This is a genomic window from Rhodococcus sp. USK10, assembly GCF_019378875.1.
Classification (GTDB): Bacteria; Actinomycetota; Actinomycetes; order Mycobacteriales; family Mycobacteriaceae; genus Rhodococcus_F; species Rhodococcus_F pseudokoreensis.
Genome location: NZ_CP076048.1, coordinates 5,690,601 through 5,805,943, shown reverse-complemented (window position 1 = coordinate 5,805,943; position 115,343 = coordinate 5,690,601). Strand labels below are relative to the sequence as shown.

Below are 115,343 nucleotides of genomic sequence, written 5' to 3'. Positions count from 1 at the left end.
TGGTGGAGCCGACGTACTTCTCCCGCAGTTCGTCGAGGTCGAATCCCGAGCAGAACGTGCCGTCACGTCCACGCAGGACCAGCACCTTCAGTTCGGGGTCGCTGTCGACCTCGACGATGATCTCGTCGAGGCGGTGCAGCAACTCGACGGTGACCGCGTTCTTCTTGTGCGGGCGGTTGAGCCACACGCGGGCGATGTCGCCGTCCTTCTCGAGCACGATGTGGTCGGTGTCCACCATGTCGGGGTCCTTTCGAGGAATGAAACTGAACTGGATTCACTTCAGTTCTACGGGGTGCGAGGCGCTCCGTCAATAGCGGGGACGAAGGAGCTTTGGTTTCGGCCGGCAGCAGCCGGCCTGATGTCAGAGTCCGACGAGATCCGCGACGCGGCCGCGGTGCGCCCGCGAATCCCCCAGCAGCGGTTCGTCTCCGAGCGCGCGGCGAACGTAGGAGTGCGTCGCATGCTCCCAGGTGAAGCCGACGCCCCCGTGGAGTTGCACGGCCTCCATCGCGGTGGCGATCACGGCCTCGGTGCAGACCGCACCCGCGACAGCGGCCGGAAGCGCCGCGGCGCCCGGGTCTTCCGCGAACACCGCGGCCGCGTACCGCGCCGCCGATCGCGCCTTCTCGAGCTCGACGAGCGTGTTCGCCAGTCGATGCTTGACGGCCTGAAAGGAGCCGATCGACCGCCCGAACTGGCGGCGCTGCACGGTGTATTCCCGTGTACTGTCCAGCAATCGGTCGATCAGCCCGACGTGCTCGCAGGCCAGTCCGATCACTCCGAGGCCCTGCAACGATTCGACCGCGCGCAGCGCGTCAGCGGGCCCGGCGAGACGCACCGCCTCCGCGTCGTCGAAGAGCAGATTCGCCTGCCGTCGAGTGGGGTCGACCACCGGAAGTTCCGTTCGCCGCACCGGCGCGGTCCGCAGATCGACCGCGTAGAGGCCAGGTCCGTCGTCGGCGTGCGCGATCAGCACGACGAGATCGGCGGCGCCGCCCTGTACGACATTCGTGGCGCGACCGGACAGCGACCACCGGTCGCCGACGCGCGTGGCGTCGACGAAATCGGTCTGCGCGCTCAGGGCCGTCACCGTCGCGACGAGTTCACCCCGGACGACCCGGTCGAGCAGTTCGTCGACCGTGTGCGACCTTTCGGCCGCGAGCAGGGCGTGGACTCCCAGCGTGGCGGATGTGAGCACCGGTTCGCAGACCAGCGCTCTCCCGCATTCTTCGAGGACGATGCCGAGTTCGACCATGCCGTATCCGAGGCCGCCGCGATCCTCCGGCACCGTCAGGGCAGCGACGTTCATCTCCTCGACGAGCAGTGACCACAACTCGGGGGAATAGCCGGACTCCGACTGGGCGGCGCGTCGGCTGCTTTCGATCGTCGAATGGCGGTCGAGTAGGCGGCGGATGACGTCGCGGATGTCTTCGTGCTCGGCGACGGGGGTCATCGCCGGGGGTTCGGTCTCGGGCCAGGGGCTGGAATGGGAGGACTGCATTGAACTCTCCTGTAAATTGACGTGAGTTCAGTTTAGTTTCGCAGAAGTCGAGACGGCAAGGACCCTCGACAGACCCACCCATGTTGAACTAAGTTCATTTCATGACCGATGCACTCGTGATCGAGCAGTACTACGCGATCCTCGACAGCGGCCGGATCGACGACGCGGTCGCCCTGCTCGACGAATCGATCGAGTTCGCCATAGTCCTTCCCGGTACCGTCCGACGCGGCCACAGCCGCGCCGACATGCTCAGCTATCTCCGGGGACGACCCCCGGTCGATCGACGGCACGTGCTGCTGCGGACGAGCAGCGACCGCGACGTCCAGTTCGCCTACGGCTCCGTCGTCGAGAACGAGACGAAGACGACCGGCTACTTCCTCGCCGCCATGCACTTAGGCGCCGACGGCACCATCGACGCGTACGAGGTGTCGTTCGACACCGAATTCAGCATTCTCAGAAGGGAGTTGGCACATGACAAGCGCGACTGACCTGGACTTGAGGACGTCACCGACGCCCGTGCTCGTCGCGTGGTTCGCGATCATGGATTCGGACGATCCCGACCGCGTCCTGACCATGATCACCGACGACTTCCGGATGTCGATTCAATTCTCCACCGGCGGCGGGAAAGCAGCCGAGTTCGTCGGCGATCGCGCAGGCCTCGTCGGGTACCTGCAGCAACGCGAGAAGAGCGTGCTGGTGCACGAGATCCTCGCGGGCTCGCAGGTGGGGGACGTCGAACTGGCGCTGGGACGCACCACCCGGAACGGCGAATTCGAGGCGTCGTTCAACACGTCGGCACAACTCGACGCGTCGGGGCTCGTGCGGAGGTTGCTCATCTGCCGCACCCCCGAGATCTCGTTCGCCCACTGAAACACCCGTGAGTACTTGTTAACCGCGGGCGGTTAACAAGTACTCACAGGGGGTGTCGATCAGGACGTGAGGTCGTACAGGGTCACGCCGTCCACGGTGACGGCGGTGAAGTTCGCCTGCACCCAGGTGGAGATCTCCGACGCGGTGCCGTCGCCACCCATTCCGCCGCCTCGGCCGCCGGCGATGAAGTAGTGGATCTTCCCGTCGGCCACGTACTGCTGGAACTGCTCGAGCGTGGGTGACGGATCACTGCCGTTGAATCCGCCGATCGGCATGACCGGGTCCTCGGTGGCGAGCTGGTAGCCCGACGCACTGTTGGATCCGATGGCCGCGGCCACCCAGGTGTAGTTGCCGGCATCCTGCTCCAGCAGCGACACCAATTCCTCGCCGGGGTTGCTGCCGGAGAGCAGTCCCCCGGCAGCGCCGCCCATGGCTCCCATGCCGCCCATGCCGTCGCCGGCCGCCGCGCCGTCGGTGGCACCGGGAGCCGCACCGCCCGGCATCGTGGGCGCGGCGGCACCGTCGGTGCGCCCGCCCATGCGTCCGGCACCGTCCATGCCGCCGGGGCCACCCATTCCGCCGAAGCCGCCTCGCCCGCCCTCGACCGTGGGTCCGGCCGAGACGATCGAACCGGTGTGCGGCGTCGCGATCGTGTCGACGGCGTACGCCGTCGGTCCGGCGAGCCCGGTGAACATCGCGGCCAGCGTGACGACGGCTGCGATCCTGCCCCTGGTCAGCGCCGGGATCAGCACGGCCACGGCGGCGAGAACACCGGCGACGACCACGGTCCACTTCAGCCACGGCACGAACGACGCGCTGCGCCCGAGCAGAACCCAGGACATGGCCGCGGTGGCCAGGAGTGTCACGGCGAGAACCGCCCGCACCCACAGGCTGTCGCGTCGACGCCACAGCGTCACCGAACCGATCGCCACCAGCGCGGCCACGGCCGGAGCAAGCGCGACGGTGTAGTACGCGTGGAAAATTCCGGCCATGAAGCTGAACGTCAGTCCGGTGACGAGCAGCCACAGTCCCCACACGACGAACGACGCACGTTGCGTGTCGGTGCGTGCCGCCTTGCCGCGCACTGCGAGACCGGCGACCAGCAGGATCAGCGCGGCCGGGATCAGCCAGGCGATCTGACCGCCCTGAGCCGACTCGAACATGCGCGTGATGCCGGTGCTGCCCCACATTCCGCCGCCGCCACCGGGACCGCCGCCGGGCATGCCGCCGCCGGGTACGGCGCCGCCCGCAATGGCCTCGCCGGCTCCTCCCATCGCTGTCGCGGCGTCCCCGCGACCGCCACCGGGCGTGACGCTGCCCGTCTCCTCGCCGTTCAACCGGCCGAGACCGTTGTAGCCGAGGGTGAGTTCGAGGATCGAGTTGTTCTGCGAACCGCCGATCCAGGGCCGTGACGACGCCGGCCACAACTCGACGGTCAGCAACCACCAGCCCGCGGAGACGATCATCGCGCCGAGTGCGGCGAAGCACTGGGCGAGGCGTTTGCCGAACTTCGGCGGTCCCGCGAAGAGGTAGGTCAGGGCGAGCGGCGGGACGACGAGCATCACCTGAAGCTGCTTGGTCAGGAACCCCAAGCCGACGAACACACCGGTCAGCACCATCCACCGGGTGCGTCCGTCCTCCACGGCGCGCAGCATCGCCCACACGGACGCGATCATCAGCAACACCAGCAGGGCGTCGGGGTTGTTGAACCGGAACATCAGCGCCGCGATCGGCGTCAGCGCGAGCACGAGACCGGCGAGCAGACCGGCCGCGGCACCGAACCACCGCTTCACCGTGGCGTAGAGCAGGGCGACGGAACCGACGCCGAGCAGGGCCTGCGGCACCAGCATCGCCCACGAGCTGAGCCCGAAGATCCGGACCGACAGCGACATCAGCCACAGCGACATCGGAGGCTTGTCGACGGTGATGGAGTTGGCGGCGTCGGAGGACCCGAAGAAGAACGCCTTCCACGACTCGGAACCCGCCTGCACCGCGGCGGCGTAGAACGAATTGGCCCAGCCGGAGGCGCCGAGCCCCCAGATGTACGCGACCGCCGTCCCGGCGAGCAGTGCGGCGAGCGCCCACGACTCCCACCTCCGCCGGGCGGGAGGAGGTTCCGGGGTTTCGACCTTCGGTTGTTCGAGGGTCGTCGTCATGCGTGAACTCCTTCGGGGCGAGCGTTCCGGAACACCCAGCGAAGGGCTATGAAACGGCTGATGGTGGCAACGAGATTGGCGAGGACGAGGACGGCGAGTTCGACGTGCTTGGACGCGTCCGGGGCCGCCGAGTGCAGGACGAACAGGGAACCGCTGGTGAGCAGCAGTCCGAACGCGAACACGAGCAGGCCCTGCATCTGATGCCGGGCGGCGCCGTCGGATCCGCGGACCCCGAACGTGAACGCGCGATTCGCGGCCGTGTTCAGCACGGCCGTGACGAGCAGCGAGACGGCGTTGGCCCACTGCGCACCCAGGACCGGATGCAGAACCAGGTAGAGCAGCGCGTACGCGACGGTGGACGCGACCCCGATCACCGCGAACCGGGCCAACTGCCCGACCATGCCGCGGGGCACCCCGGGCACCAGCGGCTCGCGCCCGAAACTGTCCCGCAGGCTGCCGATCGGCAGCGATCCGGTGGACAGCGCCCGGCCCACCCGCCACACACCCTTCAGGTCGGCGACGGCGGTCGCGACGATGTCGACGCGACTGTCCGGATCGTCCACCCAGTCGACGGGGACCTCGTGGATGCGCAGGCCCGCGCGTTCCGCGAGCACCAGCAACTCGGTGTCGAAGAACCATCCGGTGTCCTCGACCAGCGGCAGCAGGCGCTGCGCGACGTCCGCCCGCATCGCCTTGAACCCGCACTGCGCGTCGGAGAACCGCGCGTGCAGCGCGCTGCGGAGGATGAGGTTGTAACTGCGGGAGATGAACTCGCGCTTCGGGCCTCGCACCACCCGCGACGAGCGGGCGAGCCGGGACCCGATGGCGAGGTCCGAATGCCCCGACAGCAGCGGGGCGATCAGCGGCATCAGGGCGTTGAGGTCCGTCGACAGGTCGACGTCCATGTACGCCACCACCTCGGCGTCGGACGTGCTCCACACCGCACGCAGAGCGCGGCCTCGCCCCTTCTCGTCGAGGTGCACGACGTGGACGCCGTCGATCTCGGCGGCCAGGCGGTGCGCCACGGCGAGGGTGGCGTCGACGCTGGCGTTGTCGGCGATGGTGATGCGGGCGGTGTAGGGAACGTTCTCGTCGAGGTGCCGCCGCAGCCGGCGCACGCAACGTTCGAGTCCGGCTTCCTCGTTGTAGACCGGCACGACAACGTCGAGCACGGGCGCGGTCTCGGAGGTTCCGGAAGTCTCGAGTCGTCCCATGGCGCCCGGTGCTCGGGAGAGGGAATTCGTCGTCATGCATCCAAGATTCGGCCCGGACGCTGCGATCACTCTGGACGGAGGCTGGGAGTTTCCTGTGCGCTTCGCGCCCGTGAGTACTTATTAACCGCCCGAGGTTAATAAGTACTCACGGGCGGCGAAGCCGCATAATGGCGGCCATGGGATCTGTATTCAGCGCCATCATCAACGGAGATCTGCCCGGACGGTTCGTGTGGGAGGACGAGGACGTCGTCGCGTTCCTCACCATCGCGCCCGTCACCCAGGGCCACACCCTCGTCGTGCCCCGCGAGGAGGTGGACCAGTGGCAGGACGTCGACGGTGAGATCTGGAACAAGGTCATGGACGTGGCCCGCACGATCGGGCAGGCCGTCTGCCCGGCGTTCGACGCACCGCGGGCGGGACTGCTGATCGCGGGCTTCGAGGTGCCCCACCTGCACCTGCACGTCTTCCCCGCCTACGACCTCGGCGATTTCAACATCAGCAACGCCGAGCGGAACCCGTCCCAGGAATCGCTCGACGAGGCGCAGGCGAAGATCAAGGCAGCGCTGCGCGAACTCGGTCACGGGGACAACGTCCCCGACTGACGGTCAGCTCGACCGCGGCAGTTCCACCCGGAACGTGGCACCTTCGCCGGGCCGGCTGTCGACGGTCACCGACCCGCGGTGGGCGGCGACGAGGGCCGCGACGATCGACAGGCCGAGACCGCTGCCCCCGCTCTCCCGGGTGCGGGACGCGTCGGTGCGGTAGAACCTCTCGAACACCCGGGCCGCGTCTTTTTCGGTCAGTCCGGGTCCGGTGTCGGCCACCTCGAGCACGACGGTGTACTCGGTGGTGCCGAGCCGGACCGTGACGTCCGCGGTGGCGGGGGTGTGTTTGACGGCATTGGCGAGCAGGTTGCCGAGGACCTGCCGCAGCCGGGCCTCGTCGCCGATCACCTCCGGTGTCCCGGGTCCGGGGCGGACGTCGAGAGCGATGGACCGTTCGGGGGCGACGGCGCGCGCCCCGTGCACGGCGTCGGACGCCACCGACAGCAGGTCGACGGGCCGGGTCTCGAGGGGTCGCTGGGCATCGAGCCGGGCGAGCATCAGCAGGTCTTCCACCAGGAGACCCATCCGCGACGCTTCCCCTTCGATGCGGCTCATCAGGGTTTCGGTGTCGGTCATCGCGCCCTGCCGATACAGTTCGGCGAAGCCGCGGATCGTGGTGAGCGGGGTGCGCAGTTCGTGACTCGCGTCGGCGACGAATCGCCGCATCTTCTCCTCGGACCGCCGCGCCGACTCCTCCGACGCCTCGGTGGCGGCGAACGCGTGCTGGATCTGCGCGAGCATTCCGTTGAGCGCCACGGACAGTCGCCCGATCTCGGTACGGTCGTCCCGTTCCGGGACGCGTCGGTGCAGGTCTCCCGACGCGATCGCCGCGGCGGTCTCCTCCACTTCGACGAGGGGACGCAGACTGCGCCGGACCACGAAATACGCGACCACTCCCAGGGCGATCAGCACCACCACTCCGATGATGAGTTGCAGCACGACCAGGCGGTTCACCGTTTCGTCGTTCTCGGTGAGCGTCATCGCGACGGTGGTCTCGGTTCCGTCCGGCGCGGTCGTGGTCAGCACCCGCCACCGCACGTCCGAGTCGTCGGTCGAGCCGACCGTGACGGGCACCGACGGCAGGTCTTCCGGCAGTGCGGGCGAGACGGATTCGTCGTTGATCTCACGCAGCACGGTGCCGTTGGCCAATGTCGTGCGGACGTAGAACGGGCTCGGCGGACGTCCGGGATTCGGTTCGTCGGGCGGCGGCAACGGGCGCGACTTGCCGGGCTTCGCCCACCCCTGAGCGGCCTCGTGGAGTTGGTGATCGACGCGGTTGGTCAACGAATTCTCGAGCGCCGACGTCACCGCGACACCGGACGCGAGAAGCCCGAGCGCAGCGAGCAGGAGCACGGCGCCGACGAGCGTGATGCGCAGTGGCATCGCCCGGATCCACCGTCGCGCAGGCCTGTTCGGGACAGTCGCGACCACCTCGGCCGACTCCCGGGGAGCCGCGGGCGCGGTCATCGCCGCGGTTCTCGCATCACGTAGCCGACGCCGCGGAGGGTGTGGATCAGCGGGGTCTCGCCGGTGTCGACCTTCCGGCGCAAGTAGGACACATACGACTCGACCACCCCGACCTCACCGCCGAAGTCGTAGTTCCAGACGTGGTCGAGGATGCGCGGCTTGCTCAGCACCGTGCCCGCGTTGACCATGAAGTACCGCAGCAGCGTGAACTCCGTCGGGGACAGCGACACCAGGTCGCCGGACTTCCAGACCTCCCGCGTGTCGTCGTCGAGTTCGATGTCGGCGAACTTGATGCGGGCAGACTGCTCCTCCACCGACACCTTGCCTGCCCTCCGGAGGATGACGCGAAGCCGGGTCACAACTTCTTCGAGGCTGAACGGCTTGGTGACGTAGTCGTCCGCGCCGAGGGTGAGGCCGCTGATCTTGTCCTCCACCGCATCCTTCGCGGTGAGGAATAGCACCGGTGCGTCCACACCGTCGGCGCGCAACCGCTTGAGCAGGCCGAACCCGTCCATTCCCGGCATCATGACGTCGAGAATGACGGCGTCCGGGCGGAAGGTCCGCGCCGTGTCGAGTCCCTCGGCCCCGGTCGACGCCGTCGCCACCTCGAATCCCTGGAATCGGAGACTCACGGAGAGCAACTCGAGGATGTTCGGTTCGTCGTCGACGACGAGGACGCGGGCTTCGACAGGCTTATCATTCACGCAACCCATCATCACGCGTGAGACTGGATTGTCGCTGTAGGTTTCCTGGGAGGTTCCTGTGAGCCGGTGCAGCCGGCCCGGGTCGGACGGATTCCGGTCGTCAGTTGACCACGATATTGAGGTTGAACACTACCCCGCCGAACGTCAGGATCGTGTTGGCCAATCCGAGTGTGACACCACTGTTGAGCGCCCCGAGCAGTCCCAGCATCATGACCTCCATCGTCGCCCCGGTTGAGGGGTGTGTGCGCGCTGTCCGTGCGCGTTGCGGATGACACTAAGTCACGTTCGACAAATTCGTGGCGACACGCGCACGCAATTTCCCTGAATAAAATCACCCATTCTTCTCGAGCGAAAAAGGGTGAAATTCCGGGCGCATGAGCGAGGATGGGACAGTTGCGCTCCGGAGCCCCGGCGCTCACGGTCGCCGAACACGAGACAACCCCGCCGTCGAGCGGACGGCGGGGTTGCGTGACCGGAGTTGTATTGACAGGCAGGAAGTTCAGGCGACGACGTTCATGTTGAGCACCACTCCGCCGAACGTGCCGATCGTGTTGGCGAGTCCGAGGGTGAAAGCGCTGTTGATTGCGGCGAGCAGTCCGAGCATCATGATGTTCCTCGTTATCTTCCGTGGTATACGCACAGAATTCACTGTCGCGCTCGACAATAAGTCAGCAGGCCTCGCTCTGCGAGATATTCGGCGCATTCCCGCGTCGTGCGCGCGGAGCGAGTCTGTGGAGTCGCTCACCACTCACGGGCGCGGAGCGCATCGTTGGGTACCGTGGAATTCGTCGACACGACATCCGGACGAGCGCACCGTACCCGGCCAGCGACAAGACGGTGCCCGGAGGTTTGTCATGGCGTGGATGGTTCTTGTGCTGTCGGGAGTCCTGGAGGCCGTCTGGGCCACCGCCCTCGGCCGGTCGGAGGGATTCAGCAAACTCGGACCCAGCATCATCTTCGGCGTCGCCCTGGTCTTCAGCATGGCGGGTCTGGCCTACGCGATGCGCAGTCTCCCCACCGGAACGTCGTACGCGGTGTGGGTCGGCATCGGCGCAGCGCTGACGGTCGGGTTCGCGATGCTGACCGGCGCCGAGAGCACCACACCGATGAAGATTCTGCTGATCCTGGGCATCGTCGGATGCGTGGTCGGGCTGAAGGCTCTGCACTGACCGGATCGAGACGCTCGATGATTGTGTGTCGCGGGTTACAGTAACTCCATGAACCTGGTGTCGTTGATGACCCTCCCGGTGCGTGCCGGTCTTGCGGCGGCCGACCTCAGCCTCGGTATCGCCGAGGCCACCCTCGTGACGGTCCGGACCGCGGTCGCCGGGACCGGAGTCGTCACAGGCATGAGCACCCAGGGCAGCCCGTTGCAGGTGATCAGCCAACTGTCCTCGCTGGCGGCCAACGACCGGCCGCTCGGGCAGGCACTTCAGCCGGGCGGTCCGCTCGACCGTCTCCTCGCCCCGGGCGGCCCCGTCGACCGTCTCACGTCGGAGGGCGGCACCCTCGAACGACTGCTGGAACCGGGTGGCCCGCTCGAACGGGTCCTCGCCAAGGACGGACCGCTCGACCGGGTCCTCGCGGAGGACGGCACCCTGGAACGGCTGCTCGCCAAGGACGGCCTGCTCGACCGCCTCACCGCCGAGCAGGGACCGCTCGAACGGCTGACCGCGCAGGACGGCGCGGTCGAACGGCTCACGGCGCCGGGCGGACTGGTGGACCGGGCGCTCGCCGAGAACGGCATCCTCGACACCCTGCTGTCGGAGGGCGGCGCGTTCGAACGCCTCATCGCCGAGGGCGGCCCGCTCGATCAGATCGTGGCGCTGTCCGAGACGTTGACGGCGCTGGCGCCCAACCTGGAGCGGATGAGCGCGAGCGTCGACCTGCTGCAGGAAACGGTGGGCGTTCTCAGCGCCGCCGTCGGGCCGCTCGGCGAACTGGCGGGCAAGTTGCCGGGGCGCTGGCTCAACAAGGGCAAGGGCGACCGTCCGGGCGTCGACTACACCCTCGGCCCGGCCTGACGCCTTGACCTGAAGCGAACTCGAGGTTTTACGGTCGGGTCATGACCCGCATCGAAGGCTTCGGACCCATCGGCATCTCCCTGAACATCGCACCGGACGAGACACATCTCGGCGAGGCGGCCCGGCTGGAATCCCTCGGCTATTCGGCGATCTGGTTGGCGGGCGGCCAGATCGACAGCCTGGATCGGATCTCGGCCGTCGTTCGGGCGACCGAGTCGATCCCGGTCGCGACCGGCATCATCCCCGTCGACGTGTACGACGCGGACGCGGTCGCGCGCCTCCATGCCGATCTGCAGGTCACGGCGCCGGGCCGGTTCGTCGTCGGACTGGGCGGCCCGCAGATCCCCCGGCCGCTCCGCGCACTGAACGCGTACCTCGACAGGCTCGACCGTGCCGACCCGCCGGTGCCGACGGAGCGGCGGATCCTGGCCGCGCTGGGCCCGCGCAAGCTGGAACTCGCGCGGGAGCGGGCCGCGGGGGCCGTCCTGCTCCTCGTCACACCCGAATACACCGCCGAGGCCCGGCGCATCCTCGGCCCGGACGCCACGCTCATCGTCTCGTTGATGACGGTGCTGGACACCGACGCGGCCCGTTCCCGCGACACCGCCGGCGTTCCTCTCCGGTTCCTCTCCGGGGTGGGCGGGTACGCCGCCAATTTCGCGCGGATGGGGTTCACTGCCGACGACATCTCGGGGCTGAGCAACCGGCTGGTCGACGACCTGGTGGCATGGGGCGATGCGGACGCGATCGTCGCGCGGGTCCACAGCCATCTCGCGGCCGGCGCGGATCACGTCGTCGTCAGTGAACTGGGCGACCGGCCGGGCGAGGTGGCCGGACAGCTCGCGGGGCTGCTGCCACTGCGCGCACGGTACGGCCTCGGAGCGACCGGCCGACACTGACCGACACCTGCCTCTGGTATGTATTTCGCATGACACGAACCATCGTTGCGCTGTTGATCCCGGCCGCCCTGCTGCTCGGGGCGTGCAGTTCCGAATCGACCACCACCGAGGCCGAGTCCCCGGCGAGCGCAACGACCGAGGCCACCGAGGCGTCCTCCGCGGACCTGCCTGCGGTCGCGGACCTGTGCAAGGGCCTCCTCCAGTACGCGAACGGCGCCGAGGCCCGCGCGCAGCAGAGCGGCGAGACGTTCGACCGCACGAAGGCCCTCGACGACCTCTTCACGCAGTCGGCCGAGACGGCGGAGTGGAAGGACGCTCCACAGGACCGCAAGGACCAGATGATCCAGGCCTACGACGCCGCCAAGACCGGGGCCTGCTGACCCGTTCTCGATCGAGGACCGGAACTGTCCTCAATCCTTCGTAGCGTGGTCTGCATGACCGACACGACGAAGTCCATCCGACCGTTTCGCATCGACATCGCGCAGTCGCAACTCGACGATCTCGCCGATCGACTCGCGCGGACCCGGTTCGGCACCCCACTCCCGGGTGACGACTGGACGACGGGAGTGCCCACGTCCTACCTGGTCGAACTCGTCGCGTACTGGCGCGACGAGTTCGACTGGCGGGCGCAGGAGAAATCACTCGACACCATCCCGCAGTTCGTGACCGAGATCGACGGGCAGAACATCCACTTCCTGCACGTCCGCTCGCCTGAACCGGACGCCCTGCCCCTCGTCCTCACCCACGGCTGGCCGGGTTCGTTCGTCGAATTCCTCGACGTGATCGGGCCGCTCACCGACCCCGCGGTGCACGGCGGCAACCCCGAGGACGCGTTCCACGTGGTCGTGCCGTCGCTGCCCGGATTCGGATTCTCCGGACCGGTCCGCGAATCGGGCTGGAACATGACCCGCATCGCCGGGGCGTGGGCGGAGTTGATGGGCCGGCTCGGATACGACCGTTACGGGGTGCAGGGCGGCGACATCGGCGCCGGTGTCTCGCCCGAGGTCGCCCGCATCGCCCGGAACGCGGTGGTCGGGGTGCACCTCAACGGCAACGTCGGCGTTCCGTTCCACGAGTTGGACGAGGCTGAGCGGGCGAGCCTGACACCGCTGGAGCAGGACCGCCTGGACCGGGTGTCGCGGTTCATGACCGACGAGTTCGGCTACATCTCCATCCAGTCCACGCGACCGGCGACGCTCGGCGCCGCGCTCGCCGATTCACCGGTCGGTCAGCTCGCCTGGATCGTCGACAAGTTCCGCGAGTGGACGTATCCGCGGGAGACGCTTCCCCACGACGTCATCGGCATCGATCGCCTGCTCACCAACGTCATGCTGTACTGGCTCACCGACACCGCCTCCTCGGCCGCGTACGTCGGCTACATGCAGGAATCTTCTTGGGCCACCGACAATTCCGTGTCCGGCGTCCCGACCGCCGTCATCGTCTTCGCCCACGACGTCGGCATCCGCCGCTACGCGGAGCGGGAGCATGCGATCACGCGGTGGACCGACGTCGAGGATCGCGGCGGCCACTTCGCCGCACTCGAGGAGCCCGAGTCTCTGACCGCGGACATCCGGGAGTTCTTCGCCGAACTCCGCTGAGCCGATCCGGAGCGGTCAGATCAGGCTCGAGATGAGGAAGGCGGCGAGCAGCACGCCGATGAGAACGGATCCGGCGGTGGCGGCCGCGAGGACGACCGAACCGGTGACGGTCATCGCCGGCGCCGCCGCGACGAGGGCAGCGACGAGCGCGGTTCCGAACGAGAACCGGCGGTCGGGCTCTGCCTGCCGGTCCTTCGCGTGCCGGGCAGTGTGTGTTCGGAATGCATTGTGGGCCGTGAGGGTCATGGTTCTCGTGTCCCGTCTGGAGTCGAATGCGGACCAGAGCCGGAGCTCCGGCGGGTACTGCGTTCACCTCCCCGGCGCCGTGGCGGATCGCTATCCGGGCGAATCACCCGGCCCGTCCAGCCGTGACGCCAATTCGGCGTTCTCGGATTCGAGCGCAAGGATGCGCTGAATTCCGGCGACGTTCACACCGTCGTCCATGAGCTGAGCGATGCGTGCCAACCTGATCAGGTCGTCGTCGCTGTATCTGCGGGTGCCGCCGCTGGTCCGGGCCGGGGTGAGCAACCCGCGGCGCTCGTACAGGCGGAGAGTCTGCGGGCCGATGCCCGTCAACTCCGACGTCACCGCAATTCCGTAGACCCCGCGACGTGAGCGGGGCAGGACGTCGATGGTCACAACAGGCTCCCTTCTGCTTAAGGAACACCTGATGTTAACACGGAAATGAAATGAATCTGTACTTGATGATATAGATTTTGCGTCTCGAACCCCTCATACCTGGGCTGCAGCAGCCAGAACGAGAATCGGGTGACGTAATCTCGGACCCGAACCGAACGCGAACTACCGCCGACCCCGGACGGATTCGCCGAGGTGTCGTGGCCGTGAGCGCCACGGCCTCTGTGCGAGAGACGAGAAGACGGTGCCCCGTACTCAGGAACACGCAGATCGCTACCGTGACGCCCTCACGGCGCTCGCCGCGGCCACGCAGCGACCGGCCAACGTGGTCAACACCGGTGCGGGCTATGCGATCCGGGTCGACTTCGAGTTCAACCGCTACCTTCTCGCGTCCAACGCCGCCGACGGACTGACCGACGCCATCGACGACGCGTCCGAGTGGCGGGTCAGCCTGTACCAGGGCGCCGCCGACGGCACGTCCGACGAACTACTGGCCACCGCCGGGCACGCGTGGCTGGTCGACGCATTCGACCACGCCTTCGCCGACATCCGGGCCGAGGGTAAATGGCAGGCGGCCGACGCCTCGTTCGACGAGTTCAACCCCACCAACGACCAGCCCGCGAGCTGATCCGACACCGCTCAGGCGCGGTCCGGGACCTCGGATCGCACGAGTTGCTCCAGTTCGGCGTTTCGCGCCGCGAGCACCGCATTCTCGGCCTCGAGCCGAAGGATCTGGCCGATGCCGATGAGATTGACGCCGGCGGCAACGAGTTCGGTGATCTTCTGGAGCCGCGCGACATCGTCCTCGCTGTACCGGCGGGTGCCACCGCCCGTGCGAGTCGGCGTGATCAACCCGCGCCGCTCGTAGAGGCGCAGCGTCTGCGGTCCGATACCCGTCAGCTCCGACGTTACCGAGATCCCGTACACACCCCGCTGTGAACGAAGCGGCACATGAGAGGACGTCACCGGGTCTCCCTTCTTCTCAGGGCGCATCAATCCTAGCAAGCCCCAGTGAACACAATGTGCCGCGGGGCGCGCAGGTTCGCTCCGGAATGCCCCCGGTGCCGCGTGGCTGGACCAGCAATCTTGCCGATTCGGCTTGAACTTCCCGTCCGACCGCTGTAGAACAAATCTATATTCTTCAACGCAGATTAGTTCTCACGACGAGGTCGCACGAAGGAGAACCGATGACCACCCACGACCCGCAGAGCACACCCCACGACGGGGAGGTCCTCGTTCTCGGCGCAGGCAGCGGCGGAGCGATCGCCGGCGGCCTGATCGCCACGCTGGCTCTCAGCGCGCTCACGCTCCTCTCGTCCCTGCCGACCTGACCGGACGGCCCGGCACCCGCACCCGTTCGACACCGACACCGACACCGACACTTCGCACACGACAGGACACAACCCTCATGCCCGCCAGCTCCGCATTCCACGGTTCCGCCACCAGCACTGCCACGCGAGGCGGAGCAACGATGAGCACCGAGGAAATCAAGGCCCGGATCGAGGCGATGTTCGCCGACGAGGCCGCAGACACGTCCCCCGCACTCGTCGAATAGCGACGCCATTGCCGATGCCGGCAGGTCAGAGAAGGGCAGAGCCATGAATGTGTCCACCCAGCTCGTCGAACCATCGCTCGACATCCGACGCATCTCCACGCGGTCGAAGCCGGCGCATCGCCCGAAGCCCGTGGCCGCCGCCCCACGGGGAGAACGACGGCAGGCGCGACCCGAGACCGCGCGCCGCGAGCGTGACCAGTACCGCGACGTGCCCGCGCAGTGCGAGGCCATCGGCCGTCTCGCCGCCTCCGACCCCCGCCGCGAACTGCTGCGGCAGCGGCTGATCGAGCGGTGCCTGCCGCTCGCCGAACACATCGCGCGGCGGTTTCTCGGTCGCGGAGAACCCATCGACGACCTGATCCAGGTCGCCCGCCTCGGTCTGGTCAAGGCCGTCGACCGGTTCGACTCGAATTGCGGGGCGAGCTTCGTGTCCTACGCCGTCCCGACGATCACCGGCGAAGTGCGCAGGCACTTCCGCGACACCGGCTGGGCGATGCACGTCCCGCGCAGCATGCAGGAACTGCACCTCTCCCTCACCACCGCGACGACCGAACTGACCACCACACTCGGACGCGCCCCGACGGCGAGCGAACTGGCCGAGGCCCTCGGGATCGACAAGGAGGAGGTGGTCCGGGGTCTGCGGGTCGCCGACGCCTACAGCACCCTGTCCGTCGATTTCCCACTCGGGGAGGACGAGCGCCCGCTGTCGGAGACGATCGGCGACCTCGACCCGTCGCTCGCACACGTCGAGGACCATGTCGTCCTCGAGCCGCTGCTGGGATCGCTTCCCGACCTCGAACGCACCGTCCTCGTCCTGCGGTTCTTCGGCAACATGACTCAGTCGCAGATCGCCGCGCGGGTGGGCGTCTCGCAGATGCAGGTGTCCCGGCTGTTGACCAAGACCCTGGCGGACCTGCGCGGTAAACTCGCCGGCGCCGGCGGTCAGATGGTCGGGTAGGCGGCCAGGAAGTCCTCCCACGTCCGCTTGCCCGTCGCCGCCTCGTGCGACAGGTTGGCGCCGTCCCGGTATACGCGGCCCGCCTTTCCGGGCATCCGGACCGGCATCGTCAGCCGGTGCCTGCCGCTCGCCTGCAGGTAACTGCGGGCCAGATCGCGCATTCCGTACACGGTCGGCCCGGGTAGGTCGGGAACCAGGCCGGCCGGGGCGCCGAGCGTCAGTTCCACCAGGCGCGCCGCCACCTCGCCCGAGTCGACCGGCTGGAAGCGCAGTCCGCCCGGGACCGGGATCACCGGCAGTTTCGCCATCTTCTGCAGCATGCTCAGCACCAGTTCGTGAAACTGGGCTGCGCGCAACGTCGTCCACGGCAGGCCCGAGTCGGCCACCGCTCGCTCCGCGGCCAGCTTGGACGTGAACCAGCCGAGCGGAACCCGGTCGGCCCCGATCACCGAGATGTAGACGAGGTGCCGCACTCCGGCGCGCGCGGCGGCCTCCACCAGATTCCGGGTCGCCACCTCGTCCCCCTTGGGGCCACCCGCCAGATGCAGAACGGTCTCGACGCCGTCCAGTGCGGGGTCAATTCCCTTGCCCTCGAACAGGTCACCGGCCAGATGGTCGACGCCGTCGCCGGGCTCACCGCCGTGCCTGCTGAGGACCCGCACGTCCCGCCCCGCCGCCCGCAGCAGTGGGACGACCTGACGTCCGAGCGTGCCGGTACCGCCGGTGATGAGAATGCGTGATGTCATGATCTCTCCAGATTCTTCGGACAGCTGATTGTCGGTGGGTCTACCTGTGAGACACGCCGCGAGGAAGGAATGTGACACGGTGGACGACCGCGATCAGCTGACCGAGCGTTTCGAGGAACACCGGCCGCGGCTGCGGGCCGTCGCGTACCGGATGCTGGGCTCGGTGAGCGAGGCCGACGACGCTGTCCAGGAGGCGTGGCTGCGCACGATCCGCGCGGACACCGGCGAGGTGGAGAACCTCGAGGCGTGGCTGATCACGGTGGTGTCGCGGGTGTGCCTGAACGTACTGCGCTCGCGCGAGCAGCGGCGCGAGGAACCTCTCGACGTGCAGGCACACGATCCGGCCGTCGGCCGCGAAGACGGCGGCGACCCCGAACACGAAGCGATGCTGGCCGATTCGGTCGGGCTGGCGCTGCTGGTCGTGTTGGACACGCTGACCCCGGCCGAGCGGCTCGCGTTCGTGCTGCACGACATGTTCGACGTGCCGTTCGACGATGTCGCCCCCATCGTGGGCCGCTCCTCCCAGGCGGTGCGGCAACTCGCCAGCCGCGCCCGCCGCCGGGTGAAAGGCGCCGCGCCGGCACCGGACCCCGCGGACCGGGACCGCAGACGAGCTGTCGTCGACGCCTATCTGGCCGCCACCCGCGGCGGCGATTTCGACGCGCTGGTCGCCCTGCTCGATCCGGATGTGGTGCTCCGGGCCGATCCGGCTGTCGGTCCCACCCCGGGACCTCTCGTGATCCGGGGCGCCCGCGTCGTGGCCAAGGGTGCGCTCGCATCCGCGGAACGGGCCCGGGTCACCCAGGTGGCCCTGGTTAACGGGTCGGCCGGGCTCGTGATGGCTCCCCGCGGGGGGCTGTACCTGGTGTTGGCGTTCACGATCGTGGACGGGAAAATCACCGAGATCGACGTCATCGCGGAGCCGGATCGCATCCGCCGACTCGATCTCGCCGTCCTCGGGGACTGACCGGTCACCCGAACCGGGTGATGACCATTGGCGCCGAGACCCCGCAGCATGGAGGGAGCCGACACCCCGCGGAGAGGGGCTCGAACGTGACTACCGCCTCGGACGACGATGCCCCACCCCGGAGCGCGGCCGCGCCGTCGCCGTTCCCGCCGATCGCCGACTACGCCTTCCTCTCCAACTGCCACACCGGGGCGCTGATCGCGCCGGACGGTTCCGTCGACTGGCTGTGCGTGCCCCGGTTCGATTCGCCCAGCGTGTTCGGCTCTCTCCTCGACCGTGAGGCCGGGATGTTCCGGATCGGCCCGTTCGGGCTCAACGTTCCGGCGTCCCGCCAGTACGAGCCGGGCACCAACATCATCTCGGCGGTGTGGAACACCCCGACCGGGTGGGTGAACGTGCGCAGTGCGCTGACGATGGGCCCGACCCGCGGTGAGGACACCGTCACCCCGCACACGAGGCCGCCCGCGGACGACGACGCCGATCACATGCTGGTCCGCACGGTCACGTGCCTCGACGGCAACGTGGAGGTGGAGTTGGTGTGCGAGCCCGTATTCGACTACGGACGCGCACCGGCGGAGTGGGTTCTCGTGGACGGCGATCGGCACACCGCCGACGCGAGCGGTGCGGGGCTCACGTTGCGCCTGCAGACGGACATGGCGCTCGGCATCGAGGGCGGCCGGGTTCGCGCGCGCCACATGCTCGAGAAGGGCGAAACCCTGTACTGCGCGCTGACCTGGGCGGCGGAACTCGCCGCGCCGGAGACGACGGAAGAGGCTGTCGCGCAACTCGATGCGACCGCGGTGTTCTGGCGGCGCTGGTTCAGCCACGCCCGCTTCCCCGACCACCGGTGGCGTGAGGCGATCCAGCGGTCCGCCCTGACCATCAAGGGACTCACGTACATGCCGACCGGCGCCACCGTCGCGGCCCTCACGACGTCCCTGCCGGAAACGCCAGGTGGCGAACGCAATTGGGACTACCGGTACACGTGGATGCGGGACTCCACGTTCACGCTGCAGGCCCTGCACTACCTGAACCTGGACTGGGAGGCCGACGAGTTCATGCAGTTCGTCGCCGACCTCGAGTCGAACGGTGATGGCGCACTGCAGATCATGTACGGAATCGACGGCACTCGCGACCTCACCGAGTCGACCCGCGACGACCTGTCCGGCTATGCGGGCGCACGTCCGGTGCGGATCGGCAACGGCGCGTTCGACCAGCGGCAGAACGACGTGTTCGGCGCCGTCCTCGACTCGATCCTGCTGCACACGGTGCGCGGCAAGCGCCTACCCCGCCGGTTGTGGCCGCTCGTGCAGCAGCAGGCAGCGTGCGCCTCGGCGGTGTGGCGCGACCCCGATCAGGGGATCTGGGAGGCGCGCGGCGCACCGCAGCACTACGTGTCGTCGAAGCTGATGTGCTGGGTGGCACTCGACCGGGCATCGAAGATCGCCGGCATCCGCGGCGATCGCGCGGCCGAGGACACCTGGCGCGCCACGGCCGAGGAGATCCGCGCCGACATCCTCGCGCACGGGGTGAAGAAGGGGGTGCTGCGACAGCACTACGACACCGAGGCGCTGGACGCGTCGACGCTGCTCGCCGCGGTCTTCGGATTCCTTCCCCGCGGGGACGTCCGGCTCCGTGCCACCGTCGACGCCATCGCGAACGATCTCACGGAGGACGGATTCGTCCTGCGCTACCGCACCGGCGAAACCGACGACGGGCTGTCTGGCAAGGAAGGCAGTTTCCTGATCTGCTCGTTCTGGCTGGTGTCGGCCCTGACCGTGGTCGATCAGGTGCAGGAGGCAACCGATTTGATGGAGCGACTGGTCAGCGTGTCGTCTCCCCTGGGCCTGTACGCCGAAGAGTTCGACACGAGCACCGGCCGCCACCTCGGCAATTTTCCGCAGGCGTTCTCGCACCTCGCGCTGATCGAGGCCGCGGGGCGCATCATCCTGCACGAGCGGATGCGGGAACTGATGTGAGCCGACGCCGGGCCCGACGTGCCCGCCACCGTAGGCTGAGACCGTGTCCAGAGCCGAATCGAGTCGGACGTACAGCGGCCAACCGGTCGCCGAACGTCGCGTGGCCCGCCGGGCACGGTTCCTCGATTCGGCCCTGTCGGTCTTCGCGGAGAAGACGTACGCCCACAGTTCGATCAGCGACATCTGCGCCCACGCCGGACTGTCGCGGCGCCAGTTCTACGAGGAGTTCGGCAGCCGCGAGGACATCCTGCTGGCCGTCTACGACACGATCCAGGACGACGCGCGGGACGCCGTGGTCGCCGCGAACGAGGCGGCGCCCTCCCGCGATCCGCGGACCGTCGCCGGCACCGTGATGACGGCCTACATCGAATCAGTCGGCACCGACGAGCGCCGCGCGAGGATCATCTTCGTGGAGGTGGTGGGGGCGGGCCCCCGCGTCGAGCAGTACCGCCTCGAGCGCCGCAGGCAGTGGGCGCAACTCTTCGAGGCGGTCACCCGCACGATCGACGGTGGCATCGTCGACCCACCCGAGCGGTTCGAGATGGTGTCGATCGCCTTCATCGGGGCGGTCAACGACCTCGCCCACCATTGGAGCACCGCCTCCCCCCGGCCGTCCGCGTCGGTACTGGTGGACGTCCTGAACACCATGCTCATCGCGCTGGTCACCGATCAGGCCTGACCGGAACTTACTCGCGAGTATTGCGATACCCGTCACACCTGATCTATGGTCTGCACTCAAAGTGAGACATTGACGTCTCACTTCGGACCAGGGAGGACCACATGATCAGATCGAGAGCGCTGCGGCACCGAATGCTGCTGTTGGGGCGATGCTGGTGGGCGCACAGCTCGCCGTCGCCACACCGTCGGTCGGGGCGCCCGCCGACGGCGGAACACCGGTGGACGTGCGACCGGCCCCGACCGTCCCCGCCTGACCCGAGGCCGACCGCGGGTTCTACGAACCGCCATCCGACGTGGTCGCGGCCGCCGCGCCCGGCGAGATCATCGCCGCCCGCGAAGTACACCTGGCGAACCTGTCCGTGCTTCCGGTGAACGTCGACGCGTGGCAACTGTCCTACCGCTCCAACAATTCGCGCGACGAGGCGATCCCGGCGGTCGCGACGGTGATCAAGCCGCGGGGCACGATCGACGGCGTCCGCAATCTGCCGTCGCTCCAGCCGGCGGAAGACTCGCTCGGCCAGTACTGCGCCGCCTCGTACGCCTTGCAGCAGTGGTCCGTACCCGCGCCGTTGACCGGCCAGGTCGTCGCGCCGCTGCAGTTCCTCGAGGCCAGGCCGCGCTCGCCCAGGGATGGGCCGTCGTACTGCCGGACCACCAGGGCCCGAACGCCGCCTACGCGGCCGGGCCCCTCGCGGGCCGCATCACCCTGGACGGAATCCGGGCGGCGGAGAACTTCGACCCCTCGGTCTGTCCGGCAGGCAGACCCCGGTCGGACTGATGGGGTACTCGGGCGGCGCGATCGCGACGGGGCATGCCGCCGAACTCCACGAGAATTACGCGCTGACCTGAACATCGTCGGCGCGGCCGAGGGCGGCATCCCGGCCGATCTCGGCGCCCTGGTCGATCTCGCGGACAACAACCTGCGCGGGGATCGTGCTGGGCTGGGTGTTCGGGGTGAGCCGGGATTACCCCGAACTCGCGAAGTATCTCGATACGCATCTGAACCCCCTCGGCAAGCAACCCCTCGCCGCCAAGGGCAACATGCGCGTCAGATATCAGTCCGCACTGCTGCCGTTCGCGAAGGTGCGGGGCCTGTTCGACAGCCCGAGCGGCGACCCGCTGCGCGATCCGGTGGTCGCATCGGTACTCGACCGGACGAGGATGGGCCATCGGGTGCCGGACGTTCCCATGTTGATGTATCAGGCGAACCCGGAGGGGCTGGTGCCGGTCGGGCCAGCCGACCGGTTCCGCGGGGTCCCGGACGCCACCGTGTACGGCCACCCACGACGTGGGATCGATGGCCCTCGACCATGCGACGTGGCCGGTGTGGTCGTCGATCGTCGGCAGCACGATCGCGAGCCTGCTCGGTCAGCCGATCGGCACGTGACGGTTCAGAGTTCGCCGCCGACACCGGCAAGCAGGGTCCGCGAGCCCTCGTGGAGCCGGTCCCGGACGACGTCGACGGTGGTCTTCATCGTTGCCGCCACCTCATCGCAGGACATTCCGCGGTAGAACACGAGTGCGAGCGTCTCCCGTTCGAGGGTGGGCAGCGCGGCGACCGCGGCTAATACAGTCGACCTGCACGAATTCACTTGCATGAACCCATCGTCAAGGACCGGCGGGTTCGGAAACAGGGACCCCAGGGTGACGAACTGCCCACCCAGGGGTGAGTGTGCGGGAAACGACTGAGGGCCACCGTCCGGGTAGGCGCAATCAGACCCCGGATCGGGAGCTGGCGCACCTGGAGGTTCTCCTCGGCGAAGCCAGTGGATGACGTGCCGGCGCGCTGAGGGACCTCTCCGACCCGTGATCGCCAGCACGTCTACAAGGAACAAGCGAAGAACGTCGCACTCGGATACGCCTAGCAGAAGTAACGAAGCGGTGGACGACCCCACACCTTGGTGGAATCGCCACGCCTGTTCGCACAAGAAGATGTTCCACACATTCCTGTCGAGGGCACTCACGAAACAGTCGTCGTCAGTCAAGGCTCGGCAGACCGGCTCGGAAACCGACATCCTGGCTTCCCGAGCCGGCCTGCATCGATGTTCCCGGCAACCGGAGCTGCCGATCCTCGATGACTACCGCGCGAAGCGGGCGATCGCAGCGACAGCAAAGTCCGAGTTACTTGCTGACGAAATCGTCGACGCTTCGTCGCGCAGGTGCGATTCATACGAACGGGCACCGGAACTTCGAACAAGGCGACGAGTTTGACCGATTGCCGGATACGCCTTGCTTGCAAGTTCCTTCGCAATCTCGAGGGCCCTCACCAATACTTCGTCGTCATCGACGACGTCCGTGATCAGTCCCCACTCGAGCGCCTCGTCACTTCTCAATGTCTTTGCTTGCAACAGCATTCGACTCGCCCTGCGAAGCCCCACTACCTTGGGCAGCAACGCGGAGACACCGCAATCCGGAGTGAGCCCCACGGCCGAATACGCAGAGACGAACTTGCTGGACGCCCCTGCAACGACGAAATCAGACGCAAGAACCAGTCCGAGGCCCGCACCGGCCGCCGAACCGTTCACCGCGGCTACGACCGGAATCGGCAGAGAATCAAGACGGACGAGCGTCCGATGCACTGCATTGGCGAGATCCTCGACGAATGTCGCCGTGTCGGCAGCCGTCGCCATCCCCGTCACATCGCCGCCTGCGCAGAAGTTCTTACCCTGTCCGGACAGCACGATCACCCGGACGTCAGGATCGTCTGCCGCCATCGATACGGCAGTGTGGAACGACCCGGCCAATCCACGGTCGATGGCGTTGGAGGCAGCGGGGCGCGCAAGCTGAATTTGAGCAATCCCAGCGTCGACGACGTACTCGACGCTTTGAAGACTTGTCGCCATGGTCGTTCGAAGCTCCTTCGAGGGCGCGCCGAGGGGCATCCCCGGCTTCGAGAATGGTGACCCGCTCACCCGACGAATGTCAACTGTAACGTTGATTGTTGCCGGCACTCGAGCCCGCTACGGCAACTTTTCAACTCCAATGTTGACGTTTGCACGGTCCGCGCATACAGTGGCGATGTGTCGTCCGTCACGTTCGAAGGAGGATTTGCCGACTTGCTCGAACATGTCGTTGCCGACCCGCCCCGCACACATGTACCCGCCTCGGCACCACCAAAGGTGGCCAGTTCGACGTGCAGGCGAGGTAGTGGTCGAGACACGTCTCGCCCGCCCGCATGACGCAAGCGAGTGGGCATCCACTGATCACTGACAACGACAACGCCGGCAGGCCGATGGACCTCGATCATCAGGTTGCAGAGGTCATCTCGCACATCACCTCTGCCGCATACGCTCAACTCTCCGAGAGAGCCGGGGAGATCGTCGAGCGCCTGGTCAGCGAAATCGAATACTTCGCCGCCGACCAGCCGATTCTCGATCAGTTGAATGCCGGTGCAACACACAACTTTTCCATCACGATGGCCATCCTGCGGCGCGATGTCGACATCGAACAGGTCGGACCGTCGGAACCAGCGATCGAGATCGCTCGGCTCATCGCACAGAGAGACATACCGATCACGGCTCTCGAACACGCATACCGCCTCTACCAGGAAAGCGTCGTTCGATGGTGCCTTCAGGAACTGGCTGTCCGAAGCCAGAATGCCGCCGTCACAGCTCGCGCAGCACTGGAAATCAGCACCTTCGTGTCGGCACACGTAAACTTGATCGCCCAACAATTGCTGTCCACCTACGAGTCGGAACGCGACGCCTGGCGTCTTCGCCGAACAGCATCTCGATCGGCACGCATCAGCGATGTACTCGCCGGACGCACCGTCGACGTCGCACCCACAGAAGAGATCCTGGGATACCGCTTCGACCAGTACCACCTCGGCGTCATCCTGTGGACGGAGACCACGGGGAACACCGAGGACGAACTCGCTCATTTCGAAGCTGCCGCAATGATGTTCAGGGACGGCCTCGGACTCGCAGGACGCCCGCTCTTCGAGGCGCGCGACGCGCACATGGCACGCGCCTGGATACCCCTCGGCGACGACAACGCTCTCGACGAGGGCAAGCTCACCGCACTACAGGGCAGCTGGACCGGGCCGGTGATCGTTTCGGTCGGCAACGCCCGCAACGGTATCGACGGATTCGCGCGTACACACGACGAGGCCAACTCGGCCAGACTCGTTGTACAGGCCTCGGAGTCGTCGAATTTCGGAGTAATACGCGCAAGCGAACTAGGCGCCGTGACCCTGCTGTGCTCCGACATGTCCGCCATCAGAGCGTGGGTTTCGGACATCCTCGGCCCATTGGCTGCCGACAACAGCGCGACAGCTCAACTGCGAGACACATTGCGCGTGTTCTTCAGGACCGGCGGTAGCTATGCCGCGGCGGCAGAAGCCCTTCATATGCATAAGAACTCGGTCGTCTACAGAATCCGCAAGATCGAGGATCAACTCGGGCGGCCGGTCCGTGAGCAGCGACTGGACCTGGAGAACGCCCTACAGATCGCTTTCTGGCTCGGGACGGCCGTGCTCGGCGACGCCTGAGCTTTCTCCACGCCACTGTTCAACGAAGATGTAGATCAGCCAAGCCTAACTTTGACGTGACTGGGCGCACACACCAAAGACGGGCCGAAACTGTGTGTCGTGCGCCCGATGTAATCCAGATCACTACCGCTTACGCTGGTATCAGCCCGCCGGAACAGCCGCCGACCGGGCGAAGGGTTGCACCAGATCACCGCCGTACATGCGGCTCGAAGTGGTCGAGTCCTCAGAACGTTCACCATTCCTGCAATCAGCACCGAGATGGAGTGTGACTTGTGAATTCCGCAGAACTGTCCCCATCGGCAGGCCGACTCGTCGTCGTCGGCGGTGGCACTGCCGGTGCCGAGGCAGCCTTCGCGGCCCGAAGCGCCGGCTGGGAGGGCGAGATCGTCATCCTGAGTGACGAGCCATACCCTCCGTACCACCGTCCTCCGCTGTCCAAGGACCTATTGACAGCAGAGTCGACGTTCGCCGGACCGGACCCGTTGAAGGGCGCGCCGCTGTACGCGAAGAAGAACATCGATCTTCGACTGGGTGCGGCTGTAGAACGAATCGATCGAAAGAATCAGGTTCTTCACCTGAACGCGGCTCGAACCCTTTCCTACGATCGCTTGATTCTTGCGGTCGGTGGACGTGCACGCATACTACCGATCCTTGCCCGGTTCGACCGTCAGCCGAGCAACGTTCACGTTCTGCGCACCATGGACGAGTGCGCACGCCTGCGTACGTCGTTTCAGACCGGCAAGAACCTGTTGATCGTTGGTGCCGGTTACATCGGTTTGGAAGTCGCTGCGGCGGCGATCAAAGCGGGTCAGCGCGTGGTCGTACTCGAAGCGGCACCGCGGGTGCTCGCCCGGGTCACTGCGCCGGAGGTATCTCGATTCTTCCAACGCGAGCATGCACGACGCGGCGTCGAAATCTACACTGCTACAACAATCGACGATCTGTCTCTCACATCCGACGGCAAAGTCGATCGCGTGTCGACGTCCGATGGCGCCGAGTACGCAATCGACAACATGGTGGTGGGCGTCGGCCTGGAACCGCATGTTCAATTGGCCCAGGACGCAGGCCTGGAGATCGGCAACGGCATAGTCGTCGACGATGACATGGTCACGTCCGATCCGAAGATTCTCGCGCTCGGTGACTGCGCCGATTTCCACAGCGAGATCTACGGCCGCCGCGTGAGGATCGAGTCGGTTGCAAACGCCGTCGAGCATGCACGGAGAGCCGCCGCGACGTTGACGGGAGGCCAGCCGAAGGCCTGGCAGGTGCCGTGGTTCTGGTCCAACCAGTACGGACACAGTCTCAAGATCGTCGGTCTTTCCACCGGGTACGACGACACGCGGATTATCGACGACCCCGAAAGCGACTCGTTCGCTGTCGAGTACTTACGAGACGGCCGGCTCATCGCGGTAGACGCCATCAATCACGCTGCCGCCTTTCAGTCGGGCAAAAAGCGCATATCCGAGATCGTCCACGCCTGACGCGAGCAGGCGCACTTCTTGCAGCACCTTCGAAAGGACTCCTCATGCCCATCGTCACGTACGTCTGCCCCGAAGGGGAACTCGAACAGGTCGAGGTGCCCGTCGGCACCTCGATCATGAAAGCTGCTGTTTCGCACGGCATCGAGTCGATCGTCGGCGACTGCGGAGGTAGCGCATCGTGTGCTACCTGCCACGTCTACGTCGAGTCCCACCTCGACAAGTTGCCACCCAAGAGTGACAACGAAGAGGAAATGCTTGGCGACGCTGCATCCGAGGTTCTGCCAAACAGTCGTCTCGGCTGCCAGGTGGTCATGAGCGACGACTTGGCTTCACTCGTCGTTCGCGTCGCACCCGAGCAGTGGTGAATTTCCGCTCCATTCACGCCAATCGAAAAGGCACCTCATGACTACGAGTATCGACATCGACAATCTGCCCGCCAACGTGTCCGCCGACCGTGTCGTCGACTTCGACATGTTCGCCCCTGCGGAAATCGGCAACGGTCTCCAAGAGGCCTGGGCTGGACTTCAACGAAACGGGAACGGACTGGTCTGGACGCCACGCAACGGCGGTCACTGGATCGCAACGCGCGGTCACTTGTTGAAGGAGGTCTTCGAGAATCACGAATCGTTCTCCAGCAAGTGCCCCTTCCTGCCGAAGGAGGCTGGAGAGCAGTACAGCTTCATCCCCACCTCGCTGGATCCGCCGGAACACCGCCCGTATCGAAAGGTACTGAACACCGCTGTCGGACCTGGATCCATCCGACGAATCGAAGGTGATATCGAAAAGATCGCCGCAGATCTCATCGATGGGCTCGTTGCAGAGGGCAAGTGCGACTTCACGAAGGCGTTCGCGGAGATCTTCCCCGTGGAGGTGTTCCTGCGTCTCGTCGACCTGCCCAGCTCGGACTCGGCGCATCTGAAGTACATCGCCGACCAGATGACCAGGCCCGACGGCACGATGACCATGACCGAAGCGACGAATCTGTTCTTCGACTACCTGGGGCCGATCATCGACGAACGTCGTGCCAACCCGGGTCCGGACGCGATCAGCGCGGTCGTGCAGAGCACCGTGAACGGTAACCCGCTCACACAGGACGAGTGCCTGCGCATCTGCGGCCTACTCCTGTTGGCCGGCTTGGACACCGTCGTGAACTTCCTGAGCTTCATGATGCAACACTTGGCCGAGAACCCCTCGGATCGTCAGAAGCTCGTAAACAACCCCGATCTGATCGACAATGCCGCCGAGGAACTGCTGCGCCGCTACGGCTTGGTCGCGGACGCACGAATCGTCAACGGAGACACCGAGATGGACGGCGTCACCCTCCTCGATGGCGACATGATCGCGGTTCCGACCATGCTGTTCGGACTCGACCCGCAGGTTGCGAAATGTCCGATGGATGTGGATCTGAACCGCAAGGATCCCGAGCACTTCACTTTCGGACACGGAGTGCACCACTGCGCCGGCTCGTACCTTGCCCGCTACGAGATCAGAACTACTCTGAAGGAATGGCTGGCACGCATCCCCGAATTCGAGATCGCTCCTGACGAGAAGGTCAAGCATCAGTCTGGCATCGTGGGCGCCGTCGTCGGCCTGCCTCTGCAGTGGTAACACTCGGGTCCAAATCAAGAAAGGCGAAACACTCATGAGGGCTTGGCAATTCACGACAGTAAATGAACCGCTCGCATCGGTGGAACTTGCCGATCCGCAGCCCGGGCCTGACGACATCGTCGTCGAAACCGGCGCGGTCGGCCTCTGCCACTCCGATATCGGCTTCATGGACGGAACAATCACGTCCCTGCTCGGACACGTTCCGATCGTCCTCGGGCACGAAATCGTCGGCACGGTCACCGCAGTCGGTTCCGACGTCACCGAGTTCGTCATCGGCGACCGAATCGGCATACCCGCCACGACGGACGGGCCTGGTACCGCCATGGACGGCGGTTACGCTCAGAAGGTAAGGGTGCCTGCCGACCTGCCGGTCAAGCTGCCCGACGGCCTTTCGTTCCGTGACGCCGCGCCCGCGACCTGCTCGGGCCGAACGGCCTACCGCGCAGTGCACTCCGCAGGGCAGGTCGAGTCCGGAATGAAGGTGGGGATCATCGGTTTCGGTGGCCTCGGCTTCTTCGGTGTTCAGATCGCTTTGGCGGCCGGTGCGACGGTCTACGTGTCCGAGCTGAACGAATCGAGATGGCCGCTCGCCACCGAACTCGGAGTCAAGGCCGTGTCGAAAGACATCCGGGACTTCGAGTCGGAGGAACTGGACCTGATCATCGATTTCGCCGGCACCGAGGGCACTTTGGGTTCCGCGATCGATGCGATTCGCCATGGTGGCCGAATCGTAGAGGTGGGCCTGGGCGCAGAAACGGCCTCGGTCTCCATCCCGAACATCACGATGAAGGAAGTTCGGATCGTGGGAGCGTCCAACGGAACCAAGGAGGAGGCGGCGGCAATCCTCGCACTCTTCGCTGACGGTTCCGTACGTCCTCATACTGAAGAAATTGCGTTCGACGCGATTCCGGAGGGGCTTCATCGCCTCGAAACCGGGCAGGCCGACGCGCGTCTGATCGCCGTCTACTGACCGCCCCTTAGGCGTGGCCACCCATCGGCATCGACAAGTTTGCCGGCAGGTGGCCACGCCTCGAGCATCCGACCTGCGAGAGCACCATCTACACCAACGTTGACAGACAGGGTGCACGGTGTCATTGTCGTGCAATGAACTCCGTCACGATGAACGACGACGTCACCGGCAATGAGACCCTGTGGACGCTGATGATGTCCTGGGCGAACACGCACGGTGACAGCGCCTTCGCGATGTACACCGAACCGCCTTACACCGAAGGCTCGTCCACGACGATCGGGTGGACGACCGCAGCCGAGACGACATACGAACTACGGCAACGTCTGGGTGCAGTCGGCGTAGCGGAGCAGCAGGTCGTGCTGCTCGCCTTGCCGAACTCGCCTGCGGCGATATTGACACTGATCGCGGTAGCCGCGAACGGGGCAATAGCTCACACGATCGATCCAGATCTAGGCTTCCTGTCGCTGACCTCGGCGATCGACGCAACTCATCCAGTCGCGGTGGTCGCAACGACTACGAATGCGCAGGCGATCAGCCGCGCCATCGCGTCGTCCACCCGAAATCCAGCGCTGTTTGTCGTCGAAGATCCGTCCATGCAGCGAGGGTCGTCGTCGATATCGGGGTTGCCCGAGACGCGTCGCACACCCTACGACGTCGGCCCGGACGAGATCGCGGCTCTGCTACCGACCTCCGGCACATCCGGACCGTCGAAGCTGGTCGAGTTGACGCATCGCAACTATGTGACCGCAGGAAACAGACTCGTACGCAACAGCGCTCACGGCGTCGGCGATCGTTTCTACGCTTGCTCGCCGTTCTTCCATACCAATGCACAGATGTATTGCTACATGCCGGCTTTGATTCTCGGTGCGTCCATCTCCATCGTTCCGGGGTTCAGTGCCAGCCGATATTTCGACGTAGCCCGGTTCACCGGCGTGACTGTGAGTTCGATGGTCGCCTCCCCCATGCGCATGGCGCTGCATCGAGCGACCGAGGAGGGACGAGCCATCGATCCCGGCGCTCTTCGCTTGATCCAGTACGGCCAGCAGTTGAGCTCGGCCGATTGGGCCCTCTGGGATCGACACCTACCGCAGGTCGAGATGCGTCAGGTATACGGGCAGACCGAGACGGTGTCGATCGTTCTCGCGGGCGCGCCATGGGAGGCCGATGACCGCCGCACCATCGGCAGGCCGGCGCTCGGTATCGACGCAGTGAAACTGGTCGACGAAACAGGACGCGCCGTCGACACAGGTGCGCCGGGAGAGCTGCTCGTACGCGGCGAACCCGGGCGCACGCTCATGAGGGGTTACTGGCGTAATCCTACGGCGACGGCAGCGGCTCTCGACACCGACGGATGGCTTCACACGGGAGACATCATGCAACGCGAGCGCAACGGCCGATTCGTCTTCGTAGGGCGCAGAATGCACATCATTCGGCGCGCGGGAGAGAACGTTTCGTCGTACGAACTGGAACTTCTGATGCAGAACTGCCCGCTCATCGAGGACGCAGCCGTGCGCGCAGAAGTAGACGAGGCATTGGACGCTCGCATCGTCGTTCACGTGATCCCCTCCGAAGGATTCACGGAGAGCGGCTTCGCGTCATGGTGTCGCGAGTCGATCGGCAAGCGTGGCGTTCCCGACGCGATCCGCACTCACAGTTCATTTCCTCGCACACCGAGCGGGCGCGTGATCGCTCGAGAGCTGGATACAGCGCCGTGAAAGACCACGAGGTCGCGAACTGCACCATATCAATGTCTACGTTGATGTTGACACACTGAAACTTTTTTGCGACGCTCGTCACAGTGGACGAATAGTTCCCCGAGAATCGAGGCCAGCAATGGAATGTCCAACCACTCGGGTGCAGCGCGCCCTGTCGGACCTGAGCGCCGGAAGGCCGGTGGTCGTCACCGGCGCCGACCGGGCCGATGACGCACACCTCGCAGTAGCCGCTGAGAAGTCGGAAGTCGAGTCGGTGGCATTCCTGGTCCGTTACGGGTCAGGATTGGTGTGCGCCGCACTGACCAGCACGACGTGCGACCGACTTCAGCTCACCAGCATGATCGGGGCGGACCGCGATCACGCGGGCTCGGAGTACACGGTGAGCGTGGACGCAGTGGGCCCCGGCACGGGAATCTCGGCGGCCGACAGGGCACGGACACTACGACTTCTGTCCGACGGCTCCAGCGCACCGGACGCCTTCACTCGACCTGGACACGTACTCCCCGTCCGAACGGCTGCCGGCGGCGTGCTCGAGCGCCGAAGCGCCGCCGAAGCCACCGTCGACTTGGCTTCGATCGCAGGCTTGCGGCAAGCAGGGACGTTCACGGCACTCGTATCCGAGGACGATCCGACAGAGATCGCGACCTCGCAGGAGGCCGAGCGCTTCGCGGCCGCTCACGAACTGGCTGTTGTATCCATCGAAGACGTTGCGACCTACCGTCGCATCACAGAGCTCCACCTGCAGACCCAGTTCAGCCTGGCACGCGAATCCGAGCACGGCCATGTCCATTGCGTGGGCTACCGCAGTGATGTGACCGGCGTCGAATACGTCACCTACTCCCTGGACACTCCCCCACACATCTCCACTCCCCTGGTCCGAGTGGAGAACGAGATCGATCCCGCTCCGCACCTGTCTCGCGACATAGCCACCGATGCGTTGGCGACGATCGCCGAGAACGGGTACGGTACCGTCATCGTCGTCCGACACAACGACCGACAAGCACTGACGGCGGACATCGATGCCGACCTCGTCGAGGTTGTGCGCGAATGCGGTTACAGCACATCGATTCCAAGCAACTTCTCCCCATCGGCCCGCACTATGATGTGGCACTTCGGATTGAGCATCAGCGGACGCCCGATCGACACGTCCAGCACCGGAGCGCCCGAGCCCCGCCGCGTTGTCGGCGAGGTCGTTCGCGGTGATCAGCGTGGCCGAGAACTGGGTTTCCGAACGGCCAATGTGGAACTCGACGAGTTCAATTCGGTTGCGGATGGAGTATGGGCCGGTCGTTGCCTCCTGCCGGACGGATCCGTTGTAGTAGCTGCCATTTCGGTCGGCAGACGACCGACGTTCTACGGGAGATCCGGCATACGACTGCTGGAGGCACACCTGCTCGACTTCTCCGGAGACCTCTATGGCTCCACCATCGAAGTTCAGCTCGATCAGTGGATGCGTGGACAGACCACATTCGCATCGAAAGAGGAGCTGATCGCTGCGCTTTCGGCCGATGTGGTTCGCACACGAGGCTTGGTGCAGACACCGTGAGCATCGGTTCCGAAAATTGCGACAAAAAGCTATGATTCGCAAAGGGTCCTCTCGATTCATGTCGCGTCACGATCATCGGACAGCCCAGCGACGTCCCCAGAATCAACATCAACGTTGCAGTTGCCAGTGACGATCGTCACCCCTACTCTGGACGGGGCGCCGGGATCAGTCGTCACCGCGATCAGACGGGCATCGCCGTGAATCTCTTCCGGCGCCCAACTCGCCTTCATGACCTGAACACAGGCTGAACAGAACCGCCTTTCGATTGCCGACACACCACGCTCGAAAATCACAACAGATTGGAAGATCCAGACATGGAATGCGGAATTTTTCACACCCCGTACATGCGTCCGGGACGCAAAGACAAGGAAACGTTCGAGTACTCGCTGCTGCTTGCGAAGGCCGCCGACAAGTTCGGTTACCGCGACTTCATGGTCGGCGAACACGGAATGCAGGCGTGGGAGAACATCCCGAACCCGGAACTTCTGATCGTCGCGGCCGCACAGCAGACAGAGCGCTTGCGTTTTGCACCGATGGCTCACATCGTGCCGCTGCACAACCCATCGACTCTCGCCGTCCAGGTCGGTTACACCTCGCAACTGCTCGAGGACCGCTACTTCCTCGGTGTCGGTGCCGGGTCGTGGGAGAACGAAGCCGTTCTTCGTGGCCAGCCCGGCGACCTCTCCGAGGCGCATCCGCGCCTCATGGAGGGCCTGGAGGTCATGGACAAGGTCTGGCGCCAGGAGCCGTTCGAGTTCGAGGGCAAGTACTACAAGGCTGCGCGATTGGACGGGCAGATCGATCCGGGCAGCGTCGCGTCCCACGGCGAGTTCAAGGTCAAGGAAGGCGAGGAGTATCACCTCACCGCGGACCACTCACCCCACGGCGGCGCGGACGGTCTGGAGATTGCAGTCACCGGCCTGAGCAAGAACTCTCCGTCGCACCGGCTTGCGGGCGAGCGTGGCTGGACCCCGATCTCCTTCTACGGCGGCTCCGCACTTCTGCGCTCGCAGTGGGATACCTACTCCGAGGCAGTTCGCTCCGTGGGTGGAACGCCCGACGGCGCACGCTTCAAGGTCGCCCGTGACGTCTACGTGGCGAAGACCGACGCCGAAGCCAAGGAACAGGCTATCAACGGTCCGCTCGGCCGCGCATGGGAGAAGTACCTCATGCCGGTCTACCAGAAGTACCGCATCCTGCAGGGCTTCATCGACGACGCGGAGAAGAAGGTCGACATCGACGACGTCGACCTCGAGTACCTTGCTGACAACGTCTGGCTGGTTGGCAGCCCGGAAACCGTCGCTGCAAAGATCGAGAAGACGTTCGAACTGAGTGGCTTCCGCTACGGCCAGATCGCTCCCAACACCCATGACGCGCTCGATGATCCGGCACCGTGGATCGAGTCACTCCGTCTCTTCGCCACCGAGGTCGTGCCGCACATCCACGTCGAGGGCACCAAGGAAACGGTCGCTGTGAGCTGACATTCGCCGTCTCCCTCTCCGCTGAGATCGAGGTTGTGTACCCGGATATGCGAGATTCCGGTACACAGCCCCGATTTCGGCATTGCTGGGTCAGCGTCTCCGCATCGGCGAGATGTTCCGCGCCGGTGATGCGAACTTGCCGGCTATCTTCGCGAGGCTCGGGAAACCGTGTCGGCAGCGATACCCGAACGACGAGATGTTCACGATCGAGCCGATGCCGCGATGTACGCGTGCAGTCTGACTCGCTCGCCGGAATCGAAGTTGTGCACCGGCCACATCCAGATCCTGCTGCACAACTTCGATTTCCGCGGTGGAAGCCTGATCTAGAAGACTGCAACGAGTCGGGAGCTGACGCCACCTTTCCGAACTCGTTCGAGGCCCTCGGGTATTTGCTCGAACGCGATCTCCTCTACTTCGGTAGACACCTTGCCGGACTCCATCAAATTCAGGAAACCGCTGCACTCGGTATTCGCAGCATTGGAAGCACCGAACAGCTGGATGCCCTTCATCGTCAGTGTCTGCACGGGGATGAGCGCATTCTCCACACCGAGACCGACTTGCACGACCCGGCCTCCGGCGCGCACGGCTTCGATGGCAGCGCCGGTGGTAGTCGCCGCGCCGGCGAAGTCGATGACCACGTCGAACTCGAGATCCGAGAACGCGCGGATGTCATCGGACCTGCCGTCGACCGTTGCTTGCGATGCGCGATCGAGGGCCGCCTTGTTGGTGTCGGCAACGTACACCTCCGCACCCAGAGCCGATGCGATTTGCCCCCCAGCGTCCCGAGCCCGCCGAAGCCGATCAAACCTACCTTCGACCCCGGCTGCACCTCGACCACTGTGCAGACCGCCTGATAAACGGACCATCTGTCGTCGCGGGCACGGCTACTCTGTCTCCCTGCCGAAACAACTCGACCCCGCTCCCTACAGCCGACACTGTTCCGACAATCTCGTGACCCAGTACGATCGGCCTCTTGCCCAACAACGATGTAATCGTGCCGTCCATGAAGCCGACATCACTATGGCACAGCCCTGAAGCCTGTACCTCGACGATCACATCACGCTCGCCTGGAACCGGTTCAGGAAGATCGACGAGCTCCAACGCCCGGCCGATCTGAACGAACTGCCATGCTCTCATGCGGATGGGCCGTCCTGTGGGGCCGCAGTCCATTGAAGGGGTAGATTTCGCACGGCACCCACGATGCCCGACAGGTGCTCGACCTTCTCGCCGGGAACGATCTCGAAATCCGGGATCTCCGCCAACAAAGCGCGCAACGTCGAGTGCACCTCCATCCGCGCCAAATGTGATCCCGCACAGTGGTGAACGCCATGGCCAAAGGTGAAATGTTCGCTCGACTCCCGCGTGAAGTCGACGTTCATCGGACACGGATGCTTGCTCTTGTCCAGTCCGAACAGCATCGTGGGCAATGCGACCATGTCACCGTCCAGCACGGTCACACCGTCCAGTTCGATGTCCTCTGTCACCAGCCGTGCGTCAGCGACCGGACCGAAGCGCCGGAGGAGCTCCTCGGCATTCCGCTCCAGATCCTCTGGGTGTTCGATGAGATGACGGCGTGCCGCGGGTGCGCCTGCCAGGAATTGAACGATGAAACTCAGCAAGTTCACGACTGTGTCGAGTCCTGCAAGCAGAAGCAACCCGGCGAATCGTAGGACTTCGTCCTTGGACAGCTTCCGCCCGTCGATGGATGCTCCAGCAATCTTGCTGAGGACATCCTCACCTGGGTTCTTGGTTCGCTCGTCCACGATCGGCGACAGGTAGTCGAAGTACTTCTGACGTGCTTCGGCCAGCGTCATCGAACCATCCGGGCGAGTCATCTGATCCGCGATCCCTTTGAGGTACTCGCCATCCGATCGGGGTAAATCCACCAGTTCCAAAAAGATTCGAACCGGCAAGATCTCCGCGTAGTCTTTCACGAAATCGCATCGACCACGGGGCTTGAGGCCGTCGACGATCTCCTCAGCGGTCGCCCGAACGACAGGCTCCAGCGAACGCACCGCAGCGGGGCCGAGGACTTCGCTGAGAATGCGACGATACGGACGGTGCTCAGGAGGATCGAGAGCTGACGGCAGAAAATTGAGCGATCCTGCTGATTTGGGGAGAAAATTAATCTGATTCGAGAATGTGCGCGGTCTCGAATGAACATCTTCCAGCAGGTCGGCGCTCAGAGTGATCCAGTGGCCACCGTTACGAGGAGTCCAGACCAACCCATGACTCGACTCCTCTTGCAGCTTGACCCATACTTCCTGGAGCCCCAGACCGATGTCCGACGGGTTGTACATGTCGAAATCGACCACGCGGTCGGATGGAACATTTCGTGGCAAATCATTGTGAATCGGCGTTGTGACGCTCATTGTCTCTCCTTGGTTGCAGAGGTGCTTGCGATTCCTACGGCAGTCGAATGTCCGATCACGACGTAGCCACCGGACTCGGCATCGAAATGCGGGGAGCGACCTCTTGTGCGAGACGTTGCGTGGACTCGAACCAGGGCTCCGGATCATCGATGCAATCGTGGCTGTTCATAACTATCGTCCCGAAGCCACCAATGCGCTCCGACATTTCTTCGAGCTTTCTCGTGACCGTGTCGGCCGAACCACAAACCCAGACGTGCTCCGCGAGCCAGTCGAGTGTCACGTCCTCCGGTGTGATGTCAGTCCCGGAATCGTCGATGAAACCTTGCAGGAGTCCGTATCGTTTGTAGACGGGGACCAGGTAGCGGTCCCAGAAATATCCGAGCCCTCCCACAATCGCGCGGCGTTTCGCTTCCTTGTCTGTATCGGCCACGAAGATGTCGCGACTCACACGGAATCGCGAACGGTCCGCTGCATGTCCGGCTTCGACTGCGGCAGCCGAGTACGTATCCCAATGGGAACGAACGCTGTCTGCGCCACCGTAAAACGAAATCGGTAGGTATCCGCGCTGACCGGCGAATCGCATCGACGAAGAGTTAGCACTCATTCCCGTGACCGCGATTTCCAGGTTCTGCCGACCGCCCCAGGGCGTGAAGTCCGATTGGAGATTGAGGTCGCGCGTCGGATCAGGATCGGTAGCCTCCACCGACGGATATCCAGCGTTGTAGAAATCACCCTCGTAATGGAAAGGCTCTCGCTTCCATACCTTCTCCATGACCTCGATGGCTTCGAGCATGCGTGGTCGAGCCTCCGAGAGGTCCATCGGCTGACCGCGGACCGCGGCATCGCGAGGGTACGCACCTGTCGCAATTCCTAGGAAGTACCGTCCCTCGAGCACCTGCGACAGCCAGCCGATCTGAATGGCAAGCGACGCCGGCTGGTGCATCGGCAGAATATGAGCCATTGGTGCGAACCTGATGTTATCGGTCACCAGAGCACAGGCCCCGATAACGATTTCAGGGTTCGGAATGGGCTGCCAACCCTCGGTGGCGTGCTCCCCGATCATGAAGTCGGCGACGCCCGCCTTGTCTGCCACCTGCGCTAATCGAACGGACCAGTCCAGGACCTCGCGCATCGATCGGCCGGGTTTCATGTATGGATTGTGGAAGATGCCTGAATCCATTACTCGATCCTTCCTAGGGTGTTGTGTATCGATGTTCTGGGCGCAAACGAACCGCCCGAGCTGAGGATCTATGACCTGGGCTTCGGGAAGCTTTGAAGCTCGAAGCAGTTTCCGTCGGGGTCGTATCCGTAGACGGAAACAACGCCGCCAAATACGTGGTCACCATACGGAATGGTCACGGGTGGGCTCTTGAACTCCACCCCTGCGGCGACCAGCCTGTCGTATTCGGCGTGCAGGTCGTCGACCTCCAAGCCGATATGTGCACTTCCGGAATCGTTGACGTCCAGTGGAGTTCGCTGGCCACCTTGCGGATTGACGTATTGAAGCAGTTCGAGCGTCGTCGGACCGAACGACAAGTACGACACGATCATATCGACCCCAGGAATACCCACGATAGGCGCGAGCCAATCCTGATTCTTCAGTTCGAGACGCATCGGCCCGCGTTCATCGAATCCGAGCAGCCGATAGAATGACGTCGATCTTTCCAGATCAGTCACTGTCAGACCTATGTGATTGAAGGTTGTGGGCATCACTGCTCATTTCGTCGACGGATTGGATTTTCGTTCGGACACCACGAAGAACGACGTGTGTCCGCGAGACTCACTGCATGAGCGCGGAGTTCGCCTTTCAGCTGCTGAAGAATGACGGGTTCGCCGAAGATTTCACGGACAATGTCAAAAGCTTAGTTTTCGGCGACTCGAGAAGGCTGTTCCCAGTCGCCTCGACAAGGCTTCCGCTGCACTGAACTTGCGAGAGGCGATCTTCCGGGCATGTGGATCGATTTACACTGTCTTCCAACGCACTTCGTTTCCCACCTCGCACCCTGCAGCCGGAAACGAGGCCTGTCGATCATCCGAGTGTGCGCATTGGTCCTGGAAGTCCGAATGGCCGCCTTTCCGGAGATGACGTACGTCACACTCGGCTGGCGTCGAGGCTACCAAGACAGCAGCGGGAAATCAACGTCACCGTAGAAGAATCTTCCAACGAAACCGCTCCGACTTCGAAGTCGTATTGCTGCATGTTCGGGATCCAGCCATGCCAGCTGTCCACGCCGACGGGGCGGATATCCGAACACACGAGCAAGCACACGACGACGAATCCGACGTGCGCGTGCGCACGTCGGATTGACTGATCGGCATCCGCCAATCTTGTACAGGCTTGGGAGTCAGCCGACGCAGCGATGTGCGGGCGCCACCGCGGCGATGTCGAGGGTTTCCCGAACGGCCCGTCCGCCGGCTCCGAGATGGAGAGCGTTCTTCACGTGCAGAACAAAGCCTGGCTTGTATCGCTGAGCCAGAGTGGAATTCGCTGCAAGAGAAAGTAGTTCCTTGGATATGGCATCACTCGTGCCGAATTCGACTGCCGAATCGCTCATCCAGCTGTTCACAATGCGTTCGCGAGATCCGTCAGTTGCGCTTTGAGGCCACGCTTGTTGATCTTCGTCGCCGACATCGGCCACCCTCCCGGTTCGACGAAATACACCGCGCGTGGCACCTTGTAGCGCCCGATCTTGCCCTCGCAGAATGCGATCAGTTCTTCGGCGGTGAGCTCCCGCCCTTCGCGAGTTTCGACGAACGCCACCGGGACCTCGTCCAACCTCATGTCCGGCCGCCCGATCACGGCTGCAGTGAGGACCGCGGGATGCTCACACAGGAACGATTCGATCTCGATTGCGGCGACATTCTCACCGCCGACCTTGAGCATGTCCTTGAGACGGCCGTGAAAGACCAGGCATCCGGACTCGGTCCAGCTGTAGAGATCGCCGGTCCGCAACCAGCCGTTGGAGTCGATCGCCTCGGCCGTCTTGACCGGATCCTTGTAATAACCGGTCGTGACGCAGTATCCGCGGATCAGGATCTCGCCGGGCACCCCAACCGGCTGTGCCGAGCCGTCGTACGGATCGACGATTCGAATCTCGATCCCTGGGGCTGCTTTCCCCTGAGCTCCACTGCGGTCCTCGAAAGTCTCGTCGGGCGTACTGAGCGCGTAAATACCTGTCGTTTCGGTCATTCCGCAGGCTGCCATGAGTTCGGCCTGCGGGAACAATCCTTGAGCCTCTTCGATGAGCACACGCGGACCGATGAGAAAGAGGTATCGAACGGAATCGAGTGCGCCTGCATCGAACTTGGGGTGAGACATCAGCATCTGCATGGGTCCGGGGAACCAAGGCCAGATGCATGTAGGACGCTCGGCCTCGATCAAGTCGATTGCTCGCCCCGGCTCGAAGAAGGTGTCCGTCAAATATGTTCCACCGGCGCCGATCGCGCCGATCAGTGGGGCCAGTGCAGCTATGTGGAACAGCGGGCCGCCGGCCCAGCTGACGTGGCGTTCACCATCGGACAGACGGCCTGCTGCCCGCTCCACCGGGCCTCGCGTCATCGATTCGTGGCTGAGCATGCATCCGCGCGGGTTGGCCGTCGTGCCGGAGGTGTAGAGAATCGCGGCGATATCGCGCAAGCTCACCCGCCGTCGAAGCTCGTGAACGGCGGATGGGTCCACCGAAACGGCCGCCGTGTCGAGGTCTTCTCTCGACCCGAACCCGGGCCTGCGTTCACCTCGAAGCAGAAGAGCGCGGCGTAGGCGCGGCGCCTCGGAGAGGGCGAGATCACCGTTTCCCGCATTCGCCAACGAGGGCAATGCCTCGTGTAGCACGGAGACGAAATCGACATAGTCGTCAGGGCCCGATACCGTCAGCAGTGCGGTGATATCCGCGTTCTCGACAATGTAGCCGAGCTCTTTGGCCTTGTGGCGAGCGTTGAGCGGTACGACAACGGAGCCGATCAACGCGGAGCCGAAGAACCCTTCGACGAATTCGATTCCGTTCGGCGCCAGGAGTGCGACATGGTCACCCGAGTGCACGCCCATCGCAAGCAGACCTCGCGCGATTCCGACCGCGCGTTCGTACACCTCGGCATAGGTGTATCGGGCGTCGGGGAACACGATCAGGTCGCGCTCGGGGTGCAGGCTCGCACCTCGAACCAGTAAGTCACCCAGTGGGGTAACTGTGCACCAATCGCCGATGTCAGTCATCTCGTCCTCAATCATCGTCGTCGAAAGTTCGTAGCCGATTCGTAGGAAAGGTCGCGACATGGATCGGCGTGCGCGCAGAAGACTTGGTGCAGTACACGCTAAGCGACTCGAGTCACACTGTCAACGTTGAAGTTGATTTCCGGAGACCGTGTGCCGGTCTGCCAGGCTGCGAATTGCATCCGGATCCACACTGTTGACACATACACTCCGAGAGAATCTGGTCGACAGCGAATTCCGGATGCAACTCAGGTAATCGACGCCGACGTTGATCGGGCGAGGCCTTACGGAGGTATCATCCGAAAATGCCTACTTCGACCGCAGCCAGCAGCGGCATGAGCCGACGCCGTCGCAGTGCCCGGAGCGACAGCAGCCCCAATTACCAGGCCAAGCGCCAGGAGTTGCTCCGGACTGCTGCCGAGGTTTTCCGGGAGAAGGGCTTCGAGGGGGCAACTCTCAACGACATCGCCGAACGGTTCGGCACCGACCGCGCGTCGATCTACTACTACTTCGCGAGCAAGAAGGAACTGTTCCAGGCGCTGTTCCACGACATTCTCGTCGATGTTCTCGACAACAACATCGCTGTGGCCGAGGAGATCATCGGCAGCGACGAGGATGCACCCGAGAAGCTCCGACGGCTCGTCGAACAGCAGATGGACTCGTACGAGAAGAACTATCCCTTCGTCTACCTGTACATCCAGGAAGACATGGCGCAGCTGCAACTCGACTCCATGTCCTGGGGCAAGGACATGGCTCGCAAGACCAAGCGTTTCGAGACAATCGTCCTCGAGGTGCTGCAGCAGGGCGTCGACGACGGCACGCTCCGCAGCGACGTCTCTGTTCAACTGATGTCGAAGGCTTTGTTCGGCATGGTCAACTGGACGCACAGGTGGCTCAAGCCCGGAATGCGCAAGGTGGATGCCAAGCAGAGCACCGAAGCCTTCTGCACACTGTTCTTAGACGGCGCCCGCGTCGAGAGCTGACAGCAGACGTCACGAGTTGACAGTGCGCTGGGCCCGGGAGTGCGCATCCGGGCGCCCAGCGGACTATTCGAGAAGGTGCTGCTCAGCGGCCTGTCCACTGCGCGGCACGCTTCTCGGCGAAGGCTTCCGGGCTTTCGAGCCGGTCGACGCTGTTCGCGTATGCCTCGATGGGCGCCTCTCGCGTGGCGAGAGCGACCTCGAGCGGCCGTCCAGCTCGCGACAGAACCGCGTCCTTGGCCGCGTGAACCGCTAATGGGGAACCCGACGCGATCCGATCTGCCCACGACGCTGCCGTCTCGGCCAGCTTCTCGAACGGCACGACCTCGTTGACCAGCCCGTAGCGCTCGGCCTGCTGGGCGTCGATTCGCTCGCCGGTGAGGATCATCGCCATCACGATGTGGTGCGCCAACTGCCTGATCGCGCGGTGCATGATGCCGGCCTCGCCGATGATCCCGACCGTCGTCTCGGGAATGCCGAACGGCGCGATATCCGACGCGACGATGATGTCGGCGCACATGGCCAATTCGAACGCGCCGCCGATGGAGTAGCCCTGCACTGCGGCGATCAGCGGCTTCCTCAGCGTCAGCAACGGACCGCCGACGCCGGTGAGACCGCCACCGAGTGCCATTCTGCGGCCGTCGCCTTCGGTGCCACCACTCACGTTCGCACCGGCACAGAACGCCTTCTCACCAGTGGCACCGACTACGGCGACCCAGATGTCGGGATTCGAGTTGATCTCACTCCATGCCTCGAAGAGTGCTGCGTCCATCTCGGGATCGATGGAGTTCAGCGCCTTCGGGCGATCGAGTGTCACACATGCGAAGTGGTTTTCGACGTCGAACAGAATTCCGCCGCTCACTGCAGATCGTCGCTCATTGTTGTTCTGCGTCAGCAGAATCGGGCAGTGCTACGGGTTCGCGGTATGCGGCGAATCGCAGCCTCGAGCCCAATTTCGGCCACGAACTTGCGTACCTCTGCCATCGACTGAGACAGATGAAGGAGCGCATTCATCTCCGTGCCGCAAGCGCCACGGTCTCCGCGATCAAGTCCTCCTCGGCCACGGCGCGGTTGGCCGACCCCCGCTCGACAGCGGAGGTGCCGTCGCTCGAGTTTACCGGGAACGAACGTCCGCTCTCTTGCACGTTTCGGACCGACCAGCGTCGCCCACAGTGGTGGGATGTAACCACCGCCGAGCGAAATCGCCGACTCACCGATCTCGTCGAGCAGTTCGTTCGACAGCGAGTTCGCCTTGTCCGGCCGGTCGAGGACGATCCAGCTGATCGGTCCCCGGGTGCTCGATGCGCAGTTTCTCGCAGCTGGTTTCGGCAGCCGCGTCGGCTACCGCCGTCATGCCCGCCCGATCGGGATCTGCTTCTTGACGTGGAAGTCGACGACGCCGGATGCACGCAACTCGCGGCGGGTGAAGCGCCAGCCGTGCTCTTCGTCGCGAACGAAGTCGTCGTGGTACTGACCGAAGAAGTAGCCGTCAGCCTTGCCTTCCTTGGTGTACCGATGCCATGCGTACAGAACCGAGCGAACCTTGGCAGTCGTCAGGTCCTCGGAGAAGTCCACGACGATGTTGGACACGTGATGGCTGGTCGCAGTGAAGAACGTTCCGATGCCGTCGAGCGTCTCGCGATATGCGGCACGACCTTCGGCGCCGAAGTCGGGGCCGTACGCAACGTAGCAGTCCTCGGTGAAGAGCTCTGCAAGCTGGTCCGGCAGGTTCATGTCGAGGTTGTAGGCGTAATCGAACAGAACGCGCTCGATCTTACTCTTCTCGACGAGTTCGGCGAGCTCCCGCGTCGAGACCTCAGGTTTTGCAGTCATTTTCGACCCTCTCTGGATCGACCGCAATCAACGTTCTCGTAGATTGCAGGGACAGATCGCACCCGGCGTCGACAGGTACGAATGAATCAGACCTTGACGGCGTAATCCGAAGCAGTAGGCTCGCCTCCCGGCCAGCGAACGGGAAGATCCGACGTGAGCGACGAGGAAACCTCGTCCCATGGCCCGACGTGAATCGTTCGCATGTTGCGCGAGGCGAAGCGCCACTTGCCGTCGACCCGGACATACTCGTCTTCGTAACGAACCGCACCGTACACAGACGTTCCGCCCGTCGCGATCTCGAGGTGAGCGCCGACCAATCCGGTCGCGTGATCGCCGTCGACGAAATCGATTAGAACGTAGTGCGGGGTGTGAATGGTGGTTCCGAAGTTGGCGCGAGCTCCTCGAATCATGTCCGCGATTTCCTGCCCACCGGTCGCTCCAGGAAAACCACCGGCCGAGAAGGTACCGCCGGACGCGAACGCATCCGCGATGACGTCGAAGTCGTCGAAGTCGGATGCCAGGAAGTAGCGGACCGCGAGGTCCTGCAGCTCGGCCCGGTCCTCCAACCGTCGCACCCTGGTCTCGATGTCGGTCATGTGCACTCCTCCGGGGCCAGCTCTTACGCATCCACGATATCGGCATGCGCCAAGATCAACGTCGGTGTAGATCGTGTGGCTCGATCATTGTGCGCTGCGCCACAGATGTCAACCTCCTTGCGTGGAACTCCGTTCAAGAAAGCTACGCCCACGTGGATCAAATCAACGCAAACGTCGACAGATGCGAAGACACGGGCAGTCGATCGACGATCCGGAGGAGCGCGATCGCGTGTATCGCAAACACCTCACCGAATGTGAGGAGCAGGGCAAAGCCATCAATGCGGCTTCGGGGTTCGAGATAGACGATGTGATTGACCGTGTGTGGATCAGAACCCGGCTCTCTGCAGTGATCGGGACTCTCCGCCCAGCCCGCTCGTCCGATGCCGCCGGAAGACGCATTGATACCTGGTGATCGACGAACACCTGGCAGCCGGAGAGCCGGCTGCCAGGTGTTCATCTACATCGTGACGACTAGCTTTCCTGCGGTGCCACGCTTGGTCACTGCCGTCAGCGCCGCGACGATGTCCTCGATCCCGAATGTCTCGGCTACCAATGGACGGAGTTGTCCGGTGGTGAACAGCCGCGCGAGCGCGTCTGCGTTGGCGGACTTCAGCTCGGGCTCACGCCGCACGAACGTGTTCCAGTAGACGCCGACGGCCGAATAGCCCTTCAAAAGAAGCAAATTGACTGGCAGTTTGGGAATGGTTCCGCTGGCGAAACCGACGACGAGGAGCCTGCCGCCGTAGTTCATCGCACGCGAGACGTGGTCGAACGCATCGCCGCCGACCCCGTCCAGACAGACGTCTATTCCCTTCCCGCACGTGAGTTCGCGTAGCTGCTCCCGGAAATCGCCTCTGGTGTAGTCGACTACCTCGTCAGCACCGTGATCACTTGCCACGGAACGCTTTTCGTCACTTCCTGCAGCAGCAATGACCCGAGCGCCGAGCGCTTTGCCGATCTCGATCGTCGCGAGACCTACACCACCGGCCGCTCCCAGCACCAACAGTGTTTCTCCTGGCTTCAGCCGGCCTCGCTGCACGAGCCCGTGGTAGCTGGTGGCGTAGCTCGAATAGAATGCTGTTGCCGTGGGGTAGTCCATGCCGTCCGGGACGAGTTCGGTGGACTCCTCGTCCGTGATCGCCTCCTCCGCGAACCCTCCGTATCCTGCACTGGTCAACGCCATGACCCTGTCACCGACCGCGAATTTACGAACGGAGGGTGCAATTTCCACTACTTCTCCCGCCACTTCGAAGCCCGGGACGAACGGAAACGGAGGTTGGAGTTGATACTTGCCTTCGATGATGAGCGTGTCCGGAAAGTTGACACTGGCAGCGTGCACTCGGACTCGGATCCCGTTCTCACCCAGAGCGGGCGAATCCATGTCACCGACGACGAGCTGTTCGGGTGGACCGTACTTCGAGCAGATTACCGCACGCATGCGTCAGTCGTCCTTCAAGTCGAGGAAGTCGTACAGAGGATCATCGGAACCGCGGCCACCCCGCCGGAAATCGTCGAGCGGCATGGGCGAATCCCCGTCCTGCCATTGCTCGCACTTGTGCCAGTCCAGAACTACAGTTCTTTCGGCGATGCGCCAGACTCCATCTCGTCGAGTCAGCTTGTCCAAATACCGTGCGCCCATCAGATCTACGACGGTAGGCTCACCGCGCCGAACTAGTGTGACCATGACCTGGCTCTCCGAACGCGCGCTGTCACCGTCGATATCGATCAGCACATTCGTCACGGAATGCGTGGTGGACAGGTTCGCGGCCATCAGACGCTTGGCGACGAACGACGCGAACTCGTGACCATTTCCGCGCCAGTATCCGTGGTCGTCGTAGGAATCGTGGTGGTAGACCGACTTGAGAATACTCTCGTCGCACCGGTCGACGCCACGGCAGTACCGCATGAGGACGTCGTGAATCTCGTTGCGATCCACGAGCCTACGCAAGATCTCTTCCATATGAATCTCCTGTCGAACAACCCTGCCCCAGAACGCAGCGCCGTTCCGGGGCAGACCTGTTCTTCTCGTCAGCGGGCGGTGTAGTTCTCCAGGTCGGGACGCCGCGTCATCTGCCAGTACTCGACGTTCAGGAACGGCATCACGAACACCACTCGTCCGTATGAATTGCGGTAGTACGTCGACATTCCCTGGTGGGTCCACACCGTGCGCGCATGGGTGGAGTCGACAAGTTCGTTGTACTCCTTGTTGGCCTCGGGGCGCGCATCGAGAGCCTTGATGTTGTTGCGGAACATCTCGGTGAGAAGCCCCCGGATATAACGCATCTGGACCTCCATGAAGAACATGAAGCTACCGCTGCCCGGGAACGAGTTCGGGCCACCGAGCATGAAGAAGTTCGGGAAGTCCGGAACCGACACACCTAGATACGCTTTGGGGTCGTCGTCGTTCCAAGCATCTCGAAGGGTCAGTCCGTCGATTCCTCGAACCTCCATCGAACTGATGAATCGAGCGGCCTCGAAGCCCGTTGCCCAGACAATGACGTCGACATCGGTCTCGACACCGGCATCGTCGACGAGACCCTCGGGACGGACGGCAGTGACCGATCTGTCGATCAAGGCCACGTTGTCTTTTCGCAGAGTCGAGTACCAACCGTTGTCGAGGAGGATGCGTTTGCCGAACGGCGGGTAGTCCGGCATGACCTTGTCGAGCAGATCCGCCCGATCGCCAACCTGGGAAGTGATGTACCGCGTGAAGTACTCACGGTGTGCGTCGTTTCGAGCGTTCACAGAACGCTGGGGATGATCCCACTCCGGATCGACGCGGAGCGATTCGATGACCTTGTCGCCGAACTGCCAGAACAGCCGAATCCAGTACCAGCTGTGGTAGATCGGAACCGACTGCATCAGGTGCCGTAGGTCCATCGGAATCGGCATTCTGAACTTCTCGAACGGCGCCACCCATTGCGGGCTCCGCTGGTAGATCGACAAGTGCGCAACCTGATCGGCGATGGCCGGCGCGATCTGCATCGAGCTGGCACCGGTACCGACGATGGCGACGCGTTTGCCGTCGAGATCGAGGTTGTCCGGCCATTCCGCAGAATGAAAGCTGACTCCCCTGAAGTCGTTCATTCCCGGGACGTTCGGAGTCTTCGGCCGGTTGAGCACCCCTACAGCACTGATGACGACGTCGGACACCAGAGTCGAGCTGGATCCGTCCGCGTTGTTCACCTGAACTGTCCACTGCGCACGTGCTTCGTCATACGTCGCGGACTTCACTTCGGTGCCGTACCGGACACGCTCGCCCGCGCCGAGATCCTTCAGTACCCGGGCAAAGTAGCCTTGCAGTTCGTTCCGCAGCTCGAAGTGCGTCGTCCAGTCGTTCTTGGCGAACGAGAACGAGTAGAGATGGCTGGGTGTATCGACACCAGCCCCCGGGTACGTGTTCTGCAGCCAGTTGCCGCCCGCCTCCGGCTGCTTCTCGAGGATGACGTAGTCGATTCCCATGTCTTCGAGCTGCTGAGCGGCCGCGATTCCGGCGACTCCGGTGCCGATCACGATCACCGAGAATCCCTCGGGGGCTGTCACCGGTTCGAGGGCAATGCTCGGCGCGTCCGGCGCAGCGCGTCGAGCCAGCTCGAGCGACAGCATCGGGCCGTACTCCTCGCCCACCGGCTCACCCATGCAGACACTCATCATCCGAACCGTGAGCTCGGCCGACGGCGTTTCGATCGCGGGAGGGACACCGTTCTGCAGATCGAGGATGGCCCGTACTGCTGCCTCTCGAATCTCGTCCTGGATCGCTTCGTCCAATCCGCCCGAGTCGTGGTCGCCGAGACCCTTACCCCGCGTCGGGAGGTATGGCGCAGAAAGCCACTTCTCGTCGCCGGTGGTCTGAAACACGACCATCAGCAATGTGGGGACGTTGGCCCGCGCGATGGCGGTCCGTAGCTCGCCCTCGGTCATTCGGTCCGGATTGAAGTCGGCGCCGCCGTCCGGGGCCTCGGAATCGCTCTGCACTGTCGTCATTCGAGTACCTCTCGCATCAAGGTGGCGACTGGAGGTAACGCTCCAAGCCGATATCATCGGGCTTTCAACATTAACGTTGATAAGTTCCCATCCATCGTGACAGGGATCACGCGCCGTTGTCAACGTCAAAGTTGATCCTTTCCGCGAATTATCTACGTAAACGTTGACACCGGCACGCAGTACAGGAAACATGCACGTCGACACAGTTGTGGCACGTGTCACAATCCGTCTCTCACGTAGATGCGTACGGCCCGGGCGGCCACGCACACCCGAATGGACACAACATGTCGAACACGACAAGTTCCACCCCCGGCACCGCGACGGTGCTGGATCTGAAGAAGTCGAGGCGGGCACTCGTAGCGGGTTCGCTCGGCAACCTCATCGAGTGGTATGAATTTGCGATCTACGCCTACATGGCGCCGATCATTGCGCCGCTGTTCTTCCCATCGGAGAACCCGACAGCGTCGATCTTGTCCACGTTCTTGCTGTTCGCTCTCGCGTTCTTCCTGCGGCCTATCGGCGCCGTCGTCTTCGGCCGCATGACCGACCGCATCGGCCGCAAACCCGTTCTCGCTCTCATCATCGGCTTGATGACGGTCGCGACGACGTGCATCGGCCTCCTCCCCACGCACGAGACGATCGGCGTTCTGGCACCACTGTTGCTGACCTTGTGCAGAATCGGCCAGGGACTGTCTGCGGGTGGCGAGATGGGAGGCGCGGTGTCGCTGATGGTCGAGTCGGCGCCGGCCAACAAGCGCGGCGTCTACGGCTCCTGGTCATTCGTCGGAACCACGCTGGGATTCGTGCTCGGCGGCGGCGTCGCAACCCTTCTTGCCGTACTCCTCTCCGACGACGCGATGTCGTCGTGGGGATGGCGCATCGGCTTCCTGTTGGCCGCACCGATGGGCATCATCGTCTTCTACCTTCGAATGAAAGTCGACGAGACACCCCACTTCAAGCAAGTCAAAGTCGAGCAAGACGGCGCGGCAGACGTCGTTGACACCACGGCGGCCAGACGTCCACTGGCTTACCTGCTGACGACGCTGGGAGTCGTTGTGGTCTACAACGCCGTCGGCAACACGTTCATGGTCGGTATGCCGACATTCTTGTCCACGAGCTTCGACATGTCATTCGAGCGGTCCTACTTCCTGGCGCTCGTGACCGGTTTGGCTGCGGGTCTGACGATGCCGCTGTTCGGAGCATTGTCCGATCGCGTCGGGCGACGTCCCGTGTTGCTCGTCGGGTCGATACTCGTCGTTGTCCTGTCGTACCCGCTGTACTACATGCTGAAGCTTGGATTCGGCGGAGGTCTCATTGCACTCGTCATCGCCGGAGTTCTGATCGGCGTCGTGGGCGGACCGATGCCGGCGTTCCTGTCCGAACGATTCCGCACCCGCAATCGTGCGACCGGAGTGTCTGTCACGTACGCACTGTCCGTTGCCCTCTTCGGCGGAACTGCGCCCTACATCATCACCTGGCTGGCCTCGGCTACCGGCGACCCTCTTTCGGCTGCCTACTACACGCTTGGATGCGCCGCGATCAGTGTCATCGCATTGCTCACCATCAGAGGTGCACAGCTCCACCAACACCGCGAAGAACTCGAACTCTGACCAGCAACACATCGAATAGGAAGAGTGTCAATGCAACTCGAAGGTAAGCGAATCCTGGTAACAGGCGGGGCCCAAGGGATCGGGGCGGCGACAGTCAAGGCGTACGCCGCCGAAGGGGCACGTGTTCACTCGTACGACCTCAACGAAGAGGGCGGCAAGGCGACAGCAGAGGAGGCCACCGCGGCCGGCCCCGGAACCGTGACGTTCTCCGTCTTGGACATCACGGACGGTGCCGCAACCGAGGCCCTGTTCCGAAGTGCTGCAGAGGAACTCGGAGGTATCGACGTCTTGGTGAACATCGCCGGGTTACAACGGTCCGCGATGGCGGAAGACATCACCGACGATCTGTTCGACGCGATCTACCGGGTCAACGTGCTAGGAACGATCCATACCAATCAATCGGCGTACCGCATCATGAAGCCGGCCGGCACCGGAGCCATCGTCAACTTCGGATCCATGTCGGGCTTCACAGGTGAGTTGTCCAACTCGACCTACGGTTCTTCCAAGGGCGCCGTGCACACCTGGACCCGCACCGTTGCGCGGGAGTGGGGGCCGTCCGGCATTCGAGTCAATGCTGTTCTGCCGTACGTCAACACACCGATGTTCGACAAGTACACGAGCTCCCTGGGTCCCGAGGAGTTGGCCGCCTACCAAGAGCAGCTCCGGAAGGACATCCCGCTCGGTGGCACGTTCGGCAACGCCGAGAAGGATCTGGCACCGGTTCTGGTATTCCTTGCCAGCGACGCCTCGCACTTCATCACCGGCCAGCTTCTACCGGTCGACGGAGGATTCGCAGCAGTTCGCTGATCGACAAGTCGACTCGCAGCTGTGGGCCACCACGCGTTCTGTGGTGGCCCACAGCTGCACAGAAACCCGGTCGATTCCGAACCGTACTTGTTCTGCACTGACGACAAGCAGGCGTCGGACCCAACCCGGCACGCCAAGCCGCAGCAGCCGCGGACGTCCACCTGAGGACGCCGCCGATCACGATCGGCAACCTGTTCCTATCCGGACTACAGGCCATCTTCGACGCCGACCGACTGATAAATTCCGGCGACGCCATCATCTGCGCCTTCGACCACGTCTCGATGGGAGAGGCCACCGACCGACACGTCAAAGGCACCGGCATCGACCGCGCAGGCCAGAATGCGTTCGCCGCCCGCTCGCACGAACTCGCCGCCGCAGCCACCGAGGACGGCCGGTGACGGCGAACCGAAAGTCGGCGACCTCGGCGTCGTCGAGATCAACGAGGCGTTCGCAGGCGTCGCGCTGGCCTCGGTCGGGCAACTCGGTCTCGACGCCGACAAGCTGAACATCCACGGCGGCGCGATCGCGCTGGGCCAACCCCTCGGAACGTCGGGTGCGCCGCTCGCCTTGTCGCTGGCCCATTCACTGAAGCGTCGCGACGGAGGCGTCGGCGCTGCCGCACTGTGCGGCGGCGGCGGTCAAGGCACTGCGCTGATCTGAAGCACTGACTCTTCGTCGACTCCGGACCGATTGCACCAACAATCATTGGAGAAACGGTCACATGGAAATTGCGGTAACAGCAACTCTTGTCACGGGAGGCGCGTCGGACCTTGGGGCAGCGACGGCCAAGCTGCTGGCGACGCCGGCGTAACGGTGTTCGGCCTCGATCTGGCACAGTCCATCGACCGCGCAGGTGACGAGGTTCCCGACGGGGTCACACTCATCCCCGCCGACGTCACCAGCGGAGAAGACGCCGAAGCAGCCCTCGGCGCGTTCAACGTGATGTGCCTCGCCGCGGACGCCATCGCCAAGACCGACACCGTCGACGAGTCCGGGCAGCGCGTCGTCATCAACACCGCATCCGTCGCCGCATTCGAGGGCCAGCCACACTGAGTTGTCCACGAGTTGTCACATTCTGTGACACCGAGCCCCGGTTCCTCCCGATCGCCCCTTCCTCCCGATCGCCCCGCAAATTCCCAGGTCGCCTGGATCGCGACACCCCAGGTGAACGCCCATGGACGAAACAGACTCGTTCCTGAAACTAGCGGTCCCTACCAGGGAAAACAAAAAAGACTCTGACCATCCTCCGTGGTCAGAGTCTTTTGATGAGCCCCCTGTCAGGATTGAACTGACGACCGCTCGCTTACAAGGCGAGTGCTCTACCACTGAGCTAAGGAGGCGGACACGCGCGCCCATCATATCCATTGCAGGAACGTCGGCTACTTCCGCCCACATTGGATAGCGTTGGAGACATGAGTACCTCGGAGATCGCCACCGTCCTCGCTTGGCACGACGCCCTCAACTCCGGCGACATCGACACTCTGCTGTCGCTGTCGAGCGACGACATCGAGATGGGTGGACCGAAAGGTGCCACTCAAGGCCTCGCGGCGCTGCGGGAATGGGCGTCGACCGCGGGCATCACGCTGAATCCGAAGCGAATGTATTACTACGACGGAGTGCTGGTGGTCGAACAGCAGGCCACGTGGGCCACGGACCCGGCAGAGACGCGTATCCTGGCCTCTGCATTCCGTGTCGTCCACGATCAGGTCATCTCCACGTTCCGCCACGAGACACTCGAGTCTGCACTCTCCGCTACCGATCTGACCGAGAAAGACCTTGTCTCCGACACGTAGTATGTCCAAGCTCACAGAATCCCTCCAACGTCTCACAGGCGACCGTCGCGCAACGGTCGATGCGGTCACCGCTGCACCCACACCGCTGCAGCCGATCGACCTCACCGACGATGCGGTCGTCGCCGAAGTACTCGACCTCGCCGTGCGAGTCGGTGAAGTGCTTCTCGCGTCCGGCACCGGTGCGATGGACACCGCCGAGCAGGTGCAGTTCATCGCCGCCACGTACGGCCTCGCCCAGTGCGATGTGGATGTCACGTACAACTCCATCGTGCTGTCGGCGTACCGCGGGCCCACGCTCCCGCCGGCGAGCACCATGCGGATCGTGCACTACCGCTCGATGGACTTCACCCGGCTCGCGGCGGTCGACCGGCTCACTCGGCGCATCCGCCGGGAAGCGGTCACGCCCAGCGAGGCGCACGAGGCCCTGACCGCGGTCACCACGGCGCCGCACCCGTACAACCGCTGGATCGCGACGCTCGCCTGGGCGTCGATGGCGGCGTCGGTGTCGGTGTTGATGGGTGGTGGGGTACTGGTCGCGTCCGTCGCCTTCCTGACGACGATGGTGATCTACCGAGTCAACCGCGTCCTCAACCGCATCGGTCTGCCGTTCTTCTTCCAGCAGGTGGCGGGCGGTCTGGTGGCGGCGACGCCGGCGGCGACGCTCTACACGTTCCAGGATCAGCTGGGTGTCGAGATCAGACCCTCGCAGATCATTTCGGCCGGTGTGGTGGTGCTGTTGTCCGGGCTGTCGCTGGTCGGTTCCGTGCAGGACGCCATCACGGGAGCACCGATCACGGCGGCGGCGCGATTCTTCGAAGTGGTCATGATGACCGGCGGCATCATCGCCGGTGTGGCCATCTCGTTACGTCTGACCGGCGTGCTGGGTTCGACTCTGCCCCCGGTCAACGTCGAGATCACCGAACTCGTGCAACTCCCCGTGCTGGTGATGTCGGGCGCTTTCGCGTCGATGTTCTATGCATTGGCCTGTTACGCCGAGCAGCGGGCCCTGACGGCTGCGTGGTTCGGCGGCGCGGCAGGCGCGCTCGTGTACATGGTGGCGCACCAGTTCGGCATCGGCCCGATCATCGGGTCGGCACTCGCTGCCACCGTGGTCGGCTTCGCCGGTGGTCTGATGGCCCGCCGCGCGCTCACGCCGCCGTTGGTCGTCGTGGTGGCGGGTATCACGCCGCTGCTGCCGGGTCTGTCCCTGTATCGGGGTCTGTACGCCCTGCTCAACAACGAGGTCGTGATCGGACTGGGCTCGCTGCTGGCGGCGTTCGGTATCGGTTGCGCGCTCGCGGCCGGCGTCACACTCGGCGAATGGATCGCCCGGACCCTGCGGAGGCCGCGCATCCTCCGCCGCACAGACGACATCCGCCGCCCCGTTTTCAAAACGAGGCGGCGGAAGCCGGTCGAAGCACACACACAGAAGGCGGCCTGAGGCAGTTTCAGGTGACGGCCTATCGGCCGTCGGCCGGGCGCGACCGCCGGAATCTCACCGGACGGTCGTCCCGGCCCGAGGCGGCGCCGAAACGCGGGCGCCGGAGAGGTCAGCTCTTGTCGACGCTGTGCCGTCCGCCCGACTTCTCGTCGGCCTCCATGGCCTCACGCAGGCTCTTCGGCCGCATGTCGGTCCAGTTCTTCTCCACGTACTCGAGGCAGGCTGCCCGGCTTTCTTCGCCGAAAACCACGCGCCAGCCCGCCGGCACCTCAGAGAACGTGGGCCACAGTGAGTGCTGGTCCTCGTCGTTCACCAGCACGTAGAAGCGGCCTTCTTCGTCATCGAATGGATTGGTGCTCATCTCGCCTCGCTTGTCGCATACGTGTCCTGTGCGTTCACACTAGCAAGCGTGCCGTTGCGGCCACGCCTTGTTACGACAGATGTAACGATCTCTCCCGCCCGCACGGCAACGTTCGACAGGAGCGACGACGTGATTCCGTGCGTTTTCTCCGTGCCGCCCTGCAGATAGATTCCCGCTGTGACGTCCGGCGAAACCGCCAATCGATAATCTCGGCCGACTTCCCGCGGCGGGTGGGTTTTCGGCGCCAGATCGCCAAGCAGCGGCTCGAGGGGAGCCGGGGTGAAACCCGTGGCCAGAATCAGTGCGTCGCAAGCAAGAGTGTCGGTGAGGCCGTCCACACCGCTGCGCACCGCCACCTCGATTCCGTCCGAAGTCTCGTCGACGGCAATGACCTCCGACGCGCGGCGCATGAACAGCCGGCGTCGCCCGCGCACGCGTTCCTGGTACTCGGTCGCGTACAACTCGTTGATGAGCCCGAGGTCGACCACCGAATAGTTAGTACTCCTATGGACATCCAGCAATCGCAGACGCTCCTCCTCCGGGGCGCCGTGCAGGTCGTCCACGGCCTCCGGATCGAAGATGCGGTTGGCGTACGGACTGTCGTCGGCCGGGCTGTAGCCGTAACGCGAGAAGACGCTGTGGACTTCGGCTTCGGGGTAGTTACCGTGCAGGTACTGCACGATCTCGGCGGCGCTCTGGCCCGCCCCGAGGACGACGAACCGCTGGTGGACCGGGGCCGGCATCTCGCCGAGCCGGAACAGGAATTGATGGTTGTGGAAGCACCGTGTAGAGGGGTTGGCCCACTCGGGGATTCGTTCCCGCAGGCCGGCGCCCATCACGACGTTGCGCGCGATCACTGCGCTACCGTCGGCGGCTCGGACCTCGAAGCGGTCGATCACCCCGTCGTCGCCGCGGATTCCGCATACCGTCTCCACCGCGGTGCCGTACCGCACGTCGGCGTCCACTCGGCGTGCCGCCCACTGCAGGTAGTCGTGGAACTCGTGCCGAGTCGGGAAGAAGGTCTGGTGATTGACGAAGTCGACGAGGCGACCCTGATCGAAGAGGTAATTGAAGAACGTGAAACCGCTGCGCGGATTCCGGAACGTCACCAGGTCCTTGGGGAACGCGATCTGCATGGTCGCGCCGTCGAGCAGCATCCCGGGATGCCACCCGAATCGATCCTGCTTCTCGAAGAACTGCGCGCTGATCCGCTCGCGCGGGGGGCACTCCGCATTGTGTTCCTCGATGGCAATGGCCAGTGCGAGGTTGGCGGGACCGAATCCGACACCCACGACATCTCGCACCGGGAGATCTGTACCGGCCGTTTCCGGCGATTCACTCATAGCTCGTTGTCCGTCCTCGACGCCGCGCCGCACCCGACCCAGCCGCCGTCTGTCTTCCGGCAAGATAGTGAAGCCTATCCTTATTTCGAGCACAGTACCAAGTACTTCCGGCCCCCACGGCGGCGAAGTCCGCCGCGCAACTGCGATCTAGATCACTCTTGATCATCGAGTGCCTTCCGCCCATGCGGTGACCAGCGTCGACAACTCCGACGCCCAGCCACGGACCTCCCCGGCATCCAGCACATCCGAGGAGAACGAGAAATATGCGTGGACGGGTCCGCCGCCGATCGGCTCGTAGAAGCTCAGCGTCAGATCCGAATCCGGCACACCCACCGGTACCGGCACGAAGCCGCCCAGCGCGTCGAGGTGACCGAGCCGAGCCTGCTCGTGATGAACGATCATGACCTGGGGACGAAGCACCGGCGTGTCGCCGAGCGCCTCCGCGACGTCGGCGAACGCCACGTCCTGGTTGTCCAGCGCGTCGAGATTCGCGGCGCGGATACGCTGCAGCAACTCCACGGGATCGGGATCGCCACTCGTATCCGTTCGCAGCAGAACGATGTTGAAGAAGCAGCCGACCAGCGCGTCCAGCGACTCCTCCGTGCGTCCCGCGACGAGCGATCCCAGCGGGATGTCCGTGCCTGCGCCGTGCCGTGTCAGCACGGTGGCGAGCGCCGCCTGCAACACCATGAACAGGCTGGTGCCCGTGTCGCTCGCGAACTTCGCGACCGCACTGTGCAGTTCCGCGTCGATCTCGACCGGCACGATCTCCGCGGTCCGCGGTCCGCGGACGGAGGGGGCGGGAAGTTCGATCCGGGACGGCATCCCGTCCAGCGTCTCGCGCCAGTACGCGAGCTGCCGGGACCGGCGGCTGTCCGGGTCTCCGGGATCGCCGGCGAGTGCGTGCGACCACACCACGTAGTCGGCGTATCCGACGGGCAGCGGTTCCCATTCGGGTTCCGCGCCGTGTGAGCGGGCAGCGTATGCGCCCATCAGATCCCCGAGCAGCGGCACCACGGACCACTCGTCGACGGCGATGTAGTGCATCGCGAGGAGCAGCGCCTGGGTGCCGTCGGCGCCGGTCACCAGATGCACCCGCAGCGGCGCGTGCTCGGTGAGGTCGAGGGGTGCCTGCGCCAATTCGAAGACCGTGCGGTGCACGTCCCCGTCCCCGACGTCGACGAGTTCGAGGGCCGGCCGCACCGCCTCCTGGGCGAACACGGTGTCCCCGGCCTCCACGTACACGGTCCGCAGCGGTTCGTGCCGCGACGTGAGGTCGTCGAGGGCCTGCGCCAGGATCTCGGGGTCGACGGTGTCGCGAAGCTGCAGCGACAGTGCGTGACTGGCTCGCACGTCGGCGCCAGCCGCCCGGAACTGCTTCCAGAACCGGCGTTGCGGCCCGGACAGCGGCAGCGTCTCGGGCCTCGTGCCGGACGCGGTCAGCACCGGTCTGCCGGTGGCCGCGGCCGCCGCGACGATCGCGGAGAGTTCGGCCACCGTGGAACTGTCGAACACGTCCCGGATGCCGATGTCGACGGCGAACCGCCCACGGATCCGGCCCACCAGCCGCATCGACGCCATCGAGTTGCCGCCGAGGTCGAAGAAGTTGTCGTGGATGCCGACCGACGGCAGGTGCAGGATCTCGGCGAACGCTGCGGCGATCTCCTTCTGCTCCGGCGTCTGCGGAGTGCCGTCCCCGGTCAGGGCCGACCAGTCCGGCAACGGCAGCGCCTTGCGGTCGAGTTTGCCGTTGGGAGTCAACGGAAGTTCACCGTCCAGCACGACCACGAGCGTCGGCACCATGTAGTCGGGCAACCGCGCGGCGGCGTGTTCGCGCACCGCCCGCGCGTCGATCTGCCCGGCCCCGCGCCCGTCGGCCGGGGTGACGTAGCCGGCGAGGCGGACGATGTCGCCGGACCGATCGGCGACGACCGCCGACTGCTTCACCGCCGGATGGCTTCCGAGGGCCGCGATGATCTCGCCGAGTTCGATGCGGAACCCACGGATCTTCACCTGGTCGTCGACGCGTCCGAGGAAGTCGATGTTGCCGTCGGCCCGCCAGCGCGCCCGGTCACCGGTCCGGTACATGCGGGCGCCCGCGTCGCCGAAGGGGCTGGGCACGAACCGGACCGACGTGAGGTCGGGCCTGCCGAGATATCCGCGGGCCAGTCCGCGGCCGGCGATGTACAACTCGCCCGCCACCCCCGGCGGCACCGGCTGCAGGCGGTCGTCGAGGACGTACGCCTGTTCGTTGGGGTCCGGGATGCCGATCGGCACAGCGGAGTTCCACCCGGGCTGCGCCTGCCACAACGTGTTGTTGACGGTGGCCTCGGTGAGACCGTACGCGGCCAGCAGGTTGAGCCGCTCCGCCCACCGTCCGATCAGTTCCGGCGGCACGGTCTCCGTGCCCACCAGCACGGTGCATCCCTCGGGGACGTCGCATCCGGACGGCAGCGCCGCCAGCAGGGACGGCGGAATGATCGCGTGCGTCACGGAATGCGCGGCCATGAAATCGGTCAGTTCCGGTCCGGCGACGCGGGACTCGTCGGGCACGATGACCAGGCGGGAACCCGTGCAGAGCGCCATCGACAACTCGAAGACCGCCACGTCGAATCCGATCGACGCGAACTGCATCACCGCCGAGCCCGGGACGAGCTTCATCCGCTGTTCGGCGGTGGCGACGAGGCTGGGGATCCCGTCGTGAGTGAGGATCGCGCCCTTCGGTTTTCCGGTAGAGCCCGACGTGTAGATGACGTACGCGGCGTGGTCCAGGCCCCGAGGGGGCGGCGGCACCGACTCGTCGACCCCGGCCCCGAGTTCCGGGGCGACGGACTCGTCGTCGAGGAGAACACGGACCAGGCCGTCGACGTCCGCGATGCGCGGGCTCTCCCCCACCGTGGTCACCAGCACCCGCGCCGCGGAGTCCGCGAGCATGTAGGAGATGCGGTCGGACGGGTGGTTCAGGTCGAGTGGCAAATACGCCGCCCCGAGTTTGAGCACCCCGAGCACGACCGCCACCATCCGCGAAGACCTCGGGACCGCCAGACCCACGACGCCTTCGGCCGAGACGCCGCGGCGATTCAGCAGTGCGGCGATCCGGTCGGCGCGGGCACTCAGTTCCGCGTACGTCACCTCACCCGCGGCGTCGACGACGGCCACGGCATCGGGGGTCGCGACGACGTGGCGCATGAACGCCTCGTAGAACGTCTCCTCCGCCACCGGATATGCGGTGTCGTTGAAACCGTGCACCACCAGTTCACGTTCGTCGCCGAGAAACACGTCGAGGTCGCCGACGGCGATCCCCGATTCGGAGGCGACGGCGCCGAGCACCTCGACCTGCCTGCGCGCGATCTTCTCCGCGGTGGCACGGTCGAACAGGTCCGAACCGTATTCGAGGCGCAGTTCCACCCGTTCGTCGTCGAGATACTCGGTGAAGTTGAACACCAGGTCGAACTTGGCCGTGCGTTCCTCGAACACCACCGGGGTGAGGGCCGATCCGGCGGCCTGCATCGAATCGGACGTCCGGCTGTGGTAGCCGACCATCACCTGGAACAGCGGGTTCCGGGCCAGCGTCCGCGCCGGATTCACCTTCTCCACAACGGTTTCGAACGGGACGTCCGAGTGCGAGAAGGCCGCCAGATCGGTGTCGCGGACCCGTGCCAGCAACTGGTCGAACGTGGGGTTGCCCGACACGTCCGTCCGCAGCACCACGGTGTTGACGAAGAACCCGATCAGGTCGTCGAGGCCCTGTTCGCTGCGCCCGGCGACCGGCGCCCCGATCGGCAGATCGTCGCCCGCGCCGAGACGGTGCAGCAACGCCGCCGACGCCGCGTGCAGCACCATGAACATACTGGTCCCCGACGTCCGGGCGAGCGAACGCAACGCCCGCGTCGTCGCGGCGTCGAGCGTCGTCTCGATGGCGCCGCCCGCGAAGCTGGGCCGCGCCGGACGGGTGCGGTCGGCGGGGAGCACCAACTCCTCAGGCGCCCCGTCGAGAGTCTTCGCCCAGTAGTCGAGTTGACGGCTGACGAGGCTGGACGGGTCCTGCGGATCACCCAGGACGTCGCGCTGCCACAGCGTGTAGTCGGCGTACTGCACGGCCAGCGGTTCCCAGCCCGGTGCCGAACCCTGCGCGCGAGCGGCGTACGCCGTCATCAGGTCCCGCAGGAACGGCCGGTCCGACCACTCGTCGGTGGCGATGTGGTGCAGCACGATCGCCAGCACCTGCTGGTCGCCGACGCGGATGAGGCTCGCGCGCACCGGGATCTCGGTGGCCAGGTCGAACGGCCTGCCGACGGTCTCGGTGACGAGCCGGACCAGATCGGCGTCGGTGCCGTCCACCACCGCGACGTCGGGGCGGACGTCGTCCAGGATCACCTGCACCGGTTCCCCGTCGTGCTCCCCGAACACGGTGCGCAGCGATTCGTGCCGCGACACCACGTCGGTCAGCGCCTGCGCGAACACCTCCGGGTCCAGTGCGTCCCGCAGTCGCAGGACGATCGGGAAGTTGTAGGCGACGGCGGCGCCCGCGCCTGCCTCAACCTGCTGCAGGAGCCAGAGGCGTTGCTGCGCAGCGGAGAGCGGAAGATGCTCGGGCCGTGGCCTGGCCGCCAGCACCGGACGCGTCGACGCGGTGTCGTCGCCGATCCGGGTGGCGAGTTCGGCCACCGTCGGCGCCTCGAACAGGTCGCGCATGGTGAGGTCGGTGTCGAGCGCGGCCCGGGCCCGGCTGATCAGCCTGGTGGCCAGCAGCGAGTGACCGCCGAGGTCGAAGAAGTCGTCGTCGACCCCGGGGGCGGGAACGCCGAGGATCTCGCCGAACAGTTCGGACAGCACCCGTTCGGTGTCGGTGCGGGGTTCGGTACGCGCACCGCCGCTGCGGCCGAGCACGTCGTCCGCCGACGGCAGCGCCTTCACGTCGAGTTTGCCGTTGACCGTCATCGGCAGGCGGTCGACCTCGATGACCGCGGCAGGAACCATGTAGTCCGGCAACGTTGCGCGCAGCGCCCGTGAGTACTTGTCAACGTCCGGCGGTTGACAAGTACTCACGGGTACGGCGTAGCCGACCAGCCGCTTGAACCCGCCCGGCCCCGAGTCGACGACGACCGCCGCCTGGCGCACGCCGTCCAGCGCTTCGAGCGCGGAGGCGATTTCGCCGAGTTCCACCCGGTGACCGCGGATCTTCACCTGATCGTCCGTGCGGCCCAGGAAGTCGAGGTTCCCGTCGTCCCGGCGGCGGACGAGGTCGCCCGTCCGATACATACGTACGGATCCGCGGAACGGGTCGGCGACGAAACGCTCCGCCGTCAACGCGAACCGGTCGAGGTAGCCGCGGGCCAACCCGACCCCGGAGATGTACAGCTCACCGGGAACGCCGTCGGGAACGGGACGCAGCCAGGCGTCCAGCACGTACGCGGACGTGTTCCAGATCGGGGTGCCGACGGTAGGCGTCGCGCTGTCGGCGGTGCCGGCCCCGAGGGTGTTGATGGTGTACTCGGTGGGACCGTACAGGTTGTACCCGCACGTTCCGTCCGTGTCGCGCAACCGGTTCCACACCGAGTCCGAGACCGCCTCGCCGCCGAGGAGCACCAGCGGCGGCCGGTGCCTGCCCGGGCCGTCGTCGAGCAGACCCTCCTCGATCAGGTGCTGCGCGTAGGTCGGTGTCACGTTGACGACGTCGATCTCGTGGGTGTCGCAGTAGGCCACGAGCGCCTCGGCGTCACGCCGCAGGTTCTCGTCGCAGATGTGGACCTCGTGGCCCTCCACCAGCCACAGCAGTTCCTCCCACGACATGTCGAACGCGAACGACACGGTGTGGGCGATGCGCAGTCGCCGGCCGCCCGCCGCGGCGACGACGGGCTCGAAGATCGCCTCACGATGGTTGAACTGCATGTTGGTCAGGCCGCGGTACGGGGTGACGACGCCCTTCGGCTTGCCGGTGGACCCGGACGTGTAGATGACGTACGCCGGATGGTCCAGGCGCCCGGGGGTTCCGGGCGCGAACCCGCCGAGTTCGGCCTCCGACAGCGGTGCGGACGCGACCGCGCCGAAGTCGAGGGTGTCGACAGCCAGCGTGTCGAAGGTCAGCGTGGCGACGGTGGCCGCGGCGAGCGTGCCCGCGACGTCCGACGTGGTGACGAGGACCGTCGGCCGGGCGTCGTCGAGCATCGCGACGAGACGCTCGGCCGGATGGTCGAGTTCGAGCGGCAGGTACGCGGATCCGGTGCGCAGGACCGCGAACAGCGCCACCACCATCTCCACCGTCCGCGGCAGTGCGAGCGCGACGATCCGTTCCGGTCCCGCGCCGTGGCCCAGCAGCAGCCGGGCCATCCGGTTCACGTCGGCGTCGAGTTCGGCATAGCTCACGGCGCGGTCCCCGAACACGAGAGCCGTCTCGTCGGGGCGGACGAGCGCCGCGTCTGCGAACAGGTCGGCGATGGTTGCGTCGGGCAGGGCTCTCGGCTGGACCGGTACCGGTGTTGCGGCACCGGCGATTCCGCCGACCATGCCCGACAGGTCCGTGGACCACTCCTCGAGCACGGCCACGTACCGCGACAGCATGCGTTCGACCCGCGACGCCGGGATCTTCTCGGGGTGGAACTCGAACTTCACCTTCACGCTCGCGCCGGGTGTCACGACGACCGTGACCGGGTAGTGCGTGTGGTCGATGCTGTCGCCGCCGCTGATGTCGTGCGCCGCGTTGAGCGCCGACACCTGCTTCTCGTCCACGAAGTTCTGCAGCACGTAGAGCACGTCGAACAGTTGCCGGTGCTCGGAGACCCGCTGGATGGAGGCGAGCCCGAGGTAGTCGTACGGGGTCAGCGCCAACCGCTCGGACTGGGTGCGCCGCAGCAGGTCGGCGACGGTCTCGTCGGCGCGCAGCGTCGTCCGGACGGGGACGGTGTTGAGGAACATGCCCGTCACCGCGTCGATGTCGGGGACCTCCGGTGGCCGTCCGGCGACGGTGGTGCCGAACACGAGGTCGCGGCGTCCCGTTTCGATTCCGAGGACGACGGCCAGCGCGGCGTTCAGCACCGCGTTGAACGTGACACCGGCGCCGCGGGCACCGGCCCGGAGCCGTTCGCTCAGGTCCACCGGCAGCACCGCGTCCCGGCGCTGCGGCGGCTCCGGATCCCCGGTGATCGTCGCGGCCAGCAGCGTCGGCTCGTCGAGGCCGCCGAGCGCGTCGGTCCACGCCGACTGCGCAGCGTCAGCGTCCCGGGTGGCCAGCCACTGCAGGTAGTCCTCGAAGGACCCTTCCGGGGCGGGGAACCCGGAGTCGTCGCCGCCCGACTCGTAGAGGGCGAGCAGCTGGCTGACGACGAGACCGTTGGACCATCCGTCCCACAGCAGGAACTGTCGGTTGATCACCAAGCGGTCGTGGGAATCGCCGAGCCGCAACACCATTGCCCGCCACAGCGGCGGGGAGGTCAGGTCGAACGGCGTCAGCCGGTCCTGCGCCGTCAATTGCTCGGCGTAGGACTCGCGTTCGGTCTCGTCCAGTTCGCGCAGGTCGAACTCGGCGACGGGCACGTCCAGTCCGGTGCCGAAGAACTGCACCGGCGCGGGCAGGCCCGCACTGACGAATCCCGCTCGCAGCGTGGGGTTGCGGCGCTGCAGGGTCCGCAGCGCGGCGGCGAGCCGGTCGTTGTCGAGGCGGTGCGCGAAGTCGAGTGAGAACTGTGCCGTGTAGATGTCGTTGCCGGAGTCGAACCCGGCCTGGAAGTACAGGCCCTCCTGCAGCGGCGACAGCGGCAGCACCGTGTCGACCCCGCTCGGGCTCGCCTGGACGATCCGGTCGATCTCGTCCTGCGTCAGCGTCACGAGCGGGAGGTCGGACGGCGTGAGTATCGCCGGTCCGTCGTGTTCTGCGGCGGCGTCGGCGAGTTCGCTGAGTGCGGCCACCCAGCCGTCGCTCAACGCGGCGGCGTCGGCCTCGCTCAGGTCGGCCTCCGACCAGGCGAACACGGCCTGCAGTTCGGTGCCCTCCGCGGACTCCTCACACAGCGCGTTGATGACCAGCCGGTACGGGCCGCCGAGGTCGGCATCGGGATCGGTTGCCAGGGAGTCCGATTCGACCGCTGGCGTCCAGGGTCCGGGTGCGGCGTGCGGCATGCGGCCCAGGTAGTTGAACAGCACCTGCGATTCGGACCGTGCCCCCAGGAGACCGGCGGTGCGCGCGTTGACGTACCGCAGCATGCCGTAGCCGATGCCGCCGTCGGGCGCGCCGCGCAACTGCTCCTTCACGTCCTTGAGCGTGTCGAGCGCGCCTGCCCGGCTGCGCAACCGGACGGGGGTGACGTTGGTGAGCCAGCCGACCGTGCGGGAGAGATCCACGCCCTCGGCGAGTTCTTCGCGTCCGTGCCGCTCGAGGTCGACCAGCAGGTCGTTGGCGCGTCCGCGCTCGGCGAGCCAGCGGTCGGCCGACAGTCGCAGCGCCGCTAGCAGCACGTCGGTGACGTCCGCGCCGACGACGGCGGGCACGGTGGTCAGCAGGGCCGTCGTGAGTTCCCGGTCCAGGCGGACCGTCCGCCGGGCGCCGCTGCTCACCACGGCGTGCCCTTCGGTGCCGGGCACCAGGTCGGCACCGGGTTCGGTGACCCGCAGCCAGTGGTCGAGTTCTGCCAGGCGGGCCGGTTCCTGTGCCTGCTCGGTGACGATGCGGGCGAATCCGCGCAGCGACGTGGGCACCGGGTCGAGTGCCGCGTTCTCGCCGCTGTCGGCGGCCACCCACGCCATGGCGAGGTCCTCGATCAGGGTCCGCCACGACACCCCGTCGATCACCAGGTGGTGCGCGACGAGCAGGAGCCTGCCCAGTTCCTGCGGGCCTGCGTCGAACCACACCGCGGACAGCACGGTGCCGTCGTCGGGGTTCAACCGGTCGGTGGCGGCGTCGGATTCGGCGGTCACCGTCTCGCGCAGCGCGTCGGCGTCGAGTCCGGTGACGTCGACGCGGCGCAGCGTCAGGTCGGCGGTGGCCGCGATCTCGAGCGACCACACGCCCGGTGCGTGCCGGGTGAGCGTCTGCCGCAGGCCGTCGTGGTGGGCGATCACCGAGTGCAGGGCCGCCGTGAGGACGGTGGCGTCGGTGCCGGCCGGGGTGTGGAGGAGGACGGCCTGGTTGAAGCGGTTCTTTCCGCCACTCCACTCGGACAGCCGGTGGACGACGGGAAGGGGCGGCAGGACGCCGATGCCCGATTCCTCCACCCGCGGGGCCGGTGCGACGGCGGTGGCCGCGACCAGTCGCGCGAGCGCGGCCGGTGTCCGCTGCTCGAAGATCTGCCGCGGGGTGACCGTGATCCCCTCCCGGCGAGCGAGATTCACCAGGCGGATGGCGAGAATGCTGTCTCCACCCAGGGCGAAGAAGTCGTCGTCCACCCCGACCGCCCCGAGACCGAGAACCTCGGCGTAGTGGGCGGCGAGCACCCCCGCGGTCCCGCTCTCCACAACAGGCTCGGAGCTCGCCTGCGCCGCGAAGTCCGGCGCGGGAAGGGCTTTGCGGTTCAGCTTGCCGCTGGGGCCGAGCGGGAATTCGGTCACGTTCACGAACGCGACGGGCACCATGAACTCCGGCAGCGCCGAGGCGAGGCGCGCACGGACGTCGTTCAGATCGGCGTCCCCGACGACGTACCCGACCAGCTGTTGCCGGCCGGGCGCGTCCGAGCGCACGACGGCGGCGGCCTGCCGCACGCCGGGGCACGCGGCCATCTGCGCTTCGATCTCGCCCAGTTCGATCCGGAAGCCGCGCAGCTTCACCTGATCGTCGATCCGGCCGAGGTACTCGACGGCACCGTCCGCGTCGACCCGGGCGACGTCGCCGGTGCGGTACATGCGGGACCCGTTGCGGGAGAACGGGTCGGCGACGAAGCGTTCCGCGCTCAACCCGGGCCTGCCCAGGTAGCCGCGGGCCAGCTGCGGACCGGACAGATAGAGCTCACCGGCGGCGCCCGCGGGCACGGGCTGCAGATACCGGTCGAGCACGTACAGGCCGGTGTTGGACGTCGGCAGGCCGATCGGCACGGACGGCGCGGCCGCGTCGATTCCCTGGACGGACGCGGCGTAGCTGACGTCGACCGACGCCTCGGTGGGGCCGTAGAGGTTGTCGAGTTCCACTCCCGGCAGGAGTTCGGCGACGCGCCGCGCGGACGCCACGGGCAGCGCCTCACCGCTGCAAGAGATGATCCGCAGACCGGTGCACCGGGCGGCGGCCGGCTCGGCGAGGAACACCTCGAGCATCGACGGGACGAAGTGCACGCGCGTGATCGACTGCCGCACGATGACGTCGGCGAGGTACGCCGGGTCCTTGTGGCCGTCCGGCCGGGCCAGCACGAGCGTCGCGCCGGCGAGGAGCGGTCCGAAGAATTCCAGAACCGACACGTCGAAGCTGGACGGCGTCTTCTGGAACACGTTGTCCGAAGGGGTGATCGGGCGGAATTGCTGAACCCACAGCAGACGGTTGACGATGCCGGTGTGCGGCACGACGACCCCCTTGGGCCGTCCCGTCGAGCCGGACGTGTAGATGACGTAGGCCGGGTGCTGCGGTGCGAGCGGGACACCGGTCAGCGGCTCGGGCGAGTACCGGTCGGCGTCGGACACCCGGACCTCCGGGACGCCGGAACCGGCGAACGTCACGGTGCCGTCGGTGAGAACGCACACCGGCTCCGCGTCGGCCAGCATGTACGCCAGCCGGTCCGCGGGGTACCCGGTGTCGAGCGGGACGTAGGCGCCGCCTGCCTTCCCGACCGCGAGCAGCGCCACCATCAAGTCCAGCGAACGCGGCAGTGCCACCGCGACCTTCGACTCGGGTGCCACCCCACGCTCGGCGAGCAGCCGGGCGAGGCGGTTGGCGCGTGCGTGCAGTTCCGCGTACGTGAGGTGGTCGTCGTCGATCGCGACGGCCACCGCGTCCGGCGTCCGCGCGGCCTGCTCCTCGAGCAGGGCGGTCACCGTCGTGTCGGGGAACTCCACCTCGACGTCCCGCAGTGCGGCCTCGATCGGCTGACGCGACGCCAGCGGGACGGCGGACACGGTCTGGTCGGCGTCGCGGGTCAGCTCGGTGAGATAGGCGATCGTCGACTCCGCGAACCGGGTCGCGGTCGCCGCGTCGATGCGGGCGGCGTCGTATTTCAGCTCGAGGGTCAGCGCGTCGCCGGGCATCACGATCAGCGTCATTGCGTACGGCGGGTGCTCGTCGAAACGGATGCCGGTCAACTCCACCGCACCGGACGGGTCCGCGACCGCGCCGTCGCCGAGCGGATAGTTCTCGAACACGACCAGTGTCTCGAACAGGTTCTGCAGTCCCGCTTCCCGGCGCAGTTCGGCCAGTCCGAGGTACTGGTGGTCGAGCAGCGTCGACTGCTCGTGCTGCCACCGGGCGAGGGCCGCGGCCACCGTGTCGGTGGGCCGGTACCGCAGTCGGGTGGGAACGGTGTTGATGAACAGGCCCACCATGGTCTCGATGCCGGGCAGATCGCCGCCGCGGCCCGACACCGTCGAACCGAACAGCATGTCCTCGTTGCCGGTGAGGCGGCCGAGGACCAGGCCCCACGTGCCGTGCACCAGCGTGCTGAGCGTCAGCCCGCGGGTCCGGCCGACCGCGGTGAGGGCGGCGGTGTCTTCAGACGGCAGTGCCACCCGGACACTGCGGATCCCGGACTCGCCCGTCCGCGTGGGTGCAGGGAGTTCCACCGGCTCGGGAGCATCGGCGAGCGCCTCCCGCCACACCGCGAGCGACGCCTGTCGGTCCCGCGCCCCCAGCCATTCGAGGTAGTTCCGGTAGGGCGTCGGCGTCGGCAGCGCCTGCGGCGTCCCCTCGACGCTGTACAGGGCCATCAGTTCGCGCAACATCACCGGCACCGACCACCCGTCGGCGACGATGTGGTGAATCGACTGCAGCAGAAGGAACCTGTCACGTTCGGTTTGGGCGAGCGTGTAGCGCAGCAGGGGTCCGCGGGCGAAGTCGAAGCCCCGCGCCCGGTCCGCCGCCAGCACTTCGTCCACGCGCTGCGCCGGATCCGCGACGCCGGTGAGATCGAGTACCTCCATCGGCACCCGGACGTCGTCGGCGACCACCTGGACCACCCGGCCGTCCGATACCGCCCGCACCCCGACGCGCAGGGCCGCGTGCCGGTCGACGACGGCCTGCAGTCCGCGGTGCAGCGCCGCCGCGTCGACGGGTCCGGTCAGTTCGATCACCTGCTGCACCACGTACGGGTCCGTGCCGGTGTCCTCGAACGCCGACTGGAAGTAGATGCCCTCCTGCAGCGGTGTCAGCGGCAGCACGTCGGCCGCCCCCGCCAGCGCGTCCACGTCCGGCTGGGTCAGCGACACGAGCGGGAAGTCCGACGGCGTGTGACCGCCTAGATCACCGACCCCGGCGAGCACCCGCAGCACCGCGGTCCACTCGTCGGCGAGGGCCCGGACGGCGTCGCGGGTGAGCACACCGGGCGCCCACGTCAGCGTCGTCCGCAGCACCGGACCGCCGGCACCGTCCTCGGCGATCACGTCGAACGCGAGGGCATGTCCGATCGGCATCCGCCGGTCGTCGGCGCCGCCCATCGCTTGCGGCAGCCAATCGGCGCCGGCGCCGGACGTCACCCGCCCGAGGTAGTTGAACAGCACCTGCGGTGCCGGAATGTGCGCGAGTTCCGGTTTCGCGGCACCGAGGTAGCGCAGGGCGCCGTAGCCGAACCCGGCACCCGGGATGCGGCGCAACTGGTCCTTGACCGCCTTGAGTGCGTCGGCGATTCCCGCTTCGTCCGCGGCCGCACCGGGGTCGAGCACCATCGGGTAGACCGTGGTGAACCAGCCGACGGTCCGGGACAGGTCGAGGGCGGGTCCGTCGCTGCGGCGGACGAGGTCTTCCTCGCGTCCATGCCCTTCGACGTCGAGGAGCACGGGGCCGGGTTCGCCGCCGCGCCACCTCCGCAGTGCCACCGCGGCACCGGTGAGAAGAGCGTCGTTGACGTGGCCGTGGAACGCCGCGGGCACCGTGGACAGCAGCGGCCCGGTGAACTCCGCAGGCAAGGTCACCGTGAGGGTTTCGGCGTCACCGGCGAGGTCGACGGCAGGGTCGAGCGCCCGCGAGCCGAGGAGCGGATCGGGTGTGGCTGCGACGTCCGCCCAGAACGGCAGTTCGTGGTCGAACGCGCCCGACTTCGCGTGCTCGTCGAGCAATTCGGACCAGCGGCGCAGCGACGTCCCGGCCGGGGGCAGTTCGGGGACGCCCCGGCCGCCGCCGCGGTGCCCGCGCGGGCGAGGTCCTCGAGGATGATGCGCCAGGACACTCCGTCGACCACCAGGTGGTGGCCGATCAGCAACAACCGGCCGGACCTCTCGACCGCGGAGAAGAGGACGGCCTGCATCATCGTGCCCGTGTCCGGGTCGAGCCGTGCAACCGCCGCGCGGGTCTCGCTGTCGAGTTGCTCGGCGCTGCCGTCGAATTCGACGACCCGCAAGATTCCGTCGACCGCCGCCGGGGAGTATTCCGGCACGGACAGTGTCCAGTGGTCGCCCCCGCGGCGGAGGCCGCTTCCGTTACCGCGCACCAGCGTCGCGCGCAGGGCGTCGTGCCGCTCGAGTACGGCCGCCAGGGCCGCCCGCGCGGCGGGTTCGTCGAGGGCCGCCGGAGTCTGCACCAGCACCGACTGGTGGAACGCGGCGATCTCGCCGCCCCTCTCGGCGGTGCGGGCGAGAATCGGGGTGCTGCGAACGTCCCCGACCGCGACGTCGTCCGAATCGACGGCGGCCACGGTCCGGCCGTCCTGCGCCCGGGCGAGCGCCTCCGCGGTGCGGAGCTGGAAGATCTCCCGCGGGCTGATCGAGAGCCCTTCCCGCCGAGCGTGGTTGACCAGCTGGATCGCGACGATGCTGTCGCCGCCCAGCGCGAAGAAGTCGTCGGTGACACCGACGGACTCCGCCCCGAGAACACCCGCCATCAGCGCACACAGGGTTTCCTCGGCGGCGGTGCGGGGCGCGACGTTCTCACCGGCCGCGCCGAGGTCCGGCTCGGGCAGTGCGCGCCGGTCCAGTTTTCCGTTGGGGGTGAGCGGGAACCGGTCGAGGACGACGAACGCCGACGGCACCATGTACTCCGGCAGCTTCGACGACGCCCAGACCCGCAGCTCGGCGACGTCCGGCACCGAGTCCTGCTTCGCCACGACGTAAGCCGCGAGATACTTTGTACCCGTCGGTGTTTCCCGCACGACGACGGCGCTGTGCCGGACGGTGGGATGCGACACGATGCCCGCCTCGACGTCCTCGAGTTCGAGCCGCATGCCCCGGATCTTCACCTGATTGTCGGCGCGTCCGAGGAAGTCGAGGGTGCCGTCCGGCGCCCAGCGGGCGAGGTCGCCGGTCCGATACAGCCGGGAACCGTCGTCCGCGAACGGGTTTGCGACGAAGCGGGACGCCGTCAGCTCCGGTGCGTCCACGTAGCCGCGGCCGAGGAGGAATCCGCCTGCGTACAGTTCGCCGCCGGCGCCGAGCGGCACCGGGTTCAGGTGCTCGTCCAGCACGTACAGCTGGGTGTTGGGGTTCGGCCGCCCGATCGACGTCGCGATCCGCGCGGCGTCCTCCCGGTAGATCACGTGCGACACCCCGATCGTCGCCTCCGCCGGACCGTAACCGTGGTACATCGTGATGGCGAGTTGCGCGCGGAATCTCTCGAACAGCCGGGGGGTGAGAACCTCACCGCCGCACCACACGTGCTTCAGCGCCGACAATTGGTCCGTGCCCCGGGACAGGTCGAGCAGCACGTCCAGCATCGACGACACGAGGTAGACGAACGTCACCGACTCGCGGCCGATCAGGTCCAGGAGATACTGCGGGTCCCGTTCCCCGCCGGGCTCGGCCACCACCAGCCTGCCACCCGCCACCAGGGGCAGCAGGATCTCGTTCACGGAGATGTCGAAAGACAGCGGCGCCTTGAACAGCGACGCGTCCGACGGTCCGAATTCCAGGATTTCGTCGCGCTGCCACAGCAGTCGCGCGCAGACGGCCTCGTGCCGGATCATGGCCCCCTTGGGCCTGCCCGTCGAACCCGACGTGAAGATGACGTACGCCAGCCGCGCACCCTGCACGGTCACGGTGGGCGGTTCGGTGGGCTGCGCGGCGTGCGCCCACGCCGCGAGGTCGACGGGCACGGCCGGCTCCCCCGCGTCGGTGACCCCGCCGGGGCCGGTGAGAACGAGTGCGGACCCGGCGTCGGCGAGCACCGACGTCCGGCGGTCCTCCGGCCACGACGGGTCGAGCGGCACGAACGCCCCACCCGAGCACATGACGGCGAGCAGTCCGACCACCATTTCCGCGGACCGCGGAAGGCCGATCGCCACAACGGTTTCCGGCCCGACGCCGCGATCCAGGAGGTGGTGGGACAGCTGCGCCACCCGGTCCCCCAGCTCCCGGTAGGTGAGCCGGACGTCGCCGGCGATCAGGGCCTCGGCATCCGGCGTCCGCGCCACCTGGGCGTGGAACAGTTCGGGTACCGTCACCGATTCGTGCGGGGCCGCGGTGTCGTTGAACTCCACCAGCAACTGCCGACGTTCGGCCTCGCTCATCGGGTCGAGCGACGCGATGGGCTGCGCCGGGTCGGCGACGATCTGCCCGACGAAGTGCTCGAGCCTGCGGCGATGCTCCTCGAGTTCGGCCCCGAGACCGGCCGGGGCCCGCAGGTCGATCCGGATGGGCTCCGAATCCTGCCCACCGCGGATCGAGAAGTCGAGGTCGCGGACCGGTCCGGTCGCCGAACCGCGCACCCACGCCGGGAATCCGCCGAACGTCAGCGAATGCTCGAACATCATGGAATTGATTCCGGGACCGAAGATCTGACGGTCCGGGTCGATCGACCGCAGTTCGCGGGCGAGGTCCTCACCGCGGTAGCGCCCGTGCCGCAGCACCGAGATCAGCGTCGTGTCGATGCGGGTGGCGAGTTCACACACCGTCATCTCGGGATCCACCTGCACCCGGAGCGGCAGGATCGTCGAGCACATTCCCGGGATGCGGCGCAGTTCACGCCCGACGCGCGCCGTCATCGGTAGCGACAACGTGAGGTCGCGGCGGCCGGTGATCCGGTGGATGTAGGCCACGACCGCGGCGAGCGGCAGCCGGGTGCGCCGGATCCCGGCGTCGGAGGCGAAGTCGTAGAGCGCGTCGGCGTCGTCCCCGTCGATCTCGACGAGGGCGGAGATCGGTGTCCCGGAGTGGTCGACGACCTGCGGGAGCAGCCGGGGCGGTTCCGGCGCGTCGACGACCTGCCGGATCCAGAAGTCGCGGTCGGATGCGAAGCGCGCCGAGGCGCGGTAGTCGCGATCGGACGCGACGAGGGTGTCGAGGGGCCACGGCGCCGTGGACGTCTCGAGTTCCGGGTGGTCGTATCGACCGACGACGTCCGCCACGAGCAGCGTGATGCCGTAGCCGTCGATGAGGCTGTGGTGGTAGCGCTGGTACCAGATCACCGACTCGTCCCCGGTGCGCAGCAGCGCGTGCCGGAACAGCGGTTCGTCGCCCTCGATGTCGACGACGGTCTCCATGTCGCGGTCCATCCACGCGCGTGCACTTGCTTCGGGATTTTCTTCGCGGCGCAGGTCCACGACGCTCAGCGTCCACTCGCCGGGTGCTGTCGGCACCTGCAGCAGTTCGTTGCCGGTGCCTCGCTCGAAACGCACGTGCAGGGCGTCGGCGCGTTCGACGGTCTTCCGGATCGCCGCGACGGTCCGGTCCAGATCGATCGGGCCCGCGACCTCGACGACGAGCGAGAGATTGTAGACCGGGCTGCCCGGGTTCAGCTGCTGCCCGACCCACACCTCGGATTGCGCGGCCGTTACCGGCAGCGCGACGGGCGTCGCACCGGTGCCGGTCGAGAAGGAAGCGCTCTCCGCCGAGAGGTGCCGAGGGCGCGCAGCCGCCGAGTGGTCCGGAGACATGGGTGATCCGATCGTCCGTCGAGAGCGCCCGTCCAACGACGGGCACCCGAGGGAGTTTAGGTTAGGCTACCCACCAGCAACAAGCCGGTTGCCAGCAAGTTCACAGGCGAGGGTTATCACAGCGGCAATTCCGGTTCAATCTCCCAGGCCGCGTGTCCCCCGCACCACCGACAGAATTACCCGCGCCAAAGCGGTCACTACGTCGGGTTTTACCTCGTAAACATACTGTGCGTTCGCTCACTCGGGAGGACCGGGCGGTGCCGGATTCCGGGAGCAGGCGTCCAGCAACCGCCCCGAAACCTATTCGTGCCAGACCGCGGTGTTCCCGCCACGACGCTTGGCGGCGTAGAGGGCGATGTCGGCGTGATGGAGCAACTCGTCGACCGTGCGAGCCGACGTGCTGTGCGCCATCCCCACACTGATCGTCACGACGAGCAGTTCGTCGCCGACGTCGATCGGCGTCGTGATCGAGGCGAGCATCCGGTCGACCACGTCGTCGACAGCGAGTTGGTCGACGTCGGGAAGGATCGCAACGAACTCGTCGCCGCCGAGCCTGCCCACCGCGGACGGTGCCCGCATGGCGTGCCGCAGATGCTCGGACACCGCCTGCAGAATGCGGTCGCCGACGCGATGCCCCCGGGTGTCGTTGACCTCCTTGAACCCGTCCACGTCGAGGAACAACGCGACGGCCGGACCGACACCGGGCTCGAACAGGCGCTGCAGGTGCTCGGTGATGGCAGCGCGATTGAGCAGTCCGGTGAGACTGTCGTGCGTGGCCTCGTGCAGAAGCAGAGCATGGGCCTCCTCCGCCCGCTTCTGGGCGGTGACTTCCGCGGTGACGTCCCGGAAATGCACGACCAGCGCACCGGCGTCGGCCGCGGCGGTCACCTCGATCGTCGCCCCGGGCCAATACAACGAATCCACCCGGGCCTGCTGCTGCGTCCCGGTGGCGAGAACCTTGCGGCACAGTGCGTCGAAGTAGCTGCCCTGCGTTTCGGGGAGTACCTCGGTGACGACGCGGCCGAGCAACTCGTCCCGCGACCGTCGCACGTGCCGCAGGCAGACGGAGTTGACGTAGATGATGCGAAGGTCTTCGTCGAGCGCCAGGAACCCCAGACCCACCCGGTCGAGCAGCGACGCGAGTTGCGCGTCCCGGCCGGCCACGTGTCCGAGTTCGATGACGACCCCCGTCAACTCGACAGGGGCACCGGACGCATCGGTCGTGACGTCGATGCTGCGGGTGAGGATGTACCTGGTCGACCGATCCGCCAGCACGATGCGGAACACGCATTCCGCGCCGACCGAGCCTGCGGTGTCCCCGAACATCCGGCGCACCGTGCCGACGTCCTCGGAATGGACGCGCTCCCGCCACAATTCGAGCGGCGACAGGGAACCGTCGTCCCCGAAGATCGCGGCGGCCTTCTCGTCCCACCACAAGGTTCCGTTCACGACGTCGTACCGGACGATGCCCACCCCGAGGCGCGGAATGCCCAACGCCATCAGAACCTCGCCGTCACCGTGATCGTCCCCCAGCCACTCGAAGATCCACCCTACTCACAACGGCGGCGGCAGCCACGCGTCAGTTGGCGAGGAATTCGAGCAGTACCTTGTTCACCACTTCGGGCTGTTCGAGGTAGCCGTAGTGCCCCACGTCGGGGATCTCGTAATACCGGGCCGACGGGATCGCCTCGGCCACCTCACGCGACAGGTACGGCGGAATCATCCTGTCGTCGGCGAAACCGACGGACAGGCACGGCGCCGTGATCGCCCGGTAGGCCTGCCTGCGATCGAAGCTGCGGTCCATCTCCATCTGCGCGCGCACGCCTTCCGACGTCCGGCCGCCGCTGAACTCGAACAGGTCGAGCCAATCGCGCGCCGTGTGCGGGTCGACGAGCGACGCGGGCGACAGGTTCATCACGGCGGTCACCGCGGCCCGGTACTTGGCGGGGAGTTCGACACCACTGTCGTGGAGGGCGCGCTCACCCTCGGTGAGGGTCTGCTGGAAGTAGTCCATGCGGGCGTGACCGGCGAGGAAGGCCGCCTTGAGCACGAGATCGGGGCGGGACAGGGCCAGTTCCTGCGCGACGCGGGCGCCCATCGAGGTGCCGACGACACGGGCAGGACCGCCGCCGAGGTGCTCGATCAGTCCCGCGGTGTCCGCGACGAGGTCGTCCATGGTGATTCCGTCGACGCTCTCACCGGACGGCGCGATGCCCCGGTTGTCGAACGTGCAGACGCGGTAGCCGGCGTCGACGAGCGCGGGGGTCTGATGCAGATCCCATACCCGTCCCGGGCTTCCGGTTCCCATGATGAGCACCACTAAATCGCCGGATCCCTTGACCTGGTAATTCAGGGGGATCCCGTTGATCGTGGCGATCGTCATCTTGCCTTCCTTCCCTGGGCGGTCACACCGAAATAGATTGGATAGCCTAAGCTGGCTTCGCTGCCGCTCGAAAGCGGCGCTGACCGACAAGCTCGTCCAGGAGGACCGCGTTGAGAGTCGCCACACTCGGATATCAAACCTGGGGTCACCGTACCCTGCAGGCACTGCTCCAGTCCGACCATGAGGTCGTCCTCGCGATCACCCACCCCAAGAGCGATCACGTCTACGAGCAGATGTGGGCGGACTCCGTCGCCGACCTGGCCACCGAGCACGGCGTGCCCGTGCACATCGCCACCAAGCCGGACGAGAACTTCAAGGCCGCCCTGAAGCAGGCCGACCCGGACATCGTCGTCGCCAACAACTGGCGCACGTGGCTGCCGCGGGACGTCTTCGACTCTCCCCGCTACGGCACCCTCAATATTCACGATTCGCTCCTGCCCAAGTACACAGGATTCTCCCCGCTCATCTGGGCGCTCATCAACGGTGAGGAAGAAGTAGGCCTCACGGCGCACCTGATGGACGAGGAACTCGACGCAGGCGACATCGTTTTGCAGAGGTCGACGCGGGTCGGGCCGACGGACACCGTCACCGATCTGTTCCACCGCACCGTCGACATGATCGGTCCGATCACGCTCGACGCGCTCGCACTGATCGAGTCCGGTCGCACGGACTGGACGCCGCAGGACCGCTCGCAGGCCACGTTCTTCCACAAGCGTGCCCCCGAAGACAGTCTCATCGACTGGACGTGGCCCGCCGACGCCATCGAACGCCTCGTCCGCGCGCAGTCCGACCCGTACCCGAACGCCTTCACCCATTTCAAGGGTCAGCGTGTCCGGGTTCTGAAGGCAGCCGTATCCGAAGGAAATTACGGCGGTACGCCCGGGCGTGTCTTCATCCACGAAGGCGACGGAATGGTCATCGTCGCCGGACCCGGCGCCCGCACCGGACAGAACAAGGGCCTGAAGATCCAGCGCGTCCGCCTCGACGACGGCACCGAACTCGCCGGGACCGACTTCTTCCCCCACGGCGGCGGCTACCTGAGCTGACCGTTCCGTCCGTCACTACCCGGGTGGATGTACCTTTCGACGCCTCAGCAGCGCCGAGCGGTACATCCACCCGAGGTGTTTCCGGGGTTTACCGCCCCTCCCACGCCGACCACAGCTCGGCGTAGCGTCCGCCGGCCGCGACGAGCCGGGTGTGCGGACCTTCCTCGACGATCCGTCCGTGTTCCAGGACGACCACCCGATCGGCGGCAGCCGCCTGCGTCAGCCGGTGGGCCACCACCAGCGTCGTGCGACCGCGGGTCGCGGCCTCCGCCGACGCCTCGAGTTCCCACGCACCCGCACTGCCCGCTTCGGCCGTCGCCTCGTCCAGGATCGCGACCGCCGGGTTCGCGAGGACGAGCCGGGCCAGAGCCAGCTGCTGCGCTTGCGCGGCGGTCAACTCGTGTCCGCCCTCCCCGACCACGGTCTGGACGCCGTCGTCCAGAGCGGTCACCCAGCCGTCGGCGCCGACGGCCTTCAACGCCATCGCCGCGTCCTCCTCGGACGCGTCGGGTGCTGCGAGCCGCAGGTCGTCGATCAGCGGTCCGGCGAACACGTGGACTTCCTGGCTGACGATGGCGACCCGGCGACGGAGGTCGCCCGGCTGGAGGTCCGACAGCGCGGTTCCGCCGATCCGCACCGACCCCAGCGTGGGGACGATCGACCCGGCCGCGATCGCCGCGACCGTCGTCTTGCCCGCCCCGGTCGAGCCGACGAGTGCGACGCGTTCACCGGACTTCACGTGCAGGCTGATGCCGTGCACCACTTCGTGGCTGCCGTCGTAGCTGTGGCGGACGCCGTCGAGTTCGAGCGTCGCGTCCGCGTTCTCCCCGACGTTCTCCTCGGCGGCGGTCCCGGCGGAGGAGTCGTCGTCGAGGTCGACGACGCCGACGAGCCGCGCCAGGCTCGCGCCGGCCGACTGGACCTCGTCGAACGTGTACATCAGCATGCCTATCGGATTGAACAACCGGTGGAAGAGCAGCGCCGCGGTCGTGGTCTGGCCGACGGTGACGATGTCCGCGTTCACCAGGGCGAACCCGGCGGCGAGGATGGTGGCCAGCCCCACGAACTCGGCCCGGTTGCCGCGTCCCGCAAACCGGGTGAACAGCGCGAAGACGCCGACGGACAGGTCGCGGGCCTTCTCCGACGCACCGTTGATCTGACCCAGGTGGCTGTCTTCCAGACCGTAGGCGCGCACCGTCCTGGCGCCCTGCATGCTGCTGATCAGGGCCTGCGAACGCTCTCCCATCGCGACGCGTTCGGCGGCGTACACGGGCGCGGACCGGGGCAGGTACCAGCGCATCGCCAGCGCGTACATCGGTAGCGCCACCATCCCCGCGAGTCCGAGCCGCCAGTCGATGCCGAGCATCGTGACCATGCTCAGCACCACCAGCAGGACTGCGGTGACGAGGTTGGGGACCACGTCGGTGACGGCCTTGCCGATCACCGCGACGTCGTCGCCGACGCGCGACAGCAGGTCGCCCTTGCCGACGCGTTCGACCGTCTGGATCGGCAGCCGCAGTGCCCGGTCGACGGTGCGCTCGCGCAGGTCCGCCAGGATTCCCTCGCCGAGACTGCGGATCAGGTACGACGCGAACCCGGCGCACAGTCCGCCGACCACCGCGGCGGACGCGATCACCGCGACCACCCAGCCGATGGTGGACGGCGGCGCACCGTCCTGGACGCGGTCGACGAGGACGCCGAAGACGTAGACGGGAACCAGCGCCATGCCGGCCGCGACGGCCGCCACAAGCAGCGTGAAGACGCTCCGGCCGCGGCGCCGTCCCAGCTCGGTCCTCAGCCACGCCCAGGTGTCGCGCGCGTTCGCGATGGGAAGCAGTTCAGTCATCGCAGGACCGCCTGACGGTAGTTCGCGTTCTCGGTGGCCAGTTGCGAGTGGGTGCCCTCACCGGCCACCGTTCCGTCGTCGAGCACGACGACGCGGTCGGTGACGGACAGCAGCGCGGGGCTGCTCGTGATGAGGATCGTGGTCTGACGGTTCGCGACCGTCGGAGACGTCAAATCCAACGCAGCCGTGCGGTGGCGCAGGTCCGCGATTCCGCCTGCGATCGTGTGTTCGGTGACGGCGTCCACCGCCGTCGTCGGATCGTGCAGCACCATCACCGGCGCCTGCGCCACCAGTGCGCGGGCCAGGGCGACGCGCTGCCGCTGACCGCCGGACAGCGAGGACCCACGGTCGGCGACCTCGTGGTCGAGCCCCTCGGGGTGCGCTTCGACGACGTCGACCGCCGCGGACGCGGACAGCGCCGCGTGCACCTCGGACGCCGTCGCGCCGGGCCTGCCCGCGGTCACGTTCGACGCGACGGTTCCGGAGAACAGGTCGCCGTTGTGGGGTTCGACGAGCAGCGTCCGGCGGGCGTGCGCGAGATCCGCGTCCGCCAGCCGGACCCCGCCCACCGTCAGTTCGCCGTCGTAGCGGTCGGGCGGAACCTGCCCGGACAGCAGCGCGGCCAGCGCCTCGGCATCCTGCGGGCGGTACGCGACGACGCCGAGCAGTTCGCCGGGGGTGACCCGGAGGTCCAGTCCGCTCAGGGACCGGTAGGACACGCCGGTGAGGCTGAGTTCGCTGCCGTCGAGTGTTTGGCCCGACCCGGCGGGCAGCAGGGGTTCCGCGTCCAGGACGAGTGCTAGGCGGTCCGCCGACGCGCGGGCGAGGGCGAGGAACCCGGGCAGTCCGGCGAGAACGCCGAGCGGTTCGATGAAGAACTGGGACAATCCGACGACGGTGATCAGCTCGCCGATGGTGATGCGGCCCTCGAGTGCGAACCAGCCCGCGAAACCCGCGACCCCGACGGCGAGGAGTGCGCTGACGGTCATCGACACCCCGGCGAACACGGCGGAACTCTTCGCCGTGTGCAGCGTGGCGCCGAGCGCGTCGCGGCTGGCCGCCCGGTACCGGCGCGACGCCGACACCTCGGCGCCGATCCCGCGCAGGGGCCGGAGCCCGCTCACGAGGTCGGTGGCCATCGCGGAGGCCCGCGCGACCGCCGCCTGCTGGTCGGTGGCGCGGCGGGTGATCAGCGGCGCCGCGAGTTGGAGCAGACCGAGGATGACGGGGGTGCCGATCAGGACGGCGAGGCCGAGGGGCACGTCGATCAGCAGCAGTGCGATGGCGGATCCGATCGCCGCGGTGAGGGCCGCGGCGGCGCGCGGGGTGATGTCCGCGATCCACGCCGCGCGGTCGGCGTCCGACGTCGACACGGACAGCAGCTCACCGGCGCGCAGATCGGTGCGCACTCCCCGCGGGTCGAGGATGCGGTGCGCCACCTCCATCCGCAGCTGGTGGGCCTCGTTCTGCATCGCCACGACGATGAAACGCGCCCCGTAGCGCCAGGCCGCGGTGAGCACCAGGAACAGCAGCGCGAGGGCGCACAGCCACACCGCGAGCGCGAATACGTCGCCTGTCGCGACGGCCCGGTCGACGATCACACCGATCGAGATCGGGACCAGCGTCTCGGCTACCTGATGCAGGCAGACGAGTACGGTCCCGATCCCCAGCCGACCCCTGTTCCGCACCAGGGTGCGACGCAGAATTGCGGTGCCACCAGTCTTCACGCGCGTAACTCCCAACGCCGACGCTTCCCCACCCACCACAAAGTAAGCAGACCCTAACTAGATGAACCCTAATCGATGGGCAACTAGCGTTGACATGCCCGGTTCTCATAGAGTCGCCGATACGAACTACTGCGCGTGACGCAGCAGCAAGCCCGAGAGGACGAAGATGGCCGCGAAGACGACCGCCGAAAACGACATCGCGGACGAGGATCTCGAACCCCTAGCCGACGAGACCGCCCGCCAGGCCCAGCGCGTTGTCGCTGCATACGCCGAAGATGCCGACGAGTGCAGGATGCTGCTCTCCATGCTCGGAATCGGACCCACCACCAAGCTCGACTGATAATTTCATCCACTTCGACTGCGAAGGAAGCCCGTGGCTGCCAGTTCGGAATCGTCAGCATCGTCATCACGCTCGACTTCTGATCCGGTTTCCGGGCAAGCCGACTTCGTCGTCGTCGCGAACCGGCTCCCCGTCGACCTCGAACGACTTCCGGACGGCACCACCCGCTGGAAGCGCAGCCCCGGTGGCCTCGTCACCGCGCTCGAGCCGATCCTGCGCCGCAACAAGGGCGCATGGGTCGGCTGGGCGGGGGTCCCGGACGCCGAGCTCGATCCCGTCGTCGAGGACGACCTCGAGCTCTACCCCGTTCCGCTGAGCGCCGCGGAGATCGCCGACTACTACGAGGGCTTCTCCAACGCCACCCTGTGGCCGCTGTACCACGACGTCATCGTCAAGCCCGAGTACAACCGCGCCTGGTGGAACGCCTACGTCGAGGTCAACCGGCGTTTCGCGGAGGCCACGTCGAAGGCTGCCGCGCAGGGCGCCACCGTGTGGATCCAGGACTACCAGCTGCAGCTCGTCCCGAAGATGCTGCGTATGCTCCGCCCCGACCTCACCATCGGATTCTTCCTGCACATTCCGTTCCCGCCGGTGGAACTGTTCATGCAGATGCCGTGGCGCACCGAGATCATCGAGGGCCTGCTCGGCGCCGACCTGATCGGGTTCCACCTCCCGGGCGGCGCCCAGAACTTCCTCTACCTGGCCCGCAAACTCGCCGGCCAGCAGACGTCCCGCGGCAACGTGGGCGTCCGTTCCAAGCTGGGCGTCGTGCAGGTGGGTTTCCGCACGGTCCGCGTCGGCGCGTTCCCGATCTCCATCGACTCGGGGCAGTTGGACGAGCAGTCCCGGTCCAAGTCCATCCGGGACCGCGCCAGGAAGATCCGTAAGGAACTGGGCAATCCCAAACACATCATGCTCGGCGTCGACCGCCTCGATTACACGAAGGGCATCGACGTCCGCCTCGCTGCGTTGCACGAACTGCTCGACGAGAACCGCGTCGACCCCGCCGACACCGTGCTCGTGCAACTCGCGACCCCCAGCCGTGAACGCGTGGAGAGCTACGTCCACATGCGCGGCGAGATCGAGCAGTCGGTGTCGCGGATCAACGGCGAGTACGGCGAGGTCGGCAGGCCCGTCGTGCACTACATCCACCGGCCCATCCCTCGCGACGAACTGATCGCATTCTTCGTCGCCGCCGACGTGATGCTGGTGACCCCACTGCGGGACGGCATGAACCTGGTTGCCAAGGAGTACGTGGCGTGCCGGAGCGATCTCGGCGGCGCGCTGCTGCTCAGCGAGTTCACCGGCGCGGCCGCCGAACTGCGCCAGGCGTTCCTGTGCAATCCACACGATCTCGACAGCGTCAAGGACGCGATGGCGCAGGCCCTGAACCAGCAGAAGGAGGACGGCCGACGCCACATGCGGGCCCTGCGCAGGCAGGTCCTCGCACACGACGTCGACCGGTGGGCGCGATCCTTCCTCGACGCCCTCGCGCACGGCGGTGCCGCGGGCCCCGCACTGATCGCTCCCGCCGAGGCTTCCGAGTCCGACTACACCGAGGACGCCACCGGAGACAACTGACCTCCCCGGCTCAGCTGACCGGACGTCACCAGGAAGGCGACGAAGTCGCGGATCGTCTCGTCGGCGGGGCGTGGGGCGTACCCAAGTTCGGACCGCGCCTTGCCGCCGTCGACGACCGGCGCCGCGAGCAGCGCCGACATCGCCGACCGCGACAGCACGTCCGATCCGAACCGGGTCCCGATCGGTTCGGCGATCGGCAGCACGCGCTCGATGACGCTGAGCGGGAACGAGTACAGCGGCCCCCGACGGCCCGCCGCACGCGCTGCCCTCCTCACGACATCATGCATGCCGAGCATGTGCCCCGAGATCAGGTAGTTCTCACCGGTCCGGCCCTTCTCGCCCGCGGCGATCAGTCCGGCGGCGACGTCGCGGACGTCGACGAAGTCGAACCCGCCCTGCACCGCCGCGGGCACCCGGCCGCGAGCGGCGTTGCGCAGCAAACTGTTCACCCGCGACAGTCCGTAGTCGGCGGGCCCGTACACGCCGGTGGGGTTGCAGATCACCGCGTCGAGGCCGGCGTCGACCACTTCGCGGAGTTCGATCTCACCCGCCCATTTCGACCTGTCGTACACCGGGATCGACGCGTCGACGGACCGCGGCGAGTGCTCGTCGAGCGTTCCGCCACAACTGCCCTGGTCGAAGGAGTGCACGGAACTGCAGTGCACCATCCGCCGAACTCCCACCGCGAGAGCAGCTTCGGCGACGGTACGAACGCCCTTCGTGTTGACGGTCCACGCCAGGTCGTCCTTCTGGGCGAGGGTGATCATCGCGACCAGGTGGTAGACCACCTCGGCGCCGTCCAGTGCCCGCTTCATGGATTCGACGTCGAGTACGTCGGCGTTCACCCACGTAACCCCGAATTCGGGTGCGTACCGGGAACGCACGCGGTCGATGGCGGTCACCTCGTGCCCTGCCTCGACCAACAGATTCAGCAGATTGTTGCCCACGAATCCCGCGGCGCCGGTTACTGCAACCTTCATCGACGACTCCCTGTTCGGTTGTGGCCGTGCGACACAGCGTCGTGCGTCGGCACTCGGCCGGGAGACCCCGACACTACTAGAACTTGTTCTATTTTGGGAAGGGGATGGCTTCGCCCCGTGAGTACTTATCAACGTCGGGCGGTTAATAAGTACTCACGGGCGGCGCAGCCGCAGCTACACCGGCGTCAGCTGATCGACGAGCCAGCGGTCGTCGACCTTCTGCAACGACACCCGCACCCGGCTGCCCGACGTTCGGGCGTCCGGGGCGTCGGCGCTCGTCGTCGTCTGGTTCAGATACAGCAGAACCACCGCCTCGTCGGGTGTGGTCGAGACCGGCGCCGCGGCCTGCACCGACACCTGCACGGTGAGTTGCTTCTCCTTGGCGCCGGGTGCGATGGTCCCCTGCACGAGCGTGGTGTAGTCGTCACGGAACGAACCGGTGAGTCCGTCTGCGGCAGCAGCCAACTGGTTGTCGACGTCGGCGAAGTCGTACGCCAGCATCGCGACGGCCTGCTTGCCCGCGGCATCGACGGCGTCGATGCGCGCATGCTCGGACAGTTGATCCTGCCGGTGGCCGTACCAGAGGAAGCCCACCCCGACGGCGAGCGCGACCACCACGACCGCGGCCGCGACCTTCAGCGCTAAGCCCTTGGTGAGTGCGAACTTTCGCTTGCCTTCGTTGTTGTCGCTCATGGCACGAACTCCACCTTCGATGCGGTCAACTTGCCGTCGACGTCGCTGATCGTCACCCGCATCCGGAAGTCGCGCGGGGAGGGTTCCGGCTGTTCTTTGCTGCTCACCATCGTCCGCGCGGCCACCAGGACGTTCGCCGAGATCGACGTCTCGGTCCCGTTCTCGACGCCGGCCTCGATGACCTCGCCCTCGGTGGTCACGTTCGCGTCCTGCACGACACCGACGAACGGATCCTCCCGGCCCTGGAACTCTTCGAGGAACTGGCCGGACGCGCCGGCGATGATCCGGTCGACGTCTTGCTTCGCGGTCTCGGGATGGATGGTCGTCAGGTTGAGCACCGTCTGCCGGGCCGTATCGACGAAGGCCTGACGGCGGTCGTCCCGTTCGCGCGCGGACCGCTGGTCGAGCAGCAGGACCACCGCCGCGACGACCAGCGCGACGATCACCACCGCCGTAACACCCCACGCGAGCAACGACTTCAGTGGCCTACCCTGCTTCGGTGTCTCGATCGGCGGTGCCTCGATCGGGGGCGCCTCGGACGCCTCGGACGCGGCCTTCGTCGTCGAGACCTTCTCCGCCTCGGGCGCGGCCTGCGCAGCCGCCGGCTTGGCGAGGACCACCGGCTTCGGGGCCTCGGTCTCCCCCACCGGCGGGCCGGCGTGCCGGACGGCCCGGCGCCTGGTCCGATCTGCCGCTGCGGATGTCTGCTGCGCCTGCTCCGCGGAGTCGGTCATGCGTTCATCTGTTCCGGAACTCAAATCTGCTGACCTGTCATCATCGTCTGCCACGTCGAGTCCTTTCCCTGCACCGCCAGATCCGGTTGGGTGTACGTCTTTCCATCCGAACCAATGAAGCTACCGGTGGCCGGGTCGTAGGGCACGGCCGCGACCGGTGCACCCACGGAGCCTTCGTCGGAACTCGGAACGGCTGTGTACGAGGGTACATCCGGCGGCATGATCGGCCCGTACGGCGGGTTGTTGCCCGACGCCTCCCAGCCCTCGCGGCACGCCTCGACCGTCGGTGCGCGACGTCCGGGGAACTCCATGCACGGCAAGTTCCGCGCGCCGCGCACGACGGACGGGTCGTCCGGAGCGGCCTTGCAGTACAGGTCGTTCGGTGTCGCGATGGGGTCGGTCTGATCTCCCGACCGGCGTTGGTCAGGGGGCAGGAATCCCGTCGTGCACGCCGGGGGGTCGTGCAGTTGCAGGGCGAAGTCGACGATCGCGCCGTCCTCCACGGGCCCGCCCGTCGCCGCCGTCACGAGCGCCGCGGTCAGCGGCGGGTAGATGACCAGAACCTGCTCGATGCTCTTGTTGTAGATCACCCCGACCTGGCCGACGCTCACCAGATTCCGCAGCAGGATCGGCAGCGTCGGCTGCAGGTCCTGGAACAGCTGGGTGGCCTCCTGCGCCGCGCCGGGGCCCTTCTCCAGCACCGACCGCAGGCTCGGGTCGCTCGCCCGCAACTGGTCGGTGAACGTCACGAGGTCCTGGGTCCAGGAGCGGATGGCGTCGCTGCTGACCGTCTGGGTGTCGAGCAGCGGGCCGACCTGGTCGATCAGAGCCTTCGTCGCGTCGCTGTTCGCGTCGGCCTCCTCGACGAACAAGCGGGCCGAGTCGATGAGCCGCTGCAAGTCGGGACCGGATCCGTTGAACGCCGTGAACGCCTCGTCGATCACCGTCTGCAGCCTGGTGTCCGAGATGCTGGCGAGCAGTTCGTCGGCCTGGTCGAGCATCTCGCCGACGTCCTGCGGGATGGTGGCCCGATCCTCCGGGATCACGTCGCCGTCCGCGAGGTACGGGCCGTCGGCGGCCCCTTCCCGCGGGATCAGATCGACGTACTGCTCGCCGACCGCCGACACGCTCTTGACCGCCGCGTCGACGTCGGCCGGGATCTTGTAGTCGCTGTCGAGCGACATCTTCGCCTCCACACCCTCACCGGTGAGCGTCACGTTCTCGACGACACCGATGTTGGTGCCGCGGTACGCGACATTGGCGTGGGAGTAGAGCCCGCCGGTGGACGGCAGTCGGAGACTCACCTCGTAGCGTCCGACACCGAACAGCACCGGCACCTTGATGTACTGGATCGACATCACTACGAGCCCGATGACGGTGAGGATCGAGAAGATGATCAGCTGAATGCGAACGAATCTCGTCATTCTCATGGTGTCGGCGCCCCTCCCAGTTGCGGCGGAAGGCCCGGTATCTGCGGCAGTCCGGGTATCTGCGGGAGCCCGGGAATCACCGGCGGTGCGGGTGCCGGTTTCGGTGCCGGCTGCAGGGGCGCCTGCAGCGGATCGCCCGACTGTCCTGCCACCCCGGCGAGCGATCCCACGGCGCCCTCGACGCCGCCGAGCGATCCGCCGAGACCGGTTCCGGTGAGGAAGTTGCTGTCGACGCGTTCGTTGGTCATGTCGATCGTCATCATGAGGTTCGCGTAGTCGCCCTGAATCGCCTTGTCCATCGTCTTCATCGGGAAGGGGTACGTGAGCATCAGGGTCAGCACCTCGGTCAGCGCGCTCCCCGAGTTGGCGAGTTCACGCAGCACCGGGGTGAGGTTGCGCAGGTTCGCCTTCAGGTCCTCGCCGCTGCTCTCGACGAGACGGGTGGCGGTGTCGCTGAGCTTGCCCACCTCGACCAGTGCGGTGGTGAGATTCTGCCGTTGGGTGACGAGCACGTCCAGCGCCGGCGGGATGCCGTCCAGCGCCGCGTCCAGGGTGGCCTTCTGCTCGTTGACGGTGCCCGACAACCGGTCGAGCCCCTCCATCGCACCGATGATGTCGCCACGCTGTCGGTCGAGGCTCGTGACGAGCTGGTCGAGTTGCGGAAGGAGGTCGCGGATCGAGTCCTCCCGTCCGCCCAGAGCGGCGTTGAGTTCCTGGGTGATGTCGCGGATCTGGGCGATGCCGCCGCCGTTGAGCACCACCGACAGCGAAGACAGCGTCTGCTCGGTGGTCGGGTAGGCGCCCGCCCGCTCGATCGGGATCACGTCGCCGTTCTCGAGTGTGCCTTCGGGCTCGACGTCGGTCGGCGGAGCCAGCTCGAGGTGCTGCGAGCCGAGGAGGCTGGTCTGGCCGATCTTGGCGGTCGCGTTGGCGGGCAACTGGACGTCGCCGTTGATCGACACGGTGACCAGTGCGTGCCAGTCCTGCACCTCGATGCCCGTCACCGAACCCACCGTCACGTCGTTCACCCGGACGGGCGAGTTCTGCGACAGCGTCGTCACATTGGGCATCTGGATCTCGACGGTGTAGGCGTCGTCGCCCTGCCCCTCGGTGCCCGGCAGGGGAAGCGAATTCAGCCCTTCCCACTCGCATCCGGTCAGGGTCAGCGTCAGTGCGATCGCCACGGCGGCGATGCCGCCGCGACGCACCCGTGCGTGCTTCGTCATCGCCCACCTCCCGGCTGCAGCAGATCGTTCAGGTCCCGGGGCACGTCCACCGTCGGCATCCCGGCGAGGGTGCCGGTCACCGGGGGCGCGGACCGCGGCGGCACGGAGGCCTCGAGACTCGGTGGGCTGTACTCGATCTGATCCGGGAACGCATTCACACCCGTGGTCGGGTTGATGAGGGCGGGCAGGTAGTTCATCGTCAGCGAGTTCAGCACCGGCGACAGGTACTGGGTGCACAGGTCGGCACTGCGATTCGCCTCGTTGGCCTGCAGGCTCTGGATGGCACCGCACATGAAGTTCACGGGGTTCGCGAGGTTCGCGAACGCGACCGCGCCGACCAGTGACCCCTGCGCCGGCTTGTAGATGTTGCTGAAGTTCGCCAGGGCCGTGGGCGCCACGTGGAGGACCTGCTCGATCTGCGGCCTCTTGTCGGCGAGCACCTGGGTGGCGTCCGCCAGTCGGCCGACCTGTTCACTGAGGGCGGCGCGGTTCTCCGCCACGAACCGGTTGACGTCGCCGAGCGCCAGGTCGAGGTCGTTCAGCGCGGTTCCGAGTTCGTCGGAGTTGGTGGCGAGCATGTTCGACACCGACGCGAGTCTGCCCTCGAACTGGACGATCTGCTCGTTGCTCGACGACAGTGCCGCCACGAACGTCTGCAGGTTGCGGATGGTCGAGAACAGGTCGGTGCGGCCGTCGGACAGGGTCCGCATAGTCTCCGACAGTTCCCGCAGTGTGTCGCGCAGCGACTGGCCGTTGCCGTCGAGGTTGGCGGCCGCGGTGTCGATGAACGTGCCGAGCGAGCCCTGCGGGTCGGCGCCCTGCGGTCCGAGCGCCTCCGACAGCTTGTTCAGCTCGGTCTTGATCTCGTCCCACTCCACCGGGACGGCGGTGCGCTCCACCGGGATGCTCGCGCCGTCGCCCATCGTCGGCCCACCCGCGTACACGGGTGTCAGCTGGACGAACCGACCCGAGACCAGGCTGGGTGCGACGATGACGGCCTTCGCGTCGGCCGGGATCTCGACGCTCTTGTTCACGTTCATCGTCACCCGGGCGAAGTCGGCGCCGGGCTCGATCGAATCGATCGTCCCCACCTTCACGCCGAGCACGCGGACGTCGTCGCCCGTGTACAGCCCGGTGGTCGCCGGGAAGTACGCGGTGATCGTGTTCTGGAACAGCTTGGGCACGAACATCACTGCGGCGCCGACGATCAGCACCACCACGACCGCGGCGACGCCGACGCGGATCAGCCACTTCTTCCGCGTGTTGGTGATTTCCGGGTTCGTCGTCATCGCGGCGGTTCCCTCAGTTCGATGGACGGACCCGTCTGCAGGTAGGCCTGGAGGTCGTTGGGCAGATGCTCCGGCCACGTCACGGCGTCGCTGAGTCCCTGGAACAGATTGCCGATGCCGATGTTGTAGACGTACGCCATGAAGAACGGGCCGCTACCGACGGACTCGCCGAGCTGCGTGGCGTACGGCGCGAGCCCGTCGAGCGCCTGCGAGATGTTGTCCTTGTTGCGCTGCAGGACGTCGACCACCGAATTCAGCTTGTCGAGCGTCGGTTTCATCTGCTCCTCGTTGTCCTGGACCAGTCCGGTGAGCTGCCGGGACACCTCGGAGATGTTCACGATCAGCTGGCTGATCGCCGCGCGGCGACGGTCGAGCTCACCGAACAGCTGGTTTCCGTCGACGATCAGCGAGTTGATCTGCCCGCTGCGCTCGGCGAGGATTCCGGTCACGTTCTCGGCCCGCGAGAGCAGCTGCCGCAGGCTCTCGTCCCGCGAGTTGATGCTCTCCGACAACCGGGTCAGGCCGTCCAGCGCGGTGCGCAGTTCGGGCGGTGTGTTCGCGAGCGCACCGGACATCGCGTTCAACGCGTTGTTGACCTGGTCGGTGTCGAGCTCGGAGACGGTGGTCGACACATCGCCGAGTGCGTCGTTGAGCGAGTACGGAGAGTTGGTGCGCTCCAACGGAATCGTCGATCCCACCCGCATCGTGTCGTGCCCGAGCGGGGTGACGGCGAGGGACTTGCGCCCGAGAACGGTGTTGGTCTTGATGTTCGCCTCGGTGGCGTCGCCGAGGGCGATGCCGTCCTGGATGGTGAACGTGACGAGCACGTTCTGACCGTCGAGTTCCACCTCGGCGACCTTCCCGACGTCGACACCGGCGAGGGTCACCGTGTCGCCGGTCATCAGTCCACCCGCGTCCTCGAAGTAGGCGGAGTACTGCGTGCCACCCGACAGGAATTGCAGCTGATCGTATTGCAGGGTCGCGATCACGATCATGCTCGCGACGGCGACACCGATGAGTCCCACCTGTACGGGATTGCGTTCACTCTTCATGGCTACGGTGCACACCTCCCTGCCGTCTGACCGCCCGGCATGTTGAGGAGCAGATCCGATCCGTCCGGGCCGGAGAACTTGAACTTGACCGTGCAGACGTACATCTGGAAGAAGCTGCCGTACGTGCCGATGCGGATGAGCCTGCGGTACGCGTCGGGCAGATTCTGGAACACCCAGTCGAGGTCGTCCTCGCCCGCCTGGAGTTGCGTCGCGGTGCGGTTGGCCTCGGCGATCGTGCTCTGTAGCGGCGGCCGCGCACCCTCGAGCAGATTTGCGAGATCGCCGGTCGCCCCGGCGATGCGGGGAATGGCGTCACCGATCTGATCGCGGTCCTGGGAGAGGCCGCTCACCAACTGCTGCAACTGGTCGAGCGTCGAGCGGAACTGGTCGCCGCGGTCGTTGATGGTCCCGAGCACCTGGTTGAGGTTCGTGATCACCTCGCCGATCAACTGGTCCCGGTCTGCGAGGGTGTTCGTGAACGAGCTCGTGCTGCCGAGCAGCGAGACGAGCGTGCCGCCCTGCCCCTGGAACACCTGGACCAGCGCCTGAGACAGGTCGTTGACCTGCTGCGGGTCCAGTGCCCGCAGCAGCGGTTTGAACCCGCCCAGCAGGAGGTCGAGATCGAGTGCGGGAGAAGTGTTCTCGACGGGGATCGAGCCGCCGTCCGGGAGCGGTTCCACCGATCCGGCGCCTTCGAGGAGTTCCATGTACCGGTCGCCGACGAGGTTCTCGTACCGCACCGTGGCCTTGGTCCCGTCGAACAGCGAGTACTTGGTGTCGACGGTGAAGTCGACGTCGGCGAGGTTGTCGTCGTCGATGCCCACCTTCTCGACGGCGCCGACGGGAACGCCGGCGATGCGGACCTTGTCGCCGGGCTTGAGCCCGGACACGTCGGTGAATGTGGCGTGGTAGCCGTCGGAGCTGCTGAAACGGTACTGGCTGAACACCAGGGCGAGTCCGGCGAAGATCACCGACATCACCGTCGCGAAGATCAGCAGCTTGACCGTGGTCGCTCGCACAGTCACTGCCCACCCTGCCCCGGGTATACACCCGCGAACAACAGCTGGAACACCTTCGGCAGATGCACCTGGACTTCCGTCGACGGCACGAACGGCACCGTGCCGGTGTCTGCCACGACGAAGTTCGCGTGCTTGCTGAGATCAGGGTTGGGAAGACCGTGGCAGTTCGGCCCACCTGTCGCGTTCACTTTCGGCAGGTCCTTCGGATAGGTGTACGGCTCCTGCCCGTACATGAAGCTGGCACTCAGCGCGATACCCGGCTGATTGCCGCCGATGAGCTGTTCGGCCAGCGGGATCACGTTGTTCAGGCCGACGATGAAGCAGGAGATCTCGGGCGAGTACTCGGCCAGCAGATCCGTCGTCGGCAGCAGCAAGCCGAGAGCGGAGTCCAGGTTCTGCTCGTTCTCGGTCAGGACGGTGTTCGCCGTGTCGGCCAGCCCGGTGACGTTGAGCAGCACGGCGTCCAGATTGTCCTGTTCGTCGACGACGGTGCCGCTGGTGGCCGTCGCGTTGTCGAGCACCCGCAGCAGGTCGGGTGCGGTGTCGGCGTACACGTCGGTGACCTGCGCCGCCTTCGCCAGATCTTGCTGCAGCTGAGGCAGACTCGGGTTCATCTCCGCCAGGTAGCTGTCGCTCTGCTCGAGCAGGGCACCGAGTTCGTCACCCCGCCCGTGCAGCGCCGAGGAGATGGCGCCGAGGGTGGCGTTGAGCTTCTCCGGCTGCACCTTGGCCAACACGTCGGACAGATGCTGGAAGACCGTGTTGAATTCGACGGTGACGTTCTCGGATGCGATGACGTCCCCCGATTGGAGAGGGGTGGACGACGGGTTCTCCGGCATCACGAAGTCGACGTACTTGGCACCGAACACGGTGGTGGACTTGATCTCCACGGTCGCGTTGGACGGGATCAGCGACATCATGTCGGGGTACATCGCCAGCTTCAGCTCGGCGCCGTCCGTGACGTGTTCGATGGAGGCGACGCGGCCGACCTGGACACCGAGGAGCTTGACCTTGGCGTCGGGTTCCATCACCAGCCCGGAGCGATCCGACGTCACGGTGACGGGCGTGGTCTCGTCGAACGTGCCGTTGAACATGGCCAGTGACACACCGATGATCGCGAGAAGACTCACCACGAGAACGAGTGCCGCGAGCTTCTTCTTCCCACTCGAATCAGTCATCTACCGGCACTCCTATCCCGAAAGGTTGAAGTTGCCGGACCCGCCGTAGATGGCGAGCGAGATGAGCAGGGTGACGGTGACGACGGCGATCAGCGAGGAGCGCACTGCGTTGCCGACGGCCACACCGACGCCGACCGGGCCGCCCGAGGCGTTGAAGCCGTAGTAGGTGTGGATGAGCATGATCGCGATCGCCATGACAATGGCCTGGGCGAACGACCACAGGATGTCCGTGGGTATCAGGAACGTCGAGAAGTAGTGGTCGTACACGCCGGACGACTGGTCGTACAGCACGACGGTCGCGAACCGGCTCGCCATGAAGGACGCGATCACCGCCAGGGCGTACAGCGGGATGATCGCGATCATGCCCGCCATCACGCGTGTGCTGACCAGGTACGGGATCGACGGGATCGCCATCGTCTCGAGCGCGTCGATCTCCTCCGACACGCGCATCGCGCCGAGCTGGGCGGTGGAGCCGGCGCCGATGGTGGCCGCCAGCCCGATACCCGCGATGACCGGCGCCGCGATGCGCACGTTGATGAACGCCGCGAAGAAGCCGGTGAGTGCCTCGACGCCGATGTTGCCGAGCGAGCTGTATCCCTGCACCGCGATGGTGCCACCTGTGAACAGGGTCAGGAAGCCGACGATGACGACCGTTCCGCCGATCACCGCGAGCGCACCGGTGCCCATGCTGATCTCGGCGATGAGCCGCAGCGTCTCCCTCGGGTAGTGCATCAGAGCGCGGGGCGCCGAGCCGATGGCCCGCGCGAAGAACAGTGCCTGCTCACCGAGCCGGTCGATCGAACGGGACGCCGACGCGAACCGTCTGCGAGTTCGGGGAAAGCGCCCGGCCGCCGCTAGTGCCATCTACTCCACCACCAAGTCGATCACCCTGCCGTCAGTTTGATGCCGACGGCGGTGACGAGAACGTTGACCACGAAGAGGGCCATGAACGAGAACACGACGGTCTGGTTGACGGCGTCACCGACGCTCTTCGCGCCACCCTTGACGTTCAGGCCGAGGTAGGCGGCGACGAGGCCGGCGATCATGCCGAACAGACCGGCTTTGACTTCCGAGATCACGAGCTCCCCGAAACCGGTGAGCAGCGTGATGCCGTTGACGAACGCACCCGGGTTGACGTCCTGGATGTAGACCGAGAAGACGAAACCGCCGAGGATGCCGATGGTGCAGACCAGCCCGTTGAGCAAGAGCGCCACGACGGTCGAGGCCAGCACGCGCGGCACGACCAGGCGGTGGATCGGATTGATGCCCAGCACCCGCATCGCGTCGATCTCTTCGCGGATGGTGCGGGCGGAGAGGTCTGCGCAGATGGCGGTGGCACCCGCACCCGCGACAATGAGCACGGTGACGATGGGGCCGACCTGGGTGACGGTGCCGAGAGCGGCGCCCGCGCCACTGAGGTCTGCCGCGCCGATCTCGCGCAGGAGGATGTTGATCGTGAAGCTCACCAGCACCGTGAACGGAATGGCCACCAGCACGGTGGGCACCATCGAGACCCGGGCGACGAACCACGCCTGGTCGACGAACTCACGACGCTGGAAGGGCCTCGAAAAGACTGCCCTCAACGTTTCGCCCGACATCGTGAAGAACCCGCCGACCGCACGCAACGGCACCTCGAGGAGGTCTACCATCCGTCCTCCTCGTCCATGATCTCGCCCAGCACCGACTGTCAGTTCGAGCCCAGCCCCCCAGCGGTCTGTGACTCAGGTCATATTAACTAGAACGTGTTCACCTGTCAAAGGTGGTCGTTCATCAGCAAGAATCGTCCCACATTCAGCACGCCCCGAGGGACGGATTCGACCGAAAATCCGGGCGTGTCGCCGCCCGACCGAGCCGGGCAGTTCGTGCCGGCCGGAAGCGCGGAGCGGTGACGCTAAGGCGTTATAGCACAAGAACTTTAGATGAATATCATCACGTAAGGCCGAGCGTGGGAATCGTCTATGCGTCCAATTCTCATGGTCGCACGCGTCCGCTGGGCGCCGGCGCTTCGGGAGTGTCGCAGGCAAGGGTGATCGAACCGGTCGACGACGGAAAACTAGAACACGATCTAGTCAAATCCGGCACGCGTTCCACAACCCCTCCACCGTCACCCGGCCCCGCTCCGCAGCTGTTCAGTTGCCTTCAGTATCGCCCATCGCGGACGCATTACCTGCGGAAACGATACGCAAACCCGCTTCGTGTCGATTCTTCGCCCCGCGGAACGCGGATCAGCCCAGTTCGCGCAGCGCCGCGGAGGCCGAGAACATCGCGGCCGGATCCCGGTCCCCGAAGTAGGTCCCGAGTTCCGCCGCGAGCGCACCCGGCGTCCACCGGCCGTCCGCGGCATCGAAGCGCCGCTCCACGACCGGCGCCGCCATCAACGCAACCATCGGTCCGTAGACGACGAAGACCTGACCGTTCACGGAGTCGGCGGCGGGCGATGCGAGGTAGGCGACCAGCGCGGCGACATGCTCGGGCGACAACGGGTCGATCCCCTCCGCGGGGGCCTCCCCGAAGACGTTCTCCGTCATCGACGTGCGGGCCCGAGGGCAGATCGCGTTGGCCCGGACGCCGTACCGGGAGAGCCCACGGGCGGCCGACAGGGTGAGCGCGGTGATGCCCGCCTTGGCGGCGCCGTAGTTCGCCTGCCCCTCGGGGCCGAGGAGCCCCGCCTCGGACGAGGTGTTGACGATGCGCCCGTACACGGGCGCGCCCGCCTCCTTCGACCTGCCCCGCCAGTACGACGCGGCGGAGCGGCACAGCAGGAAGTGGCCGCGCAGATGAACTTTCAGCACCAGGTCCCAGTCCTCGTCGGACATGTTGAACAGCATGCGATCCCGCGTGATGCCCGCATTGTTCACCAGGATGTCGAGGCTGCCGAGCCGGCTCTGCGCCGCCTCCATGATCGCGTCGGCGGTAGACCGCTCCCCGATGTCCCCTGCCACGAACTCGACCTTCGCGCCCAGGCCCCGGATCTCCTCCAGGGTTGCCTCAACGGCCTCGTTCGCGGCCAGGTCGTTGACGACGACCGACGCACCCGCGCGGGCCAGTGCGATCGCCTCGAACTTCCCGAGGCCGGACCCGGCACCGGTCACGACGGCGACCTTGCCGTCCAAGGTCACTTCGCGGTCAGCCACAGCATTCATGAACACGCTCTCCTGGTTCTGTGCGCTCGCCGGACGTCGTGAACCACGGCGCGGCGGTAGGTCGACGTCACTGTAGAACGTGTTCTCATTCCGGGCAACAATCCTCAGGGGTGCTCGGTGAGCGCCGCCCTCGGACACTGGGCGATCGCCGTACGCACGTCTTCCTCCCGGTCAGCGGGAGGAACGGCACTCGTGATGTGCAGCTGATCGTCGTCGTCGAGCTCGAAGATGTCGGGTGCGATCCCCACGCACACACCATTGGCCTCGCAACGGTCGAAATCGACTCTGACCTCCATGGCAACCCTCACTTCATCTCGTCTCGTCACTCACGGATCCGGGTGCGGCCGGGCTGTGGCGCACGCCGTTCCTGCGATAACACTAGAACCTGTTCCAGTCGTGTGCAATGATTCGTTCCACGACTGCGGGCACGCCCACCGGGCACGCTCCGGGGCCGGCCCGAGCCGACTCCGCCGATGCACCGCAGAGACTGGAACCTGTGCCAGATTTCAGCTGATTTCGCTCTCGGACCGGAGAGGTATTTCGATGCACATCACGTACACACCGCAGCAGCAACAGCTGCGGGAAGAGCTGCGCGCGTACTTCGCGAAGCTGATGACGCCGGAGCGTCGAGAGGCACTGGCCGCCACCACCGGCGAATACGGCGAAGGCAACGTCTACCGTGACGTCGTCGCCCAGATGGGCAGGGACGGCTGGCTGACACTCGGGTGGCCGAAGGAGTACGGCGGCCAGGAACGATCCGCCATGGAGCAGCTGATCTTCACCGACGAGGCGGCCATCGCGGGCGCGCCCGTCCCCTTCCTCACCATCAACTCGGTGGCGCCGACGATCATGCACTTCGGCACCCCCGAGCAGAAATCGTTCTTCCTTCCCAAGATCTCGGCCGGCGAACTGCACTTCTCCATCGGCTACTCCGAGCCCGAAGCGGGCACCGACCTCGCCAGCCTCCGCACCACCGCGGTCAAGGACAGCGACGACTACGTCGTCAACGGCCAGAAGATGTGGACGAGCCTGATCGCGTACGCCGACTACGTGTGGCTCGCATGCCGCACCGACCCCGACGCGAAGAAGCACAAGGGCATCAGCATGCTGATCGTCCCGACCACCGCCGAAGGCTTCTCGTACACCCCCGTCCACACGATGGCGGGACCGGACACCAGCGCCACCTACTACCAGGACGTGCGGGTGCCCTCGTCCGCGCTCGTCGGCCCCGAACACGGCGGCTGGGCGCTGATCACCAACCAGCTCAATCACGAACGCGTCGCCCTGACGTCCGCCGGGCCGGTCCTCACGGCCCAGCGGGAGGTGCGCGAATGGGCGCAGAACACCAAGCTGCCGGACGGTCGCCGCGTCATCGACCAGGAATGGGTGCAGATCAATCTCGCGCGCGTCCACGCGAAGGCCGAGTACCTGAAGTTGATGAACTGGGAGATTGCGTCTTCCACCGACCACGCTCCCGGCCCGGAGGCGGCGTCGGCGAACAAGGTGTACGGCACGGAGTTCGCCACCGAGGCGTACCGGCTGCTGATGGAGATCCTCGGACCGTCGGCCACGCTGCGGCAGAACTCCCCGGGTGTCCTGCTGCGTGGGCGGCTCGAGCGGATGCACCGGTCGTCGCTGATCCTCACGTTCGGCGGCGGAACCAACGAGGTGCAGCGCGACATCATCGCCATGACCGCCCTCGGCCTGCCCCCCGCGAAGCGTTAGGACTACCACCATGGACTTCACTCCCACCGAGGCCCAGCAGGATCTTGCCGGGCTCACCCGAGGAATCGTCTCGGATCTCGTCACCAACGACCGGCTGCGCGAACTCGACGCGGCGGAGGATCGTCTCGATCGCCGGCTGTGGTCCACGCTCGCGTCGTCGGACGTCCTCAGCGCCGCGCTGCCGGAATCGGTGGGCGGCGACGGTTTCGGCGTCCTCGAGCAGTGCAGCATCCTCGTCGAACTGGGCCGGGCCGTGGCGGCGGTCCCCTACCTGTCGTCCATCGTGATGGCGGCCGGGGCGATCGCGCAGTACGGAAACGAACAGCAGCGTGCCGACTGGGGCACTCCGGCCGCGCGGGGCGAGAAGATCCTCACCGTGGCCCTCGACGAGGAACTCGGCGACAACCCGGCCGCGCCGACGACCCGTGCCGAACCCGGCGCGGACGGCTGGACGCTCGACGGCACCAAGATCGTGGTCGACGCGGCACCGTCCGCCGACCTCTTCCTGGTCCCGGCAACCACCCCGGACGGGGTCGCGGTGTTCCTCGTCCGCCCCGACGACGCCGGGGTGACCGTCACCCGCCAGCAGACCGTCGACCTGGCCAGCGTCGGTGAGGTGACCCTCCGCGGAGTGTCGCTGACCGGGGACCGCCTGCTCGGCACCGTCGAGCAGGGCAGCGAGATCGTCGACTGGATCGTCGAGCGCGGCACGCTCGGCGCGTGCGCGTACCAGTACGGCGTCCTCGACCAATCCCTGAAACTCACCGCAGCCTACGCCCGGGAGCGAGTGCAGTTCGGCCGGCCCATCGGCAGCTTCCAGGCGGTGGCCCAGCGACTCGCCGACGGCTACATCGACGTGAAGGGCGTCCGGCTCACACTGTGGCAGGCGGCGTGGCGGCTCAGCGAGGGACTGCCCAGCGAAGGCGACGTCCAGACCGCGAACTTCTGGGCGTCCGACGCCGGACACCGGGTGTCGCACACCCTCGTCCACGTCCACGGCGGCGTCGGACTCGACGAGGACCACCCCGTGCACCGGTACTTCCTCGCCGCCAAGGCGCTCGAGTTCCGGCTCGGTTCGGCCACGCAGCAGTTGCGGGTCCTCGGCGCCGAACTGGCCACCGTCCCGGCATGACCACCACGCTCGCCCGCACGGTGGCGGACCTGCTGCTCGGTGTCGCGGATTCCGGCGCGCAAGGCCTGTACTTCGAGGACCGGTTCGTGTCGTGGTCCGAACACGTGCGGGCGAGCCTGCGGCGCGCCACGATTCTCGACGACCTCCTCGACGCGCAGCGGCCACGGCACTTCGGGGTTCTGATGGACAACGTCCCCGAGTTCTCCCTCCTCGCCGGGGCCGCGGCGCTGTCCGGCGCCGTGCTCGTGGGGCTCAACACCACCCGGCGCGGGGAGGCTCTGACCCGCGACATCGCGCTGGCCGACTGCCAGGTGGTCTTCACCGAATCCGGCCGGTCCGCCCTGCTGGACGGCGTCGACCCCGGTGTTCCCGTCGTCGACGTGGATTCACCGGCATGGTCCGATCTGCTCGCCGAGGATCGCCCCGACTTCACCACGAGGGCCGCCGCGCCCGAGGACCTGTTCATGCTCATCTTCACGTCGGGCACGAGCGGCGACCCGAAGGCGGTGCGCTGCACGCACGCGAAGATCACCGGACCCGGCGTCATGCTCGCCGAGCGCTTCGCGCTGTCCCCGGACGACGTCGTGTACATGTCGATGCCGATGTTCCATTCGAACGCCATGATGGCGGCGTGGTCCGTCGCGCTCGCGGGGCACAGCTCGATTGCGCTGCGGCGCAGGTTCTCCGCGTCGAACTTCCTGCCCGATGTGCGGAGGTTCGGCGTCACGTATGCCAATTACGTCGGAAAGCCGCTGTCGTATGTGCTGGCGACTCCCGAACGGCCCGACGACGCCGACAACACGCTGCGGGTGATGTACGGCAACGAGGGCTCCGCGCCCGCGGTCGCGGCGTTCGCGCGGCGCTTCGGTACCGCGGTGATCGACGGGTTCGGCTCCACCGAGGGCGGCATCGCCATCTCCTCGACACCGGAGGCGCCACCGGGTTCTCTGGGCAGGCTCCCCGAGGGTGTCGCGATCCTCGATCCAGACACCGGAGATCCGTGCCCGCCTGCCGAATTCGATACTGCCGGCCGGGTGGTCAACGCGGAGGCCGCGACGGGTGAACTCGTCAACGTCGCGGGGTCGGGGGCGTTCGCGGGCTACTACAAGAATCCCGGGGCCGACGCCGAGCGGATCCGCGACGGAAAGTACTGGAGCGGCGACCTCGCGTATCGGGACACCGACGGGTTCGTCTACTTCGCGGGACGCAGTTCCGGGTGGCTGCGCGTCGACGGCGAGAACCTCGGATCGGCGCCCATCGAACGCATCCTCCTGCGGTACGACGGCTTCGCCCAGGTGACGGTGTACGGGGTGCCCGACGTCGCCATCGGGGACCGGGTGATGGCGGCCGTCGTGCCGACCCGGGATTTCGATCCCGTGGCGTTCGCGGACTTCCTCGACGCGCAATCCGATCTGGGGCCGAAGCAGCGCCCGAGTCTGATCCGGGTGTGCGCGGAGTTCCCGCGGACGGCCACGTTCAAGGTGCTCACCCGCGTGCTGAGCGCCGAGGCCACGGGATGCACCGATCCGGTGTGGGTCCGCACCGGGGACCGCTACTCCCCCAGGTGAGTGGCACGGTGTGCTGACGCACACCGTGCCACTCACCTATCGGAAGCTGTCGAGGCGGGAGACCGCCGAGTCGAAGCCCTTGACCAGTTCGTCCATCACCTCGGCCACCGGCCGGATCTCGTTCATCCGCCCGACGATCTGCCCCACCGGCATCGCCACGACATCCGGGTTCTCGGACGCGGCGATCCGCTGATGCGCCTCGCTGACCAGCAGGTTCTGCAGCGGCATCGGCAGCGGGGCGGGCGCGTCCGGCTTCGACCAGGCGTCGGTCCACTTGGTCTTGAGCAGGCGCGCGGGTTTGCCCGAGTAGATCCGGGACCGCACCGTGTCTGCCGACGTCGCCCCGAGGAGGGCGCGCTGGATCGCGGACGGGCCCTCCGCCGACGCGCTGCCGAGTTTGTACTCGGACGTGGTGAGCCAGTACGACCCCATCCACACCCCCGCCGCGCCCAGCGACAGCGCCGCGGCCACCTGGCGTCCGCTGCCGATACCACCGGCCGCGAGTACGGCGGCGGAATCACCGATGGCATCGACGATCTCGGGAACCAGCACCATCGACGCGATCTCGCCGGTGTGCCCACCCGCCTCGTATCCCTGCGCGATGACGATGTCGACACCGTTCGCCACGTGCCTGCGCGCGTGCTCCACGGCGCCGGCCAGCGCGGCCACCGGAACCCCCTTGTCGTGGGCCTGGTCGATGACGTCCTTCGGGGGTGAACCGAGCGCGTTGGCGATCAACGCAATTCGATGATTCAGAGCGACGTCCACGTGCGACCGCGCCACCGAGTGCAGCCAGCCGAGCACACCGGTCGCGTGTTCGGCACCCGAATCCAGCGGCGGCACACCCAGTTCCGACAGGGTCCGGTCGACGAACGCACGGTGTTCCGCGGGGATCAGCGACTCCAGGTCCACCGACGTGCCCTCGGTGGGCACCTTCGCGGGCATCACGATGTCGACGCCGTACGGCTTGCCGTCGGTGTTTTCGTCCATCCACGCCAGGACGGCCTCGAGTTCCTCGGGATCGTTGAACCGGACGCAGCCGAGCACTCCCAGACCGCCGGCTCGGGAGATCGCTGCGGCCACGTGTTCGGACGGTGTGAACCCGAACACCGGGTACTCGATGCCGAACTTCTCGCTCACACTCGTATGCATTTACGCGCCTTTACTTTCGGGCGAACCATTGCCGTTGTGGTCGTCGGCCGGCCGGGTCTCGGTCTGTTCCTTCGCCCAGCGATAGTCGGGCTTGCCCGCCGGCGAGCGCTTGATCTCCTCGACGAACCAGAGGCTGCGCGGAACCTTGTATCCCGCGATCTCCTTGCGTGCCGCGTCGGCGATCTCGTGCAGACTCGGGCGCGTCGCACCGCGCGTCTGGATGACCGCGGCCACCCGCTGGCCGAAGCGTTCATCGGGGATGCCTACCACCAGGGCGTCGAAGACGTCGGGATGCGACTTGAGTGCGCCCTCGACCTCCTCGGGGAAAATCTTCTCGCCGCCACTGTTGATGGACACCGAGCCGCGGCCGAGCATCGTCACCGTGCCGTCCGCCTCCACCTGCGCGAAGTCGCCCGGGATGGAGTAGCGGATGCCGTTGATCTCCTTGAACGTGGCCTTGGTCTTCTCTTCGTCCTTGTAGTAGCCGATCGGGATGTGCCCCTTGCGCGCCAGGATGCCGACCACGCCGGAGCCGGGCTCCACCGGGTTGCCGTCCTCGCCGAGCACGGAGGTGGACGCGTCGATCTTCACCGTCGGGCCGCCGCCGTGCGAGTCGCCCTTCGCGACCACGCTGAGGCCGCCGAAACCGGTCTCGGACGAACCGATCGAGTCGGTGATCATCCGGTTCGGCAGCAGTTCGAGGTACTTCTCCTTGATGCTGGGCGAGAACAGCGCCGCCGAACTCGCCATCAGGAACAGCGACGACAGGTCGTAGGGTTCGCCGCTCGCCTCGTTGCCCTCCACCAGCGCGTCGAGCATCGGGCGCGCCATCGCGTCACCGGTGATGAATATCAGGTTGACCTTGTGCTGATCGACGATCCGCCACACGTCGTGGCCGTCGAATTCGGGGTGCATGACGCACTTTCCGCCGCCGAACAGACTCTGGAACACCGCCCACTGGCTACCGCCGTGGATCATCGGCGGGATCGGAAAACGCGTCATGCCGGGGCTTTCCGCGCCCAGCTTCGCGAGATCCCACTCGTCCTCGACGTATTCACCGGTCATGAAGTTGATGCCGCCGCCGAGCACCCGCCAGACGTCCTCGTGACGCCACATGACGCCCTTCGGCTTCCCGGTGGTGCCACCGGTGTACAGCATGTACAGGTCGTCGTTGCTGCGCTCGCCGAAGTCGCGGTCCGGGGAACCCTGCGCGAGCGCCGCCTCGTATTCGACACCCTCGTAGTCGAGATCGGTGCCGTCCTCGACCACGACGGTGGTCTTCAGGAGCGGCGTCTCGGGGAGCACGTTCGACACCTTGTCGGAGTACCGGCGTTCGTGAACGAGCGCGACCATGTCCGAATTGTCGAAGATGTATTGCAACTCGTTCTCGATGTACCGGTAGTTGACGTTCACCATCACCGCACGGATCTTGAAGACCGCCACCATGGCCTCGATGGCCTCGATGCGGTTCCGGCAGTAGATGCCCACCTTGTCACCGGGCCGGACACCTTGTTCGCGCAGGTAGTGGCCGAGGCGATTGGCCCGCTCCTCCATCTGCGCGTACGTCACTTCCCGGTCGTCGGACACCAACGCGACGCGGTCCGGAACGAGGTCGATTGCGTGCTCTACGAGGTCTGCGATATTAAGGGCCACGTCAACAAAGTAGAACGTGTTACCGTTTCTGGCAAGACCCAATTTGAGAGCCAGCTCACACACCCTTCGGGAGACTTCAGTGTCCTCTACAACGACCGAGAAATCCGACATTTCGGCACAGTCGCCGCACTGCCTCGTCGAGAAACGCGGGCACGTCCTGATCGTCACGATGAACCGCCCCGAGGCGAAGAACGCGCTGTCCGGCGAAATGATGACGATCATGCGGGACGCGTGGGATCAGGTCGACTCCGACCCGGACATCCGGGTCGCCATCCTCACCGGCGCCGGCGGCGCCTTCTGCGCCGGCGCCGACCTCAAGGCCATGACGTCGCAGCACCCCGGCGACTCCTTCTCCGGCGCGGGCGAGCGGAGCGAGGGGAAAAATTCGGGCTGGGACCTGTCCAAGATCGAGGCGCTGCTGAAGGGTCGGCGCCTCACCAAACCCCTCATCGCCGCGGTCGAGGGTCCCGCCATCGCCGGCGGCACCGAAATCCTGCAGGGCACCGACATCCGCGTCGCCGGTGAGAGCGCCAAATTCGGTGTCTCCGAGGCTAAATGGGGACTCTTCCCCCTCGGCGGCTCCGCCGTCCGCCTCGTCCGGCAGATCCCGTACACCGTCGCAGCCGACATCCTGCTCACCGGACGTCACATCAAGGCCCCCGAAGCCAAGGAGATCGGCCTCATCGGACACGTCGTCCCCGACGGCCAGGCCCTCGACAAGGCCCTCGAACTCGCCGACCTCATCTCCGCCAACGGCCCCCTCGCCGTCCAGGCCATCCTGAAGACCATCCGCGACACCGAAGGCATGCACGAGGAAGAGGCCTTCCAGATCGACGCCGCCCTCGGCACCGAGGTCTTCACGAGCGCCGACGCGAAGGAAGGCCCCCGCGCCTTCTCCGAAAAGCGGGCGCCGAAGTTCGAGGGCCGCTGACCCTCCCCTTCCCTCGCCGGGCGAATGTACCTTTCAGCGCATCTGAGGCGCCGAGAGGTACATTCGCCCAGCGTGTGAGGGTTATCCACAGCCCCTAGTTATCCACAGGCCACACCAAAACGCCCGGTGACCGAGACTGCCGCCGACGGCGGGTGGGCCATGATCGACTCCATGCGACGCGCAGAGTGGGGGCATCGCCTCGAAGACCTGTACGGAGTGAGCCGGTCCGGAATCATCCGCACCGCCGAGTTGAGGCGGTGGGGTGTGTCGAATTCGGCGATCGACGCTCGATGCCGTCCGGGCGGGCCGTGGCAACGCCTCCTTCCGGGCGTCGTGATGCTCGGCAACGGCCACCCCACTGCGCGTCAGCGTGCAGTGGCCGCGATCGCGCTCAGCGGTGAGAACGCCGTCCTCACCGGTCGTGCCGCGCTGCACGAGTACGGCTACGGAACGTCGTACTCCGGTGATGCCCACGTCCTGATCGCCACGCACCGGCGCGTGCAGTCCACGGGATTCGTTCTCGTCGAACGTACGACGCGGTTGCCGGCACCGGTGACGCGCAACGGTCTTCCCTGCGCACCGCTTCCGCGCGCGTTGCTCGACGCGGCGCGACGGTGCCGCACCCTCGACAGCACTCGATCCCTCATCGCCGAGGTGGTCCAGCGGGGCGAGGTGAGCGTCGCCGAGCTGATCGCGGAGTTGGACTCGGGCAGCGGCCGAGGCGCAGCGCTCCCCCGCGCCGTACTGCGCGAGGTGAGCGCCGACGTCCACTCGGTGTCCGAGGCCGAGGCCCGCAGACTGTGGCTGCGGAGCGGACTACCCCCAATGGTCTTCAATCGCAGGATCGTCGACGCCACCGGACAGTTCATCGCCATGCCGGACGGCTGGATCGACGAGGTCGCGTTCGCGTGGGACATCGACTCGCTCGACTGGCATCTCGCACCCAAGGCGTACAAATCGACCGTCGAGCGCCGCACCCGGATGCAGAACCACGGCATCATCGTCCTTCCGACGCTGCCGAGCGCTGTCCGCGACGACCCCGACCGCGTGATCACCGACCTCCGGTCGCACTACGAACTGGCGTCGTCCCGCCCCCGGCCGGCGGTCCGGATGCTCGACGCGCGCGGGTGAACGTACCTTTCAGCGCCTCAGGTGCGCCGAAAGGTACATTCGCCCGGCGCGCGGGAGGTCAGGGGCGGGGGCAGAGGGCGCGCGGGGGCAGAGGGACGAGGTCAGCCGAGGACCGCGGAGGACAGTTCGCGGACGTGGTCGGCGTCGCGGCAGGAGACGAGGAGCATGGTGACGCCGGCGTCGGCCCAGCGTTTGACGTCGGCGCGGACTTCGTCGACGTTGCCGATGATCATGGTTTCGGTGACCATCTCGTCGGGGACGACGGCGGCGGCGTCGTCTTTGCGGCCTGCGCGGAAGAGGCGTCCGATTTCTTCGACCTGCTCGCCGTAGCCCATGCGGGTGTAGACCTGGGCGTGGAAGTTGAGTTCGGGGGCGCCCATGCCGCCGACGTACAGGGCGGTGATCGGTTTGAGGCCGGCGATGGCGGCGTCCCGGTCGTCGGTGACGATGACTTGGCAGGTGGCCGCGACTTCGAAGTCCTCACGGCTGCGTCGGGCCCCGGGGCGGGCGAAGCCTTCGTCGAGCCATTCGTTGTACATGGGGGCGAGGCGGGGTGAGTAGTAGATGGCGAGCCAGCCGTCGGCGATCTCGGCGGTGAGTGCGACGTTCTTGGGACCTTCGGCGCCGAGCCAGATCGGGATGTCGGGGCGGAGTGGGTGGGTGATGGGTTTGAGGGGCTTGCCGAGGCCGGTGCTGCCGGGACCGGTGTAGGGCAGGGGAAAGTGCGGGCCGTCGCTGGTGACGGGTTCCTGTCGCGACAGCACCTTGCGGACGATGGAGACGTATTCGCGGGTGCGGGCGAGCGGTTTGGTGAACGGCTGCCCGTACCAGCCTTCGACGACCTGAGGTCCGGAGACGCCGAGTCCGAGGATCGCGCGGCCGCCGCTGAGGTGGTCGAGGGTGAGGGCGTGCATGGCGGTGCTGGTGGGTGTGCGCGCGGAGATCTGCACGACGGACGTGCCGAGCTGGACGCGGTCGGTGCTCGAACCCCACCAGGCGAGGGGGGTGAAGGCGTCGGATCCCCAGGATTCGGCGGCGAAGACGGCGTCGAATCCCTCGGCTTCGGCCGCGGCGATCAACTCCGGGGCATTCGTCGGCGGCTGTGCGCCCCAGTATCCCAGTTGCAACCCGAGCTTCATCGTGTGCCTCCGCATCGACCGTCGTCAGAAGTGACCCTTGCCACAAACACTAGAACCTGTTCTACTCGAAGTTGTGAGCATGGGAAAGAGCGCGGTGGCCGAAAAATTCTCGAACGAACCGTTGAGCGCCCCGCTGAAACTTCAATTCGACTACACCCGATCGGTGGGCCCGACCGTCGGAGCCTTCGTGACCGCGCTGCGCGACCGCAAGGTCATCGGCGCCCGCGGCTCGGACGGACGCGTCTACGTCCCACCACCCGAATTCGACCCGAACACCGCCGAACCCCTCACCGATTTCGTCGGGGTTTCCGACGCCGGGACCGTGGTGAGCTGGACGTGGATGCCGGAACCGATTGCCGGACAGCCACTCACCACCCCGTTCGCGTGGGCGCTGATCAAGCTGGACGGCGCCGACACGTCGCTGGTGCACGCCGTGGACGTCGCCTCCCCCGCCGGGATGAGCACCGGTATGCGGGTGCGGGCGCGGTGGGCGCAGGAACGCGTCGGGCGGATCCAGGACATCGTGTGCTTCGAACCCGGGGAGTCGACCGGCGAATCCGGACCGTCGTCGGAGTCGGAACCGGTCACGATGGTCACGACGCCGATCGATCTCGACTATATGCACTCCGCGTCCGCCGAGGAGAGCTTCTACCTCCGAGGGCTGAAGGAGGGCAAGCTGATCGGTGGCCGCACCGGACCGGGCGGCAAGGTGTACATCCCGCCGCGCAGCGCCAACCCCACCGACGGCATCCCGACGAAGGAGCAGGTGGAACTGCCGGACCGGGGCATCGTCACGACGTTCTGCATCGTGAACGTCCCCTTCCTCGGGCAGCGGATCAAGCCGCCGTACGTCGCCGCCTACGTGCTGCTCGACGGCGCGGACATCGCGTTCCTGCACCTGATCCTCGACTGCGACGCCGCCGACGTGCGGATGGGCATGCGCGTGGAGGCCAAGTGGAAACCGCGCGAGGAGTGGGACTACACCCTCGAGAACATCGAGTACTTCAGGCCGACGGGCGAGCCCGACGCCGAGTACGACACCTACAAACACCACCTGTAAGGGCGCGGCACAATGACAGATATCGCAGTCGTCGGGTTTGCGCACGCACCGCACGTGCGTGAGACCTCCGGCACCACCAACGGCGTCGAGATGCTGGTTCCCTGCTTCCAGCAGCTGTACGAGGAACTGGGAATCACCAAGTCCGACATCGGCTTCTGGTGCTCCGGTTCCTCGGACTACCTGGCAGGCCGTTCGTTCTCCTTCATCTCGGCCGTCGACTCGATCGGCGCGGTGCCGCCGATCAACGAGTCGCACGTCGAGATGGATGCGGCCTGGGCGTTCTACGAGGCCTGGATCAAGATCATGACCGGCGAGGTCGACACCGCCCTGGTCTACGGCTTCGGCAAGTCGTCGGCGGGCAATCTCCGCAAGATCCTCTCGATGCAACTCGACCCCTACCTGGTCGCGCCGCTTGCCCTCGACTCGGTGTCGCTCGCCGGACTGCAGGCGCGTCTCGGACTCGACGCCGGGAAGTGGACGTCCGAGGAGATGGCGGCGGTGGCCGCGCGCAGCCGGGCTGCGGCCGAGAGCAACCCGAACACCCAGTTGTCGGGGCACGTCGACATCAACGAACTGCTCGCGAGCCCGTTCGTCGCGGATCCGTTGCGCGCCCACGACTGCGCTCCGATCACGGACGGTGCCGCCGCGGTCGTGCTCGCGGCCGGCGACCGCGCGCGTGAACTGTGCGAGCGGCCTGCCTGGATCACCGGGGTCGACCATCGGATCGACTCGCCCGGCTTCGGCGCCCGCGACCTGACGGTTTCGCCGTCGACGACGGCCGCGGCCCGCACCGCCACCGGCGGGGACGTCGGCGGTATCGACGTGGCCGAACTGCACGGTCCGTTCACCCATCAGGAACTGATTCTCCGCGAGGCCATCGGACTGTCCGATGCGACGACGATCAACCCGTCGGGTGGCCCGCTGAGCGGGAATCCGATGTTCTCCGCGGGTCTGGAACGCATAGGTTACGCAGCCAAGGCCATCATGGACGGCAACGCCGGGCGCACGCTGGCTCACGCCACGAGTGGTGCTGTGCTGCAACAGAATCTGGTCGCAGTCTTGGAGGGACGCAACTGATGGCGAATCAATTGGCCGCCGTACTGGGCACCGGTCAGACCCATTACGTGGCGAAACGGCACGACGTGTCCATGGCCGGGCTGGTGCGCGAGGCGATCGACCGCGCGATGGAAGACGCGCGGGTGGGCTGGGACGACATCGACGCCGTCGTGATCGGCAAGGCCCCCGACCTTTTCGAGGGGTCGATGATGCCGGAGCTCGCAATGTCGGATGCACTGGGCGCCAACGGCAAACCGCTCCTGCGTGTGCACACGGCGGGCTCGGTCGGCGGTTCGACCGCGTGCGTGGCGGCGAGTCTCGTGAAGTCGGGGGTGCACAAGCGGGTGCTCACGGTGGCGTGGGAGAAGCAGTCCGAGTCGAACGCCATGTGGGCGCTGTCCACCCCGATTCCGTTCCACATGCCGGTCGGCGCAGGCGCGGGCGGGTACTTCGCGCCGCACGTCCGCTCGTACATCCGGCGGTCCGGCGCACCCGATCACATCGGCGCGATGGTGGCGGTGAAGGACCGGCTGAACGGCAGCCTCAACCCGTACGCCCATCTCAAGCAGCCCGACATCACCCTCGAATCGGTGCAGGCCTCGCAGATGCTGTGGGATCCCATCCGCTACGACGAGACCTGTCCGTCCTCGGACGGCGCCTGCGCTCTGGTGATCGGCAACGAGGAGGCCGCCGAGCAGGTCGTCGCGGACGGCCGTGAGGTGGCGTGGATTCACGCGACCGCGATGCGCACCGAACCCACCACGTTCGCCGGACGCGACCAGGTGAATCCGCAGGCCGGCCGGGACGCGTCGGCCGCGCTGTGGAAGGCCGCGGGCATCAAGGATCCGCTCGACGAGATCGACGTCGCCGAAATCTACGTCCCCTTCTCCTGGTTCGAACCGATGTGGCTCGAGAATCTGGGCTTCGTCGCCGAGGGCGAGGGCTGGAAACTCACCGAGGCCGGCGAGACGGCCATCGGCGGCCGGCTCCCGCTCAACGCGTCCGGCGGCGTCCTGTCGTCCAACCCGATCGGCGCCTCCGGGATGATCCGGTTCGCCGAGGCGGCGATGCAGGTGATGCACCGCGCCGGCGACCATCAGGTGAAGGACGCACGCAAGGCACTCGGCCACGCCTACGGCGGCGGTTCGCAGTACTTCTCGATGTGGGTGGTCGGTTCCGACCGGCCGAACAACTAGTAGTAGGGACGTCACCAGTGAAATTCACCGTCGGCATCGCCATGAATCCCCTCGATCAGTTGCCGGCTCTCGCGAAAACAGCCGAGGAGTGCGGGTTCTCGTCCATCGCACTCCCCGACTCGCTGTTCTTCATGGAGAAGCAGAGCGCCGACTACCCGTACACACCGGACGGCTCCCGGATGTGGACCGAGGAGACGCCATGGGTGGATCCGCTGATCGCGGCGGCCGCGATGGGTGCGGTGACGTCGAAGATCGAGTTCTACACCCAGGTCCTCAAGCTGGGGTCCCGCAATCCGGTGCTCCTGGCCCGCCAGGTGGGGTCGGTGGCGAACCTGATCGGCAACCGGTTCGGTTTCGGTGTCGGGATCGGCTGGGCACCGGAGGAATTCGAGTGGTGCGGGGTGCCGTACGCGAAGCGCGGGGCACGCGTCGACGAGATGATCGACGTCATCAAGCTGATCCTCGGCGGCGGGATGGTGGAGTATCACGGCGAGTTCTACGACTTCGACCGCCTGCAGATGAGCCCGGCCCCGACGAAGCCGGTGCCGTTCTACGTCGGCGGGCACACCGACGTCGCCCTGCGCCGCGCGGCCCGGGTCGGCGACGGCTGGACGTCGGCGATGATCAAGTTCGACGACCTCGTCCAGGTCATCGCGCGACTGCGGGAACTGCGGGAGGAGTACGGCCGGGCCGATCTGCCGTACGAGATCCAGACGGTCTGCATCGACCGTTTCGGCAAGGACGGTTACGCCGAACTGGCGGACGCCGGGGTGACCGACACGATCGTCGTCCCGTGGGTGTTCGACGGCATCGGCTTCGACGGACCGCTCGACGCCAAGCAGGAGTCGCTGCGCAAGTTCGCCGACCAGTACATCGGATAGGAGTGTGGACATGACGACGACCGACCATCCTGCCCGACTCGCCGGAGCGGCGTCCCGCGCGGCGGCCAGCGGCAGGCGCAAGGACGAGTGGCTGGCCTTGTTCGCCGAGGACGCGTGTGTCGAAGATCCGGTCGGCCCTTCGGGTTTCGACCCCGAGGGGAAGGGGCACCACGGCCTCGACGCGATCTCCCGGTTCTACGACATGACGATCGCGACCACCGAATCGCTCGAATTCCTCATCACCGATTCATTGGTGTGCGGCAACGAGAACGTGAACATCGGGACCATCCGGTCGACGGTGGCGGGATCGCAGATCGACGCCGAGGGCGTGTTCGTCTACCGCGTGAACGACGAAGGCAAGATCACGTCGCTGCGGGCCTTCTGGGAGGTCGAGCGGGCGATGAAGACACTGCGTAAGGCCTGAGGGTTCGGGTCACCCCGCGGTCTCGTCGACATGCCGCAGGAAGAGGACGGCGTCGAGTTCGCCGAGGCACGCGGGGTCCAGCGGGAAGTACGTGGAGTTGCCCGACGGGTCGGCGCGCTTCTCCGCGCCGCGGACGGCGTCCGCCACCGCCGCGGCAGGCACGAGACAACTCTCGCCGACCGCGAAGAGCAGATCCTCGAGGGTGCCCGGTGGCGGCTGTCCGATGCGGTGGCCGGGCGCCTCACCGACGGCGGAACCGATGACCGTGTAGGCGTCGCCGAACCGCAAGTCCAGGTGGGCGCCTGCGCACGACCACTGCAGGTGCATTCCGGCGAGATCCCAGTGGGTTTCACCCTTCAGCAGGTGGCCGTTGTGGGCGAAGACGAACGTCGGGCCCCGATCGGCCTCCCGCCGCGCCAGCGCGGACAGGTTGTCCGCCATGAGGGTGTCGCGGATACCCAGGAGCCTCGCGATGCGGCGTGGGGAGTTCTCCGCCATTCCGGCGTGATAGCTGAGTAGGCGGGTCGCGACGCGGCCGTGCAGTTCGGCCTCCCACCATGCGTCTCGGGTGCCCGCAGCGACGAGACGAGGCGCTTCCGACGCCAGCAGCGTCATCAGGTCGTCGGCGATCAGACGCAACTGTCCGGCCTCGGCGGTGGCGCCGACGGATCGGGTCGGGTCCATGGCGACGGCCGGGTCGCTCCACCGGGCGTCGTCCCCGATCAGCTCGGAGATCCTGTCGGGAGTGCAGGGCAGGTCCCGTTCGTCGAGGTGGGTCCGCAGGTACGTGTCGAGGAAGGTCAGGGCCTGCCGGGGGCTGTCGGCGGACGTCATCTCGATGGGGCCGTCGAAACCGGAGAACCGCACGTGCTCGTCGGGGTCGCGTCGGCTGTTGTAATCGGCGATCCATCGGACCAGGTCGCGGTTGGCGACGGACTCGCCGAAACCGTGGCTGAAACCCTGTGCCATGACGTCGTCGAGTGGCAGGCCGTTCGCGCCCCGCACGAAGGAGTCGACGAGTATCCCCTTCAGGCAACTGCTTTCGATCGCGAGGGAACGGTAGCCCTCGTGTTCGACGAGGTACCGGAACATCTGGTTGCGGAGCAGCAGAAAACCCTCCTCCCCGTGCAGGGGCTCGCCGAACCCGAGCAGGCGGGGCGCGGTGCCCAGACGGCGAAGGAACGCGCCGAGGGCGGCAGTGACGCTCGGATCTCCCGGCGCCGAGAAACCGGCACCCAGGTCGTGGACGATGGACCGCGCAGTCATGACCTGCTCCCACCCTCCTCGGACAGAAAGGGAACAGCGGCGTCGGAGAGGATGAGGGTGCCCTCCGACGCCGCTGAATCAGGGGGGTCAGTGCCTGACCGGGCAACCGCCTGACGCGGTCTTGTAATCGACCTGAAACTCCTTGATACCGTTGAGCCAGCCCGAGCGCAATCGCCGCGGATCTCCCAGCTTACTGATATCGGGCAGGTGGTCCGCAATCGCATTGAAGATCAGGTCGATTTCGAGGCGCGCGAGGTTGGCGCCGAGGCAGAAGTGCGCGCCCGTGCCGCCGAAGCCGACGTGCGGGTTGTTCTCCCGCAGGATGTCGAACTTCTCCGGATTCTCGAACGCGTCCTCGTCGAAATTGGCGGAGCCGTACAGCATTACGACCCGCTGACCCTTCTTGATGTGCACGCCGCCGAGCTCGGTGTCTTCGAGCGCGGTGCGCTGGAACGAGTTGACCGGGGTCGCCCACCGGACGATCTCGTCCGCCGCCGTCTTGGGGCGCTCCCTCTTGTAGAGCTCCCACTGATCGGGATGGTCGAGGAACGCCATCATGCCGTGCGTGATGGCATTGCGGGTGGTCTCGTTTCCGGCGACGGCCAACAGGATCACGAAGAAACCGAATTCCTCGGGAGAGAGCTCATTTCCATCGATGTCCGCTTCGATCAGCGTCGTGACGATGTCGTCGGCGGGGCACTTCTTGCGCTCGTCCGCCATCTGGTACGCGTAGCCGAGGATCTCCATCGACGCGGCCTGTGGGTCGATGTCCAGTTCTGGGTCGTCGTAGCCCGTCATCTGGTTCGACCAGTCGAACACCTTCAGCCGATCCTCCTGCGGCACGCCGAGCAGTTCGGCGATCGCCTGCAGCGGAAGCTCACATGCCACCTGGGTGACGAAGTCGCCGGCCCCCGATTCGGCGGCCTCCTTCACGATCCGCTCGGCGCGTTCGGTGAGTTCTTCGCGCAGGCTGTTGATCGCGCGCGGCGTGAAGCCGCGGGAGACGAGTTTGCGGAGTTTCGTGTGCTCGGGAGCGTCTTTGTTGATGAGGATAAAACGCTGCATCTCGATGTTTTCGCGCGGAATGTCGTCGGCGAAGCGCACGATCGCGGTGTTCTCGTGGGTGGAGAAGACGTCGCTGCGCCGCGACACCTCCTTGACGTCCTCGAGCTTGCTGACGACCCAGTAGCCGTCGTCGTGGAAGCCACCGATCTCCGGCGGCTGCGGGTTCCACCAGATCGGCGCAGTCTTCCGCAGTTCGGCGAACTCCTGGTAGGGGATGCGTTCTGCGTAGATGTCCGGGTCGGTGAAGTCGAAACCCTCTGGAAGATTGGGCTGCGCCACTGCTGTCTCCTGCCCTAAGCCATACACCACTCAGTGATGTGGAACACGTTCTACTAGCATTGAAGCACAAGCCGGGCGACTAGCAAAGGAAAGCTCATTCAGACCTTGCCCAGATAGCAGAACCTGTTCTATTTTCTGAGAACAAGGAAAGGAGCCCGCCGTGGGCACACCCGTCATCGTCGAGGCAGTTCGCACCCCCATCGGAAAGCGCGGTGGCTGGCTGTCCGGATTGCACGCCGCCGAAATCCTCGGCGCCGCTCAGCGGGGCATCCTCGACCGTTCCGGCATCGACCCCGAACTGGTGGAGCAGGTGATCGGCGGTTGCGTCACCCAGGCCGGTGCGCAATCGAACAACATCACCCGGACCGCGTGGCTGCACGCCGGACTGCCCTGGCAGGTCGGCGCCACCACGATCGACTGCCAGTGCGGCTCCGCGCAGCAGGCCAACCATCTGATCGCAGGCCTGATCGCCACGGACGCGATCGACGTCGGAATCGCCTGCGGCATCGAGGCCATGAGCCAGGTGCCGCTCGGGGCGAACGTCGGGGAGAACGCCGGACCACGCAGGCCCGCCGACTGGGACATCGACATGCCCAACCAGTTCGAGGCCGCCGAACGTATCGCCCGTCGCCGCGGAATCACCCGGGCCGACGTCGAGGCCCTCGGAGTCCGTTCGCAGGCACGTGCCAAGCAGGCCTGGGACGAAGGGCGTTTCGACCGGGAAGTGCTGCAGGTGACCGCACCCGTGGTGGACAAGGAAGGCAACCTCACCGGTGAAACCCGGGTCGTGACCCGCGATCAGGGTCTGCGCGACACCACCGCGGAGTCGCTCGCCAAGCTGAAGCCCGTTCTCGAGGGCGGCATCCACACGGCGGGCACGTCCTCGCAGATCTCCGACGGCGCCGCCGCCGTCATGCTGATGGACGAGGCCAAGGCGCGCGCTCTCGGCCTGAAGCCCCGGGCGCGCATCATCTCCCAGGCGCTCGTCGGTTCCGAACCCGAATTCCACCTCGACGGACCCGTCCAGGCCACGGCGCGCGTCCTCGAACGCAGCGGCATGAAGATCGGCGACCTCGACCTGTTCGAGGTGAACGAGGCGTTCGCCTCGGTGCTGCTGTCGTGGGCGTCGGTGCACGAGCCCGACATGGACAGGGTGAACGTCAACGGCGGCGCGCTCGCGCTCGGACATCCCGTGGGCAGCACCGGGTCCCGGCTCATCACGACGGCGCTGCACGAACTCGAGCGCACCGACGGGTCGACGGCCCTGATCACGATGTGCGCCGGCGGCGCACTGGCCACCGGCACCATCATCGAGCGGATCTAGGGCCGCCCGATGAATGCGCCCGCCCCCGCCCGACCGCCCGGTCTCGACTCGAAGTGGACGGCCTCCCTCATCAAGTGGATGTCGAAGATCAACGTCGTGCTGTACCGGCGGACGGGCGGGCGACTGGGCAGCAAATGGCGCGTCGGCAGCGCCTTCCCGCGCGGGTTGCCCGTCTGCCTGCTCACCACCACCGGCCGTAAGAGCGGCGAGCCCCGGATCAGCCCGCTGCTGTTCCTCGAGGACGGCGACCGCATCATCCTCGTCGCGTCGCAGGGCGGCCTCCCGAAGCACCCGATGTGGTACCTCAACCTGCGCGCGAACCCGCAGGTGACCGTCCAGGTGAAGTCGCGGTTCCGGCCGATGACCGCCCAGGTGGCGGACCCCGGGGAACGCGCGCGGCTGTGGCCGCGGCTCGTCGACATGTACGCGGACTTCGACAACTACCAGGCCTGGACGGACCGCACGATCCCCGTCGTCGTCTGCACACCCCGATAGCAGTTGTATGTACCGTCGGGTAACGCGTGCCATGTCGGAGGACTTCTTGCAGTATTGACGCGTACGGACTTGTAGGACGGCCGAGGGCGAGGAATTGCAGATGAGTACACAGGTTCAAGATCGGATACACGACCGTCGAGAGCTCACCGCGGTCCTGCTGCGCGCACTCGAGCAGCGGCACGAGGTTCTCGACGCCATCGTCGACAGTGAGGACCACGCCGAGGCCCTCACCACCGTGGCCGGACTCCTCGAGACGACCGAGGCGTACGCGGAAGCCGTCCTCAACCTGACATTCCGCCGCCTCACCAAGGTCGAGCGGCGCCGCATCCAGACGGAACTGAAGGACCTCGACGCCACGCTGGAGTGGACCGCGACGGACCGGCCCGCGAGCACCGGCCGCAACTTCCGCCTCCGCCCGTTCACCGAAACCGACGAGGACGCCGCCCTGTTCCGGCGCCGGTGCGTCGAGCAGGTCGACGACGCGGGCACGCAATGGTCCGAGGAGCGGGTCGAGAAGGAGCGCGCGGAGGGCCTGAGCCGGGTCGACGACGAGTCCGCCGCGTGGTTCGTGTGTGAGGACACCGCGGAGAACACGGCCGTCGGCATGGTGTTCGGCGAGTTGTCGGGACGCGAGGTCGACGTCGCGATCTGGATCTCCCCCGACGCTCGGAAGAAGGGTTACGGCACCGCGGCCGTGAAGCACAGCCGTCAGGAACTCGCCGCCGAGTTCCCGGGAACCGTCCTGGTGGTCCGCGCTCCCGCCTGACCCCCAGGTGAGTGGCGAAGCGTGCGGGAGCACACTTCGCCACTCACGTGCGGTGGTCGGGGCCGCGCTGCTTGGTGACGCCCTGGGCCCAGCGGTAGTCGGGTTTGCCGCTCGGTGTGCGATGGACGGCGTCTTCCACCCACACCAGCCGCGGAATCTTGTAGCCGGCCAGGCTCTGCCGCACGTGCTGCTCGAGGCCGGCGAAGTCGACGCCCCGGCCGTCGCGTGCCTGCACGACCGCGGACACCCGGTGCCCCCACCGTTCGTCGGGGACGCCGACGACGATGGCGTCGTACACGTCGCGGTACGCCTTCACCGCGCTCTCCACCTCTTCGGCGAACACCTTCTCGCCGCCGGTGTTGATCACCATGTTGCCGCGACCGAGCAGGGTGATCGACCCGTCGGCCTCGATCCGCGCGCGGTCGCCCGTGACGACCACCGATCGTCCGTCGACCTCACGGAAGATTTCCCGGGTCTTCTCCGGGTCGTTGTAGTACCCCAGCGGAACGTATCCGCCCTTGGCGAACCAGCCGTCGACCCCGGAGCCCGGTTCGACGGGACGACCGGCGTCGTCGATCACCAGCGCGTACCGCCCCGCCGGGACCCGGGGACCACCCACCTGCGTCTCCCCCTTCGTCGCGAAACCGATTCCCCCGAAACCGGTCTCGGACGCGCCGATCGAATCGGACACCAGCAGACCCGGGAACGCCTCGAGGAACGCGTCCTTGATCACCGGGGAGAACAGCGCGGCTCCCGATGCGACCACGCCGAGACTCGACGTGTCGGTCCGGGCCGGGTCGAGGGACTCGATCAGCGGCCGCCCCATCGCGTCGCCGGTGATGATGAGGATCTGCACCCGGTGCCGCTCGACGAGTTCCCACGTCCGGTCGGCGTCGAATTTCGATTCCAGCAGCACCGTGTTCCCGCTGAACAGCGCGGTGAACGTCGGCATCATCGCGGCGGCGTGGATCAGCGGCGGCAATGCGAACCACAGGGTCGGCTCCCCCTGCGCCCCGACCCGCGACTGCTGGTACTCGTCGTCGATCGCCTCACCGGTGTAGAAGTCGAGACCGCCGGCGAGGACGCGCCAGATGGCCTCGTGCGTCCACACCACACCTTTCGGACGTCCGGTGGTGCCGCCGGTGTACATGATGAACAGGTCTTCGGAACTGCGTCCACCGAAGTCGCGGTCGCCGCTGCCGGACAGCGCCTCCTCGTACGGGATGGAGTCGCTGGGCACACCGGCGCCGCCGAGATCGTCCTCGACGACGACGGTGTGCCGGATCCTCGGCAGCGACGGCAGCACCTCCGCGATGCGCGGCGAGTAGATGCGGTGG

97 protein-coding genes, 1 tRNA gene, 4 pseudogenes and 1 riboswitch (2 of these 103 cut by a window edge) are annotated in these 115,343 nt (G+C 66.4%); of the genes and pseudogenes, 49 read left to right on the top strand and 53 right to left on the bottom strand.

Features of this window, described 5'->3' with window-relative positions; translation table 11 throughout:
* A protein-coding gene (locus I1A62_RS33915; protein ID WP_087557770.1) for an enoyl-CoA hydratase/isomerase family protein crosses the window boundary here: on the bottom strand, positions 1–238 show its 5' end (the start). The gene continues 551 nt to the left of window position 1, outside the view; 238 of the gene's 789 nt are visible here — the first part of the coding sequence; it begins with the start codon at positions 236–238; its stop codon lies beyond the left edge, outside the window.
* A 123-nt stretch (positions 239–361) separates the two neighbouring features.
* Entirely contained in the window at positions 362–1,501 is a 1,140-nt protein-coding gene (locus I1A62_RS33910) for an acyl-CoA dehydrogenase family protein (RefSeq protein ID WP_192582103.1), read from the bottom strand.
* A gap of 101 nt (positions 1,502–1,602) precedes the next feature.
* On the opposite strand from I1A62_RS33910, the gene I1A62_RS33905 reads away from it, so the two are divergent.
* Together I1A62_RS33905 and I1A62_RS33900 are read left to right on the top strand one after the other, a co-directional pair.
* Positions 1,603–1,989 (top strand): hypothetical protein, encoded by a 387-nt coding sequence (locus I1A62_RS33905; RefSeq protein ID WP_124395674.1) that lies wholly within the window; start codon positions 1,603–1,605, stop codon positions 1,987–1,989.
* Positions 1,973–2,371 carry a hypothetical protein gene (locus I1A62_RS33900; protein ID WP_219456671.1) on the top strand — a complete coding sequence of 133 codons (399 nt, stop codon included), beginning with the start codon at positions 1,973–1,975 and terminating at the stop codon, positions 2,369–2,371. Before I1A62_RS33905 ends, I1A62_RS33900 begins: the two co-directional genes overlap by 17 nt.
* A 59-nt stretch (positions 2,372–2,430) precedes the next feature.
* Here I1A62_RS33900 and I1A62_RS33895 read toward each other — a convergent pair whose 3' ends face one another.
* Both I1A62_RS33895 and I1A62_RS33890 read right to left on the bottom strand, forming a co-directional pair.
* Complete coding sequence (locus tag I1A62_RS33895) at positions 2,431–4,527, bottom strand: glycosyltransferase family 39 protein (protein WP_219456670.1); 2,097 nt, start codon at positions 4,525–4,527, stop codon at positions 2,431–2,433.
* Positions 4,524–5,777 (bottom strand): bifunctional glycosyltransferase family 2/GtrA family protein, encoded by a 1,254-nt coding sequence (locus I1A62_RS33890; RefSeq protein WP_219456668.1) that lies wholly within the window; start codon positions 5,775–5,777, stop codon positions 4,524–4,526. Before I1A62_RS33890 ends, I1A62_RS33895 begins: the two co-directional genes overlap by 4 nt.
* A 140-nt stretch (positions 5,778–5,917) precedes the next feature.
* Here I1A62_RS33890 and I1A62_RS33885 point away from each other — a divergent pair, with 140 nt between their 5' ends.
* A complete protein-coding gene (locus I1A62_RS33885) occupies positions 5,918–6,343 on the top strand; it encodes an HIT family protein (protein WP_219456667.1) in 426 nt (141 codons plus the stop codon).
* A 3-nt stretch (positions 6,344–6,346) separates the two neighbouring features.
* Here the strand turns inward: I1A62_RS33885 and I1A62_RS33880 are convergent, their stop codons facing one another.
* Both I1A62_RS33880 and I1A62_RS33875 read right to left on the bottom strand, forming a co-directional pair.
* The gene (locus I1A62_RS33880; RefSeq protein ID WP_219461572.1) at positions 6,347–7,729 is read right to left on the bottom strand and encodes a cell wall metabolism sensor histidine kinase WalK; all 1,383 of its coding nucleotides are present in this window, start codon (positions 7,727–7,729) and stop codon (positions 6,347–6,349) included.
* An 80-nt stretch (positions 7,730–7,809) separates the two neighbouring features.
* Entirely contained in the window at positions 7,810–8,526 is a 717-nt protein-coding gene (locus tag I1A62_RS33875) for a response regulator transcription factor (protein ID WP_192582108.1), read from the bottom strand.
* 773 nt (positions 8,527–9,299) lie between these two features.
* Positions 9,300–9,361, top strand: a riboswitch (guanidine-III (ykkC-III) riboswitch).
* Positions 9,362–9,371: 10 nt separating this feature from the next.
* Between I1A62_RS33875 and I1A62_RS33870 the strand changes: the two genes are divergently transcribed.
* From I1A62_RS33870 to I1A62_RS33850, 5 genes are read left to right on the top strand one after another with little or no spacing between them, the layout of a single operon-like run.
* On the top strand, positions 9,372–9,686 hold the full coding sequence (locus I1A62_RS33870; RefSeq protein ID WP_219456666.1) for a multidrug efflux SMR transporter: 315 nt from the start codon (positions 9,372–9,374) through the stop codon (positions 9,684–9,686).
* Positions 9,687–9,734: 48 nt separating this feature from the next.
* Positions 9,735–10,541, top strand: coding sequence for an ABC transporter (locus I1A62_RS33865; protein WP_124395680.1), 807 nt, complete (start codon positions 9,735–9,737; stop codon positions 10,539–10,541).
* A 41-nt stretch (positions 10,542–10,582) separates the two neighbouring features.
* Complete coding sequence (locus I1A62_RS33860; protein WP_219456664.1) at positions 10,583–11,440, top strand: TIGR03620 family F420-dependent LLM class oxidoreductase; 858 nt, start codon at positions 10,583–10,585, stop codon at positions 11,438–11,440.
* 29 nt (positions 11,441–11,469) lie between these two features.
* On the top strand, positions 11,470–11,820 hold the full coding sequence (locus tag I1A62_RS33855) for a hypothetical protein (protein WP_124395682.1): 351 nt from the start codon (positions 11,470–11,472) through the stop codon (positions 11,818–11,820).
* A gap of 54 nt (positions 11,821–11,874) precedes the next feature.
* On the top strand, positions 11,875–13,038 hold the full coding sequence (locus tag I1A62_RS33850; RefSeq protein WP_219456662.1) for an epoxide hydrolase family protein: 1,164 nt from the start codon (positions 11,875–11,877) through the stop codon (positions 13,036–13,038).
* Positions 13,039–13,053: 15 nt separating this feature from the next.
* Here the strand turns inward: I1A62_RS33850 and I1A62_RS33845 are convergent, their stop codons facing one another.
* Positions 13,054–13,284: a hypothetical protein gene (locus I1A62_RS33845; protein ID WP_124395684.1), complete on the bottom strand. Its 231-nt coding sequence runs from the start codon at positions 13,282–13,284 to the stop codon at positions 13,054–13,056.
* 90 nt (positions 13,285–13,374) lie between these two features.
* Positions 13,375–13,677 carry a MerR family transcriptional regulator gene (locus tag I1A62_RS33840; protein ID WP_124395685.1) on the bottom strand — a complete coding sequence of 101 codons (303 nt, stop codon included), beginning with the start codon at positions 13,675–13,677 and terminating at the stop codon, positions 13,375–13,377.
* A gap of 241 nt (positions 13,678–13,918) precedes the next feature.
* On the opposite strand from I1A62_RS33840, the gene I1A62_RS33835 reads away from it, so the two are divergent.
* Positions 13,919–14,302 (top strand): hypothetical protein, encoded by a 384-nt coding sequence (locus tag I1A62_RS33835; protein WP_124395686.1) that lies wholly within the window; start codon positions 13,919–13,921, stop codon positions 14,300–14,302.
* A gap of 11 nt (positions 14,303–14,313) precedes the next feature.
* On the opposite strand, the gene I1A62_RS33830 is transcribed toward I1A62_RS33835, so the two are convergent.
* Positions 14,314–14,640 carry a helix-turn-helix transcriptional regulator gene (locus tag I1A62_RS33830; RefSeq protein ID WP_124395687.1) on the bottom strand — a complete coding sequence of 109 codons (327 nt, stop codon included), beginning with the start codon at positions 14,638–14,640 and terminating at the stop codon, positions 14,314–14,316.
* A gap of 221 nt (positions 14,641–14,861) precedes the next feature.
* Here I1A62_RS33830 and I1A62_RS33825 point away from each other — a divergent pair, with 221 nt between their 5' ends.
* From I1A62_RS33825 to I1A62_RS33815, 3 genes are all read left to right on the top strand, one after another.
* Entirely contained in the window at positions 14,862–15,005 is a 144-nt protein-coding gene (locus I1A62_RS33825) for a hypothetical protein (RefSeq protein ID WP_167372176.1), read from the top strand.
* A gap of 77 nt (positions 15,006–15,082) precedes the next feature.
* Complete coding sequence (locus tag I1A62_RS33820) at positions 15,083–15,229, top strand: hypothetical protein (protein ID WP_192582107.1); 147 nt, start codon at positions 15,083–15,085, stop codon at positions 15,227–15,229.
* A gap of 43 nt (positions 15,230–15,272) precedes the next feature.
* Entirely contained in the window at positions 15,273–16,187 is a 915-nt protein-coding gene (locus I1A62_RS33815; RefSeq protein WP_219456661.1) for a SigB/SigF/SigG family RNA polymerase sigma factor, read from the top strand.
* Here the strand turns inward: I1A62_RS33815 and I1A62_RS33810 are convergent.
* Complete coding sequence (locus I1A62_RS33810; RefSeq protein ID WP_219456659.1) at positions 16,172–16,933, bottom strand: SDR family oxidoreductase; 762 nt, start codon at positions 16,931–16,933, stop codon at positions 16,172–16,174. The genes I1A62_RS33815 and I1A62_RS33810 overlap by 16 nt on opposite strands.
* 79 nt (positions 16,934–17,012) lie before the next feature.
* On the opposite strand from I1A62_RS33810, the gene I1A62_RS33805 reads away from it, so the two are divergent.
* The 5 genes and pseudogenes from I1A62_RS33805 to I1A62_RS47330 all read left to right on the top strand — a co-directional run.
* Positions 17,013–17,900 carry a sigma-70 family RNA polymerase sigma factor gene (locus tag I1A62_RS33805; protein WP_219456658.1) on the top strand — a complete coding sequence of 296 codons (888 nt, stop codon included), beginning with the start codon at positions 17,013–17,015 and terminating at the stop codon, positions 17,898–17,900.
* Positions 17,901–17,920: 20 nt separating this feature from the next.
* Positions 17,921–19,879: a glycoside hydrolase family 15 protein gene (locus I1A62_RS33800; RefSeq protein ID WP_374710714.1), complete on the top strand. Its 1,959-nt coding sequence runs from the start codon at positions 17,921–17,923 to the stop codon at positions 19,877–19,879.
* A gap of 43 nt (positions 19,880–19,922) precedes the next feature.
* Positions 19,923–20,558 carry a TetR/AcrR family transcriptional regulator gene (locus I1A62_RS33795; RefSeq protein WP_219456654.1) on the top strand — a complete coding sequence of 212 codons (636 nt, stop codon included), beginning with the start codon at positions 19,923–19,925 and terminating at the stop codon, positions 20,556–20,558.
* 549 nt (positions 20,559–21,107) lie between these two features.
* Positions 21,108–21,335, top strand: coding sequence for a lipase family protein (locus I1A62_RS47335; protein ID WP_374710713.1), 228 nt, complete (start codon positions 21,108–21,110; stop codon positions 21,333–21,335).
* Positions 21,335–21,742 (top strand): annotated as a pseudogene (locus tag I1A62_RS47330) (lipase family protein); the annotation flags it as partial. The gene I1A62_RS47335 and the pseudogene I1A62_RS47330, both read left to right, overlap by 1 nt.
* A gap of 206 nt (positions 21,743–21,948) precedes the next feature.
* Here the strand turns inward: I1A62_RS47330 and I1A62_RS33785 are convergent.
* The gene (locus I1A62_RS33785; protein ID WP_124395693.1) at positions 21,949–22,155 is read right to left on the bottom strand and encodes an RNA polymerase sigma factor; all 207 of its coding nucleotides are present in this window, start codon (positions 22,153–22,155) and stop codon (positions 21,949–21,951) included.
* A gap of 480 nt (positions 22,156–22,635) precedes the next feature.
* Positions 22,636–23,400 (bottom strand): enoyl-CoA hydratase/isomerase family protein, encoded by a 765-nt coding sequence (locus I1A62_RS33780; RefSeq protein ID WP_219456652.1) that lies wholly within the window; start codon positions 23,398–23,400, stop codon positions 22,636–22,638.
* A gap of 389 nt (positions 23,401–23,789) precedes the next feature.
* On the opposite strand from I1A62_RS33780, the gene I1A62_RS33775 reads away from it, so the two are divergent.
* The 8 genes from I1A62_RS33775 to I1A62_RS33740 all read left to right on the top strand — a co-directional run bounded on the left by I1A62_RS33775 (position 23,790) and on the right by I1A62_RS33740 (position 33,847).
* Entirely contained in the window at positions 23,790–25,046 is a 1,257-nt protein-coding gene (locus tag I1A62_RS33775) for a CdaR family transcriptional regulator (RefSeq protein WP_219456651.1), read from the top strand.
* Positions 25,047–25,318: 272 nt separating this feature from the next.
* Positions 25,319–26,527 (top strand): NAD(P)/FAD-dependent oxidoreductase, encoded by a 1,209-nt coding sequence (locus tag I1A62_RS33770; protein ID WP_219456649.1) that lies wholly within the window; start codon positions 25,319–25,321, stop codon positions 26,525–26,527.
* Between the two features lie 44 nt (positions 26,528–26,571).
* Positions 26,572–26,892 (top strand): 2Fe-2S iron-sulfur cluster-binding protein, encoded by a 321-nt coding sequence (locus tag I1A62_RS33765; RefSeq protein ID WP_124395697.1) that lies wholly within the window; start codon positions 26,572–26,574, stop codon positions 26,890–26,892.
* A gap of 37 nt (positions 26,893–26,929) precedes the next feature.
* Entirely contained in the window at positions 26,930–28,135 is a 1,206-nt protein-coding gene (locus I1A62_RS33760) for a cytochrome P450 (RefSeq protein ID WP_124395698.1), read from the top strand.
* Between the two features lie 79 nt (positions 28,136–28,214).
* A complete protein-coding gene (locus tag I1A62_RS33755; RefSeq protein ID WP_257890608.1) occupies positions 28,215–29,105 on the top strand; it encodes a zinc-binding dehydrogenase in 891 nt (296 codons plus the stop codon).
* A 134-nt stretch (positions 29,106–29,239) separates the two neighbouring features.
* Positions 29,240–30,820 carry a class I adenylate-forming enzyme family protein gene (locus I1A62_RS33750; RefSeq protein WP_219456644.1) on the top strand — a complete coding sequence of 527 codons (1,581 nt, stop codon included), beginning with the start codon at positions 29,240–29,242 and terminating at the stop codon, positions 30,818–30,820.
* Between the two features lie 118 nt (positions 30,821–30,938).
* The gene (locus I1A62_RS33745) at positions 30,939–32,366 is read left to right on the top strand and encodes a 3,4-dihydroxy-2-butanone-4-phosphate synthase (protein WP_124393307.1); all 1,428 of its coding nucleotides are present in this window, start codon (positions 30,939–30,941) and stop codon (positions 32,364–32,366) included.
* 314 nt (positions 32,367–32,680) lie between these two features.
* The gene (locus I1A62_RS33740) at positions 32,681–33,847 is read left to right on the top strand and encodes an LLM class flavin-dependent oxidoreductase (RefSeq protein ID WP_124393305.1); all 1,167 of its coding nucleotides are present in this window, start codon (positions 32,681–32,683) and stop codon (positions 33,845–33,847) included.
* A gap of 323 nt (positions 33,848–34,170) precedes the next feature.
* Here the strand turns inward: I1A62_RS33740 and I1A62_RS46650 are convergent, their stop codons facing one another.
* From I1A62_RS46650 to I1A62_RS33710, 7 genes are all read right to left on the bottom strand, one after another.
* On the bottom strand, positions 34,171–34,590 hold the full coding sequence (locus I1A62_RS46650) for a zinc-binding dehydrogenase (protein WP_257890607.1): 420 nt from the start codon (positions 34,588–34,590) through the stop codon (positions 34,171–34,173).
* 64 nt (positions 34,591–34,654) lie between these two features.
* Positions 34,655–34,852, bottom strand: coding sequence for an alcohol dehydrogenase catalytic domain-containing protein (locus tag I1A62_RS46645; RefSeq protein ID WP_257890984.1), 198 nt, complete (start codon positions 34,850–34,852; stop codon positions 34,655–34,657).
* Between the two features lie 128 nt (positions 34,853–34,980).
* The gene (locus I1A62_RS33730) at positions 34,981–36,219 is read right to left on the bottom strand and encodes a cytochrome P450 (protein ID WP_192581927.1); all 1,239 of its coding nucleotides are present in this window, start codon (positions 36,217–36,219) and stop codon (positions 34,981–34,983) included.
* Positions 36,220–36,274: 55 nt separating this feature from the next.
* On the bottom strand, positions 36,275–37,399 hold the full coding sequence (locus I1A62_RS33725; RefSeq protein WP_219456642.1) for an LLM class flavin-dependent oxidoreductase: 1,125 nt from the start codon (positions 37,397–37,399) through the stop codon (positions 36,275–36,277).
* 68 nt (positions 37,400–37,467) lie between these two features.
* Entirely contained in the window at positions 37,468–37,929 is a 462-nt protein-coding gene (locus I1A62_RS33720) for a VOC family protein (RefSeq protein ID WP_124393302.1), read from the bottom strand.
* A gap of 635 nt (positions 37,930–38,564) precedes the next feature.
* The gene (locus I1A62_RS33715) at positions 38,565–38,774 is read right to left on the bottom strand and encodes a hypothetical protein (protein WP_219456641.1); all 210 of its coding nucleotides are present in this window, start codon (positions 38,772–38,774) and stop codon (positions 38,565–38,567) included.
* An 8-nt stretch (positions 38,775–38,782) separates the two neighbouring features.
* A complete protein-coding gene (locus tag I1A62_RS33710; RefSeq protein WP_257890606.1) occupies positions 38,783–40,444 on the bottom strand; it encodes a class I adenylate-forming enzyme family protein in 1,662 nt (553 codons plus the stop codon).
* 287 nt (positions 40,445–40,731) lie between these two features.
* Here I1A62_RS33710 and I1A62_RS33705 point away from each other — a divergent pair, with 287 nt between their 5' ends.
* Positions 40,732–41,409: a TetR/AcrR family transcriptional regulator gene (locus I1A62_RS33705; RefSeq protein ID WP_257890605.1), complete on the top strand. Its 678-nt coding sequence runs from the start codon at positions 40,732–40,734 to the stop codon at positions 41,407–41,409.
* Between the two features lie 82 nt (positions 41,410–41,491).
* Here the strand turns inward: I1A62_RS33705 and I1A62_RS33700 are convergent, their stop codons facing one another.
* From I1A62_RS33700 to I1A62_RS33670, 7 genes are all read right to left on the bottom strand, one after another.
* Entirely contained in the window at positions 41,492–42,268 is a 777-nt protein-coding gene (locus tag I1A62_RS33700) for an enoyl-CoA hydratase-related protein (RefSeq protein WP_219456639.1), read from the bottom strand.
* A gap of 488 nt (positions 42,269–42,756) precedes the next feature.
* The gene (locus I1A62_RS33695; protein ID WP_219456637.1) at positions 42,757–43,239 is read right to left on the bottom strand and encodes a nuclear transport factor 2 family protein; all 483 of its coding nucleotides are present in this window, start codon (positions 43,237–43,239) and stop codon (positions 42,757–42,759) included.
* Between the two features lie 86 nt (positions 43,240–43,325).
* Entirely contained in the window at positions 43,326–43,835 is a 510-nt protein-coding gene (locus tag I1A62_RS33690) for a nuclear transport factor 2 family protein (protein WP_124393298.1), read from the bottom strand.
* Between the two features lie 157 nt (positions 43,836–43,992).
* Entirely contained in the window at positions 43,993–44,292 is a 300-nt protein-coding gene (locus I1A62_RS33685) for a hypothetical protein (RefSeq protein ID WP_219456635.1), read from the bottom strand.
* Positions 44,293–45,216 carry an NADPH:quinone oxidoreductase family protein gene (locus I1A62_RS33680; protein ID WP_257890604.1) on the bottom strand — a complete coding sequence of 308 codons (924 nt, stop codon included), beginning with the start codon at positions 45,214–45,216 and terminating at the stop codon, positions 44,293–44,295.
* 60 nt (positions 45,217–45,276) lie between these two features.
* Positions 45,277–45,795 carry a nuclear transport factor 2 family protein gene (locus I1A62_RS33675; RefSeq protein WP_124393295.1) on the bottom strand — a complete coding sequence of 173 codons (519 nt, stop codon included), beginning with the start codon at positions 45,793–45,795 and terminating at the stop codon, positions 45,277–45,279.
* A 68-nt stretch (positions 45,796–45,863) separates the two neighbouring features.
* Positions 45,864–47,819: an NAD(P)/FAD-dependent oxidoreductase gene (locus I1A62_RS33670; protein ID WP_124393294.1), complete on the bottom strand. Its 1,956-nt coding sequence runs from the start codon at positions 47,817–47,819 to the stop codon at positions 45,864–45,866.
* Between the two features lie 284 nt (positions 47,820–48,103).
* On the opposite strand from I1A62_RS33670, the gene I1A62_RS33665 reads away from it, so the two are divergent.
* The 5 genes and pseudogenes from I1A62_RS33665 to I1A62_RS33645 form a co-directional block, all read left to right on the top strand.
* Positions 48,104–49,429, top strand: coding sequence for an MFS transporter (locus I1A62_RS33665; RefSeq protein ID WP_219456631.1), 1,326 nt, complete (start codon positions 48,104–48,106; stop codon positions 49,427–49,429).
* Positions 49,430–49,459: 30 nt separating this feature from the next.
* Complete coding sequence (locus I1A62_RS33660) at positions 49,460–50,236, top strand: SDR family NAD(P)-dependent oxidoreductase (protein WP_124393292.1); 777 nt, start codon at positions 49,460–49,462, stop codon at positions 50,234–50,236.
* 161 nt (positions 50,237–50,397) lie between these two features.
* Positions 50,398–50,634 carry a hypothetical protein gene (locus tag I1A62_RS33655; RefSeq protein WP_257890983.1) on the top strand — a complete coding sequence of 79 codons (237 nt, stop codon included), beginning with the start codon at positions 50,398–50,400 and terminating at the stop codon, positions 50,632–50,634.
* 4 nt (positions 50,635–50,638) lie between these two features.
* Positions 50,639–50,896 (top strand): annotated as a pseudogene (locus tag I1A62_RS33650) (acetyl-CoA C-acyltransferase); the annotation flags it as partial.
* 61 nt (positions 50,897–50,957) lie between these two features.
* Positions 50,958–51,280 (top strand): annotated as a pseudogene (locus I1A62_RS33645) (3-hydroxyacyl-CoA dehydrogenase); the annotation flags it as partial.
* Between the two features lie 224 nt (positions 51,281–51,504).
* Here I1A62_RS33645 and I1A62_RS33640 read toward each other — a convergent pair.
* Positions 51,505–51,576, bottom strand: a tRNA-Thr gene (locus I1A62_RS33640).
* A 72-nt stretch (positions 51,577–51,648) separates the two neighbouring features.
* Here I1A62_RS33640 and I1A62_RS33635 point away from each other — a divergent pair.
* Together I1A62_RS33635 and I1A62_RS33630 are read left to right on the top strand one after the other, a co-directional pair.
* Complete coding sequence (locus I1A62_RS33635) at positions 51,649–52,029, top strand: nuclear transport factor 2 family protein (protein WP_124393289.1); 381 nt, start codon at positions 51,649–51,651, stop codon at positions 52,027–52,029.
* Between the two features lies 1 nt (position 52,030).
* The gene (locus tag I1A62_RS33630) at positions 52,031–53,470 is read left to right on the top strand and encodes a threonine/serine exporter ThrE family protein (RefSeq protein ID WP_124393288.1); all 1,440 of its coding nucleotides are present in this window, start codon (positions 52,031–52,033) and stop codon (positions 53,468–53,470) included.
* 109 nt (positions 53,471–53,579) lie between these two features.
* Here the strand turns inward: I1A62_RS33630 and I1A62_RS33625 are convergent, their stop codons facing one another.
* From I1A62_RS33625 to I1A62_RS33605, 5 genes and pseudogenes are all read right to left on the bottom strand, one after another.
* Entirely contained in the window at positions 53,580–53,831 is a 252-nt protein-coding gene (locus tag I1A62_RS33625) for an MbtH family protein (RefSeq protein WP_005244517.1), read from the bottom strand.
* Positions 53,828–55,174 carry a lysine N(6)-hydroxylase/L-ornithine N(5)-oxygenase family protein gene (locus tag I1A62_RS33620; protein ID WP_219456629.1) on the bottom strand — a complete coding sequence of 449 codons (1,347 nt, stop codon included), beginning with the start codon at positions 55,172–55,174 and terminating at the stop codon, positions 53,828–53,830. The genes I1A62_RS33625 and I1A62_RS33620 overlap by 4 nt, the downstream gene beginning before the upstream one ends.
* Before the next feature lie 162 nt (positions 55,175–55,336).
* Positions 55,337–72,096: pseudogene (locus tag I1A62_RS33615) on the bottom strand (amino acid adenylation domain-containing protein).
* Between the two features lie 300 nt (positions 72,097–72,396).
* On the bottom strand, positions 72,397–73,596 hold the full coding sequence (locus tag I1A62_RS33610; protein WP_124393285.1) for a sensor domain-containing diguanylate cyclase: 1,200 nt from the start codon (positions 73,594–73,596) through the stop codon (positions 72,397–72,399).
* Between the two features lie 79 nt (positions 73,597–73,675).
* Positions 73,676–74,479, bottom strand: a complete 804-nt coding sequence (locus tag I1A62_RS33605; RefSeq protein ID WP_087561113.1) for an alpha/beta fold hydrolase — start codon at positions 74,477–74,479, stop codon at positions 73,676–73,678.
* Between the two features lie 110 nt (positions 74,480–74,589).
* Between I1A62_RS33605 and I1A62_RS33600 the strand changes: the two genes are divergently transcribed.
* Positions 74,590–75,525, top strand: coding sequence for a methionyl-tRNA formyltransferase (locus tag I1A62_RS33600; RefSeq protein ID WP_124393284.1), 936 nt, complete (start codon positions 74,590–74,592; stop codon positions 75,523–75,525).
* Between the two features lie 88 nt (positions 75,526–75,613).
* Here the strand turns inward: I1A62_RS33600 and I1A62_RS33595 are convergent, their stop codons facing one another.
* Together I1A62_RS33595 and I1A62_RS33590 are read right to left on the bottom strand one after the other, a co-directional pair.
* On the bottom strand, positions 75,614–77,371 hold the full coding sequence (locus I1A62_RS33595) for an ABC transporter ATP-binding protein (RefSeq protein ID WP_219456627.1): 1,758 nt from the start codon (positions 77,369–77,371) through the stop codon (positions 75,614–75,616).
* Complete coding sequence (locus I1A62_RS33590) at positions 77,368–79,098, bottom strand: ABC transporter ATP-binding protein (protein ID WP_219456624.1); 1,731 nt, start codon at positions 79,096–79,098, stop codon at positions 77,368–77,370. The genes I1A62_RS33595 and I1A62_RS33590 overlap by 4 nt, the downstream gene beginning before the upstream one ends.
* 166 nt (positions 79,099–79,264) lie before the next feature.
* On the opposite strand from I1A62_RS33590, the gene I1A62_RS33585 reads away from it, so the two are divergent.
* Positions 79,265–79,438, top strand: coding sequence for a hypothetical protein (locus I1A62_RS33585; protein ID WP_005244525.1), 174 nt, complete (start codon positions 79,265–79,267; stop codon positions 79,436–79,438).
* Between the two features lie 33 nt (positions 79,439–79,471).
* Positions 79,472–81,019: a trehalose-6-phosphate synthase gene (locus tag I1A62_RS33580; protein ID WP_124393281.1), complete on the top strand. Its 1,548-nt coding sequence runs from the start codon at positions 79,472–79,474 to the stop codon at positions 81,017–81,019.
* Here the strand turns inward: I1A62_RS33580 and I1A62_RS33575 are convergent.
* The 13 genes from I1A62_RS33575 to I1A62_RS33515 all read right to left on the bottom strand — a co-directional run bounded on the left by I1A62_RS33575 (position 80,989) and on the right by I1A62_RS33515 (position 94,059).
* A complete protein-coding gene (locus tag I1A62_RS33575; RefSeq protein ID WP_124393280.1) occupies positions 80,989–81,999 on the bottom strand; it encodes an NAD-dependent epimerase/dehydratase family protein in 1,011 nt (336 codons plus the stop codon). The two genes, I1A62_RS33580 and I1A62_RS33575, sit on opposite strands and share 31 nt — an antisense overlap.
* A gap of 174 nt (positions 82,000–82,173) precedes the next feature.
* Positions 82,174–82,692 (bottom strand): h domain protein, encoded by a 519-nt coding sequence (locus I1A62_RS33570; RefSeq protein ID WP_219456622.1) that lies wholly within the window; start codon positions 82,690–82,692, stop codon positions 82,174–82,176.
* A complete protein-coding gene (locus tag I1A62_RS33565) occupies positions 82,689–83,450 on the bottom strand; it encodes a hypothetical protein (protein ID WP_124393278.1) in 762 nt (253 codons plus the stop codon). Before I1A62_RS33565 ends, I1A62_RS33570 begins: the two co-directional genes overlap by 4 nt.
* On the bottom strand, positions 83,447–84,856 hold the full coding sequence (locus I1A62_RS33560) for an MCE family protein (RefSeq protein ID WP_219456620.1): 1,410 nt from the start codon (positions 84,854–84,856) through the stop codon (positions 83,447–83,449). The genes I1A62_RS33565 and I1A62_RS33560 overlap by 4 nt, the downstream gene beginning before the upstream one ends.
* Positions 84,853–86,082 carry an MCE family protein gene (locus I1A62_RS33555; RefSeq protein WP_124393276.1) on the bottom strand — a complete coding sequence of 410 codons (1,230 nt, stop codon included), beginning with the start codon at positions 86,080–86,082 and terminating at the stop codon, positions 84,853–84,855. The genes I1A62_RS33560 and I1A62_RS33555 overlap by 4 nt, the downstream gene beginning before the upstream one ends.
* Complete coding sequence (locus I1A62_RS33550) at positions 86,079–87,371, bottom strand: MCE family protein (protein WP_218268820.1); 1,293 nt, start codon at positions 87,369–87,371, stop codon at positions 86,079–86,081. Before I1A62_RS33550 ends, I1A62_RS33555 begins: the two co-directional genes overlap by 4 nt.
* The gene (locus tag I1A62_RS33545; RefSeq protein WP_219456617.1) at positions 87,368–88,423 is read right to left on the bottom strand and encodes an MCE family protein; all 1,056 of its coding nucleotides are present in this window, start codon (positions 88,421–88,423) and stop codon (positions 87,368–87,370) included. The genes I1A62_RS33550 and I1A62_RS33545 overlap by 4 nt, the downstream gene beginning before the upstream one ends.
* Positions 88,424–88,425: 2 nt before the next feature.
* Positions 88,426–89,448 (bottom strand): MCE family protein, encoded by a 1,023-nt coding sequence (locus I1A62_RS33540; protein WP_257890603.1) that lies wholly within the window; start codon positions 89,446–89,448, stop codon positions 88,426–88,428.
* Entirely contained in the window at positions 89,445–90,620 is a 1,176-nt protein-coding gene (locus I1A62_RS33535) for an MCE family protein (protein ID WP_219456615.1), read from the bottom strand. Before I1A62_RS33535 ends, I1A62_RS33540 begins: the two co-directional genes overlap by 4 nt.
* Positions 90,621–90,632: 12 nt before the next feature.
* Positions 90,633–91,484, bottom strand: a complete 852-nt coding sequence (locus I1A62_RS33530; RefSeq protein ID WP_072947894.1) for an ABC transporter permease — start codon at positions 91,482–91,484, stop codon at positions 90,633–90,635.
* Between the two features lie 20 nt (positions 91,485–91,504).
* Positions 91,505–92,269: an ABC transporter permease gene (locus I1A62_RS33525; RefSeq protein ID WP_015888557.1), complete on the bottom strand. Its 765-nt coding sequence runs from the start codon at positions 92,267–92,269 to the stop codon at positions 91,505–91,507.
* 576 nt (positions 92,270–92,845) lie between these two features.
* Positions 92,846–93,763: a 3-oxoacyl-ACP reductase gene (locus tag I1A62_RS33520; RefSeq protein ID WP_219456613.1), complete on the bottom strand. Its 918-nt coding sequence runs from the start codon at positions 93,761–93,763 to the stop codon at positions 92,846–92,848.
* A 104-nt stretch (positions 93,764–93,867) separates the two neighbouring features.
* Entirely contained in the window at positions 93,868–94,059 is a 192-nt protein-coding gene (locus tag I1A62_RS33515; RefSeq protein WP_072947890.1) for a ferredoxin, read from the bottom strand.
* A 247-nt stretch (positions 94,060–94,306) separates the two neighbouring features.
* On the opposite strand from I1A62_RS33515, the gene I1A62_RS33510 reads away from it, so the two are divergent.
* Genes I1A62_RS33510 through I1A62_RS33500 form a run of 3 tightly spaced genes read left to right on the top strand, consistent with a single transcriptional unit; the run spans position 94,307 to position 98,188 of the window.
* Positions 94,307–95,488 (top strand): acyl-CoA dehydrogenase family protein, encoded by a 1,182-nt coding sequence (locus I1A62_RS33510; RefSeq protein ID WP_219456612.1) that lies wholly within the window; start codon positions 94,307–94,309, stop codon positions 95,486–95,488.
* Between the two features lie 10 nt (positions 95,489–95,498).
* Positions 95,499–96,620: an acyl-CoA dehydrogenase family protein gene (locus tag I1A62_RS33505; RefSeq protein ID WP_219456610.1), complete on the top strand. Its 1,122-nt coding sequence runs from the start codon at positions 95,499–95,501 to the stop codon at positions 96,618–96,620.
* The gene (locus tag I1A62_RS33500) at positions 96,617–98,188 is read left to right on the top strand and encodes a long-chain-fatty-acid--CoA ligase (protein WP_219456608.1); all 1,572 of its coding nucleotides are present in this window, start codon (positions 96,617–96,619) and stop codon (positions 98,186–98,188) included. Before I1A62_RS33505 ends, I1A62_RS33500 begins: the two co-directional genes overlap by 4 nt.
* A gap of 36 nt (positions 98,189–98,224) precedes the next feature.
* On the opposite strand, the gene I1A62_RS33495 is transcribed toward I1A62_RS33500, so the two are convergent.
* Positions 98,225–99,340, bottom strand: coding sequence for a nitronate monooxygenase family protein (locus I1A62_RS33495; RefSeq protein WP_219456607.1), 1,116 nt, complete (start codon positions 99,338–99,340; stop codon positions 98,225–98,227).
* Positions 99,341–100,993, bottom strand: a complete 1,653-nt coding sequence (locus I1A62_RS33490) for an acyl-CoA synthetase (RefSeq protein WP_219461563.1) — start codon at positions 100,991–100,993, stop codon at positions 99,341–99,343. It abuts the gene before it with no gap.
* A 79-nt stretch (positions 100,994–101,072) separates the two neighbouring features.
* Here I1A62_RS33490 and I1A62_RS33485 point away from each other — a divergent pair, with 79 nt between their 5' ends.
* On the top strand, positions 101,073–101,924 hold the full coding sequence (locus tag I1A62_RS33485) for a crotonase/enoyl-CoA hydratase family protein (RefSeq protein ID WP_219456605.1): 852 nt from the start codon (positions 101,073–101,075) through the stop codon (positions 101,922–101,924).
* A gap of 171 nt (positions 101,925–102,095) precedes the next feature.
* Positions 102,096–103,055 (top strand): hypothetical protein, encoded by a 960-nt coding sequence (locus tag I1A62_RS33480; RefSeq protein ID WP_219461561.1) that lies wholly within the window; start codon positions 102,096–102,098, stop codon positions 103,053–103,055.
* A gap of 101 nt (positions 103,056–103,156) precedes the next feature.
* Here I1A62_RS33480 and I1A62_RS33475 read toward each other — a convergent pair whose 3' ends face one another.
* Positions 103,157–104,194, bottom strand: a complete 1,038-nt coding sequence (locus tag I1A62_RS33475; RefSeq protein WP_219456603.1) for an LLM class F420-dependent oxidoreductase — start codon at positions 104,192–104,194, stop codon at positions 103,157–103,159.
* A 79-nt stretch (positions 104,195–104,273) separates the two neighbouring features.
* Here I1A62_RS33475 and I1A62_RS33470 point away from each other — a divergent pair, with 79 nt between their 5' ends.
* From I1A62_RS33470 to I1A62_RS33450, 5 genes are read left to right on the top strand one after another with little or no spacing between them, the layout of a single operon-like run.
* Positions 104,274–105,254: a Zn-ribbon domain-containing OB-fold protein gene (locus I1A62_RS33470; RefSeq protein WP_219461558.1), complete on the top strand. Its 981-nt coding sequence runs from the start codon at positions 104,274–104,276 to the stop codon at positions 105,252–105,254.
* Positions 105,255–105,266: 12 nt separating this feature from the next.
* Positions 105,267–106,331, top strand: coding sequence for a thiolase domain-containing protein (locus I1A62_RS33465; RefSeq protein ID WP_124393262.1), 1,065 nt, complete (start codon positions 105,267–105,269; stop codon positions 106,329–106,331).
* Entirely contained in the window at positions 106,331–107,506 is a 1,176-nt protein-coding gene (locus tag I1A62_RS33460) for a thiolase domain-containing protein (protein ID WP_095863230.1), read from the top strand. The genes I1A62_RS33465 and I1A62_RS33460 overlap by 1 nt, the downstream gene beginning before the upstream one ends.
* Positions 107,507–107,523: 17 nt before the next feature.
* Entirely contained in the window at positions 107,524–108,387 is an 864-nt protein-coding gene (locus I1A62_RS33455; RefSeq protein ID WP_072947861.1) for a TIGR03619 family F420-dependent LLM class oxidoreductase, read from the top strand.
* A 10-nt stretch (positions 108,388–108,397) separates the two neighbouring features.
* On the top strand, positions 108,398–108,811 hold the full coding sequence (locus I1A62_RS33450; RefSeq protein ID WP_087561140.1) for a nuclear transport factor 2 family protein: 414 nt from the start codon (positions 108,398–108,400) through the stop codon (positions 108,809–108,811).
* A 9-nt stretch (positions 108,812–108,820) separates the two neighbouring features.
* Here I1A62_RS33450 and I1A62_RS33445 read toward each other — a convergent pair whose 3' ends face one another.
* Positions 108,821–110,077, bottom strand: coding sequence for an erythromycin esterase family protein (locus I1A62_RS33445; RefSeq protein WP_219456601.1), 1,257 nt, complete (start codon positions 110,075–110,077; stop codon positions 108,821–108,823).
* Between the two features lie 87 nt (positions 110,078–110,164).
* A complete protein-coding gene (locus tag I1A62_RS33440; RefSeq protein ID WP_219456599.1) occupies positions 110,165–111,421 on the bottom strand; it encodes a cytochrome P450 in 1,257 nt (418 codons plus the stop codon).
* 160 nt (positions 111,422–111,581) lie between these two features.
* Between I1A62_RS33440 and I1A62_RS33435 the strand changes: the two genes are divergently transcribed.
* From I1A62_RS33435 to I1A62_RS33425, 3 genes are all read left to right on the top strand, one after another.
* Positions 111,582–112,745 carry a steroid 3-ketoacyl-CoA thiolase gene (locus I1A62_RS33435; protein WP_219456597.1) on the top strand — a complete coding sequence of 388 codons (1,164 nt, stop codon included), beginning with the start codon at positions 111,582–111,584 and terminating at the stop codon, positions 112,743–112,745.
* Between the two features lie 9 nt (positions 112,746–112,754).
* Positions 112,755–113,240, top strand: coding sequence for a nitroreductase family deazaflavin-dependent oxidoreductase (locus I1A62_RS33430; RefSeq protein ID WP_219456595.1), 486 nt, complete (start codon positions 112,755–112,757; stop codon positions 113,238–113,240).
* Positions 113,241–113,340: 100 nt separating this feature from the next.
* Positions 113,341–114,006 (top strand): GNAT family N-acetyltransferase, encoded by a 666-nt coding sequence (locus I1A62_RS33425; RefSeq protein ID WP_124393257.1) that lies wholly within the window; start codon positions 113,341–113,343, stop codon positions 114,004–114,006.
* 43 nt (positions 114,007–114,049) lie between these two features.
* Here I1A62_RS33425 and I1A62_RS33420 read toward each other — a convergent pair whose 3' ends face one another.
* On the bottom strand, positions 114,050–115,343 hold the 3' portion of the coding sequence (locus I1A62_RS33420) for an acyl-CoA synthetase (protein ID WP_219456593.1). It continues 317 nt past the right edge of the window; the window shows 1,294 of its 1,611 coding nt (coding positions 318–1,611); its start codon lies beyond the right edge, outside the window; the stop codon is at positions 114,050–114,052.

Bases quoted from the DNA above. Each gene is read 5' to 3' on its own strand.
- I1A62_RS33705 (WP_257890605.1), top strand. From the start codon at position 40,732: ATGCCTACTTCGACCGCAGCCAGCAGCGGCATGAGCCGACGCCGTCGC.
- I1A62_RS33460 (WP_095863230.1), top strand. From the start codon at position 106,331: ATGGCGAATCAATTGGCCGCCGTACTGGGCACCGGTCAGACCCATTAC.
- I1A62_RS33520 (WP_219456613.1), bottom strand. From the start codon at position 93,763: ATGAATGCTGTGGCTGACCGCGAAGTGACCTTGGACGGCAAGGTCGCC.
- I1A62_RS33680 (WP_257890604.1), bottom strand. From the start codon at position 45,216: ATGGATTCGCCCGCTCTGGGTGAGAACGGGATCCGAGTCCGAGTGCAC.
- I1A62_RS33720 (WP_124393302.1), bottom strand. From the start codon at position 37,929: ATGCCCACAACCTTCAATCACATAGGTCTGACAGTGACTGATCTGGAA.
- I1A62_RS33860 (WP_219456664.1), top strand. From the start codon at position 10,583: ATGACCCGCATCGAAGGCTTCGGACCCATCGGCATCTCCCTGAACATC.
- I1A62_RS33475 (WP_219456603.1), bottom strand. From the start codon at position 104,194: ATGAAGCTCGGGTTGCAACTGGGATACTGGGGCGCACAGCCGCCGACG.
- I1A62_RS33785 (WP_124395693.1), bottom strand. From the start codon at position 22,155: ATGCAAGTGAATTCGTGCAGGTCGACTGTATTAGCCGCGGTCGCCGCG.
- I1A62_RS33855 (WP_124395682.1), top strand. From the start codon at position 11,470: ATGACACGAACCATCGTTGCGCTGTTGATCCCGGCCGCCCTGCTGCTC.
- I1A62_RS33515 (WP_072947890.1), bottom strand. From the start codon at position 94,059: ATGGAGGTCAGAGTCGATTTCGACCGTTGCGAGGCCAATGGTGTGTGC.
- I1A62_RS33900 (WP_219456671.1), top strand. From the start codon at position 1,973: ATGACAAGCGCGACTGACCTGGACTTGAGGACGTCACCGACGCCCGTG.
- I1A62_RS33725 (WP_219456642.1), bottom strand. From the start codon at position 37,399: ATGGATTCAGGCATCTTCCACAATCCATACATGAAACCCGGCCGATCG.
- I1A62_RS33710 (WP_257890606.1), bottom strand. From the start codon at position 40,444: ATGATTGAGGACGAGATGACTGACATCGGCGATTGGTGCACAGTTACC.
- I1A62_RS33800 (WP_374710714.1), top strand. From the start codon at position 17,921: ATGACCATTGGCGCCGAGACCCCGCAGCATGGAGGGAGCCGACACCCC.
- I1A62_RS33845 (WP_124395684.1), bottom strand. From the start codon at position 13,284: ATGACCCTCACGGCCCACAATGCATTCCGAACACACACTGCCCGGCAC.
- I1A62_RS33665 (WP_219456631.1), top strand. From the start codon at position 48,104: ATGTCGAACACGACAAGTTCCACCCCCGGCACCGCGACGGTGCTGGAT.
- I1A62_RS33675 (WP_124393295.1), bottom strand. From the start codon at position 45,795: ATGGAAGAGATCTTGCGTAGGCTCGTGGATCGCAACGAGATTCACGAC.
- I1A62_RS33505 (WP_219456610.1), top strand. From the start codon at position 95,499: ATGGACTTCACTCCCACCGAGGCCCAGCAGGATCTTGCCGGGCTCACC.
- I1A62_RS33625 (WP_005244517.1), bottom strand. From the start codon at position 53,831: ATGAGCACCAATCCATTCGATGACGAAGAAGGCCGCTTCTACGTGCTG.
- I1A62_RS33685 (WP_219456635.1), bottom strand. From the start codon at position 44,292: ATGAACACCTGGCAGCCGGCTCTCCGGCTGCCAGGTGTTCGTCGATCA.
- I1A62_RS33910 (WP_192582103.1), bottom strand. From the start codon at position 1,501: ATGCAGTCCTCCCATTCCAGCCCCTGGCCCGAGACCGAACCCCCGGCG.
- I1A62_RS33480 (WP_219461561.1), top strand. From the start codon at position 102,096: ATGCGACGCGCAGAGTGGGGGCATCGCCTCGAAGACCTGTACGGAGTG.
- I1A62_RS33730 (WP_192581927.1), bottom strand. From the start codon at position 36,219: ATGAGCGTCACAACGCCGATTCACAATGATTTGCCACGAAATGTTCCA.
- I1A62_RS46645 (WP_257890984.1), bottom strand. From the start codon at position 34,852: ATGGACGGCACGATTACATCGTTGTTGGGCAAGAGGCCGATCGTACTG.
- I1A62_RS33630 (WP_124393288.1), top strand. From the start codon at position 52,031: ATGTCCAAGCTCACAGAATCCCTCCAACGTCTCACAGGCGACCGTCGC.
- I1A62_RS33500 (WP_219456608.1), top strand. From the start codon at position 96,617: ATGACCACCACGCTCGCCCGCACGGTGGCGGACCTGCTGCTCGGTGTC.
- I1A62_RS33555 (WP_124393276.1), bottom strand. From the start codon at position 86,082: ATGACGAAGCACGCACGGGTGCGTCGCGGCGGCATCGCCGCCGTGGCG.
- I1A62_RS33570 (WP_219456622.1), bottom strand. From the start codon at position 82,692: ATGAGCGACAACAACGAAGGCAAGCGAAAGTTCGCACTCACCAAGGGC.
- I1A62_RS33760 (WP_124395698.1), top strand. From the start codon at position 26,930: ATGACTACGAGTATCGACATCGACAATCTGCCCGCCAACGTGTCCGCC.
- I1A62_RS33780 (WP_219456652.1), bottom strand. From the start codon at position 23,400: ATGGCGACAAGTCTTCAAAGCGTCGAGTACGTCGTCGACGCTGGGATT.
- I1A62_RS33635 (WP_124393289.1), top strand. From the start codon at position 51,649: ATGAGTACCTCGGAGATCGCCACCGTCCTCGCTTGGCACGACGCCCTC.
- I1A62_RS33430 (WP_219456595.1), top strand. From the start codon at position 112,755: ATGAATGCGCCCGCCCCCGCCCGACCGCCCGGTCTCGACTCGAAGTGG.
- I1A62_RS33575 (WP_124393280.1), bottom strand. From the start codon at position 81,999: ATGAAGGTTGCAGTAACCGGCGCCGCGGGATTCGTGGGCAACAATCTG.
- I1A62_RS33905 (WP_124395674.1), top strand. From the start codon at position 1,603: ATGACCGATGCACTCGTGATCGAGCAGTACTACGCGATCCTCGACAGC.
- I1A62_RS33895 (WP_219456670.1), bottom strand. From the start codon at position 4,527: ATGACGACGACCCTCGAACAACCGAAGGTCGAAACCCCGGAACCTCCT.
- I1A62_RS33765 (WP_124395697.1), top strand. From the start codon at position 26,572: ATGCCCATCGTCACGTACGTCTGCCCCGAAGGGGAACTCGAACAGGTC.
- I1A62_RS33660 (WP_124393292.1), top strand. From the start codon at position 49,460: ATGCAACTCGAAGGTAAGCGAATCCTGGTAACAGGCGGGGCCCAAGGG.
- I1A62_RS33820 (WP_192582107.1), top strand. From the start codon at position 15,083: ATGCCCGCCAGCTCCGCATTCCACGGTTCCGCCACCAGCACTGCCACG.
- I1A62_RS33530 (WP_072947894.1), bottom strand. From the start codon at position 91,484: ATGGCACTAGCGGCGGCCGGGCGCTTTCCCCGAACTCGCAGACGGTTC.
- I1A62_RS33605 (WP_087561113.1), bottom strand. From the start codon at position 74,479: ATGACGATCGCCACGATCAACGGGATCCCCCTGAATTACCAGGTCAAG.
- I1A62_RS33850 (WP_219456662.1), top strand. From the start codon at position 11,875: ATGACCGACACGACGAAGTCCATCCGACCGTTTCGCATCGACATCGCG.
- I1A62_RS33610 (WP_124393285.1), bottom strand. From the start codon at position 73,596: ATGGCGTTGGGCATTCCGCGCCTCGGGGTGGGCATCGTCCGGTACGAC.
- I1A62_RS33425 (WP_124393257.1), top strand. From the start codon at position 113,341: ATGAGTACACAGGTTCAAGATCGGATACACGACCGTCGAGAGCTCACC.
- I1A62_RS33510 (WP_219456612.1), top strand. From the start codon at position 94,307: ATGCACATCACGTACACACCGCAGCAGCAACAGCTGCGGGAAGAGCTG.
- I1A62_RS33465 (WP_124393262.1), top strand. From the start codon at position 105,267: ATGACAGATATCGCAGTCGTCGGGTTTGCGCACGCACCGCACGTGCGT.
- I1A62_RS33740 (WP_124393305.1), top strand. From the start codon at position 32,681: ATGGAATGCGGAATTTTTCACACCCCGTACATGCGTCCGGGACGCAAA.
- I1A62_RS33815 (WP_219456661.1), top strand. From the start codon at position 15,273: ATGAATGTGTCCACCCAGCTCGTCGAACCATCGCTCGACATCCGACGC.
- I1A62_RS33545 (WP_219456617.1), bottom strand. From the start codon at position 88,423: ATGAAGAGTGAACGCAATCCCGTACAGGTGGGACTCATCGGTGTCGCC.
- I1A62_RS33880 (WP_219461572.1), bottom strand. From the start codon at position 7,729: ATGCCACTGCGCATCACGCTCGTCGGCGCCGTGCTCCTGCTCGCTGCG.
- I1A62_RS33750 (WP_219456644.1), top strand. From the start codon at position 29,240: ATGAACTCCGTCACGATGAACGACGACGTCACCGGCAATGAGACCCTG.
- I1A62_RS33810 (WP_219456659.1), bottom strand. From the start codon at position 16,933: ATGACATCACGCATTCTCATCACCGGCGGTACCGGCACGCTCGGACGT.
- I1A62_RS33595 (WP_219456627.1), bottom strand. From the start codon at position 77,371: ATGACTGAACTGCTTCCCATCGCGAACGCGCGCGACACCTGGGCGTGG.
- I1A62_RS33450 (WP_087561140.1), top strand. From the start codon at position 108,398: ATGACGACGACCGACCATCCTGCCCGACTCGCCGGAGCGGCGTCCCGC.
- I1A62_RS33865 (WP_124395680.1), top strand. From the start codon at position 9,735: ATGAACCTGGTGTCGTTGATGACCCTCCCGGTGCGTGCCGGTCTTGCG.
- I1A62_RS33470 (WP_219461558.1), top strand. From the start codon at position 104,274: ATGGGAAAGAGCGCGGTGGCCGAAAAATTCTCGAACGAACCGTTGAGC.
- I1A62_RS33525 (WP_015888557.1), bottom strand. From the start codon at position 92,269: ATGGTAGACCTCCTCGAGGTGCCGTTGCGTGCGGTCGGCGGGTTCTTC.
- I1A62_RS33535 (WP_219456615.1), bottom strand. From the start codon at position 90,620: ATGACTGATTCGAGTGGGAAGAAGAAGCTCGCGGCACTCGTTCTCGTG.
- I1A62_RS33775 (WP_219456651.1), top strand. From the start codon at position 23,790: ATGGACCTCGATCATCAGGTTGCAGAGGTCATCTCGCACATCACCTCT.
- I1A62_RS33690 (WP_124393298.1), bottom strand. From the start codon at position 43,835: ATGACCGACATCGAGACCAGGGTGCGACGGTTGGAGGACCGGGCCGAG.
- I1A62_RS33445 (WP_219456601.1), bottom strand. From the start codon at position 110,077: ATGACTGCGCGGTCCATCGTCCACGACCTGGGTGCCGGTTTCTCGGCG.
- I1A62_RS33550 (WP_218268820.1), bottom strand. From the start codon at position 87,371: ATGACGACGAACCCGGAAATCACCAACACGCGGAAGAAGTGGCTGATC.
- I1A62_RS33870 (WP_219456666.1), top strand. From the start codon at position 9,372: ATGGCGTGGATGGTTCTTGTGCTGTCGGGAGTCCTGGAGGCCGTCTGG.
- I1A62_RS33495 (WP_219456607.1), bottom strand. From the start codon at position 99,340: ATGCATACGAGTGTGAGCGAGAAGTTCGGCATCGAGTACCCGGTGTTC.
- I1A62_RS33560 (WP_219456620.1), bottom strand. From the start codon at position 84,856: ATGAGAATGACGAGATTCGTTCGCATTCAGCTGATCATCTTCTCGATC.
- I1A62_RS33620 (WP_219456629.1), bottom strand. From the start codon at position 55,174: ATGAGTGAATCGCCGGAAACGGCCGGTACAGATCTCCCGGTGCGAGAT.
- I1A62_RS33670 (WP_124393294.1), bottom strand. From the start codon at position 47,819: ATGACGACAGTGCAGAGCGATTCCGAGGCCCCGGACGGCGGCGCCGAC.
- I1A62_RS33715 (WP_219456641.1), bottom strand. From the start codon at position 38,774: ATGAGCGATTCGGCAGTCGAATTCGGCACGAGTGATGCCATATCCAAG.
- I1A62_RS33695 (WP_219456637.1), bottom strand. From the start codon at position 43,239: ATGACTGCAAAACCTGAGGTCTCGACGCGGGAGCTCGCCGAACTCGTC.
- I1A62_RS33585 (WP_005244525.1), top strand. From the start codon at position 79,265: ATGGCCGCGAAGACGACCGCCGAAAACGACATCGCGGACGAGGATCTC.
- I1A62_RS33875 (WP_192582108.1), bottom strand. From the start codon at position 8,526: ATGGGTTGCGTGAATGATAAGCCTGTCGAAGCCCGCGTCCTCGTCGTC.
- I1A62_RS33825 (WP_167372176.1), top strand. From the start codon at position 14,862: ATGACCACCCACGACCCGCAGAGCACACCCCACGACGGGGAGGTCCTC.
- I1A62_RS33745 (WP_124393307.1), top strand. From the start codon at position 30,939: ATGGAATGTCCAACCACTCGGGTGCAGCGCGCCCTGTCGGACCTGAGC.
- I1A62_RS33885 (WP_219456667.1), top strand. From the start codon at position 5,918: ATGGGATCTGTATTCAGCGCCATCATCAACGGAGATCTGCCCGGACGG.
- I1A62_RS33890 (WP_219456668.1), bottom strand. From the start codon at position 5,777: ATGACGACGAATTCCCTCTCCCGAGCACCGGGCGCCATGGGACGACTC.